The organism is Flavobacterium sp., from assembly GCF_043778725.1.
Taxonomy (GTDB): domain Bacteria; phylum Bacteroidota; class Bacteroidia; order Flavobacteriales; family Flavobacteriaceae; genus Flavobacterium.
Window position 1 is genome coordinate 1 of record NZ_JAYWFT010000125.1, and the last position, 82,145, is coordinate 82,145.

General features: G+C 30.8%; 85 protein-coding genes. 58 read left to right on the top strand and 27 right to left on the bottom strand.

Annotated features, from left to right (window positions below):
* Positions 1 to 749, bottom strand: a 749-nt coding sequence (locus ACH2CG_RS11875) for a glycosyltransferase (protein ID WP_395065442.1), incomplete at its 3' end; no start/stop codon positions are given.
* A gap of 121 nt (positions 750 to 870) precedes the next feature.
* Between ACH2CG_RS11875 and ACH2CG_RS11880 the strand changes: the two genes are divergently transcribed.
* The 10 genes from ACH2CG_RS11880 (at position 871) to ACH2CG_RS11925 (ending at position 12,164) form a co-directional block, all read left to right on the top strand.
* Positions 871 to 1,686, top strand: coding sequence for a hypothetical protein (locus tag ACH2CG_RS11880; protein ID WP_395065444.1), 816 nt, complete (start codon positions 871 to 873; stop codon positions 1,684 to 1,686).
* Positions 1,686 to 2,969 (top strand): flippase, encoded by a 1,284-nt coding sequence (locus tag ACH2CG_RS11885; RefSeq protein ID WP_395065446.1) that lies wholly within the window; start codon positions 1,686 to 1,688, stop codon positions 2,967 to 2,969. Before ACH2CG_RS11880 ends, ACH2CG_RS11885 begins: the two co-directional genes overlap by 1 nt.
* A 24-nt stretch (positions 2,970 to 2,993) precedes the next feature.
* The gene (locus ACH2CG_RS11890; RefSeq protein ID WP_395065448.1) at positions 2,994 to 3,806 is read left to right on the top strand and encodes a glycosyltransferase family 2 protein; all 813 of its coding nucleotides are present in this window, start codon (positions 2,994 to 2,996) and stop codon (positions 3,804 to 3,806) included.
* Positions 3,807 to 3,842: 36 nt separating this feature from the next.
* Complete coding sequence (locus ACH2CG_RS11895; RefSeq protein WP_395065450.1) at positions 3,843 to 5,099, top strand: O-antigen ligase family protein; 1,257 nt, start codon at positions 3,843 to 3,845, stop codon at positions 5,097 to 5,099.
* Between the two features lie 3 nt (positions 5,100 to 5,102).
* Positions 5,103 to 6,248, top strand: a complete 1,146-nt coding sequence (locus ACH2CG_RS11900) for an acyltransferase family protein (RefSeq protein WP_395065452.1) — start codon at positions 5,103 to 5,105, stop codon at positions 6,246 to 6,248.
* 37 nt (positions 6,249 to 6,285) lie between these two features.
* Positions 6,286 to 7,371 carry a glycosyltransferase family 4 protein gene (locus ACH2CG_RS11905; RefSeq protein WP_395065454.1) on the top strand — a complete coding sequence of 362 codons (1,086 nt, stop codon included), beginning with the start codon at positions 6,286 to 6,288 and terminating at the stop codon, positions 7,369 to 7,371.
* 68 nt (positions 7,372 to 7,439) lie between these two features.
* On the top strand, positions 7,440 to 8,552 hold the full coding sequence (locus ACH2CG_RS11910) for a DUF1972 domain-containing protein (RefSeq protein ID WP_395065456.1): 1,113 nt from the start codon (positions 7,440 to 7,442) through the stop codon (positions 8,550 to 8,552).
* The gene (locus ACH2CG_RS11915) at positions 8,488 to 9,798 is read left to right on the top strand and encodes an O-antigen ligase family protein (protein ID WP_395065458.1); all 1,311 of its coding nucleotides are present in this window, start codon (positions 8,488 to 8,490) and stop codon (positions 9,796 to 9,798) included. Before ACH2CG_RS11910 ends, ACH2CG_RS11915 begins: the two co-directional genes overlap by 65 nt.
* A gap of 13 nt (positions 9,799 to 9,811) precedes the next feature.
* A complete protein-coding gene (locus ACH2CG_RS11920) occupies positions 9,812 to 10,795 on the top strand; it encodes a UDP-glucuronic acid decarboxylase family protein (RefSeq protein WP_395065460.1) in 984 nt (327 codons plus the stop codon).
* A 1-nt stretch (position 10,796) separates the two neighbouring features.
* The gene (locus tag ACH2CG_RS11925) at positions 10,797 to 12,164 is read left to right on the top strand and encodes an undecaprenyl-phosphate glucose phosphotransferase (RefSeq protein WP_395065462.1); all 1,368 of its coding nucleotides are present in this window, start codon (positions 10,797 to 10,799) and stop codon (positions 12,162 to 12,164) included.
* On the opposite strand, the gene ACH2CG_RS11930 is transcribed toward ACH2CG_RS11925, so the two are convergent.
* The 7 genes from ACH2CG_RS11930 to ACH2CG_RS11960 form a co-directional block, all read right to left on the bottom strand.
* Entirely contained in the window at positions 12,161 to 13,345 is a 1,185-nt protein-coding gene (locus ACH2CG_RS11930; protein WP_395065464.1) for a glycosyltransferase family 4 protein, read from the bottom strand. The two genes, ACH2CG_RS11925 and ACH2CG_RS11930, sit on opposite strands and share 4 nt — an antisense overlap.
* Positions 13,346 to 13,534: 189 nt before the next feature.
* A complete protein-coding gene (wecB, locus tag ACH2CG_RS11935; RefSeq protein WP_395065466.1) occupies positions 13,535 to 14,632 on the bottom strand; it encodes a non-hydrolyzing UDP-N-acetylglucosamine 2-epimerase in 1,098 nt (365 codons plus the stop codon).
* Positions 14,633 to 14,781: 149 nt separating this feature from the next.
* Positions 14,782 to 15,309, bottom strand: coding sequence for an ORF6N domain-containing protein (locus tag ACH2CG_RS11940; RefSeq protein WP_395065468.1), 528 nt, complete (start codon positions 15,307 to 15,309; stop codon positions 14,782 to 14,784).
* A gap of 25 nt (positions 15,310 to 15,334) precedes the next feature.
* On the bottom strand, positions 15,335 to 16,648 hold the full coding sequence (locus ACH2CG_RS11945; RefSeq protein ID WP_395065470.1) for a phenylacetate--CoA ligase family protein: 1,314 nt from the start codon (positions 16,646 to 16,648) through the stop codon (positions 15,335 to 15,337).
* Positions 16,649 to 16,651: 3 nt separating this feature from the next.
* Positions 16,652 to 17,056 carry a putative toxin-antitoxin system toxin component, PIN family gene (locus tag ACH2CG_RS11950; RefSeq protein WP_395065472.1) on the bottom strand — a complete coding sequence of 135 codons (405 nt, stop codon included), beginning with the start codon at positions 17,054 to 17,056 and terminating at the stop codon, positions 16,652 to 16,654.
* Positions 17,057 to 17,059: 3 nt separating this feature from the next.
* Positions 17,060 to 17,284, bottom strand: a complete 225-nt coding sequence (locus tag ACH2CG_RS11955; protein WP_395065474.1) for a hypothetical protein — start codon at positions 17,282 to 17,284, stop codon at positions 17,060 to 17,062.
* A 91-nt stretch (positions 17,285 to 17,375) separates the two neighbouring features.
* Complete coding sequence (locus ACH2CG_RS11960) at positions 17,376 to 17,633, bottom strand: HigA family addiction module antitoxin (protein ID WP_395065476.1); 258 nt, start codon at positions 17,631 to 17,633, stop codon at positions 17,376 to 17,378.
* Positions 17,634 to 17,843: 210 nt separating this feature from the next.
* Between ACH2CG_RS11960 and purD the strand changes: the two genes are divergently transcribed.
* Positions 17,844 to 19,118: a phosphoribosylamine--glycine ligase gene (purD, locus tag ACH2CG_RS11965; RefSeq protein ID WP_395065478.1), complete on the top strand. Its 1,275-nt coding sequence runs from the start codon at positions 17,844 to 17,846 to the stop codon at positions 19,116 to 19,118.
* On the opposite strand, the gene ACH2CG_RS11970 is transcribed toward purD, so the two are convergent.
* Entirely contained in the window at positions 19,110 to 19,340 is a 231-nt protein-coding gene (locus tag ACH2CG_RS11970) for a uracil phosphoribosyltransferase (RefSeq protein ID WP_395065480.1), read from the bottom strand. The genes purD and ACH2CG_RS11970 overlap by 9 nt on opposite strands.
* Before the next feature lie 136 nt (positions 19,341 to 19,476).
* Between ACH2CG_RS11970 and ACH2CG_RS11975 the strand changes: the two genes are divergently transcribed.
* On the top strand, positions 19,477 to 20,406 hold the full coding sequence (locus tag ACH2CG_RS11975; protein ID WP_395065482.1) for a DUF6427 family protein: 930 nt from the start codon (positions 19,477 to 19,479) through the stop codon (positions 20,404 to 20,406).
* Here the strand turns inward: ACH2CG_RS11975 and upp are convergent.
* Entirely contained in the window at positions 20,401 to 21,054 is a 654-nt protein-coding gene (upp, locus tag ACH2CG_RS11980) for a uracil phosphoribosyltransferase (protein WP_395065484.1), read from the bottom strand. The two genes, ACH2CG_RS11975 and upp, sit on opposite strands and share 6 nt — an antisense overlap.
* 67 nt (positions 21,055 to 21,121) lie before the next feature.
* On the opposite strand from upp, the gene ACH2CG_RS11985 reads away from it, so the two are divergent.
* Both ACH2CG_RS11985 and ACH2CG_RS11990 read left to right on the top strand, forming a co-directional pair.
* Positions 21,122 to 21,727 carry a DUF4254 domain-containing protein gene (locus ACH2CG_RS11985; RefSeq protein WP_395065486.1) on the top strand — a complete coding sequence of 202 codons (606 nt, stop codon included), beginning with the start codon at positions 21,122 to 21,124 and terminating at the stop codon, positions 21,725 to 21,727.
* A gap of 138 nt (positions 21,728 to 21,865) precedes the next feature.
* Positions 21,866 to 22,867 carry a glycosyltransferase family 9 protein gene (locus tag ACH2CG_RS11990; RefSeq protein ID WP_395065606.1) on the top strand — a complete coding sequence of 334 codons (1,002 nt, stop codon included), beginning with the start codon at positions 21,866 to 21,868 and terminating at the stop codon, positions 22,865 to 22,867.
* Between the two features lie 103 nt (positions 22,868 to 22,970).
* On the opposite strand, the gene ACH2CG_RS11995 is transcribed toward ACH2CG_RS11990, so the two are convergent.
* The 4 genes from ACH2CG_RS11995 to ACH2CG_RS12010 are packed head-to-tail and all read right to left on the bottom strand — an operon-like array spanning position 22,971 to position 25,672.
* Positions 22,971 to 23,840: a DUF6602 domain-containing protein gene (locus ACH2CG_RS11995; protein WP_395065488.1), complete on the bottom strand. Its 870-nt coding sequence runs from the start codon at positions 23,838 to 23,840 to the stop codon at positions 22,971 to 22,973.
* Positions 23,841 to 23,868: 28 nt separating this feature from the next.
* Positions 23,869 to 24,177: a hypothetical protein gene (locus ACH2CG_RS12000; protein ID WP_395065490.1), complete on the bottom strand. Its 309-nt coding sequence runs from the start codon at positions 24,175 to 24,177 to the stop codon at positions 23,869 to 23,871.
* Positions 24,178 to 24,226: 49 nt separating this feature from the next.
* Positions 24,227 to 24,619: a hypothetical protein gene (locus ACH2CG_RS12005; protein ID WP_395065492.1), complete on the bottom strand. Its 393-nt coding sequence runs from the start codon at positions 24,617 to 24,619 to the stop codon at positions 24,227 to 24,229.
* Positions 24,620 to 25,672, bottom strand: a complete 1,053-nt coding sequence (locus ACH2CG_RS12010; RefSeq protein ID WP_395065494.1) for a 2Fe-2S iron-sulfur cluster-binding protein — start codon at positions 25,670 to 25,672, stop codon at positions 24,620 to 24,622.
* A 121-nt stretch (positions 25,673 to 25,793) separates the two neighbouring features.
* On the opposite strand from ACH2CG_RS12010, the gene ACH2CG_RS12015 reads away from it, so the two are divergent.
* The 27 genes from ACH2CG_RS12015 (at position 25,794) to ACH2CG_RS12145 (ending at position 53,022) form a co-directional block, all read left to right on the top strand.
* Positions 25,794 to 27,263 (top strand): DUF5687 family protein, encoded by a 1,470-nt coding sequence (locus ACH2CG_RS12015; RefSeq protein WP_395065496.1) that lies wholly within the window; start codon positions 25,794 to 25,796, stop codon positions 27,261 to 27,263.
* A gap of 74 nt (positions 27,264 to 27,337) precedes the next feature.
* A complete protein-coding gene (locus tag ACH2CG_RS12020; RefSeq protein ID WP_395065498.1) occupies positions 27,338 to 28,036 on the top strand; it encodes an ABC transporter ATP-binding protein in 699 nt (232 codons plus the stop codon).
* Positions 28,037 to 28,200: 164 nt separating this feature from the next.
* A complete protein-coding gene (locus tag ACH2CG_RS12025) occupies positions 28,201 to 31,053 on the top strand; it encodes a gliding motility protein (RefSeq protein ID WP_395065500.1) in 2,853 nt (950 codons plus the stop codon).
* 4 nt (positions 31,054 to 31,057) lie between these two features.
* On the top strand, positions 31,058 to 31,459 hold the full coding sequence (locus tag ACH2CG_RS12030) for a polymer-forming cytoskeletal protein (protein WP_395065502.1): 402 nt from the start codon (positions 31,058 to 31,060) through the stop codon (positions 31,457 to 31,459).
* Positions 31,428 to 31,655, top strand: coding sequence for an AtpZ/AtpI family protein (locus ACH2CG_RS12035; RefSeq protein ID WP_395065504.1), 228 nt, complete (start codon positions 31,428 to 31,430; stop codon positions 31,653 to 31,655). Before ACH2CG_RS12030 ends, ACH2CG_RS12035 begins: the two co-directional genes overlap by 32 nt.
* Before the next feature lie 8 nt (positions 31,656 to 31,663).
* Positions 31,664 to 32,059 (top strand): hypothetical protein, encoded by a 396-nt coding sequence (locus tag ACH2CG_RS12040; protein ID WP_395065506.1) that lies wholly within the window; start codon positions 31,664 to 31,666, stop codon positions 32,057 to 32,059.
* Between the two features lie 118 nt (positions 32,060 to 32,177).
* The gene (gene atpB, locus ACH2CG_RS12045; protein ID WP_395065508.1) at positions 32,178 to 33,329 is read left to right on the top strand and encodes a F0F1 ATP synthase subunit A; all 1,152 of its coding nucleotides are present in this window, start codon (positions 32,178 to 32,180) and stop codon (positions 33,327 to 33,329) included.
* 33 nt (positions 33,330 to 33,362) lie between these two features.
* A complete protein-coding gene (gene atpE / locus ACH2CG_RS12050; protein WP_395065510.1) occupies positions 33,363 to 33,560 on the top strand; it encodes an ATP synthase F0 subunit C in 198 nt (65 codons plus the stop codon).
* An 80-nt stretch (positions 33,561 to 33,640) separates the two neighbouring features.
* Positions 33,641 to 34,141: a F0F1 ATP synthase subunit B gene (locus ACH2CG_RS12055; protein WP_395065512.1), complete on the top strand. Its 501-nt coding sequence runs from the start codon at positions 33,641 to 33,643 to the stop codon at positions 34,139 to 34,141.
* Complete coding sequence (gene atpH, locus ACH2CG_RS12060) at positions 34,141 to 34,674, top strand: ATP synthase F1 subunit delta (protein WP_395065608.1); 534 nt, start codon at positions 34,141 to 34,143, stop codon at positions 34,672 to 34,674. The genes ACH2CG_RS12055 and atpH overlap by 1 nt, the downstream gene beginning before the upstream one ends.
* A gap of 6 nt (positions 34,675 to 34,680) precedes the next feature.
* A complete protein-coding gene (locus ACH2CG_RS12065) occupies positions 34,681 to 35,163 on the top strand; it encodes a hypothetical protein (protein ID WP_395065514.1) in 483 nt (160 codons plus the stop codon).
* Positions 35,164 to 35,175: 12 nt separating this feature from the next.
* Complete coding sequence (gene atpA, locus ACH2CG_RS12070) at positions 35,176 to 36,753, top strand: F0F1 ATP synthase subunit alpha (RefSeq protein ID WP_395065516.1); 1,578 nt, start codon at positions 35,176 to 35,178, stop codon at positions 36,751 to 36,753.
* Positions 36,754 to 36,826: 73 nt separating this feature from the next.
* A complete protein-coding gene (gene atpG / locus ACH2CG_RS12075; protein ID WP_395065518.1) occupies positions 36,827 to 37,687 on the top strand; it encodes an ATP synthase F1 subunit gamma in 861 nt (286 codons plus the stop codon).
* A gap of 164 nt (positions 37,688 to 37,851) precedes the next feature.
* Complete coding sequence (locus ACH2CG_RS12080; RefSeq protein ID WP_395065520.1) at positions 37,852 to 38,991, top strand: T9SS type A sorting domain-containing protein; 1,140 nt, start codon at positions 37,852 to 37,854, stop codon at positions 38,989 to 38,991.
* A 75-nt stretch (positions 38,992 to 39,066) separates the two neighbouring features.
* Positions 39,067 to 39,504: a GNAT family N-acetyltransferase gene (locus ACH2CG_RS12085; protein WP_395065522.1), complete on the top strand. Its 438-nt coding sequence runs from the start codon at positions 39,067 to 39,069 to the stop codon at positions 39,502 to 39,504.
* A gap of 114 nt (positions 39,505 to 39,618) precedes the next feature.
* On the top strand, positions 39,619 to 40,284 hold the full coding sequence (locus ACH2CG_RS12090) for a hypothetical protein (RefSeq protein ID WP_395065524.1): 666 nt from the start codon (positions 39,619 to 39,621) through the stop codon (positions 40,282 to 40,284).
* A 5-nt stretch (positions 40,285 to 40,289) separates the two neighbouring features.
* Positions 40,290 to 41,411: a hypothetical protein gene (locus ACH2CG_RS12095; RefSeq protein ID WP_395065526.1), complete on the top strand. Its 1,122-nt coding sequence runs from the start codon at positions 40,290 to 40,292 to the stop codon at positions 41,409 to 41,411.
* 71 nt (positions 41,412 to 41,482) lie between these two features.
* Complete coding sequence (locus ACH2CG_RS12100; RefSeq protein ID WP_395065528.1) at positions 41,483 to 43,297, top strand: OmpA family protein; 1,815 nt, start codon at positions 41,483 to 41,485, stop codon at positions 43,295 to 43,297.
* Positions 43,298 to 43,361: 64 nt separating this feature from the next.
* Entirely contained in the window at positions 43,362 to 44,132 is a 771-nt protein-coding gene (locus ACH2CG_RS12105; protein WP_395065530.1) for an ABC transporter permease, read from the top strand.
* 4 nt (positions 44,133 to 44,136) lie between these two features.
* The gene (locus tag ACH2CG_RS12110) at positions 44,137 to 44,967 is read left to right on the top strand and encodes an ATP-binding cassette domain-containing protein (RefSeq protein WP_395065532.1); all 831 of its coding nucleotides are present in this window, start codon (positions 44,137 to 44,139) and stop codon (positions 44,965 to 44,967) included.
* A 72-nt stretch (positions 44,968 to 45,039) separates the two neighbouring features.
* Complete coding sequence (locus tag ACH2CG_RS12115) at positions 45,040 to 46,437, top strand: AAA family ATPase (protein WP_395065534.1); 1,398 nt, start codon at positions 45,040 to 45,042, stop codon at positions 46,435 to 46,437.
* Positions 46,438 to 46,528: 91 nt separating this feature from the next.
* Positions 46,529 to 48,004, top strand: coding sequence for a lipopolysaccharide biosynthesis protein (locus ACH2CG_RS12120; RefSeq protein ID WP_395065536.1), 1,476 nt, complete (start codon positions 46,529 to 46,531; stop codon positions 48,002 to 48,004).
* 14 nt (positions 48,005 to 48,018) lie between these two features.
* Entirely contained in the window at positions 48,019 to 48,453 is a 435-nt protein-coding gene (gene dut, locus ACH2CG_RS12125; RefSeq protein WP_395065538.1) for a dUTP diphosphatase, read from the top strand.
* Between the two features lie 88 nt (positions 48,454 to 48,541).
* Complete coding sequence (locus tag ACH2CG_RS12130; RefSeq protein ID WP_395065540.1) at positions 48,542 to 49,552, top strand: sugar phosphate nucleotidyltransferase; 1,011 nt, start codon at positions 48,542 to 48,544, stop codon at positions 49,550 to 49,552.
* Positions 49,553 to 49,604: 52 nt separating this feature from the next.
* A complete protein-coding gene (locus ACH2CG_RS12135) occupies positions 49,605 to 50,957 on the top strand; it encodes a tetratricopeptide repeat protein (RefSeq protein WP_395065542.1) in 1,353 nt (450 codons plus the stop codon).
* A 31-nt stretch (positions 50,958 to 50,988) separates the two neighbouring features.
* Positions 50,989 to 51,762 carry a DUF4292 domain-containing protein gene (locus ACH2CG_RS12140; protein WP_395065544.1) on the top strand — a complete coding sequence of 258 codons (774 nt, stop codon included), beginning with the start codon at positions 50,989 to 50,991 and terminating at the stop codon, positions 51,760 to 51,762.
* 6 nt (positions 51,763 to 51,768) lie between these two features.
* The gene (locus ACH2CG_RS12145; protein WP_395065546.1) at positions 51,769 to 53,022 is read left to right on the top strand and encodes a murein hydrolase activator EnvC family protein; all 1,254 of its coding nucleotides are present in this window, start codon (positions 51,769 to 51,771) and stop codon (positions 53,020 to 53,022) included.
* A 157-nt stretch (positions 53,023 to 53,179) separates the two neighbouring features.
* Here the strand turns inward: ACH2CG_RS12145 and ACH2CG_RS12150 are convergent, their stop codons facing one another.
* From ACH2CG_RS12150 to ACH2CG_RS12160, 3 genes are all read right to left on the bottom strand, one after another.
* A complete protein-coding gene (locus ACH2CG_RS12150; protein WP_395065548.1) occupies positions 53,180 to 53,827 on the bottom strand; it encodes an HD domain-containing protein in 648 nt (215 codons plus the stop codon).
* 86 nt (positions 53,828 to 53,913) lie between these two features.
* Positions 53,914 to 54,903, bottom strand: a complete 990-nt coding sequence (locus ACH2CG_RS12155; protein ID WP_395065550.1) for an acyl-ACP desaturase — start codon at positions 54,901 to 54,903, stop codon at positions 53,914 to 53,916.
* Positions 54,904 to 54,937: 34 nt separating this feature from the next.
* Complete coding sequence (locus ACH2CG_RS12160; protein ID WP_395065552.1) at positions 54,938 to 55,687, bottom strand: lysophospholipid acyltransferase family protein; 750 nt, start codon at positions 55,685 to 55,687, stop codon at positions 54,938 to 54,940.
* A gap of 139 nt (positions 55,688 to 55,826) precedes the next feature.
* Between ACH2CG_RS12160 and recA the strand changes: the two genes are divergently transcribed.
* The 4 genes from recA to ACH2CG_RS12180 all read left to right on the top strand — a co-directional run bounded on the left by recA (position 55,827) and on the right by ACH2CG_RS12180 (position 59,403).
* Entirely contained in the window at positions 55,827 to 56,831 is a 1,005-nt protein-coding gene (recA, locus tag ACH2CG_RS12165; RefSeq protein ID WP_395065610.1) for a recombinase RecA, read from the top strand.
* Between the two features lie 104 nt (positions 56,832 to 56,935).
* Positions 56,936 to 57,346 (top strand): hypothetical protein, encoded by a 411-nt coding sequence (locus ACH2CG_RS12170; protein ID WP_395065554.1) that lies wholly within the window; start codon positions 56,936 to 56,938, stop codon positions 57,344 to 57,346.
* Between the two features lie 9 nt (positions 57,347 to 57,355).
* Positions 57,356 to 57,901, top strand: coding sequence for an RNA polymerase sigma factor (locus ACH2CG_RS12175; RefSeq protein ID WP_395065556.1), 546 nt, complete (start codon positions 57,356 to 57,358; stop codon positions 57,899 to 57,901).
* Positions 57,898 to 59,403: a hypothetical protein gene (locus ACH2CG_RS12180; protein WP_395065558.1), complete on the top strand. Its 1,506-nt coding sequence runs from the start codon at positions 57,898 to 57,900 to the stop codon at positions 59,401 to 59,403. Before ACH2CG_RS12175 ends, ACH2CG_RS12180 begins: the two co-directional genes overlap by 4 nt.
* A 78-nt stretch (positions 59,404 to 59,481) precedes the next feature.
* Here ACH2CG_RS12180 and ACH2CG_RS12185 read toward each other — a convergent pair whose 3' ends face one another.
* Complete coding sequence (locus ACH2CG_RS12185; RefSeq protein WP_395065560.1) at positions 59,482 to 60,219, bottom strand: lysophospholipid acyltransferase family protein; 738 nt, start codon at positions 60,217 to 60,219, stop codon at positions 59,482 to 59,484.
* Positions 60,220 to 60,312: 93 nt separating this feature from the next.
* Here ACH2CG_RS12185 and trpS point away from each other — a divergent pair, with 93 nt between their 5' ends.
* On the top strand, positions 60,313 to 61,284 hold the full coding sequence (trpS, locus tag ACH2CG_RS12190; protein WP_395065562.1) for a tryptophan--tRNA ligase: 972 nt from the start codon (positions 60,313 to 60,315) through the stop codon (positions 61,282 to 61,284).
* 79 nt (positions 61,285 to 61,363) lie between these two features.
* Here trpS and ACH2CG_RS12195 read toward each other — a convergent pair whose 3' ends face one another.
* From ACH2CG_RS12195 to dprA, 3 genes are all read right to left on the bottom strand, one after another.
* Positions 61,364 to 62,050: an XAC2610-related protein gene (locus ACH2CG_RS12195; protein WP_395065564.1), complete on the bottom strand. Its 687-nt coding sequence runs from the start codon at positions 62,048 to 62,050 to the stop codon at positions 61,364 to 61,366.
* Between the two features lie 26 nt (positions 62,051 to 62,076).
* Positions 62,077 to 62,925: a hypothetical protein gene (locus ACH2CG_RS12200; RefSeq protein WP_395065566.1), complete on the bottom strand. Its 849-nt coding sequence runs from the start codon at positions 62,923 to 62,925 to the stop codon at positions 62,077 to 62,079.
* Between the two features lie 62 nt (positions 62,926 to 62,987).
* Entirely contained in the window at positions 62,988 to 64,100 is a 1,113-nt protein-coding gene (dprA, locus tag ACH2CG_RS12205; protein ID WP_395065568.1) for a DNA-processing protein DprA, read from the bottom strand.
* A 102-nt stretch (positions 64,101 to 64,202) separates the two neighbouring features.
* Here dprA and ACH2CG_RS12210 point away from each other — a divergent pair, with 102 nt between their 5' ends.
* Both ACH2CG_RS12210 and ACH2CG_RS12215 read left to right on the top strand, forming a co-directional pair.
* Positions 64,203 to 65,147 (top strand): SPOR domain-containing protein, encoded by a 945-nt coding sequence (locus ACH2CG_RS12210; RefSeq protein WP_395065570.1) that lies wholly within the window; start codon positions 64,203 to 64,205, stop codon positions 65,145 to 65,147.
* 208 nt (positions 65,148 to 65,355) lie between these two features.
* Entirely contained in the window at positions 65,356 to 65,865 is a 510-nt protein-coding gene (locus tag ACH2CG_RS12215; RefSeq protein ID WP_395065572.1) for an acyl-CoA thioesterase, read from the top strand.
* 91 nt (positions 65,866 to 65,956) lie between these two features.
* Here the strand turns inward: ACH2CG_RS12215 and ACH2CG_RS12220 are convergent, their stop codons facing one another.
* From ACH2CG_RS12220 to ACH2CG_RS12245, 6 genes are all read right to left on the bottom strand, one after another.
* Positions 65,957 to 67,498 (bottom strand): hypothetical protein, encoded by a 1,542-nt coding sequence (locus ACH2CG_RS12220; RefSeq protein ID WP_395065574.1) that lies wholly within the window; start codon positions 67,496 to 67,498, stop codon positions 65,957 to 65,959.
* A gap of 40 nt (positions 67,499 to 67,538) precedes the next feature.
* Positions 67,539 to 68,321, bottom strand: coding sequence for an enoyl-CoA hydratase/isomerase family protein (locus ACH2CG_RS12225; RefSeq protein ID WP_395065576.1), 783 nt, complete (start codon positions 68,319 to 68,321; stop codon positions 67,539 to 67,541).
* A 10-nt stretch (positions 68,322 to 68,331) separates the two neighbouring features.
* Positions 68,332 to 69,804: a sensor histidine kinase gene (locus ACH2CG_RS12230; RefSeq protein ID WP_395065578.1), complete on the bottom strand. Its 1,473-nt coding sequence runs from the start codon at positions 69,802 to 69,804 to the stop codon at positions 68,332 to 68,334.
* On the bottom strand, positions 69,805 to 70,350 hold the full coding sequence (locus ACH2CG_RS12235) for a CopD family protein (RefSeq protein ID WP_395065580.1): 546 nt from the start codon (positions 70,348 to 70,350) through the stop codon (positions 69,805 to 69,807).
* Positions 70,351 to 70,440: 90 nt separating this feature from the next.
* Positions 70,441 to 71,457 (bottom strand): ferrochelatase, encoded by a 1,017-nt coding sequence (hemH, locus tag ACH2CG_RS12240; protein ID WP_395065582.1) that lies wholly within the window; start codon positions 71,455 to 71,457, stop codon positions 70,441 to 70,443.
* Positions 71,458 to 71,555: 98 nt separating this feature from the next.
* Positions 71,556 to 72,428, bottom strand: coding sequence for a helix-turn-helix transcriptional regulator (locus tag ACH2CG_RS12245; RefSeq protein WP_395065584.1), 873 nt, complete (start codon positions 72,426 to 72,428; stop codon positions 71,556 to 71,558).
* Between the two features lie 227 nt (positions 72,429 to 72,655).
* On the opposite strand from ACH2CG_RS12245, the gene hemA reads away from it, so the two are divergent.
* The 10 genes from hemA to ACH2CG_RS12295 form a co-directional block, all read left to right on the top strand.
* Entirely contained in the window at positions 72,656 to 73,915 is a 1,260-nt protein-coding gene (hemA, locus tag ACH2CG_RS12250) for a glutamyl-tRNA reductase (RefSeq protein ID WP_395065586.1), read from the top strand.
* A 66-nt stretch (positions 73,916 to 73,981) separates the two neighbouring features.
* Positions 73,982 to 74,908, top strand: coding sequence for a hydroxymethylbilane synthase (gene hemC, locus ACH2CG_RS12255; RefSeq protein ID WP_395065588.1), 927 nt, complete (start codon positions 73,982 to 73,984; stop codon positions 74,906 to 74,908).
* 81 nt (positions 74,909 to 74,989) lie between these two features.
* Positions 74,990 to 75,661 (top strand): uroporphyrinogen-III synthase, encoded by a 672-nt coding sequence (locus ACH2CG_RS12260; RefSeq protein ID WP_395065590.1) that lies wholly within the window; start codon positions 74,990 to 74,992, stop codon positions 75,659 to 75,661.
* Between the two features lie 50 nt (positions 75,662 to 75,711).
* The gene (gene hemE / locus ACH2CG_RS12265; RefSeq protein WP_395065592.1) at positions 75,712 to 76,737 is read left to right on the top strand and encodes a uroporphyrinogen decarboxylase; all 1,026 of its coding nucleotides are present in this window, start codon (positions 75,712 to 75,714) and stop codon (positions 76,735 to 76,737) included.
* A gap of 4 nt (positions 76,738 to 76,741) precedes the next feature.
* A complete protein-coding gene (locus ACH2CG_RS12270; protein ID WP_395065594.1) occupies positions 76,742 to 77,281 on the top strand; it encodes a GNAT family N-acetyltransferase in 540 nt (179 codons plus the stop codon).
* Complete coding sequence (locus tag ACH2CG_RS12275) at positions 77,278 to 77,997, top strand: DUF3667 domain-containing protein (RefSeq protein WP_395065596.1); 720 nt, start codon at positions 77,278 to 77,280, stop codon at positions 77,995 to 77,997. The genes ACH2CG_RS12270 and ACH2CG_RS12275 overlap by 4 nt, the downstream gene beginning before the upstream one ends.
* Before the next feature lie 51 nt (positions 77,998 to 78,048).
* Positions 78,049 to 78,882, top strand: coding sequence for a Bro-N domain-containing protein (locus tag ACH2CG_RS12280; RefSeq protein ID WP_395065598.1), 834 nt, complete (start codon positions 78,049 to 78,051; stop codon positions 78,880 to 78,882).
* A complete protein-coding gene (gene hemF / locus ACH2CG_RS12285; RefSeq protein ID WP_395065600.1) occupies positions 78,883 to 79,785 on the top strand; it encodes an oxygen-dependent coproporphyrinogen oxidase in 903 nt (300 codons plus the stop codon).
* A 133-nt stretch (positions 79,786 to 79,918) separates the two neighbouring features.
* Entirely contained in the window at positions 79,919 to 81,277 is a 1,359-nt protein-coding gene (locus ACH2CG_RS12290; RefSeq protein WP_395065602.1) for a rhodanese-related sulfurtransferase, read from the top strand.
* 185 nt (positions 81,278 to 81,462) lie between these two features.
* Positions 81,463 to 82,145, top strand: a 683-nt coding sequence (locus ACH2CG_RS12295) for a stage 0 sporulation family protein (protein ID WP_395065604.1), incomplete at its 3' end; no start/stop codon positions are given.

Genomic DNA, 82,145 nt, shown 5'->3' on the forward strand with positions numbered 1-82,145 from the left:
TCTTGTGGAACCAATTCAGACAGTGAACCATAAGGTGTTCCAAATACCGGACAACCATAAAATAAACTTTCTGTTATTGCCAATCCAAACGGTTCGTGCCAAAGTACCGGAAAAACCAAACCTTTAGACCTGTTCATTAATACACTTTTTTGGTCATCATTAACCATTCCTTCAAATTTAATTCTTCGGCTTAATGTAAAAGTATTTGGGTGAAATCGATTTCCGCCCAAAACGTGCACTTTTTCGTTATCAGTTAAAAGTACAGAGTTTATTACACCTCTAACATTTTTTACATTCCAAGCAGCATTTCCCAAAAAATGAAAATACGCTCTTTTATAATTCAAATCGGGTTTGTTATACACATCCCAATCTAAACCATTGTAAACAAAACTTTCTGAATTATAGCGATTGGCATGGTTTTTAGAAACAAAAACACAATTGATATTTAATGTTTTTTCAAAGCTAGGATTTCCTTCAATAGTAACAAGATGAGGTTTAGAAATAACTTCCTTTAGGTCATCATCAAATACATGAACGAGTTCAATATGCTCAGGGATTTGTTCATTTATAAATTTAGTGTTGTCATAAATTATAATTTCCGCAAAATCACAATAAGATCCAGTTGGAGCCAAAAACGTAATTGTATGTCCCAATTTATGGAGTTCTTTTCCTAAACACCAAACAACTCTTTCGGTACCACCATAATATAGAGAAGGAATTTTGTTTTGAACAGTAATTAAAATATTCATATTAATTTTTTAAAGGATAATTCTAGCTATTAGATAATGATGTAAACTTAAATATAAACTACAAGACAAAAAAACGATTTTCTAATTTAAATAAATTATTTTTGCTTTTTTTATAGACAATATGAATCCAAAAATAAATGTTATTTTTAGAAGTTGCGATGCTGTTAATGCAGTACACAATGCACCTAGACCATTTGAATTGGATAAAAAAACATTGATAAAAATTTGTTTTAAAAGCCTTTACAATTCCTTGCAAGGCCATAACTATAATATAATTGTTCTTGGCGATAATCTTTCACAAGAAATGAAAAATTTCTTTTTAAAGTTTGACTTAGAATTAATAGAAGGAGTTTTTGGCAACGATGCATCAATTAGAGAAACTATAAAAATTGCCGAAAGATTTAATGATGACGATTGGGTTTATTTTTGTGAAGATGATTATTTGCACAAGAAAGAAGCTTTTGATCAAATAGTAAATCTAATAGAAAATAAAGATTCAATCCTTCCAGGAAAAATTCAATACAAACAATTATTACGCAAAAGAGAATTGACACTTTTTTCTTTTAAAAGATATTTTACTAAACCAAATTTAGTAATCCATCCCTGTGATTATCCCGATAGATATAAATTAAAGTATGCTACTAAAAATTTTATTTTTCACACCCAAAAATCGCATTGGCGTCAAATATTTGATACCACATTTACTTTTTTAATGGAAGCGAAAGAAGTAAAAAGAAATAAAAAAATTCTGATAAAAGCTTCTCGTCGGGCAAATGACAGGTATTTAAGTAAAAATCTTTTTGGTAAATCTTTTTTCTTTAATAAATTGTTATGTGTTTCACCAATGCCAAGTTTATCAACCCACATGCATGTTGAAACAATGTCGCCAATAGTAAATTGGGAAGAATTACTTACAGAATTACTTAAAGAAATTTGATGTTAAAAAAGATAGTTAAAGATATAGATTTAATAAATTTTATTCTAAAAAAAGGAGGTTTAATTTTTCTTTTTAGAATGATTTCTATGACAATAAGCTTTTTTACCACTTGGTACATTTCTACCAATTATGGCGAATCTAACTTCGGTAGATTTTCACTAGCATTGACTGTTTTACAAATGATTTTCCTGTTTTTCGCACTTGGACTACCAAATGTTTTTCTAGCTTTTACAGGCGGATTTAATGATGACAAACTCAAAAAAGGATTTTTAATAAAAGCAACCAAAATTGTTTTAGCTATTTCTATAATTCCAGTTATTGTAACCTATTTTGGCGCTGGAGTAATTGCAAACGAAATATTTGAAAAAGAATCATTATATGTATATTTTCAAATAGTAGCATTTGCAGTTCCTTTTATGATTTTGCATGAAATTATATGTTATTATTTCATTTCTATTAATAAACATTTAATCTATGGTTCGCTACTTTTTGTAGTTCCCAATGTGCTTTTTACGGTTTTTTTAATAGCAACACATCATTATAATTTACCCGAACATTATACTTTTCTAGATTACGTTTTAGCAATTGATCTTACAGTTTTAATAGGTTTTTTTGTTGCCTTCTATAAATGCAGAAAGTTTGATTTACCCAATTTAACGTCAAAAGAAATATTAAGAAAATCGGTTCCAATGATGGTTGGAACAATGTTTTTATTACTTCTTAACTGGACCGACATTTTAATGTTAGGAAAAATGGAAACCGAAGAGAACATTGGCGTTTATAATGCCGCTTTTAAAATTGGATATTTAGCATTATTTTTTATAGCATCAATGAATGTTGTAGTAATGCCAAAAATCTCAGAACTTTTCCATCAAAATAGTTCAGCAGAGATGAAAAAAGTAATCAATAGAGCAACTCAAATTGTTATTGTTTTAACCATTCCTTTAGCATTAGTAATTATACTTTTTAGTAAAGAAATATTAGGAATTTATGGCGAAGGATTTGTGGAAGGAAGCACTTGTTTAATCCTCATCACACTTGGCGCATTATTTAATGCCATGACAGGTAATGTAGATCAAATATTGAACATGACCAATAACCAAAAGTTAGTGAGAAATATATTCTTTGCAGGTTTTCTTTTTAATGTAGCTTTAAATTTATTTTTAATTCCAAAATACGGAATTGAAGGCGCAGCTACATCAAGCTTAATTACCAATATTATTGTAAATATTATTTTTGTATATATCATCAAGAAAAAATTGGGTTTCTATACTTTTATGTAATTTTGCACGAAATAAAAACAAGCAATGCGCCCAGAACTTTCAGTTATTATTGTAAACTATAACGGATTAAACTATTTAAAAGATTGTCTAGATGCGTTGTATGATAAACTTAAAGAGGTTTCTATTGAGATAATTTTAATTGATAATAACTCTAAAGATGAAAGTTGTACGTTTATAAAAAACAACTATCCGCAGGTTAAACTTATAGATTCTAAAATAAATTATGGTTTTGGAAAAGGAAATAATGAAGCTGTAAAGAGTGCTCAAGGCGATTATTTATTGTTAATCAATAACGATACAATTGTGCTAGATTCTTTAAAACCTGTTCTAGATTATCTAAAATCTGACAAAACTATTGGCTGTATTGGCATAAATATGCTAAACAAAAATAAAGAATATCTTCCTGTTGCTGGCGTTTTTCCAAATTTTTCTAATATGTTTCAAATGAGAAAGCTGCTAGAAATAAATAGCGAATTTATATCTGGAAATTTTTCAAAAACAAGTTATAATGTAGATTGGATAAGTGGTTCTTTCTTGATGTTAAAAAAGGAAATTTATCTAAAAATTAACGGATTTGACGAAGATTATTTTCTATATGTAGAAGATGTGGATTTTTGTAAAAGAATAGCAAATATAGGTCTTAAAAGGGTTTTTCTTCCTGGTTATAACTACATTCATTTTGTTGGTTTCAATGCTTCTAAAAAACCACTATTGGTAAAAGGATATGAAATTTATATTTCTAAGCACTTTAATGGGTTTAATAAATTAATAGTTTCTGCGGCATTGAGGGTAAATAAAGTTGTAAAAAAAGTGAAAAGGTTACTTAAACTAGATTAATTCGATTATTTTTGAAAATTAAACCAGAACAATTGAATGAAAATTAATAAATCAAAATTTTACAATTTTATCTTTGCAACCGTTCTGCTTTTACAAATATTTCTTCCATCTTTTAGAACTAATATTTTATTGCAAATGGGTGTTTTAGCACTCTTTTTCACTCTAGAAGAGGTTAAGATTACCAAAGGTTTTTTAAAAATTATTTTACCAATTATTCTGCTTTTTTTGATGGGTTTTTTGGGATTTATAATTCATAGATATTCTTTTTTTAATGCTTTAAAAGACATTTTTCATTCTATAAAACCAATATTAGGACTGTCTATTGGTTATCTTTTTTTTAAGAAAATAAACGATTTTAAACTTTTTGTAAAAACAATTGTCCTCTGCGGATTGATCTCGGCAGTAATCCATTTTGGCATTCTTTTTATAACAGGAAATATTTTTTCGGGATCGGTAAACTCGGTTAGAGAATTTAACAAAGATAGTTTTCTAGAGTTATTTGCACTCTTCATGGCGCTCTATTACAAGAAATTTCAACAGCAAGATTTATTTAGCTCGTCAGTAAATTTTAAAGTAATAGTGTTTTTGTTAACGTTCTCTTGTGTTTTGTATTTTTCAAGAACAATGATAGTTACAGCAATAATTTTGTTTTTTTCTATTAAAGGTTACACGCAAATTACTCAAAAAACCATAAAAATTATTTTATCGTTACTCGTTTTTATAGCTTTATTCTATGCTTTTTTATTTTCAATTAAAATAGAAAGAAATAAGCCAGGACTTGACACGCTTTTGTTTAAAATTAAAATTGCACCATCAGAAATTTTTAAAACTAAAATTGATAGAGAAAACCATAAAGATTTATGGGATCACTGGCGCGGATATGAAGCCAAACGCGCATTTGAATTGATGAGTGATAATCCAAGCAGTTATATTTTTGGCTGTGGTCATGGATCACTTGTAAATCTAAAGTTCTATGCGCCACTGAGCGGACCAAACGATAAAGGAATGAAATTTATCTCTGAATTGCACAATGGATATCCCTATATTTTATATAAAACTGGAATTTTAGGAATGATTTTATACCTACTTTTTTTGTGGCGATTGTACAGATATGCCTATAAAACTAGAACTTTCAATAGCGTTCTTATCTCGTCAATAGGTTTATTTTTCTTTTTTTCAACACTAACCATTACCGGAATTTATAATTTTGGCGATATTGTTATTTTTATACTTGGTGGTGCAATTGCTTTCTCCGAGAAAAATAGTTTAACTATAAATTCTAAAACCCTTTAGAATATGAATCCTTCCAATCCTTTATTTTCAATTATAATTTATGCAATAGCGTTTGCAACCGCTTATATTATTAATTTAAAATTTAAGTTTGTTAACACCTCTGGACGGTATGAAAATATTGATGGATTGAGAGGTTTTCTTGCATTAGGCGTTTTTATTCATCATGCCAATATTTGGTTTAAATATATAAATGAAGGCGTCTGGAAAGAACCTAACTCTAATCTTTACAATCAATTTGGACAAACAAGTGTAGCTTTGTTTTTTATGATTACCAGTTTTTTATTTGTTACAAAACTCTTAGATTCTACCAACAAACCTTACAATTGGAACCGCTTTTTTATTTCAAGAATTTTTAGATTAGCACCAATGTATTATTTTTCGCTGTTTATAATTATAGCATTTGTAATGATAACCAGCAATTTTAAAATTAATGTGGGCATTCCAGAATTTATAATGTCTTTATTTCATTGGTTTGTGTTTACAATTACAACAACCAAATTTATAAATAACAATCCATTAACGGTTATTATCAATGCCAATGTAAATTGGTCTTTACCATTTGAATGGTTATTTTATTTTGCATTACCATTAATTTCTCTTTTAATATTAAAAATAAAACCGCCCAAATTTTATCTAATAATTAGTTTTGGTTTTGTGGCGCTATTTATATTAGTTCACGGACTTGAGTTGCATCACATTAGTTCGTTTATTGGTGGAGCAATTGCGCCAATTTTAATTAAATACAGTTCGGTTAAAAAGAATGTGAATACTGTTTTCTATAGTAGTATAATTGTTATTTGTGTAGCTTTAATTTTATTTTTTAAAACATCAGAAAGTATTTGGTGCAAACTATTAATAGCAATCATTTTCAACATTATTGCACTAGGAAATTCTATGTTTGGGTTATTAAAAAGCTCCATTTTAAAGTTTCTAGGTGAAATATGTTATAGCACTTATTTACTTCACGGAATTATACTTTTTACAACATTTTATTTTGGATTTGGTATGGAAGCATCCAAGCAATTTTCGCAAATTCAGTATTGTTTAATTATATTTTCTATAACACCAATAGTTGTTTTAGTTAGTTTTCTAGGATATAAATTTATAGAAAAACCTTTCATGGATTTATCTAAAAAAATTAAAATCTAATTCATAGATTCGCATTTAAAAAGTATTTTTTCTCTTTATGAAAACAGTAAATATTCTTGTCGATTGTCACGTGTTTGACGGAAACCTTCAAGGTACAACTACCTATTTAAAAGGGTTGTATCAAGAAATGATTAAAGATAAAACCAAAATGTTTTTTTTGGCAGCATTCAATGTAGAAAATCTTCAAACTGTTTTTGGCATTCACAGTAATGTAGTTTACTTGCGCTATTCATCACAAAATAAGTTTTTTAGGCTACTGTTTGATATTCCTAAACTAATAACTAAAAATAAAATTGATTATGCCCATTTTCAATATATCGTTCCGCCCATAAAAAAATGCAATTACATTGTTACTATTCACGATGTATTGTTTTTAGATTTTCCACAATATTTTCCTTTTTTGTACCAAATTAAAAACAAATTTCTATTTAAATATAGTGCCAATAAAGCAGATGTAGTGCTCACTGTTTCTCAATATTCTAAAGAAAAAATTGAAGAACATTTTGGTATTTCAAATGTAAAAATAATTTCTAATGCAATAGATTTAGTTTATTTTGAAAAATATAATAAAGAAAGCGAAGTTCAAATAGTAAAAAACAAATTCAATATAGAAAATTATTTTTTATTTGTGAGTAGATGGGAACCAAGAAAAAACCACCATACCTTATTAAAATCCTTTGTAGAAAATAGTTATTATAAAAAGTATAAAATGGTTTTTGTTGGTGATGATGCTATTGAAAACAAAAGCTACAATCAGTATTACAATTCGCTAGACAATACAATAAAACAACAAGTTGTAAGACTTAAAAACATAGGCTTTCAAGATTTAATTCACCTAGTTCGAGCTTCGTCAGTTTCTATTTATCCTTCTTTTGCCGAGGGTTTTGGCATTCCACCATTAGAAACAATTGCCGCAGGTATTCCTACAGTTTGTTCCAATACAACAGCCATGTCCGACTTTAGTTTTATAGGCAATTGTTTGTTTGATCCTACAAGTATTGAGGATTTAAACTTAAAAATAGAAAATGCTTTAAACGATAATTTGTTGCAAGAAAAACAAAATACAGTAAAGATAAAATACAATTGGGAGTTATCTGCCCAAAAATTGATAGAATTACTGTAAGATAATATTTTCAAAACAATAAAATTTATATAAAAAGACTATTTTTGCCAAGCATAAAAAAGATTTCTATGAAAATTGCCATTCTTGGAACAAGAGGAATTCCAAATTACTACGGAGGATTTGAGCAATTTGCCGAATTTTTTTCGGTTTACCTTGTTGAAAAAGGACACGAAGTTTACTGTTACAACTCGCACAACCATAAGTTTCAAGAAAAAACATTTCACGGTGTAAACATCATTCACCAACACGATCCCGAATATAAATATGGCACTTTTGGTCAGTTTATTTATGACTATAATTGCATTATGGATTCGCGTACAAGAGATTTTGATATTATTTTGCAATTAGGATATACTAGCAATTCAGTATGGTATTTTTTATTGCCCAAAAAACCAATAATTATTACCAACATGGATGGGCTAGAGTGGAAGCGAACCAAATATTCTAGACCAGTACAACAATTTCTAAAATTTGCCGAACGTCTTGCAGCAATTTCTAGTGATTACCTAGTTTCTGACTCCTTAGGAATAGAAAAATTCCTTAAAGAACGGTACCAAAAAGAATCTACTTACATAGCTTATGGCGCTTATCCTTTTACAAATTGTAATGAGAAAACCATTGCGCAATATGGTGTTGAAAAAGACAATTACAACATGATAATGGCGCGCTTTGAACCAGAAAATAACCTAGATATGGTTCTAGAAGGCGTGGCAATGAGTGATGATAAAATGACAATTTTGGTCATTGGAAAACACGATACAAAGTATGGCGAATATTTAAAAACAAAGTATAATGACCACCAAAATATAAAATTTCTTGGCGGAATTTATAATCTAGATCATTTAAACAACCTTCGCTATTATTCTAAATTATATTTTCACGGTCACTCTGTAGGTGGTACAAATCCGTCTTTGCTAGAAGCAATGGCGTCTAATGCATTGATTGCTGCTCACAATAACGACTTCAATAAAGGAATTTTAAAAGAAAATGGCTTTTATTTTTCAAGCCCATCAGAAGTTAAAAATCTTTTAAAAAGTATTAAAAAAAGTGATAACTTGCAGCTAATTCAGAATAACTTTGATGCCATCGTAAACGATTTTAACTGGGAAAAAATTAATGGTCAATACCTACAGCTATTTGAAGAATGTAGTACAAAAGGTAAAACTAGAAATAAAAAATAATCCTTTTATAGTTCTAGTAACTTTAGTCTTAATTACAATTCCGCTTCATTATAGATACAGTAATAGTGCTATAATAGGCTTGTCACTCTACACACTTTTAACGTTTAAAAAAGAAAATTTTGCTTTTAACAAAAACCTGTTTTTGCCCATAGCTTTCTATGGTTTAATGTGTCTTTCCTTGCTTTGGTCTATAGATTTTAAAACATCATTACAAGCATTATCTAAGGAAATTGCGTTTGTATTACTTCCGCTTTGTTTTTTAGTAAATAAGCCAATATCTAAAGAAGATGTAACGAAAGTGCTTCAATATTTTGCTTATTCTTTTCTTGGATATACTGTTTTTTATCTCCTAAAAGCGCTAGTAAAATATTTTTTAAGCGGTGATACCAATGTTTTTTTTTATCACGAATTAGTAACATTTGATGTCAATGCAATTCACGTATCGGTATATATTTCGATAGCATTTTTTTACTTTTTTTTACAAAAAAACAAAACCTTTTTTAACGTATTTGCATGCTTTTTATTGTTACTTTTTTTAGTTTTATTATCCTCCAAGAATGTGTTTGTAGTATTTTTAGCGTTAGTAGTAAGCAGTACATTTTGGATTTTAAAAATAAAATGGAATTCTTTAAAAATTGGCTTATTAGTATTTATAACATTGTTGCTCACAGTAGTTTTTTATGGAAAACTTAAAGACCGATTTTTATTAGAAATACAAACCAATACTACTCAAGAAATTGGCAATAAAGAAACTGCCCAACCAAGCGAATTGGTAAATAACGTTTCTATAAAACAGGCTTGGACTAATGATAAATTTCAATACAATGATTTTTTTCCAGGAACAGCTTTAAGGGTTTATCAATCTAGAATTTTTGTAGAAATGCTACAAGAAAATCCAATTTTCTTTACAGGTTTCGGATTAAATGCTGCTCAATCTAAAATAATTGAAAAAAGAAAAGAGCACAACCTCTATTTTGGATATGATAATTTCAACTTTCACAATCAATATATTCAGGTATTTGCAGAGCTTGGAGTGTTTGGACTACTGCTTTTACTAGTCATTGTCGCTGTATCTGTAAAAAATGCAATAAAAAACAAAGATTTTATCCATTTTTCTTTTGCAATTCTAATGATAAGTTTATTTTTGACAGAGTCATTTCTATCAAGGCAAAGAGGAGTAGTTTTTTTTGTAATGATGTATTGCCTTTTTAATGTCAGAATTAAAGAAACTAATTCTGCAAGTTAACCAAAAACAAAACATGAAAAGAATTTTAATAACAGGTGCCGCTGGTTTTTTAGGATCGCATCTTTGTGATCGTTTTATCGCCGAAGGATATTTTGTAATAGCAATGGACAATCTTATTACAGGAGATTTAAAAAACATTGAACACCTTTTTAAGCTTAAAAACTTTGAGTTTTATCACCACGATGTAACTAAGTTTGTTCATGTTCCCGGAGAATTAGATTATATTCTTCATTTTGCTTCACCAGCAAGTCCTATAGATTATTTAAAGATTCCAATACAAACTTTAAAAGTTGGTTCGCTTGGCACACACAATCTTTTGGGATTAGCAAGAGTAAAAAATGCTAGAATTCTTATAGCATCAACTTCAGAAATATATGGTGATCCATTAATTCATCCACAGACAGAAGAATATTATGGAAACGTAAACACCATTGGTCCAAGAGGCGTTTATGATGAAGCTAAGCGTTTTCAAGAATCAATAACAATGGCTTATCATACTTTTCATGGTGTAGAAACTAGAATTGTTAGAATTTTTAATACTTATGGACCAAGAATGCGATTAAATGACGGACGCGTAATTCCGGCATTTATTGGGCAAGCGCTTCGTGGAGAAGACTTAACTATTTTTGGTGACGGAAGCCAAACAAGGTCATTTTGTTATGTAACCGATCAAGTAGAAGGAATTTTTAGACTTCTTCATTCCGATTATATTTATCCGGTAAATATTGGAAATCCAGACGAAATTACAATAAAAGATTTTGCAGACGAAATTATTAAACTTACAGGAACAGCACAAAAAGTAGTTTACCATCCTTTGCCAATTAACGATCCTTTACAACGTCAACCAGACACTACCAAAGCCAAAAATATCTTGGGTTGGGAAGCAAAAGTAAATAGAGAAGAAGGAATGAAATTGACATATGATTATTTTAAGTCACTTTCTTCAGAAGAACTATTGAAAGAAGAACATAAAGACTTTAAAGGATACATTCATTAGTATGGTTGCCCAGCAAACAGGAAGATATTCTAAATATATTAGACCAATAAGCATTGTCTTAGATGCATTGGTAATTACCGTTTTAAGTTTGTATTTCTTTAGAGATTTAAAACTTGATTTGGGATATTATTTATTGTATCAAACACTTGCTTGGATTTTAATTGCTTTCTTAGTGAAATTTTATGAAGTATATAGATTTACAACACCTGTAGAAATAATATCTAAATTGATAAAACAGTTTAGTATATTTCTATTGGTTATTATCGCCTTTTTTCCATTTGCAAAAACAGTCATTTTCAGCGGAAAAGCCATTGCAATATTAATGACAATTAGCTTTATTTTAATTGCAACGATAAAATATTTTTTGTTTTATTATTTAAAAAAGTACCGAATAGTTACTAAAAATAATTTTAGAAATGCATTAATAATTGGTTACACACCCGAAGCAATTAGGCTTAAAGAAGTTTTTGAAAACCGACTAGATTTTGGATATCGTTTTCAAGGTTTTTTCTCAGATAAAAAACAAAATCCCGAGGTAAAAGGTAGGGTTGAAGACATAAAAACATTTGTAATTGAAAACAAAACCGATGAAATATATTGTTCGTTGAATGAAATTTCAAATGAAAAACTTAAGGAATTAGTTGAATTTGCAGATGATAACAACAAAACAATAAAATTCATTCCAGACACAAAAGAAATTTTTTCTAAAAATCTAAAAATAGATTATTATGAATTATTTCCGGTTTTATCACTTCAAAAAACACAACTCCACAACCCAACAATAAAAGGAATTAAAAGAGGATTTGATATAGCTTTTTCAACGTTTGTAGTGGTTTTTATTCTTTCTTGGCTAATTCCTCTAATTGCAATTTTAATAAAATTAGAATCTAGAGGACCAATATTTTTTAAACAAGGACGACCAGGACTAGACGAAAATGAATTTTTTTGCTATAAATTTCGTTCCATGCAGGTAAACGAAACTACCGAAAAAGAAGCCTCCAAAAATGACCCACGTGTAACCAAAATGGGTAAATTTATGAGAAAAACAAGCATTGACGAATTACCCCAATTTTTCAATGTTTTGCTAGGCGATATGTCAGTCGTTGGACCAAGACCTCACTTATGGTCGCAAAATAAATCGTATGCTAGTAAAGTTAAAAAATACATGGTTCGCCATTATGTAAAACCAGGAATCACAGGTTTGGCGCAAGTAAAAGGATATCGTGGCGAAATTGAAACTGATGACGATATGATTAATAGAATAAAATTTGATGTTTTCTACATAGAGAATTGGTCAATAGTGATGGACATAAAGATTATTATCCAAACGGTTGTAAATATTTTTAAAGGAGAAGATAAAGCCTACTAAAAAACGCCCTTTTCAATTAAATAATTCATTTGATTGTCCAAATTAAATACTTCTTTAGTATCTTCAAATATTCTTTTTTTCATTGCATCTAATTCCGATTTACTTAAAGATGAAATAGTTTTTAGCTTTTCATTCAAATCGCTATAATCTTCAACTGATGCAACCCAACCCAATTTATTTTCTTCCACAATAGTTTCGCTTTCACCGCCACCAAAATACAATATTGGAAATCCAAGTGAACCATATTCGAAAATTTTAGAAGGAACCGAACCGTAAATCCGAACTTTGAGCGGAACAATGGCAACGTCAAATGATTTCAATTTTTCGTGCAAATCATTGCGTTCCATCATGCCGTGAAAGAAGATTTTTTTACCTTTTTCACTTGAAATTAAAGCTTCTATTTGATTTTTTTCGGCACCATCGCCAAAGAGATGTAATTCTATATTTAATCCTCTTAATTCTATTTTTTCACACAACTCATAAACGCCTTGAGCAATTCCTAAAAGACCAGCATAAAAGATTTTTATAGGTTGATTTTCTGCTGTAATTAAATCTAAATTTTCAATTTTATGATCTGGAAAATTTCGGTACAAATAACATTTTTTATCTGTAAATAATGATTTAACATGCGTTATAATTTCATTAGATTGACCAATAATTATTGTTGCTTTTTTATAAATAAAACGTTCTAAAAACAACGAGAATTTATGCGAAAATGAGTTTTCTTTTAGCGCTTTCAATTCAATTGCCGCCAATGGCCATAGATCTGAAATATTGAGAATTATCTTTTTATTTTTTAATGAAAGCACAAAAACAGAAATGAACGAAAGCAATAATGGAGGCGACTGAACGACCACTTTTTGAGGCGTTTTTTTAAACAATAAATAAAAAAATAGACTCAACGAAAAAGACAAAACCGAAATAATTCTAACAATCAAATTTTTGCTCACACTAGGATAAATCCAAAGTCGTTTTACAGTAATATTATCCCGATTTTCAGTAACCGAAAATTTACCTTTATACTCAGGAAACAATTCGCCTTTAGGATAATTTCCTAACGGACATAGTACTAAAACTTTATAATTATTTTGATGTAATTTCAAAGCCAATTGCTCAATTCTATTTGCAGCAGCGCCTTTTTCTGGCGGATAATAATTGGATATGATTAGTATTTCTTTCATTTATGCTGAATTTATTTCAGCATCTGCTGAACTTGTTTTATTATAACTTTCTACCTCAAATTACACTAATTTTCACTAATTCTGAACGCTTAATTATTTCACTAATTTTAGAAATTTCCATAATAATAAATTCGTGTTGTTAGAAATCGGAGCATAATTTTAATGACATTTACTAGTTATAAATTTATGCTAATTAGTGAAATTCGTGGCTAACAAAATAGCAACAATTCGTTCCGATGCTTTTCCATCCCAAAGTTCAGGAATTTTATGCTGACGAGAGTCAGTATCTTTCAATTTTTTATAAGCATTTTCAAGATTTTCAATAGAAATTCCAACCAAATTATTAGTTCCAATTTCAATAGTTTCTGGTCTTTCGGTTGTGGTTCGCATTGTAAAACACGGAATTCCCAAAACTGTTGTTTCTTCAGAAATCCCACCAGAATCGGTAATCACAGCAAAACTATTTTTAATTAAATACATAAAATTCAAATAACCTTGCGGCTCAACAAACAATATATTTTTCAAATTCAAATTTATTTCGCCCAAAATCGCTTTCGTTCTGGGATGAATTGGAAATATTATTTTTTTATCGCCAACCATTTTATCAATTCCTTCCAATAAATCAATTAACGATTGTTCTTCATCAACATTTGATGGTCGATGCAAGGTCAAAATGATATAATTTCCAGTTTCTAAACCAAATTCCTTCCAGAAACTTGGTGCAGAAATCCTGTCTAAATTCTGATATAAAGTATCAATCATTACATTTCCAACAAAATGAACATTAGAAGATTGAACTCCATTTTTCAGTAAATTTTCAGATGCTGAGGTTGACGTTGTAAAGAAATAATCGGTGATACTGTCGGTTACAATTCGGTTAATTTCTTCTGGCATGGTCATGTCACCAGAACGAATTCCGGCTTCAACATGAGCTACTTTTATATTCATTTTCTTGGCTACGATTGCACAAGCCATGGTCGAATTTACATCGCCAACAACTAAAACTAAATCAGATTGATTTTGAGTTAATTCTTTTTCAAAAGCCACCATTATGGCGCCAGTTTGCTCGGCTTGCGATCCACTTTTTACTTCCAAATTAGCATTTGGATGCGGAATATTCAACTCCTCAAAAAAAGTATCACTCAGATTTTTATCATAATGTTGACCTGTATGAACCAATCTAAAAGAGAGGTTTTCTTTTTCAATTTGTCGCTTTTCAATCGCTTTTATAATGGGTGCGATTTTTATAAAATTTGGTCTTGCGCCTGCAATTATGGTTATTTTCATAGTAATGCTGAACTTGTTTCAGTATCTGTTAATTTATTTCAGACCCGAGAGTTTGCTCGAACTGGCGAAGCAATCTTTTCATCATCTGAATTATATTGTCAATCTCGTTTCAGTATCTTTTGAATTTAAAGATACCATTGTTGTGTTATTTATTTTTTGTAACCAATTTTCGTTCTTGGTTTAACATCTTCTTCTTTCTCTGTTAATTCATCCAAATAACTAAAAACCAATTCAATATTCTTATCGTGATTTTCTAATTTCTTTTGAATCTGTAATATGTCAATTTTCAAATCGGTAGTATCCATAAGCATTTGACGAACTTTAGTAAATATTCTCATAATTTGAATGTTGGTCTGAATAGCTTTATCACTATTCAAAACACTTGATAACATTAAAACTCCGTGTTCGGTAAAAACCATTGGTAAATATCGTAAACTCATCTTTTCAGAATTGGAGGTCGCAAATTGCGACCTCCAATTTTCGAATTCTGATTTACTAAGTTCAAACATGAAATCTTCAGGAAATCTAGAAATATTTCGTTTAACTTGTTCTTTTAATCGTTTAGTTTCAATCCCATAAAGCGTTGCTAAATCTCTGTCTAACATCACTTTTTGATTTCGGATAAAGTAAATTTTATCTGAAATCGTTTCTTCTGAAATAATTAAATTTTGGCTCATATAGTTATTTTAAATGGTTTATATTTTACTTCATCATCGAAACAAACTGCTTCAATTTTCCGCTTTTGCTGCGTTGTAATTTTTCTTTTCTTGTAAATGTAAACTTCAAACCATTTTCTAAATAAGTGGTAATTGCTTTTTCAATAGTTAGAATTTGACTTTCTGTTAACGCATTTTCACTTACATATTCCACTTCAAAAGTATCGATTTTTGTTTGTTTAATCACAAATTCTTTTACATTTCCGTCGTCTTCAATAATGCTTTTGGTTACGTAGTAAAACGTCAATCCTGGTGCTTTTTTTCCGCTTGGAAGAATGGCAATATCGTTAGTTCGTCCAATTAATTTTTTCAGAATTGGTTTTTTGAACGTGCTTTTCTCATCAAGAATTCCAACATCGCCAATATCATATCTTATAAATGGATGCGCTTTATTGTACAACGAAGTAATCACAATTCGACCTTCTTTTCCGTTTGGAAGAACGTTATCATTTTCGTCTAAAATCTCTACAAATAAGGTTTCCGAATTTACTTGCCATTCATCATTGGTGTTTTGAAAAGCAATTAAATCAAGTTCGGAAGCACCGTATTCATTGATGATTGGAACTCCAAATTGTTTATCCATTAAAATTTTATCTTCTTCAAATAACATTTCGGAAGTAACGACACAACATTTCAACGTTGGACAAACTGAAGTTAAAACAATGTTTTTCTTTTGAAGAAATTTAGCAAATAAAACTATAGAAGAAGTATAACCATTTATGTAATCGAACTGTTTATTCTGAAATTTTAGCAACACTTTTTCAAGAATTTCATCCGATAAATCAAAAATTGTAAATCGATAACTGTTCTTTAAAAAATCCTTAATTCGTTCTTTTTTGTTTCCGATAAAATCCAGTGGAATTCCGTAAAAACGTGCTTGAAAAGACGAATTAAAATCAATTTTGAACCATCCAAATCGGTTGATTATGTTTGCCCAAGTCAAGGCGTGACAAAATTTATCTTTCGCAAAAATAAATGGATCGCCACTAGAACCAGAAGTTTTGTTTACATAAACATTTTTAATTGTAAATCCTGCGGAAAGTCTTTCGGATAAAGGTTTTTGAAAATCTTTTTTGGTCATTATCGGAAGCTGATTCCAATTATTACATTCAGATTTCCCAACAAATTCTTGATATGACTTGTTGTTTTTTAAGTGATATGCAACAATTTGTTTTCGTTTCAAATCGATAAAGTTTTCATAATCGATATCAGAAATGGATTGAATTTTTTCAAATTCAGCAGTTGCTTCCTTCATTGGAAAACCATTTAGCTTGAGCGATAAATTGAAAAGGTGGAACATTATTTAAAGTTTGATTTTTTTAAATGCTAATGTGTCCAAAACAATGACTTTAGGAAAATCAATTTTTTTCAATAAATTAAAGTCACTGTCGTGAGTTACTATAAAATCTGCATTTGCTGAAATACAACAATCTACAAATTTATTATCGTCCTCATCCTGTAATAAATTAAATTTATAGTAATTCGTAATGAATTCAACATTTGGCAAATTTTCTAGAACACCAAGGGCATTTTCACTCGCTAAAATTCCCATATTAAATTCAATTATTTCAGCATATTCTGCTAAAATATCAGTGGTTACGCAAAGAATATAGTTGCCTTCAAGTAGGTTTTTAAAGATCCAATGTAATTTAGATTTACTTGAAATAGCTACCAAAAGAACATTTGTGTCTAAAACTATTTTTTTCAATTTCTATTTAGATTTTCGCATTTTGGTTTGAAGCAATGCGTCCACTTTTTCACCATTCCATTTTTGCTCATCCCAAACCTTATTTGCTTGATTTATTAGCTTGTCTGCAAAGAAAGAGGCAAGCGTTTTTTTTAAATCTAGTAAATCACTTTCGGGTAAATTGTGTGAAAATGTTTTTAAAAGTTCGAGCTGAACATTAGTAAACGGTTGTTTTAAAATAGATTGCATATATGTTATGTTGAAATATATAGTAAATATAAATAATTTATTTTTATGCCAAGTTTTTATCTAAAAATCTTTTTATTGACTTTATTTCGGTTTATTTAGATTCTTTTCCTTCTTCAATATCAAAATCATCTTGAAGTCCAAGCCAAAATTTCGCGAAATTTCCAAAATATTGACTTAATCGTAAAGCTGTATCGGCAGTGATTCTGCGGTTACCTTTAAGAATTTCAGAAATTTTGGTTTGCGGAATTTTCAAATCTTTAGATAATCTATAAGCGCTAATCTCTAAAGGAATTAAAAATTCTTCTTGTAAAACTTTGCCTGGATGTATGTTTTTTAGTTTTAAAACCATTTTAAAGGATTTTCATCAAATTTATAAAAGACCAATTACATTTGTGGTATTATCAACAACTTTTTTAAAAACATTATTTTTTTTATTCAAAACAAACTATTTTTGCACGACAACTAAACAGAACAAGTTTTAGAAAAAATTTCTTTACAATTAAAACAATCAGTTTAAATTAAAAAGAGATTCTGAAACAAGTTCAGAATAAACAACACAATGACAATTTTACTACTTGGATCGGGCGGAAGAGAACACGCATTAGCATGGAAAATGTTACAATCTAACAAATGTTCTAAACTTTTTGTTGCTCCAGGAAACGCTGGAACATCACAAATTGCTACAAATGTTGCTCTAAATATTTTAGATTTTGATGCCATAAAAACATTTTCACTTGAAGAAAAAGTAGAAATGATTGTTGTTGGTCCAGAAGATCCATTGGTTCACGGAATTTATGATTTCTTCAAAAACGATGCTGCTTTAAATCATATTCCTGTAATTGGTCCATCTAAAGTTGGTGCGCAATTGGAAGGAAGTAAAGAATTTGCTAAAGAATTTCTTATCAAACATAAAATTCCAACTGCAGCTTATGATAGTTTTACAAAAGAAACTGTCGAAAAAGGATGTAAGTTTTTAGAAACATTACAACCGCCTTATGTTTTAAAAGCGGATGGTTTGGCTGCTGGAAAAGGTGTTTTGATTATTCAAGATTTGGAAGAAGCTAAGTCTGAATTAAGAAATATGTTGGTTCATGAAAAATTTGGATCAGCAAGTGCAAAAGTGGTTATTGAGGAATTTCTTGACGGAATTGAATTAAGTTGTTTTGTATTAACCGACGGAAAAAATTACAAAATTCTACCAACGGCGAAAGATTACAAACGAATTGGCGAAGGCGATACTGGTTTAAATACTGGTGGAATGGGAGCAGTTTCTCCGGTTCCATTTGCGGATGCTGTTTTGTTGGAAAAAATTGAAACCCGAATTGTAAAACCAACAATTGCTGGTTTGCAAAGTGACGGAATTGAATATAAAGGTTTTGTTTTTATTGGATTGATAAACGTTAAAGGCGAACCAATCGTTATAGAATACAATGTAAGAATGGGCGATCCAGAAACTGAAGTCGTGATTCCGAGATTGAAAAGTGATTTAGTGGAACTTTTTCAAGCTGTTGGAAATCAAACATTAAACGAAGTTTCATTAGAGATTGATGAAAGAAGTGCCACAACAATTATGGTAGTTTCTGGTGGATATCCCGAAGATTATGATAAAGGATTTGAAATTACAGGATTAGAAAACATTGTAGATTCTATTGCTTTTCATGCCGGAACTACATTAAAAGACGGAAAAGTTTTAACTAATGGTGGTCGTGTTATTGCCGTTACATCATTTGGCGAAAGCTTTCAAGAAGCCATAAAAAAATCTTATCAAAATATAGACAAGCTACATTTTGATAAGATGTATTTTAGAAAAGATATCGGTTTCGACTTATTTTAAGAACGAATGTGCCGTTGTATCTTGGTTTTCTGTTCCAGCTTCGTCAAAAATACGCAGTTGTTTAATCCAGTAAATCATATAATAGGCACAAACTCCCATTAATGTCCAGCTAACAATGTTTGCCAACCACCAATTATCTAACTCCAATGCGCGTAACCAATCTAGTGGTTTAAAAAGAAAATCAACAAAAAGTGATTGTATTGCTTCAAAAAATGCTTTCATCTCATTAAGTTTTATTAATTATTTGTATTCGATGTAATTCGCTATTGAGTATATTTTATTTAAAAAACTTCTGTATAGCTCATTTCATCTTTAAATAGATATTATATTTACATCCACAAAAGTATAAAATATCCGCATGATAACAAGTGTTTTTAAAAAATCTACACCAATTAATTATTCTTTTATTGGATTATTAATGATTTTATTCTTTTTTGTATTCCAATTTCAGGATACAAAATGGACGAATTCTCTTGTTGAAATAGTTAAAAAGATAGGATTGCTTGCGGTAATTTTCGCATCATTATTTATTTCTAATTTTATTGTAAAGAAAAATGCATTGACTAAGGATAGTGGTTATACGCTGTTTTTTTATTTTTTATTTTTGCTTTTTTTCCCCAATGTTTTAAATAATTACAACTTGGTTTTGGCTAATTTTTTCATCCTTTTATCGATGCGAAGATTGGTTTCATTGCAAACATTAAAAGCGCCAAAAGAAAAAATATTTGATGCTGCACTTTGGATTTTTGTAGCAAGTTTATTTCATTTTTGGGCAATTATCTTCATTTTACTAGTTTATATATCAATAATTTTCCATGTTTCTAGAGATTACCGAAACTGGTTAATTCCTTTTGTAGCTCTTTTTGTAACGGCTATTATTTTTGTTCTTTATGCATTATTGATTGATAAGTTAGCAATAAATACCTATTTACAATCGGAAGTGATGAATTATAGAGTAGATTATTTTACAAATAAATATCAAAATATTGCGCTCTCTATATATGCCGTTTTTGCAGTGTTTTTTATATTTCCGTCTATTTTTTCTTTAACAAACAAGCCTTTAAACTTACAAGCATCTTATAAAAAAGTACTTTTTGCCGCGTTGTTTGGTATTGTGATTTTTATAATTTCGAATAATAAAAGCAATGAAGTTTTGATTTTCACTTTTTTACCAATGGCAATAATGGCAACCAACACCATAGAATATTTGCAGAATAAAATTCAACAAGAAATTATTTTAGCAGTTTCTATTCTTTGCGGACTGTTTTGCTTCTTTTCGCAGTTATAATTTACTTCCGTAGGCTAAATCTCCTGCATCGCCAAGTCCTGGAATAATGTAATTTTTCTCGTTCAATTTTTCGTCAAGAGCCGCAACCCATAAGTGACAATTATTGGGCAAATTTTCTTGTAAATAGGCAATTCCTTCAGGTGCAGCAATTACTACTGCAATGTGAATTTCTTTAGGTTTTTGTTCTAAATGTAATTTGTTTAAAACAGCAACAATTGATTGACCTGTTGCCAACATTGGATCAATTAGAATTAAATTTTTATTTTCAAATGATGGTGCGGCTTGATATTCAACTAGAATTTCAAAATAATCATCGTTGTTTGGATGATTTCTGTAAGCAGAAACAAAACCGTTTTCGGCATTGTCAAAAATATTCATAAACCCAGTATGCAAAGCCAATCCGGCACGAAGAATGGAACACAAAACCACATTATCTGCAATGGTTGTTGTATGTTTAATTCCGAGTGGCGTTTGTACGTCAATTGCTTTATATTCTAGAGTTTTGCTCAACTCATAAGCCATAATTTCGCCAATGCGTTCGATATTTTTTCTAAAACGCATGCTGTCTTTTTGAATGTTTACATCACGAATTTGAGCCAAAAAATGGTTAAGAATACTATTGTTTTCAGAGATGTAATGTAAGTTCATAAAGTTTCAAGTTTCAAGTTTCAGGTTAAAAGTATAAAAACTATCTTTGCAAATAAAATTAATCATTATGTTTTCAAAATTTGCCTATTCTATATTTGAACAAAGTATCAAGGATTATCATGTTAATGATAATGTAAATCAGCCTATTGCAAATCCGTATCCAAAGGAAAAAATAGAACATTTATTGTATTTTAAAAATTGGGTTGACACGGTGCAATGGCATTATGAAGATATTATTCGTGATCCAAATATTGATCCGGTTGCAGCATTGACTTTGAAAAGAAAAATTGATGCTTCCAATCAAGAACGTACGGATATGGTGGAATATATTGATAGTTATTTTCTTCAAAAATATACAAATGTTGAAGTAAAATTGACTGCAAAAATCAATTCAGAATCTCCAGCTTGGACTTTAGATAGATTGTCAATTTTGGCATTGAAAATTTATCACATGAACGAAGAAGCAACTCGTGCAGAAGCTTCGCAAGAACACAGAGATAAATGTCAAGAAAAACTAAACGTACTTTTGGAACAGAGAACTGATTTATCAACTGCAATCGACGATTTATTGACCGATATTGAAAACGGTGATAAATTCATGAAAGTGTACAAGCAAATGAAAATGTACAACGACGATGATTTGAATCCGGTTTTGTATCAGAATAAGAAGTAATCAAACAAAAATTTCGAACCATTAAGGTATTAAGAAAAATTAAGACATAGCTTAATGAACCTTAATACCTTAATGGTTTTAAAAAATAAAATTTTGTCACAAAAAATTCAACATATCGCCATAATCCGACTCTCTGCGATGGGCGATGTTGCTATGACAGTTCCTGTTATTAGAGCTTTTGTTGAGCAAAATCCACAGATTAAAGTTACTATAGTTTCTCGTCCGTTTTTCAAACCATTTTTTGACGGAATTCCCAATCTTACTTTCTTTGAAATAGATTTAGAAAAACGTCACAAAGGTTTTCTAGGTTTGTTGCGATTGTATGCCGATTTGAAGCAATTAAATATTGATGCCATTGCCGATTTGCACAATGTTTTACGTTCTAAAGTTATAAGAACATTATTTGCCTTGAGCGGAAAAAAAGTAGCTTTTACAGACAAAGGAAGAAGTGAGAAAAAAGCATTGACGCGTGCCGAAAATAAAGTTTTCAAACCATTAAAATCCATGTTTGAAAGACATGTTGCTACGTTTACTAAACTTGGTTTTTCTGTTGATTTATCTTCACCAAATTTTCCTAAAAAAGCGATTTTATCGGATGTAGTTTTATCTGTTTCTGGTGAAAAGAAAAATCAAAAATGGATTGGAATTGCGCCATTCGCTCAATACGAATCGAAAGTGTATCCACAAGATTTAATGCAAAAAGTAATTCATGAATTGGCATCGCATAACAACAATAAAATCTTTCTTTTTGGTGGCGGAAATAAGGAAATCGAAATCTTAAATCTGTTTTCTAAAAATAAAGAAAATGTAATTGTCGTTGCAGGAAAATTAAATCTAGAACAAGAATTACAATTAATTTCCAATCTTGACGTAATGCTTTCAATGGATTCTGGAAACGCTCATATTGCTGCGATGTTGGGAATAAAAGTTGTTTCACTTTGGGGTTCAACACATCCGTTTGCAGGTTTTTCTCCGTTTAATCAACCTTTAGAAAATAGTTTGGTTTCGGATAGAGAGAAATATCCATTATTACCAACTTCGGTTTATGGGAATAAAAAAGTTGTAGGTTATGATGATGTTATGAGGAGTATTTCTGTGGAGAGTGTTTTGGAGAAGATTGATTTGGTTTTGAACCATTGAGGTATTAAGTTTTACTGAATGGTTTACCGTGTCGCGAGATTGCGAAATGTGAAAGTGAACTTACTACAAAATTCGCAATTGCTAGAAAAGCTGTTGGGCGCAGTTATTTTTTTATAATTTGATTTATCATATTTGCCCAAGGCATTCTTCCTAATCGAATATAATCAATAGCATGAATTAAGTATGCTAAAAATAACCCATATGTTAGGTTTTCTGCTATATGAACTCCATAAAAATTTTCTTTATCAGGCAACGAAAATATTGTTTCGACTCCATCACTCTTACTTTCATCATAATAATGACCTGTTGCTAAATAGTTAGATTTCCCCATTATAATCAGTTCTGGATTGAAAATTGATTTATCTATATCTTTTGAAAACAATAATTTATTTATTTCATTTTTGTCTGTTATTCTGTTTGTTGGGTTTTCAAAAGCTACATATCTACTAATAATTGCTGTAAATATTGGGTTTCTATGTTTTGGTAAATGGTCGCATTTTATATCATTTTTAAATTCAGGTAAATGAGGATCAATTTGAAAAATTCCAATTTTTGATCTTTGCTCACATAATTCTTTAATTTTTTTGACTTGTGAAACCGCATTATTAACACTCGATTTTGAAGTTAAATTACCCAAAATTATTGTATGTTTAGCTTCTATATATGCATAAACAGCTTCAATTGGTATTTGTTCTTTACGAGAAAAATTTTCTTTATCATTTATTCTTAAAGTTGGAAATCGTTCTTGGTCATAAATAATAATATCATCTCCAGCCATTTCGCCTGATTCAGATACTACAAAACCTCTACAAATTCCATATTTTAAAGGTAAAAACGAACGTAATATTTCACAAATTGCTAATTCAAATTCTATTCCGTATTCGAAACCATAAGTTCCAGATATGTCATCTAATCTTCTATTGAATTTTTCTGATAAAGTTCTAATGTAATTATTATATAGAAGTTGTTCCATATTTCGGTTTTTTATAATTGAGCCCAAATCACAAATATATCTGATTATCACGACAAATCTCCAAAATATAACTCTTTAAATTAGAAATAGTTTCTTGATAATTTGGTGCTTCATAGCCAAAACGCTCGTGTTCTAATTGTTCTTTTTCGATGGCCTTGCAACCTTTTATAACTTCCTTAATCATATCGAGTAGGATTAATTCTTTGTTTTTGTTTTTTTCAAATTTAAAATCCACCAACTCGTCTTCCAACTTTTCACAATAATCCAAAAGCTCTTGAACTTCTGGTTCGTCCAAAAGATCTTGAGCTTTTTTAAATATTTCGAGTTTGTTTCGCATAGTTTAAAAACAAGGTTAATTTAAAATTGAAATCTAAAAAATCTTTTATCTAAAGGATATGATCATTTTTACCACTCCATGAAAATACTTCATATGTAACATTTGGTTCTTTTTCAATTTGTGAAACATTATTAATTAATGTAGTTTCAAACCAAATTTTATTTTTATTAGCAATAACCCAAAGAATGGAATCTTTAAAAATATTATTAAGTATGTATTTTAGTTCTTCAAAATTATCAATCGAATAGGCAGAATTTTCAAAATGATTTTGTATCCATATAGAATTATCTTCCAGAGTAAGGACTACTAGATTGCCTATTTTTGCATTATTAAAATTTGTAATGTTCAATAGTAATAATTCGTCATAACTTTCATTTTCAAAAATTAAATCAGGATAATTTAAGAGAAATTCAATGTAAATATTTTTTGAAAAACTATTCATTTAGACATCATCATAATCAACAACAATTTCACTTGATGTTGGATGTGCTTGACAGGTCAAAATTAATCCGCTTGCGACTTCTTTATCGGTTAGTATGGAGTTCTTTTTCATTTCTGCACTTCCCGATTTTACTCTTGCTAAACAGCTGCTGCAAATTCCGCCTTGGCATGAATATGGTGCGTCAAGTCCTTGTTTTAATGCAGCTTCAAGTACAGTTTGCTTTTGCGACATTTCAAAAGTTGCTTCGTCACCATCAACTAAAACTGTGATTTTAGTATGACCATCATGAGATGCAGCAGCAGTATTTTCTACAGAAGAAGTAGAGAAAAGTTCGAATTTTATATTTTTTTCGGCAACATTATGCTCTTTTAAAACATCAGAAACTAAATTAATCATTTCTTCTGGACCGCATAAATAAAACTTAGAAAATTCTTTTTCTTTGTGTTTGTTGTTCAGTACAAAATTCACAATGGATTTGTCAATTCTGCCAAAAAGTTCGTTTTCAACTTTAGTTTGACTGTAGACAAAATGAGGAAAAAAGCGTCCTACATAGTGTTGTTGTAAATCGTGTAATTCTTGATGAAAGATAGTTTCTTCGGGTGTTTTGTTTCCGTAAATTAGAACAAAAGTGCTGTCTTTTTCGTTTTTTAAAACCGATTTTAAAATCGACATTACTGGTGTAATTCCGCTTCCGGCAACAAATGCAGCATAATTTTTTAGTTTGTCAACTTGAGGTTCAAATGTAAATTTTCCTTCGGGTTGACCAACTTCTATAAGATCACCAACTTTTAAATTCTCGTTAGCAAATTTAGAGAAATTACCATTTTTTACCGACTTAATAGCTATGCGCAATTCACCACTATCTGGCGAAGAACAAATAGAATAAGCACGACGAATTTCTTGTCCGTCAAGCGTAAGTTTTAAGTTAATATATTGACCTGCAATAAATTGATAAGCCGATTGTAATTCGGACGGAACATTAAAAACTACAGAAACCGCATTTGGAGTTTCGCGTTTTACTTCTTTGATTTGTAATTTATAAAAAGCTGACATTTAGTTATTTTTTTACAAAGGTAAGAAATAGCAAGGATTTTCAAATTATTGAAACTTTAAAATTGTGTGTAACATTTTAATACATTTATAAACTAATTTATAAACTAAAAAACAACAAGCAATGTTCAAACATTTTATTAACCTCGAATGGAAATCGTTTCTTCGATCGGCTTCTTTTAAAACCAATTTGGCGCTAAAAATATTTATGATTCTTGGAGCGCTTTATTTTATTGCAATTTTTTTGCTTTTAGGTTTCGGAATTTATCCAATTCTTGAAGATATGGGATTGCCTCCTTTTCCTACAGTAAACAAATTTCTAATTTATTATTTTGTGTTGGATTTGGTAATCAGGTACTTTTTACAGAAATTGCCAGTAATGAATATTAGACCTTTGCTAACATTGCCAATAAATAGACATACGATTGTTCATTTTACACTTGGCAAAACGGCTTTGTCATTCTTTAATTGGGCACACGCTTTTTTCTTTATTCCGTTTTCTATAATGCTTATAATCAATGGATTTTCTGTTGTGCACATCCTTTTATGGCATTTGGCAATTGTAGCTTTATTTTATTCTAACAATTTTATAAATGTGCTTATCAACAATAAAGACAGCGTTTTTTATTCTGTTTTAGCAATTGTTGCTGGTTGTGGCGCAGCTCAATATTATAAGGTTTTTGATGTAACAAATTATACGTCACTGTTTTTTAATGGTTTGTATTCATCAAGTTATTTGTTTTTAATTCCAATTTTGGTTGTTGTTGGGTTGTATTATTTGGCTTTCAATTATTTTAAAAGTAATTTAAATCTCGACGAAGGGTTGGCTGCAAAAAGCGATATCGCTAAAACAGAAAATTTTACTTGGTTGAACCAATTTGGAACTTTAGGAACATTCTTAAAAAACGACATCCGTTTATTAAAAAGAAACAAAAGATCTAAAACAACCGTTATTATGAGTTTTGTTTTTCTTTTTTACGGATTGTTATTTTTCACCAATTCAATTGAAGCTTATAGAAGCCCTATGATGCAAATTTTTGCTGGGATATTTGTTTCGGGCGGATTTCTATTCACCTTCGGACAATTTGTACCAAGTTGGGACAGCGCTTATTATCAATTAATGATGAGCCAAAATATTCAGTACAAAGAATACATCAGTTCTAAATGGTGGTTGATGGTTATAGGAACAGTAATTTCAACAATTTTAGCGTCATTTTATTTATATTTTGGAGTCCATACATACCTATTAATTGTGGTTGGGGCCATTTTTAATATTGGTGTAAACTCACATATAGTAATGCTTGGCGGCGCATTTGTTAAAACTCCAATTGATTTATCTACAGGAAAAGGAGCTTTTGGAGATAAGCAAGCGTTCAATATAAAAACGATGTTAATTGCTATTCCAAAACTACTACTACCAATGGCAGTTTATGCTTTAGGATATTATGTTTTTTCACCAAACATTGGATTATTATTTGTTGCCTTAGCTGGAATTATCGGATTTGCTTTTAGAAATTATGTTTTTAATCTAATAGAAAAAATCTATAAATCAGAAAAATACGCAACCATTGCCGCTTACAAACAAAAAAATTAGTATTCAGTTTCTAGTATTTACATAAAACCAAACTCATAAACTTTTAAACCATAAACTTTTAAACATTTTCAAAAATGATACAAGTAAACAATCTTTCAAAAACATATACCAACGGAGTTAAAGTATTAAACATAACCAATCTTGAAATTCCAAAAGGACAAAGTTTTGGTTTGGTAGGAAATAACGGTGCTGGAAAAACCACCTTTTTCAGTTTGTTGTTAGACTTAATTCAACCAAGTTCAGGATTTATAAAAAACAGCGATATTCAAATCAATACAAGTGAAGCTTGGAAACCATTTACAGCAGCATTTATTGACGAAAGTTTTCTTATTGGATATTTAACAGCCGAAGAATATTTCTATTTTATTGGCGATTTACGAGGTCAGAATAAAGCCGATGTTGATGCACTATTAGCAAAACACGAAGAATTTTTTAACGGAGAAATATTAAAAAGCAAAAAATATTTAAGAGATTTATCAAAAGGAAACATGAAAAAAGTGGGAATTATTGCCACTTTAATTGGAAATCCAGAAGTTGTAATTCTTGATGAGCCATTTGCCAATTTAGATCCAACAACAGTAAACCGATTAAAAAAAATAATCAAAGAATTGTCTGATAATCCTGAAGTTACTGTTTTAGTTTCATCACATGATTTGGTTCATACGGTTGAAGTTTGTAACAGAATTGTAGCTTTAAATAAAGGTGAAATTGTAAAAGACATTGAAACATCGCCAGAAACATTGAAAGAATTAGAAGCATTTTTTGCAGTATAATTTTAATTTAAAAATTATAAAATCCGTAAAACATAATTTTGTTTTGCGGATTTCTTTTTTAAAAAAAGCATTATTTTTTTCTCCTTATCAAAAAGAAGTGTATTTTTACCAGTCAATTATACTAAAATTAACCTTTTAGAGTTAATTATAAAAACGTTTTTACATTGAAAATCAATATTCTTAAATACACATTTATAACAGGATTTGTTGTTTTTTTTGTAGCTTGTTCTACAAAGAAAAACACTTTTGTTTCAAGAAATTATAACGCATTAACCACAAAGGATAACATTCTTTACAATGGAGGAATTGCGCTCAATAAAGGAATTGCCGATTTAAAATCGCAATACAAAGATAATTTTTGGGAAACGCTTCCTGTAGAAAGAATGCAAATTGTTCAAGATCAATCTACTGAAAACAAGGTCAAAAATCCAAACTTTGAAAGAGCCGAAACCAAAGCAACAATGGCCATTCAAAAGCATTCTATGAACATTGGCGGCTCTGAAAAAAATCCACAAATGGACGAAGCGCATTTAATGCTGGGTAAATCACGTTATTATGAACAACGTTTTGTACCTGCATTGGAAGCTTTTAATTATGTTTTGTACAAATATCCTAGTAGTGACAAGATTTACGAAGTAAAAATTTGGCGAGAAAAAACCAATATGCGTATGGATAATGACGCATTAGCGGTTATTAATCTTAGAAAATTATTAAAAGAAATAAAATTTAAAGATCAAATTTTTGCCGATGCAAATGCGACTCTCGCTCAGGCATTTTTAAACTTGAAAGAAAAAGATAGCGCAGTTGCCAAACTTAAATTAGCAACAGAATTTACAAAATCTGACGAAGAGAAAGCACGTTATCATTTTATTTTAGGGCAAGTTTATGAGCAAATGGGTTATAAAGACAGTGCTTTCGCCAAATATCAAGAAGTTATTGATATGAAAAGAAAATCGGCACGTCAATATGTAATTCAATCACATGCAAGACAAGCACAACAATTTGATTTTGAAAAAGGCGACACCGTTGCTTTCATTAAAAAATACAATTTCTTTTTAAAAGATAGAGAAAACAGACCATTTCTAGACGTGCTAAACCATCAGATGGCATTGTTTTATGATAAATTAAAGAAGCCCGAAGTTGCAAAAAAATATTATAATTTGTCTTTAAAAAACAAATCACAAGATATTTATTTGATAGCATCCAATTATAGAAATCTTGCAGAATTACATTTTAATAAAGCGAAGTATGTAACTGCAGGAAAATATTTTGACAGTACATTAACGGTTTTAAATCCGCGAACTAGAGAATATAAATTGATTGCTAAAAAGAGAGAAAATCTTGAAGATGTAATCAAATTTGAAGGAATAGCACAGCGTAATGATAGTATATTGAGAGTAGCATCGATGTCTTTATCAGAAAGAGAAAATTATTATAAAGAGTATATTGAAAACTTAAAAAAAGAAGACAAAAAGCAACTAGAACTTGCAGAAAAACAAGCTAAAGAAAAAGAACAAATTGCAATAAATTCTGGCGATGAATTGAAAGGAAAAAAAAGCGCTACTAATGATTTTCAATCTAGTAATAATGTACCTACTAAGATAATAACTACCACACCACTTATTTCCAACTCCAACTCTGGAAGCACATTTTATTTTTATAATCCTACAACTGTAGCTTACGGAAAAGTAGAATTTAAGAAAAAATGGGGAAATAGAGCCCATGTTGAAAACTGGAGATTATCTAAAGAAGCAGTTAAAGATGCCGCAACAGATGATATAACCGATGCATCAGAAGGCAATGATAAAACAAAACAAGTTGAAGAAAAATATACTACCAATTTTTATTTAAAAAATATTCCATCATCTGATAAAGCTCTTGATAGTATTTCAAAAGAAAGAAATTTTGCATATTACCAACTGGGTAGTATCTACAAAGAGAAATTTAAAGAATATAAAAGAGCAGCAGAAAAACTAGAGAAACTTCTAGGCAATAAACCAGAAGAACGCTTAATATTGCCGTCAATGTATAATTTATATAAAATTTACGAAATTATAGATGCAAGTAAAGCCTTGGCGATGAAATCTAAAATTATTGCACAATATCCAGATTCGCGATATGCGCAAATTATAAGCAATACATCTTTAGAAAACCAAATAAGTTCTACGCCAGAAGTGGCTTATGATGCACTTTATAAAGAATACGAAAAAGGATTGTATAGAGAAATATTGCCCAAAACTGAAGTCGCAATAGAACAATTTACTGGAGAAGAAATGTTGCCAAAATTTGAATTGTTGAAGGCAAACCTTCTTGGAAAATTAAAAGGATTAGAAGCGTTTAAAAAAGCGTTAAACTTTGTTGCGCTAACTTATCCAAACAGTGATGAAGGAAAAGAAACAGAGCAATTTATAGCCAATAGAATTCCTTATCTAGAATCGTTATCTTTCAATTCTGAATTTCCGTTGTCCTGGAATATTTTGTATAAAGCTGATAATCTAGACGATAAAAACACAAAAACGTTATTAGAAAAACTAAATAAATTTGCCAAAGAAAGAACAATAGAAACCTTATCAATCTCTACAGATATTTATACTATTGATAAAAACTTTATTGTTATTCACGCAATAAAATCACTTGAAAATGCCAAGGGAATAGCTCAAGTTTTAAAAGAATTTAAAGAATATAAAATTCCAGATACAGCAGTAATTATTTCTAGTGAAAACTATAAAGTAGTTCAAATAAAGAAAAATATTGATGAATATATTTCTGGCGATTGGTTAAATAAAGAGATTGTCCCAATACAGAGAAATATTGTTGTACCACAAGCAAAACCAGAGAAAAATTTAAAAGAAGCAGAACAAGCGTACGATAATAAAATAAAAAATAATCAAACGCCAGCAGTTAAAGGAAAAGAAAACCAAAATCAAGCGCCAGTTAATCCGATGGAAACCAAGGATGATTTACCGCCCAAAAGCATGATGCCACCAACACCAGACATGCAACAGAAAAAACCATAAATTTATGTTTGATAAAAAACCAAAATCATATACCGATTTATTAGGTAAAACTAATAGAATAGTAGAAGGAACGACAATAAAAGGTGATATTTCTTCTCCTGCAGATTTTCGTTTGGATGGACATTTAATAGGTGATTTTGAGTCTAAAGGAAAGCTAGTTATTGGACCAGCAGGAAGCGTGAAAGGCAATATCATTTGTAAAAATTGTGACATTGAAGGCAAATTTGACGGAAAAATTCATGTCAAAGAAATCTTAAATCTTAAAGCAAAAGCCGTCATTCACGGAGAGGTAATTTGCGGAAAATTAGCAGTAGAACCTGGAGCAGAATTTACAGCAACTTGCACTATGAAACCACATATAAAAAACCTTTTACATGGACAACCAGTCGAAGAAAAAACAGCGTAATAAATGGTTGGCATTAATAAATATTCCTATACAAATGGGCGTAATTATTTTTGTGTTCGCTTATGCAGGAAAATGGTTGGATGAAAAATATCCAAACCCTAAAGAAATCTGCACCAAAATAGTAACATTACTAGGCGTTTTTCTTGCATTATACAACGTTTATAGACAAGTAAAAGATCTTGGCAACTCAGAATAATAATTCGAATGAAACTTCAACTATATAAAACCCTAATAGCTACTATATCTATTTCAATTGTACTTTTTTTTATCAATAAAATAATTTTACAAAGCGAATTTTTTTATACAAATTTTAGACTGTTTAGCACTACATTAGAATTTGTATATTTTATTTTAACACTTTTTTCTGTTTTAATTTTGTCCACATCAATTGTTGTTAATTCAAAGAATAAAGATGTTGTAGGAATGACATTTATGCTTATGACTACAGTAAAAGTTGGTGTTTTATACTTTGTTTTTTCTAAAATTGTGCCATCTAGTAATGAAAATTCTGTTGAAAGAATTAATTTTTTTATAGTATTTATTCTTTTTTTAGCAATGGAGACGTTAATAACTATTAGATTATTAAATAAAAAGCAATAATCAATCGTTAAATCTGCAAATTCTACTAAAAAAATATTTTAATCTACTTGGAATATTAATAAAAAATGTACCTTTGCACCAAATTTTAGAAACCTTAAAATTTAAGTAAAATAAAGTTATGGTGATTTCAAAAAAACCACTCCATTTTATCGCGGCACTTTTAGTAGCATTTATGCCATTAGTTTCAAGTGCAATTCCTACAAGTGATTCAACATCTGTTGAGGTTCAAACTGTTGCGAAAACGGCTGAAGCTTCTCATGAAGAAGTTGAAAAGACACCAGAAGAGGAAAGAGCTGAATTTATTCAACATCACTTATTAGATTCTCACGATTTTCATTTATTTTCTTATGGAAAAGAGTCAGGTCATGAAAAGCACGTTGGCATTCCTTTGCCAGTAATTTTATGGCAAGATGGATTACATTTTTTCATGTCATCTGAATTCCATCATGGCGAAGCAGTTGCTGAATCAAACGGAAAATATTTTGCTATAAATCACCATGATGGTATGATTTATAATACTGATGTAAAAGGAACTTTTAACGTTAATGAAGAACATCATACTACCAATACTAAACCTATTGATTTTTCGATTACCAAAAGTATTGTAATGATTTTGATTGTTGCTTTGATTATGCTTATAGTTTTTAGAAATTTAGGTAAATCCTATGTTAAAAATGGTGGAATTGCAACCGGAGCAGGTAGGTTTTTTGAGCCTTTAGTTTTATACATAAGAGACGAAATAGCTATCCCTAATATCGGAGAAAAACATTATAAAAAATACATGAGTCATTTGTTGACGGTATTTTTCTTTATATGGTTTTTAAATATGTTTGGTTTAACTCCTCTTGGAGTAAATGTAACTGGTAATATTGCAATCACTGCTGCTTTGGCAATTATTACTTATTTAATTACAACTTTTACAGCCAATAAAAATTATTGGGGACATATTTTTTGGATGCCAGGTGTGCCTGTACCAATGAAAATTATTTTAGCACCTATTGAGTTTTTAGGAACAATCATTAAGCCATTTTCATTAATGATTCGTTTGTATGCTAATATGCTGGCAGGACATGTTGTATTAATGAGTATTATTGCATTAATGTACACTTTTAATAGTCCAATCGGAAGTCCTTTGTCTTTCATATTGGCCTTCGTATTGTCAATATTAGAGATTTTAGTAGCTTTATTACAGGCTTATATTTTCACTATGCTAACCGCATTATATTTTGGTGCGGCTAAAGAAGAGCATCATCATGAGGATGCTCATTAATAAATTGAATGTTTAATTAAATATATATACATTATGGAAGGAACTCTTAACCTTGTTGGAGCAGGATTAATCGTTATCGGTGCTGGTTTAGGTATTGGTAAAATTGGTGGATCTGCTATGGATGCAATTGCACGTCAACCAGAAGCTTCAGGAAAAATTCAAACAGCTATGCTTATTGCAGCAGCTTTAATTGAAGGTATTGGTTTTGCAGCGTTATTCGCAGTAAAATAATTAAAACAAACAATTGTTGTAACGGTTGGTTACAACAATTGTTTATTAATTTTGAAATTCTAATTTAAGAATACATATATATGGAAGAATTATTAGGTCAGTTTTCGGTTGGATTGTTCATCATGCAAACAGTTTTGTTTGTTGGATTAATCCTTTTATTAAAAAAATTCGCTTGGAAACCTATTCTTGACGCTGTAAACGAAAGAGAAGAAGGAATTAAAAATGCATTGCTTTCGGCTGAAAATGCTAAAAAAGAAATGCAAAATCTTAAATCAGATAATGAAAAATTATTAGCTGATGCAAGAGCTGAGCGTGATGCTTTAATGAAAGATGCTCGTGAAATCAAAGATAAAATGATAAACGATGCTAAAGTTGAAGCCCAAGCAACAGGTGAAAAAATGATTGAACAAGCGAAAGCAGCAATCAATAGCGAGAAAAATGCAGCTATGGCAGAATTGAAAAATCAAGTTTCGTCATTGTCATTAGAAATCGCAGAAAAAGTATTAAGAGACGAATTATCTAACAAAGATTCTCAAACTAAATTAGTTGAGAAAATGTTGGGTGACGCTAAATTAAACTAATCAATATGTCAAGAGCAGCGATTAGATATGCCAAAGCAATTTTAGATATTGCACAAACTTCAGGAAAAGCTGACGCAGTTAATAACGACATGAAATCGATTGTTAATGCTGTAGCTGAAAGTCCTGAATTGAAAGATTTTTTATCAAGTCCAGTTATTAAAATGGAGGTTAAGAAATCGGCTGTATCTGAAATATTTTCAAATGTTCAAGCAGAAACCAACAGTTTGTTTCACTTGTTGTTAGAAAATAAAAGATTTGAAATTCTTGCTTCAATAGCTATAGAATACACTAGATTATTTGACGAAAGTAACGGAATAGAAGTTGCCAAAGTAACTACAGCCTTCCCAATTACTCCAGAATTAGAAACTAAAGTATTGGCTAAAATTGCAGAATTTTCAAACAAAAAAATCACAATTGAAAATATAGTAGATCCAGCAATCATCGGTGGGTTTATATTAAGAGTTGGTGACAAGCAATACAATGCCTCTGTTGCTAATAAATTAAGTGAATTGAAACGTGAGTTTGCAAATTAATTTAGTATGAAAAACATCAAAAATATTGTAACTGCTTTAGTTTTACTTTGCTCATTTGCAACTTTTGGTCAAGATATAAATTTCAAAAAAGGAATTGTTTCTATTGATGGAAAAGAATGCTTAAAATATGAATCTGATTCTAACAATGTAAGTTTTCAAAACCTTAAAGGCGAAGATGTAATGATATTGAAATACTTGAGACCAGATACTACTCAAGAGTCATTATACATTAAAGTTATTTTCGTTGAATCTCATCAAGAATTTACTTCTAAAAGCTATATTTTTACAAAAAAAGTATTGATTGAGAAATTATTAAAGTCTAATACTTTAGTTGATTGTGCTTTAAATGAAGAAAAACTATCAACTTTTATTTTAAAATATGATGAAAAAGTTGAAGACAGATTAAATAAAAATACCAATACAACTAATACAGTTATTATAAAAGAAGAGCCAAGAAGATCAGGCTTAAACATAAATTTAGGTAGATAATAATAAAATATTATGGCAGAAATTAAACCAGCTGAAATTACAGCAATATTAAAAAAACAATTATCTGGTTTTGAATCAGGTGCATCGTTAGAAGAAGTAGGAACTGTACTTCAAGTGGGTGATGGTATCGCTCGTGTTTACGGTTTATCAAATGCTCAATATGGTGAGTTAGTACAATTCGACAACGGATTGGAAGCCATCGTATTGAACTTAGAAGAAGACAATGTTGGTGTTGTACTTTTAGGACCATCTACTGGAATCAGAGAAGGCTCTACAGTAAAACGTACACAACGTATTGCTTCTTTAAAAGTTGGTGAGCAAATCATTGGTCGTGTTGTAAACACACTTGGTGAGCCAATAGACGGTAAAGGACCAATTGGTGGTGAACTATATGAGATGCCACTAGAAAGAAAAGCTCCTGGTGTTATCTTTCGTCAACCAGTAACAGAACCATTACAAACTGGTATCAAAGCTGTAGATGCAATGATTCCTGTGGGTCGTGGACAACGTGAGTTGGTTATTGGTGACCGTCAAACTGGTAAATCATCAGTTTGTATTGACACGATTTTAAATCAAAAAGAATTTTACGAAGCTGGAAAACCAGTGTTTTGTATCTATGTTGCTATCGGACAAAAAGCATCAACTGTGGCTGGAATTGCAAAAATGCTAGAAGAAAAAGGAGCAATGGCTTATACAGTAATTGTAGCAGCTAACGCATCTGACCCAGCACCAATGCAGGTTTATGCACCAATGGCCGGAGCTGCAATTGGAGAATATTTCCGTGATTCGGGTCGTCCTGCATTAATTGTTTATGATGATTTATCTAAACAAGCAGTTGCTTACCGTGAAGTATCACTTTTATTAAGAAGACCACCAGGTCGTGAGGCTTATCCTGGTGACGTTTTTTACTTACACTCTCGTTTATTAGAAAGAGCGTGTAAAGTAATTGCAGATGATGATATCGCTAAAAACATGAACGATTTGCCAGATACTTTAAAAGGTATTGTAAAAGGTGGAGGTTCATTAACAGCATTGCCAATTATTGAAACTCAAGCAGGTGACGTTTCTGCATATATTCCAACTAACGTAATCTCGATTACAGATGGACAAATTTTCCTTGATGGTGATTTGTTTAATTCTGGAGTTCGTCCTGCAATTAACGTAGGTATTTCGGTATCTCGTGTTGGAGGTAATGCTCAAATTAAATCAATGAAAAAAGTTGCTGGTACCTTAAAATTAGACCAAGCGCAATTCCGTGAATTGGAAGCTTTCGCTAAATTTGGATCCGATTTAGATGCGGTAACTTTAAACGTAATTGAAAAAGGTAGAAGAAATGTTGAAATCTTAAAACAAGGTTTGAATGACCCTTATACTGTTGAAGATCAGGTTGCAATTATCTATGCTGGATCTAAAAACCTATTAAGAAATGTTCCTGTTAATAAAGTAAAAGAATTCGAAAAAGACTTCTTGGAGTATTTAAACAATAAACATAGAGACGTTCTTGATGCATTAAAAGCAGGAAAATTAGATGATAATATCACAGATGTTATTGAAAAAACAGCTAAAGAATTATCAGCAAAATATAATTAAAAAGCATTAAGTATCAAGTATCAAGAATTAAGACATCTTGATACTTGATATTTAAATCTTAATACTCAAAAACATGGCAAATTTAAAGGAAATCCGTAATAGAATTACTTCCGTTTCATCAACAATGCAGATTACTTCTGCGATGAAAATGGTTTCTGCTGCAAAGCTAAAAAAAGCACAAGATGCAATTACAGCTATGCGACCTTATGCCGAAAAATTAACGGAATTATTACAAAATCTATCTTCAACTCTTGAAGGTGAAGTTGGTGGAAGTTTTACAAAACAACGCGAAATCAATAAGGTTTTAGTAGTTGCAATTACTTCAAATAGAGGTTTGTGTGGTGCATTTAACACAAATGTTATCAAACAAGCCAAAGTTGTTGCTGAATCTTATTCTGGAAAACAAGTTGATATTTTTGCAATTGGTAAAAAAGGAAATGATGTTTTAGCAAAGACTAGTACGGTTATTGAAAATCATAGTGATGTTTACGATAATTTGACTTTTGATAATGTAGCAACTATTGCAAATATCTTAACAGAAAAATTCACTTCTGGCGATTATGATAAGATTGAAATAGTATACAATCAATTTAAAAATGCCGCTACACAAATCGTTCAAACCGAGCAATTTTTACCATTAGCAGCAGTAAAATCTGATAAGCCAGCATCAACTGGAGATTATATTTTTGAACCTTCAAAAGAGGAGATTGTTGAAACATTAATTCCAAAAATGTTAAAAACACAATTGTATAAATCCATTAGAGATTCATTTGCTTCTGAACATGGCGCTCGTATGACTGCAATGCACAAAGCAACTGATAATGCAACTGATTTAAGAAATCAATTGAAATTAACTTACAACAAAGCACGTCAAGCTGCAATTACTAACGAAATCTTAGAAATTGTTGGTGGAGCAGAAGCTTTGAAAGGATAATTTTTTAATTCAAATAAATTTTAAGAAGAGTCAACAGTAGTTGGCTCTTTTTTTGTTATTTTTATAACAGAAATAAATTTTATAATAAACAATAATATAAAAAATTGATTTAACATTATGCAAGAGCATATCTTTTGTACCTTTTGTATTTTAAAACGATAAAAATGAAAAAGTTTGTTTTACTAATAGTTTGTTTTAGTTTTAATATTGGAATTAGCCAAATAATAAACATACCAGATCCAATCTTTAAATCTTTACTTGTTAACTCCTCATATAGTATTAATACAGCTTTTGATTGTGTAAACTATAACAATTACAAAATAGATATTAATAATAATGGAGAAATTGAAGAAAGTGAAGCATTATTGGTTTGTACATTATTTATCAATACTCCAGGAATTAATAATTTAACGGGTATTGAGCATTTTACAAATTTAACACAATTGATTTGTGTTCAAAATAATATAACAAGTATTAACGTATCGCAACTTGTTAACCTAGAGTATTTATTTTGTGGTCAAAATAATTTAACAAATCTTGATGTATCACAACTTATCAATTTAAAACTGTTGAGTTGTAGTTACAATAATTTATCCACTATTGATGTATCACAACTTGCAAATTTAGAGAGTTTAGGTTGTAACAACAACCAATTAACGCATTTAGATATAAGTAATTTATCAAATCTAAAAAATGCTTATTTTGTTAATAACCAAATCAATACTTTTGATTTTGAAAATACCCCAATGTTAGAAAAAGTTTTTTGTAAAAACAACCAATTAACGAGTTTAGATTTTAGCAACAATCCACTATTTAATGAGCTAGATTGTATGAACAATCCTAACTTAACCTCAATTAATATTAGTAATGGTACAACCCAACTTTTTGGTCCACAAACAGCCTACAATGAATGCTGGACAGGTTGCCCAAATCTTTCAAGAATTTGCGCTGATAGTAGTGAACTACTTGCTTTAGAAAATTATCTTGATAGCTGTAATATTGATATTAATACGATTACTTTTACTAGTAATTGTAATTTGGGTAATGAAGCGTTTGCTAAAAATGAAATGGTTATTTATCCTAATCCATTTAAAAATAGTTTTAAAATAAGTGTACCAAACCTGACATCTGACAATGTTATTATTAAAGTCTATGATATGTTGGGTAAAACTATAGAGGTTTTAGATTTATCAATACAACAATTAGAAACATTAGAACTTGGTAAAAATTATAAAAGTGGTGTTTATACTATTTTGGTACAACAAGGTACAAACTTACAAACATTGCGAATTATTAAAGAGTAAAAAACTAAAGTAAATATAAAGAGTCAACAGTAGTTGGCTCTTTTTTGTTATTTTTATATCTGAATTTAATAAAAAATGAAATTACAAGTTTTAACATCCGTTCAAGAAATGCTTTCGCAAATAGAAACCATAAAATTTCTATATCCAAACATGACTATTGAAAGATATAAAGGTTTTCTATCAGATATGATTCCAAAAAATTACAAACAAGTTGCCGTTTTTGATGGAGAAACTTGTGTAGGATTAACTGGTTTTTGGTTTGGCACCAAATTATGGACAGGAAAATACCTAGAAATTGATAATTTTATAGTCCATCCGGATTATAGAAAAAACGGAATTGGTAAACTTCTAACAAATTTTATTGACGAAAAAGCCATAGAATTAAATTGTACTTGTATCGTTCTAGATGCTTTTACAGGAAACTTTGTAGCACACAAATTCTATTATAATCAAGGCTATGTTCCAAGAGGTTTTCACTTTATAAAAACAATTGACGAAAATGGGTTTTCTTGATTTTAAAGAGATTCTTACAAATTTTAAAATTTCTATTTAAAAATTAGTAACTTTTTAGTCATATATTCGTATAACTTTAACATTACCTATTTATCTAAAAATAAAATCTACCAAATGGCAAAAGAAAATTTTAATTGGAAAAGTCTTTTTGTAAATGAAGAAACAGAAAATACTTCTAAACAAGAAACAGTAAACACACCAATTTCCGATGTAAATAAATTTCCAGAAAGTCCTACTACATTTCAACCAACCGAAAGCGCAACCAATAATCCATTTCTAAACGAAATTTTTGCTGTTTATGAAAAAGGTTTTGAATCTTTAAATCAAACTGGTTTTGACTTTTATGAAATGTATAAATCGGTAATTTCTGTAGGAGCAACCAATCCGCAAAGCTATCAAATGGCTTTTACGATGGGAAAAACTATCAATCCGCAATTGTCTAAATCATTTCTCTTAGAAAAAAGTAAATATTATACAGAAGAAATTGAAAAAGTTCATGCCAAGTATGATGCTACAGGAAATTCTAGAAAGAAAGATTTAAACGATGCAATCACTGCCGAAAAAGGAAATTTAACTCGAACGATAAGTGATTTAGAATCTAAAATCGCACAACTTCAAAGTGATTTGCAAAAAAATAAAGCCGAACTTGAAAAAATAGACTTCAAAAACAAAGAGCAATTCAGCGAAATTCAACTTAAAATTGAAGCTAATGATTTGGCAAAAAAGAAAATTTTAGATTCAATTAATACAATCGTAACTGGTATCAATCAATACTTATAAAATCAATGGATAAATTTGCACAAGAAAAAACGACACTTTTAGAACTTCCAATTCTTAAACATTTTGATGAATCTAAAGGTGAAATTGCATTAAGTTCAAACACATTAAAAAAAGGTGAAAAATCTATCTTTTGGATTCTCGCTTTAGGACTTTTAGGAGTTGGTGGTTACCTAACTTGGACGTACATTATTCCGCCACTTTTCACAATGCTAGGTCAAGCAATTGCACTTTCAGCCACTGGAGTTTTCCTAATTTTTTTAGTGATGATGTTTCCAGTAATCATGAAAGGTTTACGTTTTATGACTAAAAATTTGCACAAAGCATTAATTCAGAGTAATCCGTTTAATGAATTAGAAGAGCAAAAACAGAAAATGGTAAAGAACCGTGAAGTTTTTAAAAACACTAAAGCCAAGCTTAAAGGTTTGAAAAACGAAATGGAAATTGAAGCTACTAAATCTGAAAAAGAAGCAAAATCATTTCAAGAAGATGTGCTGAGTTTGCAACGTCAATCCGAAAAATTGAAATCAGCCATGGACGAAATGGTTCGAATAAATGGTGCTGCAGCAAAAGATACTGATGAATATGTTGCCTTACAAAGTGAATTAGCAAGAAAACTTTCCGATTCACAACGAATTTCAAATCAATACGAGCAAAGCAAAAGTTTTATCCAGAAATATGGCGTAAGAGCGAATGTTCTTGGTAAAATGGACAGAAAACTTACACTTGCCGGAACTGCAATTGACATAAAAATTGCCGATTTTGATGCAACTGTTGTGATGTTAAAAAAGGAATTCGAATTTGCTAAAAACGCCAAAGAAGCAACAGAAAGTGCCAAAAGTGCGATGATGTTTACTAAAGATTGGGAATTAGAATACGCATTAGAAGTGGTAACATCAACAATTGCCTTGGATATTGCTAGAACTTCTGAAAACCTGATTGATATTGACGCATTGACATCGAAATATTCTGTAGATAATGACGAACTGTATTCACGATTAGATTCGTTGGCAGATCAAATTAAAACTGGCGACAATACCATTCCAGATTCTACTAAATACACAAGTCCAAATTATAAAATCACTAAAGACGACAAGTTGAACAGTGGTGGTTTTGGAGATATTTTTTAACCTCTTATGTCATCCCGAGCGCAGTCGAGGGAAATATTATAACTAAAAACAAATTTAACTTTTAAATACAAATGGGAAAAATTTTACGAACAACTAAATTAACTACTTTTTCTGAACTTTTAATAGTTCTAGGTGGAGTTGGAGCGATTTTAACTGCAGTTTATTTTATTTCACCAGGTCTAAAAACCGCAGTTTCTAAACAATTAAACGGAATAGAATTAAATACAAGTGATGTAAATAACGTTACAAATGCTGCCAAAATAGCATTGCCATCTAAAGAAGTTTCATCTGAAGTTGCAGATAAACCTGTATTAAGAATTGCTGGTTACGCTTGGAATGCCGAATCTGGAATTATCGTTGCCAATGGTGGACCAAAAACAACTAAAGGTTCGTTGATGGAAAAAAACGGTGTAAATCTAGAAATTATTCGTCAAGACTGGTTGTCAGAATTACGCAATATGCAAATGAAATTTATTGAAGAATTTGATGGTGGAACTGCTTTTCCAACTTCAGATAAAAGTGCTGCTGCTGTAATGATTATGGGAGATGGTGCACCATTTTACATCAGTTCTGTTCAAAAGTCATTAGACGAAAAATACGGAAAAGATAAATACCATTTACAAGTTTTTGGAGCAATTGGAATGAGTTATGGAGAAGATAAATTAATTGGACCACCAAGTTGGAAATCAGATCCTAAATCTATGAAAGGCTCAGTAATTTCTGCCGTTCTTGGTGATGGTGACTGGGTTACAACGGTAAACTATTGTTTTGCAAACGGATTAAAAGTAAATCCAGATCCAACAACGTATGATGCTGATGCTGTAAATATCTATCCGTCAGAAAATGATGATTACATGAAATCGGCAGAAGAATTGATAAAATCGCAAACTGCAGGTTTTACCGTTTCTTTGAAAGAAGTTACAAACGGAAAATTGACTGGAAAATCAGTTAACAGAAAAATCGATGGTTGTGCTACTTGGACGCCAGGAGACAAAACGGTTTTTGATAAATTGAATGGCTTTGTTGACATCGTTTCTACCAAAGAATTTAACAACCAAATGCCTTGCGTAATTATTGGAGTTAAAGAATGGGCAGCGAAAAACCCAGAAGTGTTTTCTAATGTTTTCAAATCGACTTTGACAGCTTCCAACCAAATGAAAAATTATGAAGATTGGAAAGTTAGAGCCTCTGAAGCAGTTGCTGATACGTACAAAATCGAAACTCCCGAATATTGGTACAAAATGTTCAAAGGACAACAAGGAACTAAAAACGGTTTGACTTTTAATATGGGTGGATCTAAAGTATTTAATTATGCCGATGCCATGCAATATTTTGGATTGTCTGACGGAGTTAACAGATACAAAGCGGTTTACAATCAAGTTGGAACGTATTTAACAGAATTGAATCCGTTTGGATTTAACGAAAATGTTGGAAAAGTTTCTTCTTATGACGAAGCGGTAAATTTATTTTATCTAAAAAATATTAATGATATCGAATCGTCTGCTGCTGATAAATCGGATTATTCTGCAAAAGCTACCGAAGTTATGGCTAGTGGCGAATGGAGAATTAATTTTAACTCAGGAAGTGCCGAAGTTCAAAGTAATTCATCTAAAGATTTAGAGAAAATTTACAACTTGTTAATTCAGGCAGAAAATTCCAAATTAACAATTGTTGGTCATACCGATAATGTTGGAAATCCAGATTCTAATGTGTCGTTGTCTAAAAATCGTGCGCAAGCCGTTGTAGATTATCTTACACAAAAAGGAATTCCAGCCAATCGTTTCCAATTAATTGATGGAAAAGGTCAAAACGAACCAGTTTCTGACAACAATTCTGCTAGCGGAAAAGCTAAAAACAGACGCGTTGTGGTTACCTTCTTAAAATAATTTTTATTCAATAACAAAAAGCTACTTATAATTTTTAAGTAGCTTTTTTTAACTCTTTTTTTTGATGTTAAAATATTTTACACCTTTTGAAAAAACGACCAAAATGCAACGAACTATCATCTTAGTTTCGTGGGTTGTTTTATTATTTGCCATTTGGTTTATTGGCTCGTCTGGAACCAAACATTTGTTTCCAACACCAAGCCAAGTGCTTACTGGTTTTTCAGAATTGTATAAAGAAGGATTGGTCGTTCATATTTTTCATTCTTTACAACTCTGCTTTTTATCCATTCTTTTGGCAACAATAATTGCCTTGTTATTTGCCTATTCTTGGCCAATTCCGTTAATGAAACCTGTGGCAGAATTTGTAACAAAATTTAGATTTCTACCTTTCACCGGATTGTCTTTTTACATCACATTGATGGTTCACGATGCTAGAAATATGCAAGTATGGATATTGGTAATTTTCTTGACAACGTTCTTGACAACATCTTTAATTGCTGTCATTAAGGACATTCCGCAAGAAGAATTTGATCATGCCAAAACCCTAAAATGCAACCGTTGGGAAGTGCTTTGGCAAGTAATTGTTTTAGGAAGAATTGATTATGTAATTGATGTAATTCGTCAAAATTTAGCCATAACTTGGATGATGCTTGTAACGGTAGAATCAATCGTAGTGGCTTCTGGAGGTTTAGGATTTTTAATTAAAAATTCTGATAAATTCATGAATCACGGTCGTATAATTGCCTTGCAAATCATCATTCTTTTAATAGGATTGGGACTGGATTGGTCCATCAATTTTTTAAGAAAATCAGTATTTAGATATTCAAAAATATAACGCTATGGAATTCGAATTTAAAGAAACACTTTTGTACGTTGAAAATCTTAGCGTAGTATATGATGACGTTACCATTATTAAAGATATTAGTTTGGTTGAAAAAAATGTTGTCAGACCAAAATTCGATAACACCGGACAAGTTATCGCTTTTGTAGGAAGATCTGGAAGAGGAAAATCTACATTTTTTAAAACATTAACTGGTTTGGTTCAGCCCAATTCGGGTAAAATTTTAATCAAAGATTTTGAAAGCAATGAATTAAATGCTGCAAAACCTGTACGTGAAGGCGATATTGGATTTGTAGATCAAAAATATACGTTGTTCCGACACAAAACGGTGCTTCAAACATTGAAATTTGCCTTGAGAAAAACTACTTTATCGGCTCAAGAACAAGAAACTAAAATCAATAAATACGTCAAAGAATGGGGTTTGGAATCGTGTAAGGATAAATATCCAAACGAACTTTCTGGCGGACAACGACAACGAACAGCCATTATTGAACAGCTTTTTTCATCAGATAAATTAATAGTTTTAGACGAACCTTTTTCGGGATTAGATATTGGAAACATTGAAGAAGTAAAAAAATCATTCGAATTGCTAAGTTCTTCACACGATTTAAATACCGTGATTTTCTCAACACATGATATTGAATTAGCAATTGAATTAGCTCAAGCGATTTACGTAATTGGTTATCCAACAGTTGGCGGAAAAAAGCAAACCTACGGAAGTATTGTTGCCAAATACGATTTACGTGAAATGGGAATTTGCTGGAAAGCAAAATGCGAAGACCACGATAAATTATACAAAGAAATTGCGCTTCAAATGATGAATTCGTAATTTAAATAACTAATAAAATTCTAAATCCTGCAAGGTCTTTTTGATCTTGTAGGTTTTTAATACCATTAAAACATGGGTTTTACAACAACTTTTTTACAACAATTAGAGCAAGAAACAATTTCAATCTTAGCGATATGTAAAGTTTTAAATGCTGATAATTTGTTTATTCAAAAAATAAATGAACTTGTAAAATCAAATGCTGCAAACGGATTGTTATTCAAGGCAGAACATTTTTTTCTTTCCGATTGTATTTCAATTTATAGAAAATTGGGAGAAAAAGAAACCGAGAAATCGCAGTTTACCTTGGCTTATTACTATGATGTTTTACGCAACAATCATTTTGCGGATGCCAAAAATTTAGGTGAATTTGACAAATTGGTCGCTTCACCAAATTTTAAAAATTTTCTCGAAAAAGTAAAAGTTGAAAACACAATTTCTACTATTAATTCAAGTGTTTTCATCAAAGTTTTATCAGAAAATAAAAACCCACAACTAGAAATAGTAGTTCAGCATTTTTATAAATTTCTATACTTTTCATTTGATAAATCTTTCGAAAAAAATGCTGTTGCAAATCAATTTTTCGAATCCAATTCAGATAAAAATCAACTTCCAAATGACGATTCATTAGAAAAAGTTCTTGCAGAATTGAATGAATTAATAGGTTTGGAAAACGTAAAAAAAGACGTTTCCGAATTAATAAATTTGTTAGAAATCCAAAAGAAACGAACTTTAGAAGGATTAAAAAATACCGAAATTACACTTCATACCGTATTTCTTGGTCCACCAGGAACTGGAAAAACTTCTGTCGCACGATTGTTAAGTAGAATTTTCAAACATTTAGGATTTCTATCCAAAGGACAATTAATTGAAACCGACAGAGAAGGAATGATTGCCGGATTTGTTGGTCAGACGGCATTGAAAGTTGATAAAGTTGTAGAAGAAAGTTTAGGTGGCGTTTTGTTTATTGACGAAGCGTATGCTTTAACTCAAAATTCTTTGGGAAATGATTATGGCGCAGAAGCCGTAAACACTCTAATTAAAAGAATGGAAGATCACCGTGACGATTTGGCTTTGGTTGTTGCTGGTTACACCGAACCTATGAAGATTTTTGTAGAATCCAATCCGGGTTTGCGTTCAAGATTCAATCGTTTTTTCGAATTCAATCATTTTTCACCTTCCGAATTGTTGCAGATTTTTGAATCTGTTGCAAAGAAATCTGATTTTGTAATTACCGATGATGCTAAAGAAAAACTCAATGACACTTTTGTTTTACTTCATGAAAAGAAAAATGAAAGCTTTGGGAATGCTCGTGTAGTAAGAAATCTTTTCGAAAAATGTGTTCAAAACCAAGCCAACCGAATTATCAAAATCAAAAAACTATCCAAAAAAACATTAAAAACGCTGACAGAAGAAGATATTCCAGAGCCAAATGAAACTCAAAATCATGTAGCTTTCGAAATTAAAGAATAAAATTTCAAGAAAATTGGTATCGCATTAAATTCATGTTAATTAGTGAAAATTTGTATCGAAAACCCTATTTTTACACCATAAAAAAATCACTTTGAGTTTATACAAAAATCTTTTTAAGCAGACTGCAATTTACGGCATTGCGATGGTGCTTCCGCGAATGTTGAGTTTTTTTTTGGTGCGATTGTATACAGATGTTCTTCCTAATCCTTCCGATTATGGCAATTTAACTATAGTTTTATCTTACATGGTTTTTCTTAACGTAGTTTTATCCTACGGATTTGAAACAGCTTTCTTCCGATTTTATAATTCGGAATCTGATAAAAATAAAGTAATTAGAACAGCAACAACTTCCATTTTTTTTACAACAACAATTTTTTTGGTCGTAGCACTTTTGTTTAGAAATACAATAGCAAAATGTGTCGAATTAAATGTAGCGTTTATCACTTATTCTATTTGGATTTTGGCATTAGATGCTTTAGTGGTTATTCCATTTTCTAAACTACGAGCCAACCAAAGACCAATAAAGTATGCGGTTTTAAAAATAGGAAATGTAATTATCAATCTAGCATTTAATTTTTTCTTTCTCTTAATTCTACCAAACATTGCAAAAAATAATCCGGGAAGTTTTATAGATACTATTTACTTTAAGGATTTTGAAGTTTGCTATATTTTAATTGCTAATATTATAGCTAGTCTATTGACTTTAGTTGTTTTATCTCCAGATTATTTTTCTATGAAGTGGGAAATAGATAAAGAACTATGGAAGAAAATGATAAAATATGGAATGCCAATTCTTGTTGCTGGGATTGCATTTGCTATAAACGAGCACTTAGATAAAATTTTACTTAGTAAAATCTTGCCATTTAAAATCGCCGCTGCTGAAGTTGGAGCGTATTCGGCTTGCTATAAGATTGGATTATTTATGGTTTTATTTCGTACGGCATATACATTGGGTATTGAGCCATTTTTTTTCAGTCATGCAGGTAATGAAAACGCACCACAAACTTACGCAACAATCACAAGATATTTCGTGATTTTTGGTTCATTTATGTCATTAGGTATAATTGTTTTTGCCGACGTCATTAAAATTTTATTATTAGATAATCCTCAATATTGGGATGCTATGAAAATTGTTCCATTAATTATTTTTGCAAATTTCTTTTTGGGAATTTATACTAATCTTTCGGTTTGGTATAAGATAAAAGATAAGACAAAAATTGGAGCATATATTTCAATTGTAGGCGCAATTGTAACATTGGGATTAAACTTTATTTTAATACCATACATCAGTTATTTAGGCTCTGCAATTGCAACCATTGCTGCATATGGCAGTATGATGTTTATTTCTTATCGATTAGGACAAAAACACTATCCAATTCCATACGATTTAAATAAAATAGTTAGTTATTTAGGAATTGCAATTGTGCTATCGTCATTATCATTTTATATTCCAATATTTAGAAAAACCTATATCTTTGGGATACTATCACTCATCTTTTTTGGATATTATACATATAAAAACGAGAGAAGTCTTATTCTAAGAATTCTAAAACGTAAAAATAAATAAAAGATAAAATATTTATGACCATTAAAATAATCAATAAATCAACGCACGATTTACCTAATTACGAAACTATCGCTTCGGCAGGAATGGATTTACGTGCCAATATATTAGAACCAATTACATTAAAATCATTAGAGAGAACTATTGTAAAAACAGGACTTTTTATTGAGTTACCAATAGGTTACGAAGCACAAGTAAGACCAAGAAGTGGATTGGCTGCCAAAAAAGGAGTTACCGTTTTAAATTCTCCAGGAACAGTCGATGCCGATTATCGTGGTGAAATTGGAGTAATTTTAGTAAATTTATCCAATGAAGATTTTGTAATTGAAAACGGCGAACGTATTGCACAATTAATTATTGCTAAACACGAACGTGCAGAGTGGATTGAAGTTCAAGAGTTATCCGAAACTTCTAGAGGTGAAGGCGGTTTTGGTAGTACTGGAATTAAATAGTGGGCAGTGCTCAGTCGCAGTAAGCAGTTTTAAAAAAAAATTTAAAGTATACAGTTAAGTCTTAATACATAAATCTTAATACTAAAAAATGAAAATAATAGTTCCAATGGCAGGTCGTGGTTCAAGATTGCGTCCTCATACATTAACAATTCCGAAACCATTAATTCCTATTGCTGGAAAACCAATTGTACACCGATTGGTTGAAGATATTGCCGCAGTTTTAAATCAAGAAATTGAAGAAGTTGCCTTTATCATTCACGAAAGTTTTGGTAAAAAAGTAGAAGAAGAACTAATTGCAATTGCTCAAAAATTAGGCGCAAGAGGAACAATTTATTATCAAAATGAAGCACTTGGAACTGGTCATGCCATTATGTGTGCTAAAGATTCGCTAAGTGGTTCGGCAGTTATTGCGTATGCAGATACTTTAATTCGTGCCGATTTCGATTTGGATAAAACTGCCGATAGCGTTATTTGGGTAAAACAAGTTGATCAACCAGAGGCTTTTGGAGTAATAAATTTAAACGAAAACAATGAGATAATTGAACTTGTTGAAAAACCAAAAGAATTCGTTTCTGATTTGGCCGTTATTGGAATATACTATTTCAAAGATGTAGCCGTTTTAAAGAATGAATTGCAGTTAGTTCTAGATAACAACATTATTCATGGTGGCGAATATCAAATTAATGATGGAATTAAACAAATGATGGCAAAAGGCATGAAATTTGTACCAGGAAAAGTGGACGAATGGATGGATTGCGGAAATAAAGATGTTACTGTAGATACCAATAATAGAATGTTGAATTTCTTGCACAATGACGGAATTCACCTAATTGATTATGATGTAAAACAAGAAAATTCAAACATAATTCCGCCATGTTATATTGGTAAAGATGTAGTTTTAATTAATGCTACTGTCGGTCCAAATGTTTCGCTTGGAGATGGATGTCATGTTCAAAATAGTAGTATTAAAAATAGTTTAGTACAAACGCATGCACACATAAAAAATGCCAATTTAGATAATGCCATGATAGGAAATCATGCTAGTTTTGATGGTAATTTTACAAGTATCAGCATTGGAGATTATTCGATTTTAGAATAAATTTACGTTTCCTAAAATGGTTTTTAAACTAATTAGGAATTATAAAAAGCAGATGAAAAAAACAGTTTTATTTAGTTTCCTTTTCGGAATATTTTTTGTTCCAATTTCTCTTTGGGCTCAAACCGAACCTAAAGATACATTGGCATTGGCAGAAAACAAGTTTGAAGAATCTTTTTATGAATCACTGAAGCAAAAAGGAATTCAAAACTATGACAAAGCTGTTGATGCTTTAGAAAAATGTCAAAACTTGCAACCCAACAATGCGGTAGTTTATTTTGAATTAGGTAAAAATTATTTAGCCGATAAAAAATACCCTCAAGCCTACGAAAATTTCGAAAAAGCAACCAAAATTGATCCAACCAACAGATGGTATTGGAACGGAATGTACGATGTAACTTATGAAACTCATGACTACAACAAATCTATTTTAATTGTTGAAAAATTGATTGAGTTTAAGCCAGATTTTAAAGAAGATTTAGTATCGCTTTACATGAATACGCAACAGTTTGACAAAGCTTTAGACTTGATAAATGAGCTAAACGAAACCGTAGGAAAATCTGAAAAAAGAGAATTATACAAAGCAGATATTCTTCGTGATGCCAAATATCAAGGTTCGGAAAAAGCCAATCTTATTGATAAAATAAAAAAGAATCCAAAAGATGAAGCCAATTATATAGCTTTAATTTATATGTATTCACAAAGTAATCAAGAAGAAAAAGCACTTGAAATAGCCAAACAATTAGAAAAAGAAATTCCAACATCAGACTGGGCACAAGTGAGTTTGTTTAAATTTCATTTAAATAACAATGATGGAGAAAAAGCTGTAAAAGCTATGAATATTGTTTTTGCAAGTGATAAAATAGATAAGAAAATAAAACATAGAATGTTGAACGAATTCTTACTGTTTACAAGAAATAATCCGCAATATGATAAAGATTTAGAAAAAGCTATTGGTTATTTTGACAACGATAAAGAAGTAAAAGTTGCTAAAGAAATTGGTAAATTTTATCAAGCCAAAAAAGATTGGAATAATGCGATTAAATACTATGAAATGCATTTAAAAAGTACAAGTGACGACATGGATACCATTTTGTTATTGATGCAAGCTTTTACAGAAAGCCAACAATTTGAAAAATTAGCCAAGGCGTCTGATGGGCAAATGCAATTGTTTCCTACGCAACCACAACTATATTATTATAACGGACTAGCAAACAATCAATTAAAAAACTATAAAAAAGCAAAGGATATTTTAGAATCTGGAATAGATTTTATTGTCGATGATGTGATTTTAGAAATAAATTTTAACCTTCAACTTGGTGAAGCATTCAATGGATTGGGCGATATGAAAAAGAAAGACACCTATTTTAGTAAAGCAAACGAATTGATAAATAAGCAAAAAAAATAATATTAAAAACTCCTTTTTTAGAAACAATTTAATGAAAAAATATTTAGCAATTTTAATGATTATTGTACTTTCTTCTTGCAAGTCTAAAGCGGTTTTATCCGAAGGAACTGCGAGTAGTACAATTTTGGCAGAAAAAATTATTGAAAACCATTACAACAATAAAACCAATTTTTCTACATTATATATAAAATCAAGTGCACGATATCAAGACGATAAACAAACGCAGAATGTACAAGCAGAAATAAAGATTAAGAAAGACGAAAAAATATTGGTAAGCATTCGTGTTCTTGGTTTTACAATGGCAAAAGCATTAATTACGCCAACATCTGTTCAGTATTATGAAAAGATAGGAAATAAATATTTTGAAGGCGATTATGCTGGATTGAGCAATTGGCTTGGCACCGATTTAGATTTTCAAAAAGTACAAAACATGTTGCTAGGAAAAGCAATGGACGATTTACATAAAGGAAAATATGTTGTTTCTATAATGGAAAAATTGTATAAACTAGAGGGAAACTCTGATGCTAAAACCAATAAATCATTTTTCTTTGAAGGCGAAAATTTTTTATTGAAAAGACAAGAAATAAATCAAGTTTTACAAGAAAGAACAATGCAAGTTGCCTATCCAGATTATAAAAAATACGATGAAATGATTTTACCATTATCTTTGGCAATTGATGCTAGACAGAAAGAGGGAAAAACCAATATTGATATAGAATATAAAACAGCAACATTCAACGAAGACCTTTCTTTTCCTTACAGTGTTCCAGAAGGTTATGAACGAATTTACATTGACAAGAATTAATAAAAGATGCAAAAAAAAATAATTACCTTACTTTTTATTTGTTTAACTTCATTGGCATGGAGCCAACAAACGCAAGAAGAACTTGAACAAAGGAAATCTAAAATTCAAGATGAAATTCGTGAAAAAGAAAAGATGCTTCAAGAGGTTAGAGGACAAGAAAAATCGGTTGGAAAACTGTTGCAAATTCAGAAGGAAAAAATTGGATTAAAAGAAAAATTAATTAATACTACAGAAAAACAAACCAAGTTGTTGAGTAACGATATGTACATTAATCAGGTTCAAATTAATAAATTGAAAAAAGATTTAGTGGTTTTAAAAGATGACTATGCAGAAATGATTTTGAAATCATACAAAAGTCGCTCACAACAAAGTAGAGTTATGTTTATGTTGTCTTCAGAAAACTTCTTGCAAGCCTACAAAAGGTTGCAATACATGAAGCAATACTCAAGTTATAGAAAGATGCAAGGCGATGAGATTAAAGATAAATCTACAAAATTATCGGACTATAATGCTAAATTAAGCGGACAAAAAACCGAAAAAGTAAAACTGCTTGGAGAGCAAGAAAAACAACGTCAAGATCTAGAAAAAGAAAAAATTGAGCAAGAAAAAATAGCCAATAGTTTAAAGAAAAGTAAAAAACAAATTACTGCCGAAATCAAGAAAAAGCAACAAGAATCTAAGAGAATTGATGCTCAAATTCAAAAAATGATTAGAGAAGCAATTGCAGAAGCAAATAGAAAAACTGCTGCTGCTAAAGCTAAAGCAAGCCCAAAAACTACAACAGCCGCCGAAACAAAAAAAATAGAATCTTCTACCAAAATTGTATTAACACCAGAAGGACAATTAATATCTAATAACTTTAAAGCCAATAAAGGACGTTTACCTTGGCCAGTAGAAAAAGGTGATATTACATCAAGCTATGGCGACCAACCGCATCCTGTATATCCATCAATTAGAGTTCATAATAGCGGAATTGATATTACAACCGAATCTGGAGCTTCTGCTAGAGCCGTTTTTGGTGGCGAAGTAACTCAAGTTCAAATGATTTCTCCGCTCAAAAAAGCGGTTATTATTAAACATGGAGATTTTTTCACAATTTATCAAAACCTTAGTACTGTTAATGTTAGTGTAGGAGATAAGGTTGTTGCTAAACAAAATATAGGGAAAATACGAACGGATTCCGATGGTAAAACAATTCTTAAATTTATGATTTCTCAAAATACAATACCAAACAATCCATCTCCTTGGTTAAGTAGATAGTAACTTATTGATGATAAAACTTAATGGAAATATTTAGTATTATTTGTAAAGTCAAATAGCCTTGTTTTAGTATCACAAAAATAGGGTAACACTATAATTTAAGGTAATTTGGTGTAAAAATTTATGCATTAAAACAGGTTTTAGTTAACCTGTTTTTTTATTTTTCTCCATCCCATTCACTATAAAATTGTGAAAGATAAATTTCCATAAATTGATGTCTTTGTTGCGCTATTTTTTTGCCAGTATTGGTATTCATTTTGTCTTTTAGCAACAATAATTTTTCATAAAAATGATTTAATGTAGGCGATTCATTCTTCTTATATTCTTGCCTGCTCATAGAAAGATTAGGAGCAATTTCTGGATCATAAAGAGGCCTATTTTTAAAACCACCATAATTAAATGTTCTAGCAATTCCAATAGCTCCAATAGCATCTAGTCTATCAGCATCTTGAACAATTTCTAATTCTTTGGAAGTGAATTTCTTTTCGAAATTTCCTCCTTTAAACGAGATATTCTCTATAATGTTTATCACATGAAGTATGATTTGTTCAGATGCGTTTTGCGATTCCAGAAACTCACGAGCCACTTTTGGACCAACCGTTTCATCGCCATCATTAAACTTACTATCTGCAATATCATGAAGCAAGGCTCCAAGTTTTACAATTTCTAAATCACATTGTTCTCCATCGGCAATTAGCAAAGCATTTTTATAAACACGTTGCATGTGAAACCAGTCATGACCTGCTTCGGCACCTTTTAATTTTTCTTTTACAAAAAGAATAGTGTTGTCAATTAAATTATTCATAGTGCTTTTATAAAAAATTCCAAACTCAAAAAAAAAGTATTGGAGTTTGGAATTTCGGAATTTTTAATATTGAAAATTAAACTTATTTATTTAATCAATGCAGGTTGCACCCATTTAAAGATATAATTTTCTTCGGGCAACACCAATCTTTCTGAAACTTTTGCCATTCTTGCTGGTAATTTCATTAGGTAATCTCTTGCTTTTTCGGCTTCGTCGGTAAGATTTCCAATTTTATCAATTTGCCATTTATCAATTAGTTTTTGCATAATATCTACATAATCATTGGCAGTATAAACACCAATTTTCTGTGCAGATGTAGAAAACTGTTCGAAAGCAACACTTATTTTCTCACCAGATTCTCTTAAAAAAAGAGCAGGCATAGTGATTTTTTGCTTCATCATGTATTGAAAAGCAATCATCATTTCGCTTGGGTCAACTTTAAAGATTTGATTTACAAATTCGCTATAAGCATGATGGTGACGCATTTCATCGCCAGCAATCATCTTGCAAACTTTAGATAATTTAGAATCGCCATATTGTTTAGCTAATTGCGAAACTCTATTGTGCGAAACATAAGTTGCAAGTTCTTGAAAACTGGTGTAAACAAAGTTTTTATAAGGATCACGACCTGTACCAATATCAAATCCATCGGCAATTAAATATTGCGTTGTAATTTCTACTTCACGCATGTTAATTCTGCCCGATAGGTACAAGTATTTATTTAATAAATCGCCATGACGATTTTCTTCACTTGTCCATTGACGAACCCATTTAGACCATCCATTTCTTTCTACATTATCTACGCCTTCTACATCCATAAGCCATGACTCATAGGTAGGAAGTGCTTCTTCTGTAATGGTATCGCCAACCATGGCAACCCAAAAGTCGTAAGGTAAATCTTTAGCAATTTCTTGCAATTCTTTTACATCTTCAAAGAAAGTATCACTTTGAGCATCGGGTAAAAAGTCTGATGGTTGCCAAATTTTTTCTACCGGAATTAAAAATTGGTCAACAAATCCATCAACTTTATTTTCTAGAAATTGCATTACTTCTAGACGAATGTTTTTTATAGACATTGTAATATTAAATTTTAAATTTTAAATTCAAATTTTAGGATTGTAGCAGTGTACTGTTTAATGGTTGCACTACTGCTTTTTCAGTTTTCTGAATTAATTCTTCAAATAAAAAATCGCGAACAGCAATTGGTTCATGAATAATAAATTCTAATTTATTGCCCAATCCCATTGGGAAAGCTCCAAATTTAACCATTTTCCACGAATTATTTATAGAAATTGGCACAACATAAGCAGAAGGAGCGTATTTACATAGAATTTTCAATCCGCTTTGTGCGAATTCTTTTGGTTTTCCATCTTTACTTCTAGTTCCTTCTGGAAAAATAACTGCCGATCTGCTGTTTTTTTCAATATATTCACCAAGACTTTTTATTGTAGGAATGGCTTGTTTGGGATCTTTTCTATCAATTAAAACCGATCCGCCATGCCTTAAATTATAAGAAACACTCGGAATTCCTTTTCCTAATTCTTTTTTACTTACAAATTTTGGATGAAATCTTCTCAAGTACCATATTATCCCAACAATATCATAAAGACTTTGATGGTTAGCAACAAAAATAATAGGAACGTTTGCCGGAATTAAATTTCTATTTTTAAACGAATAAGTTGTACCTATTATATTAGTACATCTAACGAGAAAAAAATTTAAATAATCGACACTTTTCTTGTGAGCTTGATAACCAAAAACATTGAGACAAAGCCACTGAATTGGATGAAAAACAACCAAACATAACCCAAAGCAAAGGTAGTAAATAATAGAAATTGGATAAGAAATAAGCTTTTCCATAACTGTAAAAAAAATTATTGGCTAAAGTAATAAATATATTTTGGATGGAATTGTTTAAAACTCATTTCTATAAACTTCTTTTACATCAAAAAAATATTTATTTTTACGAAAAATACAAGCAATCTAAATGAAAGAAAAAATGAGTTCAGAAAAAGAAGCTAAATTAAAAGCCTTACAACTAACGCTTGACAAATTAGACAAAACTTACGGAAAAGGAACCGTAATGAAAATGGGTGATAAAGCCGTAGAAGAAGTAGAAACAATTTCATCGGGTTCATTAGGTCTAGATTTAGCTCTAGGTGTTAATGGATATCCTAGAGGAAGAGTTATAGAAATATATGGACCAGAATCGTCGGGTAAAACAACCTTAACGCTTCACGCTATTGCCGAAGCTCAAAAAGCTGGAGGAATTGCAGCATTTATTGACGCAGAACATGCATTTGATAGAAATTATGCCGAAAAACTTGGTGTAGATATTGAAAATTTAATCATATCTCAACCTGATAATGGTGAGCAAGCATTAGAAATTGCTGAGAATTTAATTCGTTCGGGAGCAATTGATATAGTTGTTATTGACTCTGTTGCTGCCTTGACTCCTAAAAGTGAAATTGAAGGCGAAATGGGCGATTCTAAAATGGGATTACATGCTCGTTTAATGTCGCAAGCTTTGAGAAAACTAACAGGAACTATTAGTAAAACTAACTGTACGGTATTCTTTATCAATCAGTTGAGAGAAAAAATAGGTGTAATGTTTGGAAATCCAGAAACTACTACTGGAGGAAATGCATTAAAATTTTATGCTTCGGTTCGTTTAGACATTCGTCGATCTTCTCAAATTAAAGATGGTGAAAACGTAATAGGAAACAGAACCAAAGTGAAAGTGGTAAAAAATAAAGTAGCACCACCGTTTAAAGTAGCCGAATTTGACATTATGTATGGCGAAGGAGTTTCTAAAACTGGTGAAATTCTTGACTTAGCTGTAGAGTTTGAAATTGTAAAAAAAGCAGGTTCATGGTTTAGCTACGGCGAAACAAAACTAGGTCAAGGTCGTGACGCAGTAAAATCTTTAATAAAAGACAATCCAGAATTGGCCGATGAGCTTGAAGTAAAAATTAAAGCTCGAATTAAAGAAAACAATGCTTAAATAAATTTAAAAAATCCTGTTAATAAACTTAACAGGATTTTTTTTTAAACTAGACGCAACCTTTTGTAAATTTATGCATCCTATAAAAAATATACTTTACTATAATGAAAAAAATTATACCTTTTTTAATGCTAAGTTTGATCATATCATCATGCAGTTTAAGTGATGACGGTGATTCAAGTTTTGTCTATGAAATATTACCACTTACACAAGTAGATATGCCTACTGCTTTCGCCAAAGACAGTACAACACTTATTCCACTAAAATTTATTAGACCTTCATCATGTCATTTTTTTAACGATTTTTATTATGAAAAAGACGGATTAAATAGAGTCGTTGCAATAGAAGCTGTAAGGGCTAACAGAAGTGATTGCCAAGTAACAGGAACAACAGAAACTGTAAATTTAAAATTTAGACCAGCAACAATTGGGTTGTATCATTTTAAGTTTTGGATAGGATCAGATTCTCAAGGTGTAGACTTGTTTTCAGAATTTGATGTTGATGTAAATCATTAAAAAAACAATGTGTTGAGCCTAACGGATATAATTAATGAATGTAAAAAAGAGAATATTAAAGCACAGGAACAATTATATAAGTTATTTGCTCCCAAAATGTTTTCAATATGCTTAAAATATTCACGCAATTATGTAGAGGCTCAAGATCATTTGCAGGATGGGTTTTTATTGGTTTTTAAAAAAATACATTTATATGAATTTAAAGGTTCATTTGATGGATGGATAAAACGAGTTATTATCAATCATGTATTGCAACAATATAGAAATAAAAGTTTTCTTAGTCTTATTGATGAAGATGTTGCAGAAGATGTTGCAGTAGAAATTGATGATTATATTTCAATGGAGTTTTTAATAAAAATTATTCAAGAACTTCCAGATCGATATCGATTGGTTTTTAACTTAAATGTGTTTGAAAATTACTCTCATCAAGAAATTGCAGATTCGCTAGGAATCTCAGTTGGAACCTCTAAGTCTAACCTGAGTAGAGCAAAAGTAATATTAAAAGAAAAAATAGAAAATAATACAGGTAGTTCTAAAATGCCTTCCATACTATGAGTGAGAGAAAAAACATAAACCATCTCTTTCAAGAAAAGTTTGAAAATCACGAAGTTATTCCGCAAGAAATTGTTTGGAAAAACATTGAAATCAAATTAAAAGAAAAGAAAAAAAGAAGAGTAATACCAATATGGTGGAGATTATCGGGTAGTGCAGCAGCTTTACTGATTGGGTTTTTCGTGTATAATAACTATTTTAATGCTAACCCTAATAACGAAGTTGTAACAAGAGATGAAAAAAGTAGTGAAACCAAGACCAACACTATTATTAAATCTACAGAGTACAGCAATAAAACTACAACACCTAGCAGCACTAACAATTCAAGTGCTGTAGCCAACAAAGAAGAAAACAAAGAAGTTACAAATGAAAACTTAGTACACAATGAACAAATCAATCATGACAAAATAAATGAATCGATTGAATATAAAAAACCACATAATAATGAAATAGTAGTTAAATTAGAATTAAAAAAAGCAATTAATGGCAAGACCATCACAGGTAAAGATGCTAATAATTCTAAAGTATATAAAAACCAAAGCACAGATGAAAATATTGTTTATAACGATTTAACTTTAATAGACAATAAAGAAATTGCAACGGTAATTGAAAATAAAATTAAGACCAAAGAAAATATTATAACTTCAAGTTTCTATAAAGAAATTGTAAATAATCTAGAAAATAACACAGTAGTTTTAAACCCTAATTTAAAAATTGACTCAATAAAGATTGCAGTTGTTGAGCCAAATGCGTTGGAAGAATTGCAAAAAGAAAAAGAAAAGAAAATTATTACCGAACAAAAATTAAATAGGTGGCAAGTTTCATCTAATCTTGCGCCTATTTATTTTAGTTCAACCACCAATGGATCGCCATTAGATAAAAGATTAGAAAGTAATAATAAAAATTATGCGACCAACATAGGTTATGGATTGGGTATAAAATATAGTTTGAATAAAAAAATAAAACTAAGAAGCGGTATCAATATAGTTTCTGTAAATTATGAAACCAACGGAATTGCTTTTTATCAGAACACTAGCGGAACTTCTAAAATTACAAATTTAAACCCAAATAATGCTGGAGCCTACATTGAAATAGAAAATCTAGACAATGTAAATACATCGTTCAATAAAATACAACAACATTTTGAAGGAAAGATTAACCAAAAATTAGGTTATATAGAAGTGCCAGTAGAAATTTCTTATTTGATATTAAATAAAAAAATAGGAATCAACATTATTGGCGGATTGAGTTCTTTACTACTAAATGAAAATGAAATTTTTTTAAAATCGGAAGGATTAAATTTAAAAATTGGTGAAGCTAGTAATCTTAATAATATTCACTTTAGTGGAAACTTGGGATTGGGGTTTAAATATGGTTTTTTTAAACACCTTGAAGCTAATCTAGAGCCAGTTTTTAAATATCAAATAAATACATTTAGCAGCGATGCCGGAAACTTCAAGCCTTTTGTTTTTGGAGTTTATTCGGGATTAAGTTTTACTTTTTAAGTTAGTTTAAAATTAGTTAAGTGATGTTATTGCTTTAGAGTAATAACAGAAAAGAGCGTCTAGTTAAACGCTCTTTTTTTATGGATTAAATTTTTCTAATTGCTTTAAAATAATAGTTCGTGTTGCTTCTTTAAGCTCTTTTCTATCGGTAGCAACTTTTCCTTTAGTTTCTATAAAAGTGTGTACTTTGGCTCGCAACAATCCTGGTTTTCCGCTTAGAAAAGTATATGAAAATCGTTTTTTATTATCAGCAAATGTAATTGGTACTATAGGAATTTGGTGTTCTATGGCAAGTCTAAAAGCTCCGTCTTTAAATTCGTCTAAAACAACAGACTCTTCTGGAACGCCACCTTCAGGAAAAATACATATACTCATTCCTTGACTCAATCGTTTCTGTGCTCTTTCAAAAACCTCGTGACGGCTTTTAGGACTATTTCTATCTACCAAAATGCACGTTCGCTTATAGAAAAAACCAAATAAAGGAATCTTTACCAATTCTTTCTTTCCAACAAACACAAACGGATTTCTAACAAGTGCCAACATCAACATTATATCTACCATAGAAGTATGATTGGCAGTTAGCATATAGCTTTTTCCTTGTTCTAATTCTTGTTCACGCTCTACTTTATAGTAAAATCCCATGCCAAGTAAAATCCCTCTGGCCCAAATTCTCGCCATAATAAAAAAATAAGGATACCATTCTTCTCTTAGAATTGAAATTACAAGAAATGGAAGCATAATTATGATAAAAACGCCCATTAAAATGTAAAACCAAATGCGATATAATGTCCAAAAAACAATTTTTAGTAGTCTCATAGTGTCAAAAATAAGGAATAGTAAGGAATTTTTAATACAAACGATTAACTTTGCATAAAATAAATTTAGATACTGATATAAATTCAGCATATTATGGCTAAAATACTAACCGGAGTTCAAAGTACAGGCACACCACATTTAGGTAATTTACTAGGTGCAATTATTCCTGCAATTGAACTGTCTAACAATCCCAATAATCAATCGTTTCTTTTCATTGCCGACTTGCACTCGATAACTCAAATTAAAGACGGACAAACCTTGAGAGCAAATACATACAGTACTGCTGCTGCTTGGCTTGCCTGCGGATTGGATATTAACAAAGTAACTTTTTACCGACAAAGCGATGTGCCACAAACAGCCGAATTGTCTTGGTATTTAAGTTGTTTTTTTCCGTTTCAACGATTAACATTAGCCCATTCGTTTAAAGATAAATCCGATAGATTAGAAGATGTAAATGCCGGATTATTTACTTATCCAATGCTTATGGCTGCCGATATTTTATTGTATGACGCCAATTTTGTTCCAGTAGGAAAAGATCAAATGCAACATATAGAAATTACGCGTGATGTAGCTTCACGATTCAATCATTTAATGGGCGATACTTTTGTAATTCCAGAAGGAAAAGTTCAAGAAGAAACCATGTATGTGCCAGGAACAGATGGCGGAAAAATGAGTAAATCTCGTGGCAATATCATTGATATTTTTCTAGACGATAAAGCATTGCGCAAACAAATTATGACTATCGAAAGCGACAGCACACCACTAGAAGAACCTAAAAATCCGGATACTTGCAAGATTTTTGCCATTTATAAATTGGTTGCCACCGAAGATCAAATTACCACAATGAAACAAAATTATCTTGGCGGAAATTATGGTTATGGACATGCAAAACAAGCCTTGTTTGAACTTATTTGCGAGAAGTTTAAAACAGAAAGAGAAAAATACAATTACTATATAAACAACCGTTCTGAAGTTGACGAATTATTGAAAAAAGGTGCATCTAAAGCTCATCTTGTTGCCAATGAAGTTTTAAGTAGAGTTAGAATTAAATTGGGATTTGAATAATCTAAATTTCAAAATTTTATAGTAAGTTGTTGCAATAATTAGTTGTTTTTTGCAACAACTTACTACCAATAAAAAGTTGCTATTGCTTTACATTAACTTCTTTTTCTATATACTTGCCACCAACCAACTTTTTAGTAAATACATGTATTGAGTCTGAATTATTGGTTAAATCTTCAATACGTTCTTCTTTTAATATAAGCTTGTTGTTTTTCCAAAAATAGGTTTCATAATGAAATGATTCCAATGCGACTCTCCACTCTGAATAAATTTCTTTCTTGGTAGCGTCAAATCCAGGATTGTAAATGCTGTCTAATGCAAAGGCATGTTTGTAAATATGGTCTTTATTTTTATATATCCAAAAACTATATTGTGTATTGTATAATCCGTTGTAATTTATTATTTTAAGATCTTTAAAACCATCAAAATTAACATCGTCTTCCAACCAAAAATCGGCTTGCCAAGAAGATAAAAAGTAGTCTTTTTTAAATTTTATTTTTTGTATTTTTTTGTCAAACTTATTCTCTATTTTAATAGAATCGAAAGAAATATTTTCATTTTCATCTTTTGAATAATACATGTAAAAATAACCTTCATTATTAGATTTTTTTAAACAATAAACAGAATCATTAATTTTATTTTCGGCATCAATTTCTTCTTCAATGCTGTCTTTTTTTACAGAAATAGCCTCAATCTTTGTGGTTTTTTTGGTTTCGTGCCTACAACTGTAAAGTGTAATTATCAAAACAATAATTAGAATTTTCTGCATTTTTTATATAATGAAAAAAATCATTGTTATCTACTACACCTAACCATTAATAAAATTAATCTAATAACTACAATGGCTAGAACAATCATGCTTCCTGTTGATAATGCCGACGATGAATTTCCAGACGTTTTTTGGGTTCTCACAATTGTATCGTCTTTGTTAGATTTTAGTAAATTTGCCAAATCATTATCTACGGCTTTATAGTTGCTCATTGCCAACATCATTGGGTTTAAAAAACTTATTTTTATGTCAAAATTTACTAACGTACTCGACATTAAATTCATCAATTTCTTGATTTTTTCATCGTTTTCTAATGATCTAAAATGAGAAAGCAAATCGTAAAAACTTCTATGTTTTATAAAATTAAAAGAAATAGAATCTTCTATTGTAGGATTTTTTTCTAGTTTTTCTACTACCAAATCTAACTTCTCGGACACTTTTTTATTTAATTTATCTAATGCATTTTGGGGTAAATATTCTTTAACAACCAATAAATCTTCTATATCGTCAAATCTGTTTTCTGTTATCTTTTTATCAAAAAAAGCGTTCAAATCGTCACTTAAAAACTTGTCTATAAACAATTTTACGGCTTCGGGCGATGCCTCATTTTTAATATCAGACATGAATCTTGTACGCGAATGATTTTTCTTTGCAAAGAAATTATATAAAATGCGGTTGCCCGATATAAAAAGCAATTCCTTCGGATAATCATTCATAGCCAAAGTCAAATTGGTAGCTGTTGCACCATCAATATTGGGGTTTTGGCTTCGTTCTATTTCTATTTGTTTCTGAATCTTTACAGTATCATCAAATGTAAACCGGGTTGCATTTTCTTTATAAATACCTGCATTTTCAAATAGTTCAATAATATTCATGGTTATTTTTTTATGAAAAACAAAAATATAATTTTAATCGATTAATTCTAAATATTTTAAAATTAAATCGCCTCAAACAGTTTTCCGGGTAACGGACGAACAACACCTTTCAACTCCATATTGATTAATAATGACGAAATTCTATAAACAGGAAAATCGCAAGCCAAGGCAATTAAATCTAACTCTTTCTTGCCAATACCAATTAGATAATCGTAAATCTTTTGTTCATCAGCATCCAACGATACAAAAAGTTGTTTCTGAATTGTTTTATTGCTTTTAGAATCATTTTCATCAAGTTCCCAATTTAAAATGTACACAATATCTGCTGCCGATGTCAATAAATGAGCGCGTTGGGTTTTAATTAAATTGTTGCATCCTTGACTAAATTTATCTGAAGTTCGTCCCGGCACAGCAAATACATCACGGTTGTAGTCGTTAGCTAAATTGGCAGTTATTAACGAACCACCTTTTTCGGCACTTTCTATCACAATTGTAGCTTCACTCATGCCGGCAACAATTCGGTTTCGTTTTACAAAATTTTCCTTTTCAGGATTAGAATTACTCCAAAACTCCGTCATAAATCCACCATTTTCCTCCATCTTGGCAACATATTTTTTATGCACTTTAGGATACACTTGATTCAATCCGTGAGCAACAACACCTATAGTTTGTAAATTGTTGTCCATAGCAATTTTGTGAGCAAAGATATCAACACCATATGCAAATCCCGAAACTATAATGGGGTTTAAAGGTGCCAAATCTTCTATAAGTTTTTTACAAAAATCGATACCATAAGCGGTAATTTCTCTTGTGCCAACAATACTTATTATTTTTCTGTTATTAAAATCGATAGCACCAGATGTAAACAATAAAACCGGTCCATCAATACAATGTTTCAACCTCACCGGATACTTTTCATCTTGATAATAAAGAATCGATATTTTGTTCTCTTTAATATATTGAAGCTCGACCTCGGCAAGTTTAAAAGCCGATTTATCTTTCAAGTTTTTAATTAAAACTCTACCAATTCCATCAATAGATTCTAGTTGTGAGGCTTTGGTTTTAAATATATTTTGTGCACTTCCGCAGTGATTAATTAGTTTTTTGGCAACAATATCGCCAACTCCTTCTATTTTTAATAGTGCTAAAACGTGTAATAGTTCTGTATCGTTCATTGTAAATTATTGGTTTTCAAAAGTAAGAACAAAAATTAAAATTGTTAACAAAGTTTGTTAATAAAATTTTGCAATATGCATTAAATAAGTAAATTTGTCATTATGAAGATTGATCAATATATTTCACAATTACTCTATCGTTATCAGTGTGTAACAGTTCCAGGATTTGGTGCTTTTTTAACCGAAATCCAATCGGCACAATTGCACGAAGGTTCCCATTCGTTTTATCCACCCAAAAAATTAGTGTCGTTTAATTCGTATTTAAAAAACAACGATGGTTTACTGGCCAATCATATTGCTCAAGCCGAGAAAATGTCTTATGAAGTTGCCGTTTCAGCAATAGAAAACCAAGTAACCATTTGGAAATCTAAACTGCACGATTTTGGTGCTATTACATTAAAGAACATTGGTGAAATATCTTTAAATCAAGAAAAAAATCTAGTTTTTGTTCCTTACGATCAATTAAATTATTTAACAGCATCGTTTGGACTTACAACTTATATTTCACCAGCCGTAAAACGAGAAATTTTTAAAGAAGAACTGCAAGAACTGCAAGAAACAACCACAATAAATTTCACTCCAGAAACTAAAAAAGGCACAAATTTCTTGAAATACGCCGCCATTTTTGTTCTAGGCGCAGGTCTTCTAGGCGCAGGAGGTTTTCTAGGAAACAACTATTATCAAGCCCAAATTGAGCAACAAACAGTAGCTGTTCAAGCCAAAGTTCAAAAACAAGTAGAACAAAAAATACAAGAAGCCACCTTCTTTATTTCAAGTCCGTTGCCATCAGTAACATTATCGGTTTCTAACAGTAAAATGCCCTATCATATTGTTGCAGGTGCTTTTCGTCAAGAAGAAAATGCGTTAAAAATATACAGTGAATTGTTAAAACTAGGTTATCCAGCCAAACGAATTCCCAAAAACAAACACGGCCTATATCCAGTAGTGTACGGCAGTTTTAGCTCCTACAGCGAAGCCCAAAAAGAAATGCAAAAAATACAAAAATCACACAATCCAGAAGCTTGGTTGTTGATAGAAGAACTATAAGATTATCCCGATTATTTCGGGATTTTTTGTTTCTAGAACCCAAACAGTAGTTTTTATTTACAATGGCAATTCCTGCCATTCAATACAATCTTGGTTTCACTTGTTTAGCAACAAGTAAAACCAAGATTTCCATTACTGTCAGGAGTAGCAGTAATCCATTTTTATATTTGTATTCTAGTTTCTCATAACTATCTTTGTAAAAAAAAGCATGACTCCAAAACATCCTATAGATTCCCTAACAATCCTTACAGATTTAGTATTACCAAGCGAAACCAATCCGCTAAATAACCTTTTTGGAGGCGAATTATTAGCCCGAATGGACAGAGCAGCAAGTATAGCCGCAAGACGACATTCTAGAAGAATTGTAGTTACCGCATCTGTAAATCATGTAGCCTTCAATCGTTCTATAGCCTTAGGAAGTGTAGTTACTATAGAAGCAAAAGTTTCAAGAGCATTTACATCATCCATGGAAATTTATATTGACGTCTGGATAGAAGATAGAGAATCAGGAATAAGAACCAAAGCCAACGAAGCAATTTACACCTTTGTAGCCGTTGACGATTCGGGCAATCCAGTTCCGGTTCCACCATTAGAGCCAGAAACAGAAGAAGAACAATCTAGATTTGATGCCGCATTAAGAAGAAAGCAACTAAGTCTAGTTTTAGCCGGAAAAATGAGCCCACATGATGCAACAGAACTAAAAGCATTGTTTGTATAAATTCATAATAAAAAAACGCACAAAAGCCAACTTAATGCTTTCTGTGCGTTTTTTTTGTCTTAAATTTTAAAAAGAAAATATATATATTTAGTTATAATGTAATTTTCAAGAGTTGTTTTTTCTTTCCTTTTCGTCCTATAAAGTAAACAGAATTATTAGTGACAGCACCATCAGAAACCATAAATGGAACTTCGCTGTCTTTATCATCAAGAATTTCTTGGTAATCAAAATCGCCATTTGGTTTAATTCTAATAATATTTAAATTAGAACGTTTTGCGCTTGTTTGTCCAAATTGAATTCTATCGTTACTTATTTTTTTAACTTTTTCTCCAGTGTTTATAAAGAAAAAAGTATCATCACCTTTTATAGTTGACGTGTATGAAATATAAGAATCATCGCCACTTGTTGACTGACGTTTGTTAATGTTTCTAGCCCAAATCAAATCGCCTTGAACATTTAGTTTTGCACTCACAATATCATTATAATAATAAGTAGTTCTTGTAGACATTCCTCCACCAGGTTGCATCATGGTTGTTGTAATCACATAAAATTCTTCGGCATTAAAAACAATATCGCCTGATGCGGTAATAGAAATTCCTCTAAAAGAAAGGTTTCTTAACTCTTTATCTTTGTCTTTTCCATATTTATCAATCATAAATTGCTCGGTAAAAGGATTGAATTTAGATTTTTTTATAGCTAACGTTTTTGGATCCAATTCAAAGTAGCTTAATCCTTTGTAACGCGAATCATTTCTATCAGAATAAAATCCTACACAGGTAACTCGGTCTTGAAAAACAATCGTTTTTAGTGATCCAGAATAATGTTCTTCTGTGTCAAAAACTTGAGTTGCAATTCCATCCTTAGTTATTCTTGAAAGTTCATATTGGTATTTTCCACCGTCTTTTTTCTTTTTCTTTTCTGTAGTATAGACTTTTCCTAATAAATACAAAGTGTTTCCATCTTTAGAAACATCAATGTTTTCATATCTAAATTTTTTATCTTTAATATCGCGTTTAAACTCGTGAATAAATTTCTGATTTAACTTAGCGTCAAATAAATATAACTTGTGTGTTTCTTGGGTTTTATTAGAAATATCTACAATAATAGAAAACGCCGATTTGTCTTCATTTACAATCATTTGAGCTCCAGTATCGCCATCATAACTGCCACTATTTCCCCAAAAAGAAAAACCACTTACTTCTTCACTTGGAAGTGTAAAAAGTTCTTTTTTAGTAAAATTAAAATCTTTTATACTTGCAGAATTTGCATTACAAACAAAAGCTTTTTGTTCCTTTACATAAGTAAAATCGATAATACTTACTTGATCTTCGTTAACGATAATTCCCATAACACCACTTCTTTTAGAATCATATTCAAATTCTTTTATGAGCTTCATATTAGAATCATAATGTTCAAAATAATAGCCAAATGCACTTGAAAAAGCTCCGCCCATAAACGAACGAACAATGATTAATCCGCCATTTCCGTCTTCTTCTACAGACATAATGGTAGAGCGTTTGTACTCATCTTTAAAAACATCACTTTGTTGAATCTTAAAAGGAATTTCTTGCGCCTGTGATGTAGACACGTGTAAAAGCAATGCAAGAGCAAAGCAGGTAAAAAGTTTTTTCATTGAATAGGGTTTAGAGGTTGTTTAATTTTGTTGCAATTTATTATTTCCCAGTAAATTGGGCTTTTCTTTTTTCTAAAAATGCGGTTGTTCCTTCTTTAAAATCTTCTGTTCCAAAACATTTTCCGAAGTTTTTAATTTCTGTTTTAAATCCGTCAACACCATCTCTATAATTAGCATTTATAGCTTTAATTGCTTGACCAATTGCTACTGGAGAATTTCTCATGATTTTAGATGCAATACCTTTTACAAATTCTAATAGTTCACTTTGTAGCACAACATGATTTACTAATCCGTAGCTTTTTGCAGTTTCTGCATCAATCATTCCGGCAGTCATAATTAATTCCATAGCGCGACCTTTTCCTACTAGTTGAGGTAAACGTTGCGTTCCGCCATAACCAGGAATTACTCCAAGAGAAACTTCTGGCAAACCCATTTTGGCATTGTCGGATGCAACTCTAAAATGACACGCCATTGCCAATTCTAATCCGCCACCAAGTGCAAATCCGTTTACGGCTGCAATTACTGGAGTTTTTAAATTCTCTATAAAATCAAACAATAATTCTTGTCCTTGTTGTGCTAGTTGTGCGCCTTCTTCTACAGAAAAATGTGCGAATTCTGAAATATCTGCGCCAGCAACAAATGCTTTTTCACCTTCGCCAGTGATGATGATAACTTTGGTTTCATGATTTTCGTCTAATGATTGAAAAGCATAGTGCAATTCTTGAATAGTTGAAACATTTAAAGCATTAAGTTTAGATGGTCGGTTGATGGTGATTTGTCCAATTCCGTTTTCAGTTGAAACAATTATGTTTTCGAAGTTCATAGTTTTTATATTATTTTTCAATTATAGGAAGCGAAACTATAAAAGTTGTTCCTTTTCCAAATTCAGTTTCAAATATAATAGTTCCTTTGTAATTTTCAATAATGTTTTTGATAATTCCTAAACCTAAGCCCATTCCGCTATTTTTAGTTGTAAATTTTGGTTCGAAAATACGTTCGATATTTTCTGATTCAATTCCAATTCCGTTATCTTTTACAGAAATGTTTACATTATTTTCTACTTGTTTTACTTCTACTATAATAGATTTTTCTGCTTGATTTTCTGGAATTGCTTGAATGGCGTTTTTAACTAAATTAGTAATAATTCTAACCAATTGTGTTCGGTCCATAATGGTGATAATTTCCTCTTCATCACTTTTAAATTGTAGGTATTCTTCGTTGAAAATATCTAACGAAAACTCTACAACTTCAACAACATTTAAAGTTTCGTTTTGTTGTGCTGGCATCGAAGCAAAGTTAGAAAATGCCGATGCAACCGAACTCATAGTATCAATTTGTTGAATCAATGTCTTGGTATAATCGTCCAATTTTTGTTTCAAATTAGGATCTTCAGGATCAAATTTTCTTTGAAAACTTTGCACTGTCAATCGCATTGGCGTTAACGGATTTTTAATTTCGTGTGCAACTTGTTTTGCCATTTCGCGCCAAGCTTGTTCACGTTCGCTTTGTGCCAGCATTGAAGCGCTTTCTTCTAGTTTATCAACCATGTCGTTGTATGCTTTTATCAACGAATTGATTTCTTTACTATTGGCTTCAACAAGGATTTTTTCGTTTTTCTGATTTAAACTTGTTTCATTAATTTTATCAGAAATTGTTTTTAAAGTTTGGGTAATATATGACGATAAAAAGTAGGCAAGAGCAAAGGCAATAATCAACATAAAGAAGTAAACCTGACTCAGACTGATAAGAAATTGCTGAATCTCATCTTGATAAAAACTATCGTCTTCTACATAAGGTAAATTCAGAATTCCGAGTGGTTTAAATTTATCATCTTTTATTTGGCTAAATGACGATCGATTTTTAACACCATCAACACTTTTAATATCTACATAACGTTTTTCAATAGACGATTGAACAAGTTTTATAATGTATTTTGGAACTGGAGGCGAAATGCTATCTACAGAAAACGAAGCTTTAGACGATTTTAGAAGTTTTCCGTCAAGTGAATAAATATTGATTTCTACATTGTGGATGTCTGACAATTCGTGAATTTTATCCTTAAAAATATAAGGCAAATTGCGCTCTGTTAATGGATAAGTAGAATTGGCAAGAACATAATTAATGTGCTCTTTTACAGCATCTTCTTTTCTGTCTAATCGTTCTTGATAGTATTTTTTGGCTTCGTTTTGAAACTGAATTACCGATATTGTAGCTAACAAAATTGAAGTAATTAATATCAATACAATCATCGATAGGAAAATCCTAATTCGAAGTGAAAGCATAGACATTTTGAAACCGTTTAGCATTTATGACTTGTTTTTTTCTCGAAGTCTTTTATAAAATTTGAATCCCAACATAATAATAATCGAAAACAAAAAGATTCCGATTACGCCATAAATCCAGTTGAAAGCATTTTTTAAAATTACTAAAAAAACTACAGCAAATAAAATAATTGTGGCACCTTCATTCCATAATCGCATAAAATTAGACGAATATTTGAAAACATCATTTTGTAATTCTTTGAAAATCAGGTGACATTTTATGTGATAAGCAATTAATAAAACTACAAATCCCAATTTTACTTGCATCCAACGCATTTCTAAAAACGCAGGATTCAAATGCAATAATGAAAGTGCAAAAATCACTGCTAAAACCGCGCTTGGCCATGAAATAATGTACCACAAACGATACGTCATTATTTTGTATTGCTTTAGTAAAATTTCTCTTTCAGGCGAAGGTTTTTCGTTGGCTTCAATTTGATATACAAATAACCTAACAATGTAAAACAAACCCGCAAACCAAGTGATTACGAAGATTAGGTGTAGCGATTTTATGTAGTTGTAGATATCCATTTTTTTTATAAAAGTTGCCACGAATTACACAAATTTACACTAATTCTTTAATTCGTGCTAATTTGTGTAATTCGTGGCTAAACAATTTTTCTATTTTCTCTTAAAATCCTCAATCCAATTTGCTACAAAGCCACACCATTCATCATCATCATTCATACAAGGAACTGCCATAAATTCTTCGCCACCATGATGCAAAAATTGTTCGTTGGCTTCCATTGCAATTTCTTCTAAAGTTTCTAAACAATCGGACACGAATGCTGGAGTTACAACCGCCAATTTCTTAATTCCTTGTTCGGGCATTTTGTTGATTTCAACATCGGTGTAAGGCGTTAACCATTTGTCACCTGCTAAACGAGATTGGAATGTTTGGCTGTATTTTCCTTCTGGAATTCCTAATAATTTTACAACTTGTTTTGTGGTTTCATAACATTGATGACTGTAGCAAAATTCGTGTGCTGGCGATGGCGTATTGCAACACGTTCTGTCCATTTTACAATGCGATTTGGTAACATCGGTTTTACGAATGTGACGTTTCGGAATTCCGTGATACGAAAACAACAAATGATCGTAATCAAATCCTTCCAAATGCTTTTTCATCGAATTAGCTAATGCCTGAATATAATCGGGTTTGTTGTAAAATGCTGGAACATTGGTAAAAGTCATTTCAGGAAAAAACTTCTGACGCAATTCTTCTGCCAAAACCACAATTGTAGTTGTCGAAGCCATAGCATGTTGCGGATATAAAGGCATCAACATTACTTCGGTTACGCCTTTGTCTTTTAATTCTTGTAAACCTTTTTGAATGGTCTTCGTTCCATAGCGCATTGCCAAAGCCACAGGAATATCAACCAATTGCTGAACTTTTTGATGCATTTTTTTAGAAAGTACAATTAAAGGCGAACCTTCGTCAGTCCAAATTCGAGCATAAGCTTCTGCCGATTTTTTTGGTCGCGTTTGTAAAATAACACCTCGAACTAATAATGCTCGCAATAAAAACGGAACGTCAATTACGTATTTATCCATTAAAAATTCATCTAAATACGGCTTAACATCTTTGGCAGTTGGACTTTCTGGAGAACCTAAGTTTACAAGTAATACACCTTTCATAGTAAATTTAATTTTTTTGTAAAAGTAAATGATTCTTACTTTTTACATTTATGTTTATGTTTTTTTTATCGATTGTTTGATATACGAAATTGATGCTGTTATGTATTTGGATTTATCGACATCAAATATTTCTTCGGTGTAGTTGCAAATTTTTTCTTAAATGCTGCAATAAAATGACTTCCGGTGCTGTAACCTATTTTTAGCCCAACTTCGTTTACATTATACGAACCAGAATCTAATAATTGTCTAGCGTAGTCCATTTTATAATCAAATAGAAATCCGTAAACCGTATCGCCATAAATTTGTTTGAAACCCATTTTTAGTTTTTTCAAACTCAGTCCAACTTGCTCCGAAAGTTCTTCCAATCCTGGTGGTTCAGCCATATTTGAAATGATAATTTCTTTGGCTTTTTTAATTTTCAAAACATTGTCTTCATCAATTAAAAACGGACATTGCTCAGCATTTGGATCTTCCGAACGATTGAAATACAAACTCAATAATTCGTATCCTTTACCTTTATAGTATAGATTTTTTATGGACGGATTCAAATTATAGTGAAACAATTGACTTAATACAATTGCCATTGACGGACTAATATCTCCTTCCTTATAATATTTTTTGTCTTTATTTTCATCACTTAAAAACGGAATGTGTTCAGAATCATTAGAAAACAAACCGTGAAACTTTTGAATGGAAATTATAACAGAAATTATCCAAGAATTTGGAGCCAATTCTAAATTCAAAGGCAACTCTTTTTGTGGATTGTAGAATAATAATGACTTCTCATCTTTCAATTCTAAAGCATAATTTCCTTCGTTAAACACAAATTTTGCTTTTCCTTTAATGCCAAAATGAAATTGAATAAGCCCTTGATTTACATGCTTTTTCACATGAAAATTTTCGTTTCCATCATTTTGAAAACGAATTAGGGTAAAATCATTTTCAATTGTTATTACTTCTTGAGAACCCATAGCGATATTTTTTCGTATATGATTTTGAAACCTAGTCAAATTCTTATTTAGAATTAATCTACATAAGATAGTTGTTACGACTTGATTTCAGTACAAATTTATAATAAATAACGCTATAAAGTCGAATTTGGTTTAAAAATTCTCAGAGCGATACAAAAAGTCCCTCTAGCGTTGTTTTTATGAAATAGATAGTAATAATTTTGTTAAACTTTTTAGAAAAGTAGAATATGGAAAATTTTAATATGTCGAAACACACTTCTTTTTACGCATTAGGTTTGAGTTATAAAAAAGCAGACGCCGCTATTAGAGGTAAGTTTAGTTTAGACAATCAAGCAAAGTCAACTTTGTTAATACAAGCCGAAGCTGAAGGAATTGAAGCATTGCTAGTGACTTCTACTTGTAATAGAACTGAGATTTATGGTTTTGCTCAACATCCATATCAATTAATAAAATTACTTTGTGAAAACAGTAATGGTAGCGTTGAAGAATTTCAAGAAGTTGCCTATATCTATAAAAATCAAGAAGCAATCAATCACATGTTTCGTGTTGGAACAGGTTTAGACAGTCAAATTCTTGGGGATTTTGAAATTATTAGCCAGTTAAAAATCGCTTTCAACGAAAGTAAATCTAACGGAATGGTAAATTCTTTCCTTGAAAGATTAGTGAATTCGGTTATTCAAGCTAGTAAAAAAATTAAAACGGATACCGATATTTCTTCTGGAGCAACATCGGTTTCATTTGCATCTGTTCAATATATTATCAAAAACGTAGCCGATATTTCCAATAAAAACATATTACTTTTTGGAACAGGAAAAATTGGTAGAAACACTTGCGAAAATCTCGTAAAACATACCAAGCACGATCATATTACTTTAATAAACCGTACTAAAGATAAAGCCGAAAAATTAGCTCAAAAATTGGATTTAATTGTTAAAGATTACGCCGATTTACAGTTGGAACTTCAAAAAGCCGATGTTGTAGTTGTTGCCACTGGAGCACAAAATCCTACTATTGATAAAGCGATTTTAAATCTGAAAAAACCTTTGTTGATTTTAGATTTATCTATTCCAAAAAATGTTCACGAAAATGTAAAAGAGGTTGAAGGTGTAACGTTAATTCATCTTGATCATTTGTCTCAAATTACAGATGAAACGTTAGAAAAACGTAAATTACATATTCCTGCAGCCGAAATAATTATTGAAGAAATAAAAGAAGAATTCATAGCTTGGACTAAAAACAGAAAATTTGCACCAACAATTCAAGCATTAAAAGAAAAATTAAATTCTATAAAAGACGGAGAATTGAATTTTCAACGCAAAAAATTATCTAATTTTGACGAACATCAAGCCGAATTAATAAGCAATAGAATCATTCAAAAAATCACCAATCATTTTGTAAACCATTTAAAAGATGGCGAATCAATGGACGAAGGTATTGAATGGATTGAAAAAGTATTTCAGTTAGAACAAGAGAAATCATTTTTTTAAAGATAAAATTTCACAACAATAAACCTTAATGAACCTTAATTCCTTAATGGTTCAAAAAAGAATAAAATGTCTGAAAAAACAATACGTATAGGAACTCGTGATAGTGAATTAGCGCTTTGGCAAGCACACACGGTTCAAAAACAATTAAACGATTTAGGTTACAAAACCGAAATTATAGCCGTAAAATCGCAAGGTGATATCCTACTTGATAAGCCGCTTTACGAATTAGGAATTACCGGAATTTTCACAAAAACATTAGACATTGCAATGATTAACGGTCAAGTTGATATTGCAGTGCATTCTATGAAAGATGTTCCAACGGCGCTTCCAATTGGAATTGTGCAAGCAGCAGTTTTAGAAAGAGCCAATATTTTAGATATTTTAGTTCACAAAGGCAACTTAGATTTTTTAGAATATAATGGAACAATCGCCACAGGAAGTTTGCGTCGTCAGGCAATGTGGTGGAACAAATATCCAAATCACAAAGTGGTCGATTTACGCGGAAATGTAAACACGAGAATGCAAAAATTGCAGGATAATGATTGGAGTGGAGCCGTTTTTGCAGCCGCAGGTTTAGAAAGAATCAACTTAAAACCTGATAATTATATCAATCTCGATTGGATGATTCCTGCACCAGCACAAGGCGCAATGTTAGTTGTTGCAATGGATGAAGACGAATTTACGTTGGATGCACTTTCACAATTAAATCACATTGAAACCGAAATCTGTACCTATATAGAAAGACAATTTCTAAAAACGCTCGAAGGTGGATGTACTGCGCCAATTGGAGCTATTGCAACGTATAACGAAAAGGAAGATACTATCAATTTTAAAGGAGTTTTACTATCAATTGATGGAAAACAAAAACTAGAAATAGAAAAACTAGTTGACATTTCTGAATGGAAAAAACTAGGATTCAATGCCGCACAAGAAATTTTGAATAATGGCGGAAGTGAACTGATGATAGAAATAAAGAAACAATTGAAGAAATAAAATTGAACCATTAAGGTATTAAGTTTCATTAAGTTTTACTCTTAATTTTTCTTAATACCTTAATGGTTTAAAAAGAAAAAAATGACAAAACAAATCAACATATTATCCACCAAAAAGCTTTTACCAAATCAAAAGCAAGAATTATTAGACGCTAACTTTACAGTTGTTGAAGAAGATTTTATCGAAACCAATATCAAGAATTTTGAGCTGTCTAAAATCAACAAAAATCTAATTTTTACAAGCCAAAACGCCGTTCAAAGTATTTTACAACATCCAAAATGTGAAGATTTAAAAAGCAAAGATGTTTTTTCAATCGGAATGAAAACCAAAGATTTATTAACCGAAAACGGATTTAATGTTGTAGCTTATACAGGTTACGCAGCAGATTTGGCAGAAATAATATCCTTAATTTATTCAGAAGAAACCTTCACTTTTTTCAGCGGAAATTTACGTCGTGATGTGTTACCAGAAACGTTAAAAGAAAACGGAATTACATTCAACGAAATAGAAGTATACGAAACCAAAATAACATCCAAAAAAATAACAAAAAAACTCGACGGAATTCTATTTTTCAGTCCATCTGCAGTAGAAAGTTATTTTAAAATGAATACCATAAAAGACGAAACCTGTTTTTGCATTGGCGAAACCACAGCAGAAGCTTTAGAAAACAATAAAATAAAAAATATCGTAATTGCAGACAAACCATCAGTTGAAAATGTAATTTATGAAGTAATAGAATATTATAACAATTAAACTTTGTGCCTTTGTGCCTTAGCGCCTTTGTGGCAAAAAACATAAGAAAAATGATCAAAAACGACCTATTTTTAAGAGCATTAAACAACGAAACGGTAGAACGTCCACCAGTTTGGATGATGCGTCAAGCCGGAAGATATTTACCAGAATTCAGAGCTTTGCGTGACAAATACGATTTTTTCACACGTTGCGAAACTCCAGAATTAGCTGCCGAAATCACAGTGCAACCTATTAGAATTGTAAAACCAGATGCTGCAATTTTATTTTCTGATATTTTGGTAGTTCCACGTGCAATGGGAATTCACGTTGAATTGAAAGACAATTTGGGACCGATAATTCCAAATCCAATTCGTACAATGGAACAAGTCAATCAAGTAATTGTTCCCGATGTTCATGAAACTTTGGGTTACGTTTTTGATGCCATCAAATTAACCAAAGAAATGTTGAACGATGAGGTGCCGCTTATTGGTTTTGCAGGTTCGCCTTGGACCATTTTTTGCTATTGTGTAGAAGGAAAAGGGTCAAAAAGTTTTGATACAGCGAAAGGTTTTTGTTTTTCAAATCCAATTGCAGCGCATACATTATTACAAAAAATCACAGATACAACTATTCTATATTTAAAAGAAAAAGTAAAAGCAGGTTGCAACGCCGTTCAGATTTTCGATTCTTGGGGCGGAATGTTATCGCCTGTAGATTATCAAGAATTCTCTTGGAAATACATCAACCAAATCGTTGACGCTTTAGCAGAAGACACTAAAGTTATTGTTTTCGGAAAAGGATGTTGGTTTGCATTGAACGATATGGCGAAAAGTAAAGCATCAGCACTTGGTGTAGATTGGACATGTTCAGCAAGAAATGCTCGTTATTTAACAGGCGGAAAAATCACATTACAAGGAAATTTTGATCCATCAAGATTATTATCGCCAATTCCAACCATCAAAAAAATGGTTCACGAAATGATAGACGAATTCGGAAAAGACAATTATATAGTAAATCTAGGTCACGGAATTTTACCAAATATTCCAGTAGATCATGCCAAGGCTTTTATTGAAGCGGTTAAGGAGTATAATTCTTAAGTAAATGGAATTCAGCAATTGGAAACTCGACAAAATAGAAAATATTCGCTTTGAAGAATTTTTTGATTTAATAGAAAATAACAGAAATCGTATTATAAAAACATTTCCTGTAACAGTTTCTAATTGTATTGATTTAAAAGCAACAGGAGAATTCATTACTAAAAATATCCAAATAGAAATAGAAAGAACAGGTTACTATTTTTATGTTAGAAATATAGAAACCAATAATTTAATTGGATATATTGGCATTAAAAAAATAGATTATAACATTTCAAAATGCGAATTATTCTATTTTATTGACAACCATTTTGAAGGCAAAGGAATTATTTCAAAAGCAGTTTCTGAAGTAATTGGTTTTTGTTTCAATGAATTAAAAATGAACAAGATTTTTATTTGTACTTCAAAAATTAATTTTGGAAGTCAGCAAATTGCATTAAAAAACGGATTTATTCATGAAGGAACTTTGCGAGAAGAATTTAAAAATCACGAAGGAGTTTTAGAAGATATTAATTACTATGGATTATTGAAATCAGATTATAAATGACAAATTGTAAAAACTGTAACCATCAAGTTGTAGATGATTTTTGTTCAAAATGTGGACAACCAAAGAACATAAAAAGAATTGATTTTCACTATATGGTTCACGAAATTGAGCATCTTCTTCATTTTGAAAAAGGATTTCATTTTACGGCTTGGCAACTAATCATAAAACCAGGAAAAACAATTCGTACCTATTTATTTGAAAACAGAAATAAATATGTAAAACCAATCGTTTATCTGTTTTTTGCATCGTTAATTTTCACTTTGTTAACACATTTTCTTCATATTAAATATACTTACTTGAATGTAGGATATATAGAACCATTAAAAGATAAAGTAAATTTAAAAACCATTGATCATTGGTTAATTAGTCATATTGCGTACACCAATATTATTGTAGGATTCTGTATTGCACCTTGGTTGATGTTGTTGTATAGAAAAAGAAAATACAATATTTTCGAAATGATTGTAGTGATGTCCTATGTTTTAGCCACAGGATTACTTGTCATTTTGCCATTAATCATGTTAGTTAAATTGACACCTTTTTTTAGTAATTTGACGATCTTTTTTATTATTTATCAAATTTGGGCAATTGGACAATTTTTCGGAGAGAGAAAATTAGTAAACTATTTAAAAGCACTGTTGGCGTTTATACTTGGAGTATTAACTCACGTTGCTATCTTTTTTGTAATAGGATATGTCAATAAATTTTATTTGTAAGCTATGAAAAATAAATTCTGCCAATACATACAAAATTTACAATATTAAATTATGACCAAAGAAACCGCCATAAAACTATTTGAACAAAAACAAATTCGTTCTATTTGGAATGAAGATGATGAAAAATGGTATTTTTCTATTGTTGATGTTATTCAAGTTTTGACAGAAAGTACTATACCAAAAAGATATTGGACAGATTTAAAAAAGAAATTAAGTCTAGAAGGAAGTCAGTTGTACGATAATATCGTACAACTGAAATTACAGTCATCAGATGGTAAGTTTTACAAAACCGATGTAGCCGATACCGAACAATTGTTCCGATTAATTCAATCTGTTCCATCAAAAAAAGCAGAACCTTTTAAATTATGGTTAGCACAAGTTGGTAGAGAACGTATAGACGAAATTGAAGATCCAGAACTTGGTTTTGACAGACTTATGGAAACTTATCTCAAAAAAGGATATTCTAAAGAATGGGTTAACCAACGCTTAAAAAGCATTGAGGTAAGAAAAGAGCTTACTGATGAATGGGATAATCGAGGTGTAAAAAAAGGTCAAGAATATGCAATATTAACTGATGAAATTACTAAAGCTTGGAGTGGTTTATCGGTTAAACAATATAAAAATCACAAAGGATTAAAAAAAGAAAACTTACGTGATAACATGAGTAATCTTGAATTGGTTTTAAATATGTTAGCAGAAGCAACCACTACAGAAATCAGCAAAGAAAAGAAGCCAAAAACATTTGCTCAAAATAAGAAAATAGCCAATCAAGGCGGAACTATCGCAGGTAATACTCGAAAAGAAATTGAAGCAAAAACAGGAAAGAAAATTGTAAATAAATTAAACGCTTCCGATTATCTGCAAAACAAAAAAGAATTGGAATAAATGAAAAATAAATTCTACCAATACATACAAAATCTGCAAGACCAAATCGTTGCCGGATTAGAAGCTGTCGAAGGTCAAGCCAAATTCCGTGAAGACATTTGGGAACGTCCAGAAGGCGGCGGCGGAAGAACACGAGTTATAGAAAACGGAAAAGTAATCGAAAAAGGCGGTGTTAATATTTCGGCAGTTCATGGAAAATTACCTGAAGCAATGCAAAAAATGTTCAACGTCGGTGAAGCCGATTTTTTCGCTTGCGGATTAAGTTTGGTGATTCATCCTAGAAATCCAATGGCGCCAACGGTTCATGCCAATTGGCGTTATTTTGAAATGTACGATGATGCTGGAAACGTAATAAATTCATGGTTTGGTGGCGGACAAGATTTAACACCGTATTATTTATTTGAAGAAGATGCCATTCATTTTCATCAAACTTGTAAAACAGCTTGCGACAAACACAATTTAGAATTTTATCCAAAATATAAAAAGCAATGCGATACTTACTTTTGGAACGCACACCGAAATGAAGCTCGTGGACTTGGCGGATTATTCTTCGATTATTGCAAGGAAACCGGAGACATGAAAATGGAAGATTGGTTCAATTTTGTAACCGAAGTTGGAAACAGTTTCCTTCAAGCCTATGCTCCAATTTTAGAAAAAAGAAAAGATTTACCATATACAGAAGCACAACGAACTTGGCAAGAAATCCGTCGCGGTCGTTACGTTGAATTCAATTTAGTTCACGACAAAGGCACGCTTTTCGGACTAAAAACCAACGGAAGAATTGAAAGTATTTTGATGAGTTTGCCACCAAATGTGCAATGGGTTTACGATCATCATCCAGAAGTTGGTAGCGAAGAAGAAAGATTAATTAAAGTATTAGAAAACCCAATAGACTGGATTTAATAACTAAACACACTGGTAAAACAGTTGCGAGTTTTTTATAAAAGATTACCTTTGTATTAGAATTCTTCCATTTAGAATTTAAAATATATTTCTGTAATAACGCACCAAAGTGCACCGCCAAAACGTTTATAGCATGCAACTGTATAACACTTTAAGCGCAGAAGAAAGGAAAGAGCTGATTGATTTAGCTGGTAAACAACGTCTTACGTTGTCTTTCTATGCGTATGCCAAAATTGAAAACCCCAAAAAATTTCGCGACGATTTATTCATCCAGTGGAACCAACTCGATGCTCTTGGCAGAACGTATGTTGCCAAAGAAGGAATTAATGCTCAAATGAGTGTTCCTGCAGAAAATATTGAAGCCTTCCGGGAAACCTTAGAAAATTATGATTTTATGCGAGGCATTCGCCTGAATGTCGCTGTTGAACAAGACGATCATTCTTTTTTGAAACTTACAGTAAAAGTTCGTGATAAAATTGTAGCCGACGGTTTGAAAGACGAAACATTTGACGTAACCAATATTGGAGTTCATTTAAAAGCCAAGGAATTCAATCAAATATTAGAAGATCCAAATACTATTTTAGTCGATTTTAGAAATCATTACGAAAGTGAAATTGGTCATTTTAAAGGTGCGATAACCCCAGATGTGGAAACTTTTAGAGAAAGTTTGCCAATAATTAACGAGCAATTAAAAGATTTTAAAGAAGATAAAAACTTAGTGATGTATTGCACTGGTGGAATTCGATGTGAGAAAGCTTCGGCTTATTTCAAGCATCAAGGTTTTAAAAATGTATTTCAATTGGAAGGCGGAATTATCAATTATGCCAAACAAATTCAGGAAGAAAATATCGAAAGTAAATTCATAGGGAAAAATTTTGTTTTCGATCATCGACTTGGCGAAAGAATTACAGACGATATCGTTTCGCAATGCCATCAATGCGGAAAACCATGCGATAATCACACCAATTGTGAAAACGAAGGTTGCCATTTGTTATTCATTCAATGTGATGATTGTAAAGTTGCGATGGAAAATTGTTGTTCTACAGAATGTCAGGAAATCACTCACATGTCGTTGGTAGATCAGGTAAAAATGCGTCGTGGTGTTAAAAACGGTAACATGATTTTTAGAAAAGGAAAATCAGATAAATTACTTTTCAAACATTCAGGTGAGCTTTCAGATAAATCTTTGGCTGTAGCCGAAAAGCCTAGAGATATCCGTCAGAAAATTAAAGTAAAAAAAGTACTTGTTGGTAAAGCCGAACATTATTATCCAAAACCACAAGTTGGATTGTTTATCATCGAAAATAACGAATTAAATAGAGGCGATAAAATTTTAATTTCAGGTCCAACAACAGGAAACAAAGAAGTAATTTTAGACAGAATGTTGGTAAACGGAAACGAAAATTCGCTTGCAAAAATTGGGGATAAAGTGACTTTCATTTTGCCTTTTAGAGTTAGATTATCTGATAAATTATTTAAAATTTTAGAGTAATTTTTCTAAAATTATAACAGTTAAAAATTCCAAATTTCAATACATGAGTTGTATTGGAATTTGGAATTTTTCTTAATTGGAATTTCAATTTCTTTTATTGGAATTTATTTTTTAAAAATACTATCTTTACCAATTAATCGTTTTATAAACATAAGTCGCTTTTTTGCGATACTACATATATAATTATGGCATGTACAAGTTGTTCAACTTCTGATGGTGGCGCACCTAAGGGTTGTAAAAATAATGGAACTTGCGGCACCGATAGCTGCAATAAATTAACCGTTTTTGACTGGTTGGGAAATATGAATTTACCTAACGGCGAAGCACCTTTTGATTGCGTTGAAGTACGTTTCAAAAACGGAAGGAAAGAATTTTATAGAAATACCGAAAAACTAACTTTGAGCATTGGTGATGTAGTTGCAACAGAAGCTGCTCCGGGTCATGATGTTGGAATTGTAACTTTAACAGGTGAATTAGTTAAAGTGCAAATGAAGAAAAAAGGTGCCAATCATACTAGCTCTGATATTTTAAAAGTATATAGAAAAGCATCTCAAAAAGACATTGATATTTGGAGTGAAGCTCGTGATAAAGAAGAGCCAATGAAAGTAAAAGCAAGAGAAATTGCTATTGCTTTAAAATTACAAATGAAAATTTCTGATATTGAGTTTCAAGGTGATGGATCTAAAGCTATATTTTATTACACAGCAGACGATAGAGTCGATTTTCGTCAGTTAATTAAAGAATTTGCACAGGTTTTTAAGGCAAGAATCGAAATGAAACAAGTGGGCTTTCGTCAAGAAGCAGCTCGCCTTGGCGGAATTGGATCTTGTGGAAGAGAATTGTGTTGTTCTACATGGCTAACTGATTT

Coding starts and splice junctions, on each gene's coding strand:
- ACH2CG_RS12015 (WP_395065496.1), top strand. CDS start 25,794: ATGTTCAAACATTTTATTAACCTCGAATGGAAATCGTTTCTTCGATCG.
- ACH2CG_RS11905 (WP_395065454.1), top strand. CDS start 6,286: ATGAAAACAGTAAATATTCTTGTCGATTGTCACGTGTTTGACGGAAAC.
- ACH2CG_RS12200 (WP_395065566.1), bottom strand. CDS start 62,925: ATGAATATTATTGAACTATTTGAAAATGCAGGTATTTATAAAGAAAAT.
- ACH2CG_RS12105 (WP_395065530.1), top strand. CDS start 43,362: ATGTTAAAATATTTTACACCTTTTGAAAAAACGACCAAAATGCAACGA.
- ACH2CG_RS12140 (WP_395065544.1), top strand. CDS start 50,989: ATGAAAAAATATTTAGCAATTTTAATGATTATTGTACTTTCTTCTTGC.
- ACH2CG_RS12280 (WP_395065598.1), top strand. CDS start 78,049: ATGACCAAAGAAACCGCCATAAAACTATTTGAACAAAAACAAATTCGT.
- ACH2CG_RS11960 (WP_395065476.1), bottom strand. CDS start 17,633: ATGGTTTTAAAACTAAAAAACATACATCCAGGCAAAGTTTTACAAGAA.
- ACH2CG_RS11910 (WP_395065456.1), top strand. CDS start 7,440: ATGAAAATTGCCATTCTTGGAACAAGAGGAATTCCAAATTACTACGGA.
- ACH2CG_RS12065 (WP_395065514.1), top strand. CDS start 34,681: ATGAAAAACATCAAAAATATTGTAACTGCTTTAGTTTTACTTTGCTCA.
- ACH2CG_RS12185 (WP_395065560.1), bottom strand. CDS start 60,219: ATGAGACTACTAAAAATTGTTTTTTGGACATTATATCGCATTTGGTTT.
- ACH2CG_RS12195 (WP_395065564.1), bottom strand. CDS start 62,050: ATGCAGAAAATTCTAATTATTGTTTTGATAATTACACTTTACAGTTGT.
- ACH2CG_RS11880 (WP_395065444.1), top strand. CDS start 871: ATGAATCCAAAAATAAATGTTATTTTTAGAAGTTGCGATGCTGTTAAT.
- ACH2CG_RS12225 (WP_395065576.1), bottom strand. CDS start 68,321: ATGAACTTCGAAAACATAATTGTTTCAACTGAAAACGGAATTGGACAA.
- hemH (WP_395065582.1), bottom strand. CDS start 71,457: ATGAAAGGTGTATTACTTGTAAACTTAGGTTCTCCAGAAAGTCCAACT.
- atpA (WP_395065516.1), top strand. CDS start 35,176: ATGGCAGAAATTAAACCAGCTGAAATTACAGCAATATTAAAAAAACAA.
- ACH2CG_RS11945 (WP_395065470.1), bottom strand. CDS start 16,648: ATGTTCCACCTTTTCAATTTATCGCTCAAGCTAAATGGTTTTCCAATG.
- ACH2CG_RS12230 (WP_395065578.1), bottom strand. CDS start 69,804: ATGCTAAACGGTTTCAAAATGTCTATGCTTTCACTTCGAATTAGGATT.
- ACH2CG_RS12290 (WP_395065602.1), top strand. CDS start 79,919: ATGCAACTGTATAACACTTTAAGCGCAGAAGAAAGGAAAGAGCTGATT.
- ACH2CG_RS12260 (WP_395065590.1), top strand. CDS start 74,990: ATGACAAAACAAATCAACATATTATCCACCAAAAAGCTTTTACCAAAT.
- purD (WP_395065478.1), top strand. CDS start 17,844: ATGACAATTTTACTACTTGGATCGGGCGGAAGAGAACACGCATTAGCA.
- atpE (WP_395065510.1), top strand. CDS start 33,363: ATGGAAGGAACTCTTAACCTTGTTGGAGCAGGATTAATCGTTATCGGT.
- ACH2CG_RS12115 (WP_395065534.1), top strand. CDS start 45,040: ATGGGTTTTACAACAACTTTTTTACAACAATTAGAGCAAGAAACAATT.
- ACH2CG_RS12235 (WP_395065580.1), bottom strand. CDS start 70,350: ATGGATATCTACAACTACATAAAATCGCTACACCTAATCTTCGTAATC.
- ACH2CG_RS12160 (WP_395065552.1), bottom strand. CDS start 55,687: ATGGAAAAGCTTATTTCTTATCCAATTTCTATTATTTACTACCTTTGC.
- trpS (WP_395065562.1), top strand. CDS start 60,313: ATGGCTAAAATACTAACCGGAGTTCAAAGTACAGGCACACCACATTTA.
- hemF (WP_395065600.1), top strand. CDS start 78,883: ATGAAAAATAAATTCTACCAATACATACAAAATCTGCAAGACCAAATC.
- ACH2CG_RS12245 (WP_395065584.1), bottom strand. CDS start 72,428: ATGGGTTCTCAAGAAGTAATAACAATTGAAAATGATTTTACCCTAATT.
- ACH2CG_RS12170 (WP_395065554.1), top strand. CDS start 56,936: ATGAAAAAAATTATACCTTTTTTAATGCTAAGTTTGATCATATCATCA.
- hemA (WP_395065586.1), top strand. CDS start 72,656: ATGGAAAATTTTAATATGTCGAAACACACTTCTTTTTACGCATTAGGT.
- dprA (WP_395065568.1), bottom strand. CDS start 64,100: ATGAACGATACAGAACTATTACACGTTTTAGCACTATTAAAAATAGAA.
- wecB (WP_395065466.1), bottom strand. CDS start 14,632: ATGAAAATAACCATAATTGCAGGCGCAAGACCAAATTTTATAAAAATC.
- ACH2CG_RS12020 (WP_395065498.1), top strand. CDS start 27,338: ATGATACAAGTAAACAATCTTTCAAAAACATATACCAACGGAGTTAAA.
- ACH2CG_RS12080 (WP_395065520.1), top strand. CDS start 37,852: ATGAAAAAGTTTGTTTTACTAATAGTTTGTTTTAGTTTTAATATTGGA.
- ACH2CG_RS11920 (WP_395065460.1), top strand. CDS start 9,812: ATGAAAAGAATTTTAATAACAGGTGCCGCTGGTTTTTTAGGATCGCAT.
- ACH2CG_RS12085 (WP_395065522.1), top strand. CDS start 39,067: ATGAAATTACAAGTTTTAACATCCGTTCAAGAAATGCTTTCGCAAATA.
- hemE (WP_395065592.1), top strand. CDS start 75,712: ATGATCAAAAACGACCTATTTTTAAGAGCATTAAACAACGAAACGGTA.
- ACH2CG_RS12210 (WP_395065570.1), top strand. CDS start 64,203: ATGAAGATTGATCAATATATTTCACAATTACTCTATCGTTATCAGTGT.
- ACH2CG_RS11900 (WP_395065452.1), top strand. CDS start 5,103: ATGAATCCTTCCAATCCTTTATTTTCAATTATAATTTATGCAATAGCG.
- ACH2CG_RS12010 (WP_395065494.1), bottom strand. CDS start 25,672: ATGTCAGCTTTTTATAAATTACAAATCAAAGAAGTAAAACGCGAAACT.
- ACH2CG_RS11975 (WP_395065482.1), top strand. CDS start 19,477: ATGATAACAAGTGTTTTTAAAAAATCTACACCAATTAATTATTCTTTT.
- ACH2CG_RS11995 (WP_395065488.1), bottom strand. CDS start 23,840: ATGGAACAACTTCTATATAATAATTACATTAGAACTTTATCAGAAAAA.
- ACH2CG_RS12270 (WP_395065594.1), top strand. CDS start 76,742: ATGGAATTCAGCAATTGGAAACTCGACAAAATAGAAAATATTCGCTTT.
- ACH2CG_RS12100 (WP_395065528.1), top strand. CDS start 41,483: ATGGGAAAAATTTTACGAACAACTAAATTAACTACTTTTTCTGAACTT.
- ACH2CG_RS11940 (WP_395065468.1), bottom strand. CDS start 15,309: ATGAGCCAAAATTTAATTATTTCAGAAGAAACGATTTCAGATAAAATT.
- ACH2CG_RS11955 (WP_395065474.1), bottom strand. CDS start 17,284: ATGCAATCTATTTTAAAACAACCGTTTACTAATGTTCAGCTCGAACTT.
- ACH2CG_RS12035 (WP_395065504.1), top strand. CDS start 31,428: ATGGACAACCAGTCGAAGAAAAAACAGCGTAATAAATGGTTGGCATTA.
- ACH2CG_RS12220 (WP_395065574.1), bottom strand. CDS start 67,498: ATGAAAAAACTTTTTACCTGCTTTGCTCTTGCATTGCTTTTACACGTG.
- atpG (WP_395065518.1), top strand. CDS start 36,827: ATGGCAAATTTAAAGGAAATCCGTAATAGAATTACTTCCGTTTCATCA.
- ACH2CG_RS11885 (WP_395065446.1), top strand. CDS start 1,686: ATGTTAAAAAAGATAGTTAAAGATATAGATTTAATAAATTTTATTCTA.
- ACH2CG_RS11970 (WP_395065480.1), bottom strand. CDS start 19,340: ATGAAAGCATTTTTTGAAGCAATACAATCACTTTTTGTTGATTTTCTT.
- ACH2CG_RS11890 (WP_395065448.1), top strand. CDS start 2,994: ATGCGCCCAGAACTTTCAGTTATTATTGTAAACTATAACGGATTAAAC.
- ACH2CG_RS12005 (WP_395065492.1), bottom strand. CDS start 24,619: ATGAATAGTTTTTCAAAAAATATTTACATTGAATTTCTCTTAAATTAT.
- ACH2CG_RS12180 (WP_395065558.1), top strand. CDS start 57,898: ATGAGTGAGAGAAAAAACATAAACCATCTCTTTCAAGAAAAGTTTGAA.
- atpB (WP_395065508.1), top strand. CDS start 32,178: ATGGTGATTTCAAAAAAACCACTCCATTTTATCGCGGCACTTTTAGTA.
- ACH2CG_RS11990 (WP_395065606.1), top strand. CDS start 21,866: ATGGGCGATGTTGCTATGACAGTTCCTGTTATTAGAGCTTTTGTTGAG.
- ACH2CG_RS12150 (WP_395065548.1), bottom strand. CDS start 53,827: ATGAATAATTTAATTGACAACACTATTCTTTTTGTAAAAGAAAAATTA.
- ACH2CG_RS12040 (WP_395065506.1), top strand. CDS start 31,664: ATGAAACTTCAACTATATAAAACCCTAATAGCTACTATATCTATTTCA.
- ACH2CG_RS12095 (WP_395065526.1), top strand. CDS start 40,290: ATGGATAAATTTGCACAAGAAAAAACGACACTTTTAGAACTTCCAATT.
- ACH2CG_RS12090 (WP_395065524.1), top strand. CDS start 39,619: ATGGCAAAAGAAAATTTTAATTGGAAAAGTCTTTTTGTAAATGAAGAA.
- ACH2CG_RS12000 (WP_395065490.1), bottom strand. CDS start 24,177: ATGCGAAACAAACTCGAAATATTTAAAAAAGCTCAAGATCTTTTGGAC.
- dut (WP_395065538.1), top strand. CDS start 48,019: ATGACCATTAAAATAATCAATAAATCAACGCACGATTTACCTAATTAC.
- ACH2CG_RS12030 (WP_395065502.1), top strand. CDS start 31,058: ATGTTTGATAAAAAACCAAAATCATATACCGATTTATTAGGTAAAACT.
- ACH2CG_RS11895 (WP_395065450.1), top strand. CDS start 3,843: ATGAAAATTAATAAATCAAAATTTTACAATTTTATCTTTGCAACCGTT.
- ACH2CG_RS12155 (WP_395065550.1), bottom strand. CDS start 54,903: ATGTCTATAAAAAACATTCGTCTAGAAGTAATGCAATTTCTAGAAAAT.
- ACH2CG_RS11930 (WP_395065464.1), bottom strand. CDS start 13,345: ATGAAAGAAATACTAATCATATCCAATTATTATCCGCCAGAAAAAGGC.
- ACH2CG_RS11915 (WP_395065458.1), top strand. CDS start 8,488: ATGGTCAATACCTACAGCTATTTGAAGAATGTAGTACAAAAGGTAAAA.
- hemC (WP_395065588.1), top strand. CDS start 73,982: ATGTCTGAAAAAACAATACGTATAGGAACTCGTGATAGTGAATTAGCG.
- ACH2CG_RS12055 (WP_395065512.1), top strand. CDS start 33,641: ATGGAAGAATTATTAGGTCAGTTTTCGGTTGGATTGTTCATCATGCAA.
- ACH2CG_RS11985 (WP_395065486.1), top strand. CDS start 21,122: ATGTTTTCAAAATTTGCCTATTCTATATTTGAACAAAGTATCAAGGAT.
- ACH2CG_RS11925 (WP_395065462.1), top strand. CDS start 10,797: ATGGTTGCCCAGCAAACAGGAAGATATTCTAAATATATTAGACCAATA.
- recA (WP_395065610.1), top strand. CDS start 55,827: ATGAGTTCAGAAAAAGAAGCTAAATTAAAAGCCTTACAACTAACGCTT.
- upp (WP_395065484.1), bottom strand. CDS start 21,054: ATGAACTTACATTACATCTCTGAAAACAATAGTATTCTTAACCATTTT.
- ACH2CG_RS12130 (WP_395065540.1), top strand. CDS start 48,542: ATGAAAATAATAGTTCCAATGGCAGGTCGTGGTTCAAGATTGCGTCCT.
- ACH2CG_RS12275 (WP_395065596.1), top strand. CDS start 77,278: ATGACAAATTGTAAAAACTGTAACCATCAAGTTGTAGATGATTTTTGT.
- ACH2CG_RS12145 (WP_395065546.1), top strand. CDS start 51,769: ATGCAAAAAAAAATAATTACCTTACTTTTTATTTGTTTAACTTCATTG.
- ACH2CG_RS12215 (WP_395065572.1), top strand. CDS start 65,356: ATGACTCCAAAACATCCTATAGATTCCCTAACAATCCTTACAGATTTA.
- ACH2CG_RS12135 (WP_395065542.1), top strand. CDS start 49,605: ATGAAAAAAACAGTTTTATTTAGTTTCCTTTTCGGAATATTTTTTGTT.
- ACH2CG_RS12110 (WP_395065532.1), top strand. CDS start 44,137: ATGGAATTCGAATTTAAAGAAACACTTTTGTACGTTGAAAATCTTAGC.